Raw genomic sequence first — 112285 nt, forward strand, 5'->3', positions numbered from 1 at the left:
GCCCTGGATCATCATGCCCATATCGCCATCGATGAAGCGCTTCAGGTTGGTGGCATAGGGTTGGGCGCCGATGTTGGGATCCATCCAGTCGGAGATCTTGCGGGCCTGTGCGAAAGCGGCCTTTATCTCGGGACCCTCGAGGGCTTTCTTGTCGAGATTCATGATGGCTGCGCGGTATGCAGCGGGGCTGATGCCGGCGAGAGAGGCTTCGAATTTCTGCCCGTCGTCGGGGCGGGTGCCGCCGTTGGCGATGGGATATGCAATTCCGCCCGCTTTCATCTTTTCGGCAAGCTCGTTGAAGTCAGCCCAGGTAACGGGGATCTTGTCGGCCTTGGCTTTGTCCATCGCGCGTTTGGAGAGAAACAGCATGTTGGTGCTGTAGATCTGCAACGGCAATGAAATCCACTTGCCCCCCGGCTTATGCAATCGTGCAAGGTCTGGAGCGACAACCTTTTCGTAGCCGGCGGCGGCGACAAGGGCGTCCAGATTAACGGTCGGGGCGATCTTCGACCAGGCCGCAATCTCGGGGCCCTTGAGTTGCGAACAGGCCGGCGGATCGCCGGCTATGATCTGTGCACGTAGCTTGTTCATCATCTCGGTGGTGAACCCGGGGACGGGCGAGTGCTGCCAAGTCCCGCCCTTCTCCTCGAATTTTTTGCCGAGCGCGGTGATAGCCGCCCCATCGCTTCCTGCGGACCATTGCGAAATCACGGTCAGGCGCGGCTTGACCGCGCTTTGCGCGCGGGCAAATGCCGGCAGCGCGAGCGCGGCAGCAGATCCAGCGAGCAGACGACGCCTTGTTGTTGTGATTGGCATGGCAAGTTCCTCCCGGTGTGAACTCTTGGCGCCTTGAAGCCGCGCGGCGCAGGGCGTGTCAGGCGGCCTCCGTCGATGCCGCCGGCATACCGCCGCGGCTGGCCAGACAGAACGCGGCGAAGGCGAGGGCTGCCTGCGGATCGTTGCCGGTCGAGGGCGGCACGAAGGCGAGGGATACCTGTGCCAACGTCCGCCCGCCCAGCAGGCAGGCGTCGATCCCCTCGACCACGGCGCTGCGATCGTCCTCGGAGAGAAGCGACGGCCAGCCGCTCATTGCGACGCCATTGCATGGCCTGACATTCAATGTGTTGCCGATCGCAAGGCCGAGCCGGAACAGCCGCCGGCGCAATTCCTGACGCACCCGCGACGAGATCGAGATCCTGTTCACCCACTCGCTGCCGATCTGGAGCAACTCGGCTTCCGCGACGCCGAGAACCTCGGCGAGGGCGGTAAGCGACGTATAGGCCTCGACGCAGCCATGATGTCCGCAGCGGCAACGCGGTCCCTCGGGCCCGAACACCATGTGGCCGAGCTCGACCGGTTGCAGGGCATCGGCCTCGGCCGGATCATCCATCCAGGCGCCGGCAACGCCGTGGCTGACAAACACAAAGAGATGCGCGCCGCTGAATGGATAATTCTCCGTGCGGAAGCGATGGAAGGTGGCGCGCGCAACGACCGAATTGGTGAACTCGACCGGCACGCCGGCAAACACCTCGCCGAACATGGCGCTGATATGCCTGACGTCGCAGGGAATGATCGGGTTGCCTGATGTGCTCAACCGGCCGAGGCCCGGAATGGAGACGCCGATCTGCGCCAGGGTGATGCGGCGAAGCCGGGTCGAGTCGCGCAGCAATGTCAGCGCCTCGCGGAACGCCCGGCCGACGGTCTCGACTGTTGGCGTCTTCGGCAGCGGCACACGTTCGGTATAGTGCAGCTCGCCCGACAGGCCGCCAACGCCGATGCTGAGCCACTGAGTGGTCAGCTCGAAGGCCGCGAGCGCCACCGAGCCATCAAGTGACACGTGGCCCGTCGGGCCGCCGACATAGGGGGCGGGGCGCCGCACTTCCTCGATCAGGCCTTCGGCCTTTAGATCGAACAGGATGCGCGACAGACTCGCTTCCGACAGGCGGACAGCCTTGGCCAGCGGCGGCCGAAATGAGCCGCCGGACTGGAGCAAATGAGTCAAAATGGCAGCGCGCGTCTGCCGCCGACTTCTCGGCTGCTCCGGCATTTCCATCCCTGTCGTCATTCTTACTTAGTGTAAGAATTTGCGCGCGGAGCGTTTCGCCTGTCAAGCGTTAGCCGGCGCGATGCAGCGACTTGTTGTTGTGCATGGCAGCAAATCGGAACGCGGTTGGTGTGCACCAGCAACCCAAATGTCTCCGCAAAACAAAAACGGCGCCATCATATGAGATGGCGCCGCTTCGAAGGCCGTGATGGCTGAGTTTACTTGCGATCTTTGATCGCCACGTAGTCGCGGCGGGTGACGCCGGTGTAGAGCTGGCGCGGACGGCCGATCTTCTGCTGCGGATCCTCGATCATCTCGCTCCACTGGCTGATCCAGCCGACGGTGCGGGCGACCGCGAACAGCACGGTGAACATCGAGACCGGGAAGCCCATCGCCTTCAGCGTGATGCCGGAATAGAAGTCGACGTTCGGGTAGAGCTTGCGGTCGATGAAGTACTGATCGCTGAGCGCGATCCGCTCCAGCTCCAGCGCCACCTTGAGCATCGGGTCCTCGCCATGGCCGGTCTCCTTGAGCACGGCGTGACACATCTTCTGCATGATCTTGGCGCGGGGATCGTAGTTCTTGTAAACGCGGTGGCCGAAGCCCATCAGGCGGACTTCGCTGTTCTTGTCCTTCACCTTGGCTATGAATTCCGGAATCTTGTCGACCGAGCCGATCTCGGCGAGCATCGCCAGCGCGGCTTCGTTGGCGCCACCATGCGCCGGGCCCCACAGGCAGGCGATGCCGGCGGCGATGCAGGCGAACGGGTTGGCGCCGGAGGAGCCGGCGATGCGCACCGTCGAGGTCGAGGCGTTCTGCTCGTGGTCGGCGTGCAGGATGAAGATCTTGTCGAGTGCGTCCGCCAGCACCGGATTGATCTTGTACTCCTCGCACGGCACCGCGAAGCACATGTTGAGGAAGTTCTCGGCGAACTTCAGCGAGTTCTTCGGATACACGAAGGGTTGGCCGATCGTGTATTTGTAGGCCATCGCCGCCAGCGTCGGGATCTTGGCGATCATCCGCATCGACGCGATCATGCGCTGCTTCGGATCGTTGATGTCGGTGGAGTCGTGATAGAACGCGGCGAGTGCGCCGACGGAAGCCACCATCACCGCCATCGGATGGGCGTCGCGGCGGAAGCCCTGGAAGAAGCGGGCCATCTGCTCATGCACCATCGTGTGATGAATCACGCGATCGTCGAAATCCTTCTTCTGCGCGGCGGTCGGCAGATTGCCGTAGAGCAGCAGGTAGCAGGTCTCGAGGAAGTCGCCGTTTTCGGCGAGCTGCTCGATCGGGTAGCCGCGGTATTCCAGCACGCCCGCGTCGCCATCGATATAGGTGATCTTGGACTGGCAGCTCGCGGTCGAGGTGAAACCGGGATCGTAGGTGAAGAGGCCGGATTGGCCATAAAGCTTGCCGATATCGACGACATCAGGCCCGACGCTGCCGCTGAGAATCGGGAGATCGTAGTTCTTGTTTCCGACCGTCAGCGTGGCGGTCTTGTTGCTTGCTTTTGCGTCCATCAGAGGTCCCCGATGTATGGTGAAACGGGCCGGACCCGGAAGCCCCCGATGAGATGACGGGGCAGGCCGGATATTCCAGAAGGTACGGCGAAGATGGGTATATTATTGCTGTGTGCGCTGCAAGATGGCGCCGCGCATGGTCGACTTATGTCGTAGCTTGGTCCTTGGCCTGATCCATGAGCCGGCCCAGGCTCTCCTGCCGTCCGAGCACGTCCAAAACCTCGAAAATCCCCGGCGATGTCGACCGTCCGGTCAGCGCCGCCCGCAGCGGCTGGGCGACCGCACCGAGCTTGAGACTATTTTCCTCGGCAAACGCGCGCAGCGCCGCCTCCGCGTTGGCCGCGCTCCAGCTCTCGACATTCGCCAGCGCGGAATGAAGCTGACCGATCAGCTTGCGGTTCTCCGGCGTCAGCAGCGCTGCCGCCTTGGGATCGAGCTCCAGCGGCCGGTCGGCGAAGATGAAATAGGCGCCGTCGATCAGCTCGATCAACGTTTTGGCGCGCTCCTTCAGGCTCGGCATGGCCTTGAGCAGCTGCGCGCGCGTGGTGTCGTTCAACTTGGCCTTGAGCTCGCTGCGGCCGGGAACATGGTCGAGCACGTCCTCGAACATCCTCACGAGTGATTGATCGTCGGCGTGGCGGATGTAGTGGCCGTTGAGGTTTTCCAGCTTGGCGAAGTCGAAGCGCGCGGCGGCGCGGCCGACCGTGGCAAGGTCGAACGCCGCGATCATCTCCTCGGTCGAGAAGATCTCCTGGTCGCCGTGGCTCCAGCCGAGGCGGACGAGGTAGTTGCGCAGCGCGGCCGGCAGGTAGCCCATGGCGCGGTAGGCATCGACGCCGAGCGCACCGTGGCGCTTGGACAGCTTTGAGCCGTCCGGACCGTGGATCAGCGGGATGTGGGACATGTTCGGCAGCACCCAACCCATCGCATCGTAGATCTGCTTCTGGCGCGCGGCGTTGATCAGATGATCGTCGCCGCGGATGACGTGGGTCACCCCCATGTCGTGGTCGTCGACCACCACCGCGAGCATGTAGGTCGGGTTGCCATCGCCGCGCAGCAGCACGAGGTCGTCGAGGTTCTCGTTCTGCCAGACCACGCGGCCCTGGACCTGGTCCTCGATCACGGTCTCGCCGGTCTGCGGTGCGCGCAGCCGGATCGTCGGTTTCACGTCGGACGGAGCCGATGCCGGATCGCGGTCGCGCCACAGGCCGTCATAGAGCCGGGTGCGGCCCTCCGCGCGCGCCTTCTCGCGCATCGCGGTGAGCTCCTCGGCGGTGGCGTAGCAGCGATAGGCCTTGCCCTCGGCAAGCAGCTGCTCGGCGATCTCGCGGTGACGGGCAGCGCGGCTGAACTGGTAGATGACGTCGTCATCCCAGCCGAGCTCCAGCCATTTCAGCCCGTCGAGGATAGCGCCGATCGCGGCCTCGGTGGAACGCTCGCGGTCGGTATCCTCGATCCGGAGCAGCATCTTGCCGCCGTGCTTCTTCGCATAGAGCCAGTTGAACAGCGCCGTGCGGGCGCCCCCGATGTGGAGGAAGCCGGTCGGGGAGGGTGCAAAGCGTGTGACGACGGAATCGGTCATTCTTGGCAGGGCCTATGCATTGGAGGCGGTGGTATATAACAGGACCGGTGCATAACTAAAGCCCGCTGGCGGATCTGCTAAGGCCTTGGCTCAGCCTCCCGAATTTGGCAGAAGGACCGCTGATTTCCCTACAGGATTTTCGGATGAGCACAGAACCGGTGGCGACTGAGGTTGGGCGCGATTTCATTCGCGACATCATCCAGGCCGACCTCGACCAGGCCAAATACAGGGAGATCGTGACCCGGTTCCCGCCGGAGCCGAACGGCTACCTGCATATCGGCCACGCCAAGTCGATCGCACTCAATTTCGGCATCGCCCAGGAGTTTCCGGGCCGCTGCCATTTGCGCTTCGACGACACCAACCCGGTCAAGGAAGAGCAGGAATTCATCGATTCCATCCAGGCCGACGTGCACTGGCTCGGCTTCGACTGGGGCAAGAACCTGTTCTTTGCCTCGGACTATTTCGACCGCCTGTACGAATGGGCGGAGCAGCTGGTCCGCGACGGGCTCGCCTATGTCGACGACCAGACCCAGGAGGAGATCCGTACCTCGCGCGGTACGCTGACCGAGCCGGGCAAGAACTCGCCGTTCCGTGACCGCACGGTTGAGGAAAATCTCGACCTGTTCCGCCGCATGAAGGCGGGCGAATTCCCCAACGGCGCGCGCGTGCTGCGGGCGAAGATCGACATGTCGGCGGGCAACATCAACCTGCGCGATCCCGTGCTGTACCGCATCCTGCATGCGCATCATCCGCGCACCGGTGACAAATGGTGCATCTATCCGAGCTACGACTACGCCCACGGCCAGTCTGATGCGATCGAGGGCATCACTCACTCGATCTGCACGCTGGAGTTTGAGGATCACCGGCCGCTCTATGACTGGTTCATCGAAAAGCTGCCGGTGCCGTCGAAGCCGCATCAGTACGAGTTCGCGCGGCTGAACCTGACCTACACGCTGCTGTCGAAGCGCGTGTTGACCCAGCTTGTGCGCGAGGGCCATGTCGCAGGCTGGGACGATCCGCGCATGCCGACCATGGCGGCCATGCGCCGCCGCGGCGTGCCGCCGGCCGCGCTGCGCGAGTTCGTCAAGCGTATCGGTGTGGCGAAAGCCAACAGCGTGGTCGACGTCGGCATGCTCGAGTTCTGTATCCGCGAGGAATTGAACCGCACGGCGCAGCGGCGCATGGCGGTGCTGCGGCCGCTCAAGGTCGTGATCGAGAACTATCCGGAAGGGCAGGTCGAGGAGCTCGACGCGATCAACCATCCGGACGATCCGTCAGCGGGGACGCGAAAGATCGCGTTCGGCCGTGAGCTCTATATCGAGCGCGACGACTTCATGGAGAACCCGCCGAAAAAGTTTTTCCGCCTGTCGCCGGGCAACGAGGTGCGGTTGCGCTATGCCTATTTCGTCAAGTGCACCGGCGTGATCAAGAACAGTAACGACGAGGTGGTCGAGCTTCGCTGCACCTACGATCCCGCGACCAGGGGCGGCAACGCGCCCGACGGCCGCAAGGTCAAGGCGACCATGCACTGGCTGCCGGCGGCCACGTCCAAGCCGGCGGAGATCCGCATCTACAACCAGCTGTTCTCGAACCCGAGCCCCGATGCGGCGAACTTCGCCGCCGATCTTAATCCGCAGTCGCTGGAGATATTGTCTGACGCGCGGATCGAGGCATCTGTTGCCGAGAGCAATGCGACCGAGCCCATGCAGTTCGAGCGTCAGGGCTATTTCGTCCGCGACAAGGATTCGACGCCGGGCAAACCGGTGTTCTCGCGAACGATCGGTCTGAGGGATACGTTTGCAAAGGAAGTCGCGAAGGGCTGAGGGACGTGATGCCAGACGAAGCCGATGACATCGTTTCCGCCATCATCGCGAAATGGTGCGCCGGCTTCGCCAAGCTCGACGCTGCGGCCCTCTCTTCGCTCTATGCGGCGAACGCGTTCTTCTTCGGCTCCAACCCGAAGCTCTATCGGGGGAGGGACGGCGTTGCCGACTATTTCAATGGCCTGCCGCGCTGGAGTTCGGCGAGCGCGGTCTTTTCCGAAGTGCAGGTGGCGTAAGCCGGCCCAGACCTCATCAACATGGCCGCGATCGCCTCGTTCGGCCTCGGCGAGGAAGGTCCGCCGCTGTCGGTGAAGATCACCTGGGTGATCAATCGCGAGGACGGCGACTGGAAAATCGCGAGCCACCACGTGTCCTCAAAGATCCCACTGATCGAGCGATAGGCCTCGTCATTCCGGGATGGCCCGAAGGGCCGGGCCCGGAATCCATAACCCCGATCGGTGGTTATGGATTCCGGGCCCGCGACTTCGTCGCGCCCCGGAATGACGGTGAATACCACTCCTTTTCAACTTCCCGTCTAGATGTCGTAGTAGAGATGAAACTCGTAAGGATGCGGTCGCAGCCGGATTGCGTCGATCTCTTTCTTTCGCTTGTAGTCGATCCAGGTCTCGATCACATCGGCGGTGAATACGTCGCCGCGCAGCAGGAATGCGTGATCGCGCTCAAGCGCGTCGAGCGCCTGGTCCAGCGATCCCGGCGTCGACTTCACCTCCTTCGCTTCGGCAGGCGGAAGGTCGTAGAGGTTCTTGTCAATCGGGCTGCCCGGGTCGATCCGCTTGTCGATACCGTCGAGGCCGGCCATCAGCATTGCGGCAAAAGCCAGATAGGGATTGCAGGAGGGATCGGGCGAACGAAATTCGACGCGCTTTGCCCGCGGGTTCGGCGAATACATTGGAATCCGGCAGCAGGCCGAGCGATTGCGCTGGGAGTAGACCAGGTTGATTGGAGCCTCATAGCCCGGCACCAGACGTCGATAGGAGTTCGTCGTCGGGGCGCAAAGCCCGCACAACGCCCACGCGTGAGTCAGGAGCCCGCCGATGTAGTAGCGGGCGAGCTCGCTCAGCTGGGCGTAGTCGTCCTTGTCGTAGAACAGGTTGGTCTCGCCCTTCCACAGACTTTGATGAACGTGCATGCCCGACGCGTTGTCCTCGAACAGTGGTTTAGGCATGAAGGTGGCCGTCTTGCCGTGCTGATGCGCGGTGTTCTTGACCACGTATTTGTAGATCATCAAGTTGTCGGCCATGCGGGTGAGAGTGGTGAAGCGCATGTCGATTTCGTTTTGGCCGCCAGTTGCGACCTCATGGTGATGAGCTTCGATCTGGATTCCGAGCTGCTCCATCGTCAGCACCATTTCAGTGCGTAGCGCCTGCATGCTGTCGGTCGGGGGAACGGGAAAATATCCCTCCTTCGGGCGCGGCTTGTGAGCCAGATTCGGCTCTTCGTCCTTGCTCGTGTTCCAGCTGCCTTCGCTGGAATCGATTTCATGCAAGGCGTAATTGATCCCCTGACCGTAGCGCACGTCGTCGAAGACGAAGAACTCCGCTTCCGGCCCGAAATAGCTGGTATCGGCGCGCCCGGCGCTGTTGAGGTGGGTTTCGGCCTTCTGGGCGATGTAGCGGGCATCCCGGCTGTAGGACTGGCCGGTCACGGGGTCGCGGATGTTGCAGATGAGGACCAGCGTCTTTGCCGGACTATAAGGGTCGACGAAGGCCGTCGTCGGATCGGCGACGACGAGCATGTCGCTTTCCTGGATCTCCTGGAAGCCGCGGATAGATGAACCGTCGAATCCAATACCCTCGTCGAGAGCATCGACATTCACTGCGCTCGGCGGGACCGAAAAATGTTGCCAAACCCCCGGCAAATCGGTGAACCGCAGATCGATCATCTGGACCTTCTCGTCCTTGATGGCCTTCACGAGATCTTCGGCTGTCGCGCATTTTGGAACCATGGCTTCGCTCCCAGATCAGCGTCCTGAGATCGCGTTCCGTTCGGCCGCGGCCGAGCGGCTTGCGACGGACAGTGGTCCACGTTCACAGTCGGCGTGGCGCCAGCCTTAAGCCCGGCATGGCGCGGTACTCGCGGTCAGGCAGCCTTTGCACGCGTGCCGGCAGCCTCAGCTTTGATGTGGTCCGCGCATCAGCTTCATCGCGTCTTCGATATGCCGCCAGGTTCTTGCCAATTCGAGCTCGCCCTTCTGCTCGAGATCGATGGCGTTCTGAGCGGCTTCGGCGATGGCTTTGGGGCCATGTGCTTCCAGTAACTGCCGAGCGTAGTCGTGGATTTCCATTTCTCGCATGGCGTCATCTTCCTCATGCTGGGCGCAAACTGGCGCGCCGAGAACGGTCGATATTGACACCCGTCAAGCATCGGTAGTCTGCATCCTGGTGCGCCGCACTCGCAAGGGCCTTTCCGCGGCACAGGCAGCCAGGATTGGGCGCCGGCTCTTGGATCGGTAGTCGCGGCAACACAACGCAGGCTGGACGGATGCTTCTTGAGCGCTGCGTCCCCATATAAATGTGAGAAGGGAGGTGAGCATCATGCGTATCCAACATTGGCAAGACGCTGTCAGCCTGCTGGTGGGCGTATGGCTGGTCCTGTCGTCCTTTGTCCTGGGTCTATCCGGGGCAACTGTCTGGTTCACCATCGCACTCGGGCTCGGCGTCATGCTGTTTGCCGTAGAAGCCTTTGTCGTCCCGTCCTACCTGGAAGAATGGGGCGAAATGCTGCTGGGCCTGGCTCTGGTGGTGGCGCCTTGGTCCATTGGTTATGAGTCCGCATCCGCCACGGTGAGCAGCGTATCGTCGGGCCTATTGGTGATCTTGCTCGCTGGTTGGGAATTGACGACCGATCGCGACGTCACCGCCTGGTGGCGCGATCACTGGCATCACCGAGCCAGCTGAGAAGGGAGCCAGTCCGCTCTTCTCCGACCGCCATCGCTGGCGGCCGGAGGAGAGTTGATTACGTCACGATGCGGTTCTGGGCTCGACCGGTTGCCAGATGCTAATCTTGCGGGTCTCCGGCATCAGGAAGACGGCAAGCACGAAGCACACCGCGGGAACCGCAATCGGGTAGATCAACGCATAGCCGATGCTGCCGGTGGCCGCGAAGGCCGCCGAAGTGATGAACGGCACCAATCCGCCGCCCCAGCCATTGCCGATGTGGTACGGCACGGATACCGAGGTGTATCTGATCCTGGCGGGAAAGAATTCTGCCAGAAACGCGCCGACCGGCCCGTACACCATCCCGACGTAGCAGACGAGGATGAAGATGATGAAGATCGCAGTCGGATAGTTGATATTTCCGGGCTGCGTGACCGCTCCCAGCCACAGATACAGCGGGTAGTACGTGATCGCGGCGAGCAACATGCCTCCGAGGATCACCGGCTTGCGGCCGATCTGATCCGACAGCCAGCCAAAGAAGATCAGGCTCGGCGTTGCAATGAGTAGCGCAGCTCCCACGATGTAGGCGGAGGTCAATGCATCCACCTTGGAGACCTGCTGGAGAAAGTAAAGCGCCCAGAACTGACCGCTGTACCAAACCACGCCCTGTCCGATCAGGACCACAATGGCGATCCCGATGAATTTGATGTTCGAACTGAGGAAGGCTTCCTTCCACGGATTCCTCGTCATCTGGCCGCGGGCCCTGATTTCCTGGAAGATCGGCGTCTCCTGGAGCTGGAGCCGAATGTAGATCGCGATGGCCACGAGCAGGAAGGACGCCAGGAACGGAACACGCCACGCCCATTCATCGAATGCCTGATTACCTGCATAAGTCCGCGTCAGGACGATCACGGCCAGCGACACGACGATCCCGAGAGTCGGAGAGGTCTGGAGCCAGCCGGTGTAGTAGCCGCGCCGGTCGTCCGGCACATGTTCGGCAACGTAGGTGATGGCGCCACCATATTCGCCACCGAGGCACAGGCCCTGGATCATGCGCAAGCCGAAGAGAACGAACGCGGCCGTGAGGCCGATCGACTGGTAGGTCGGGATCAACCCAATCGCTCCCGTGCCCAATCCCATTCCGCTGAGCGTGATGAGAAACGTGTATTTGCGGCCGACCCGATCCCCCATCCATCCGAACAGGAAGGCGCCCAACGGACGGATCAGGAACCCTGCCGTAAACAACGCGATCGTGCTGAGGAGGGCCGCAACGGGATGAGACTGCTCAAAGAACTTGACCGATAGAACTGCGGCCAGGCTGCCAAAGATATAGAAATCATACCATTCGATGACGTTTCCCACCGATGCAGCGATGATCACGCGGCGAAAATCGCTCGGTACTTGTAGGGCCATGTGCAACTCCTATGGTTTCAAGACATCATCTCCTCGCACTTCAGCGTTCGATCTTCTCGCGGAGTCGGTGATGCGGGGCGTTGCAGGCGCCCAATTCGGTTGCGCCGGCAACGCCTGGCCTCAGGGGTTTTGGACCACCTGAGGCGAGCTCCAGCGGCCTTAGCACCGCGAGCCTCCACTGCCCCTTGCCCGTCTGTCGGGGAGGCGGGGAAACCAGTGTAATCCCGCCGGGAGCCGGCAGCTTATGAGACTTTCGGCTCAGTCAGCTCGATCCGAGGCTACTCCGTCCCAGGATAGGAGAAGCCCATGGCGCACCCGCCGGCCCATCATCAACGAACGCAACGGCCTCTCAGGCGTTGTGTGGGTCCCAACGAGGACCCCCATCATGCAGAACATCTCAGAACACATGGAAGTCATCGGCGCCGACGGCGTCCACATCGGCACGGTCGACCGCGTCGAGGGCAACCGCATCAAGCTGACCAGGAAGGACAGCGGCGAGGGCAGCCACAGGGGTCACCATCACTTCATCGACAGGGGCCTCGTTGCCGATATCGAGGGCAACAAGGTCCGGCTGTCGGCCAAGGCGGCGGTCGCGGTGACGATGGAAGAGGAAAAGTAGGGGCGCGTCGGTTCGTTCCTGATCCGTACCGCTATTCGCGCGACCGCACGTTCCGGTAGCCTCTGCACCCGTCGCGTATCGTAAGGTGCAGGGGAATGGCGGAGCCGGGCCGGCCAGTACGCTCCCAGGGAGTTGCGGGGACGTGGCCGGTCGGCCGCGCCGCGCCGGCAGGCGGCCTTGTTCCGGCGGGCTTTGGCGCTTGGCCCTCCATCGTCGAGACATTGCGCTCTTGGGCCAATGCAGAGGCCGGCGCCGGGCGGTTGCTGCCTTGGCTGCCCGTCGCCTTCGGCTGCGGCATTGCGCTGTATTTCGCCGCCGATCATGAGCCGGTGCTGTGGGTGGCCGCCGTAACGGCGGTTGCTCTTACGATCGGTGCCGTCCTGCTGCGGCGGAGCCGGCTGTTCGGGCCGGCGATCATGATTGCGGCGGTCGCGGCCGGTTTTGCCGTGGCGACCTGGAAGACGGCGCGCATCGCGCATACCGTGCTGGCAAAGCCGCTTTATTCGGTGTCGTTGTCCGGGTTCGTCGAGACCCGCGACATCCGCGAGCGCACCGACCGTTTCGTGCTGCGCGTGACCGCGATGGAGGCGCAGCGCAGCGACGTCAGGCTTGAGCGTGTACGGCTCTCGGTGCGCAAGGGCACCGCGCCCGAGGTCGGCAGCTTCGTGCAATTGAAAGCGCGGCTGATGCCGCCGCTGTCGCCGGTGCGCCCCGGCAGCTACGATTTCTCCCGCGACATGTTCTTTCAGGGCATCGGCGCCTCCGGCTTCGTGATGGGCGCGATCACGGCATCGGTGCCGCCGGATGCCGGCGGCTTGCGGCTGCGCTACGCCGCCTTCATGCAGGGCCTGCGCGATGCGATCGACGCGCGCATCCGCGCTACCCTCGACGGCGACAACCGCGCGATCGCGACCGCGCTGCTCACGGGGCGGCGCGACGCGATCACCACGCCCGTCAACGACGCGATGTTTATCTCGGGCCTTGGCCATGTGCTCTCGATCTCCGGCTATCACATGGCGGTCGTCGCCGGCGTTGTCTTCTTTGCGGTGCGCGCGCTGCTGGCCTTGATCCCGGGACTGGCTGTCGGCTTCGCCATCAAGAAATGGTCTGCAGCCGCGGCGCTGGTCGCCGCCGCGTTCTATCTGCTGCTGTCGGGTGCGGAGGTTGCCACCCAACGATCGTTCTTCATGACGGCGGTGGTGCTGATCGCGGTGATGGTCGACCGCCGCGCCATCACCTTCCGCACGCTCGCGGTGGCCGCCCTGATCGTGCTTGCGGTCGCGCCGGAAGCGCTGGTGCACCCGAGCTTCCAAATGTCGTTTGCGGCAACGCTCGGGCTGGTGGCGCTGGTGCAGGTGGGCATGCCGAACCTGTTCGCCTCGCCCGATCATTCGGCGACCGCGCGGATTGCGATGTGGGGCGGCCGCGAGATCGCGATGCTGTTCCTGGCCTCGCTGATTGCGGGGCTTGCGACCACGCCCTATGCCGCCTTCCACTTCCACCGCGTCACGCCGTTCGGCGTGCTCGCCAATCTCGGCGCTATGCCGGTGGTGTCGGCGCTGGTGATGCCCGCGGGGCTGTTGGGCTTGCTGGCAGCGCCGTTCGGGCTCGACGGCGTGTTCTGGTGGCTGATGGGAATCGGCATCGACTGGATGGTCGCGGTCTCGCGCTGGGTGGCGTCGCTGCCGGGCGCGGTCGGGCGCATCCCAGCTTTCGGCATCGCGCCGCTGGTCGCGGCAAGCCTCGGGATCATCCTGATGGGCCTGTTGCGCACGCCTCTGCGCTGGTCCGGCGCGCTGGTGCTGCTGGCTTCGATCGCCTGGGGACTCTCTGCCCGGCAGCCCGATGTCCTGATTGCCGGTGACGGCCAGAGCATTGCCGTGCGGGGCAGGGACGGGCAGCTGCATCTGATCCGGACGAGCAAGGACGCCTTTCTTCTCAAGGAGTGGCTCGCGGCCGACGCCGATTCTCGCAACGCCACCAACGCCGCACTCAGCGATGGCGTGTCGTGCGACGAGTTGGGCTGCGTGACGCCGCTCGCCGACGGGCGCCTGGTTGCGCTGGCGTTGCGCGTCGACGCGCTGGCTGATGATTGCAGCCGTGCGGCGCTGGTGGTCACGGCTCGGCCTGCGCCGCCGGATTGCGCGGCGATGGTGGTCGATCGGCAGCGCCTCACGGCACAGGGCGCGCTGGCGCTGACGCAGCGCGGCGACGGCTTTGCGGTTCAAGCGGTGAGGGCGCGAGGCACGAGCCGCCCATGGTCGCCGGCCGTCGCAGGCGAGGGTGATTTCGACACGAGCCTTGCGCCGAAGACGGCCGCGCCCCGCAGCAAGGACGCAACACCATCGGAGGCCGACTTGCAGGCCGAGGATTGAGAGGAACGGCTACAGATACCAGGCCAGCAGGGCTTCGAGCCCTGCGTTGCCGATGACCGGCAGCGCCACCATCCGGCTCAGCCCCGATACGCGAGCTTCCGAGGCCGCGATCGAGGCGTCGTGCGAGAGATCGTCGTTGAGCGCGGGCATGCCGGTTGCCCAGGCTCCGCCGATGCTGCCTTCGCCTCTGGCGATGGATTTCGTCGCATAGAGCGCGGCGAGGTCGGTCTGCGCACTGCAATCGCCGGCCCGAAAGACCAGCACCGAACGGGCCGCGTCCGGCACCCAGATCTCGAAGCGCCGCGCAATCGGCGTGGCCTGCGCGGAAAGGAATGTCAGGACCCAGGTGTGGTCGACGCCCGGTCCGGTAGGCACGCCGACGCCCAGATTGATCCCAACCTTGGCGGCATCCTCCCAGCGCAGGAAGCTCCTGGCATCGTGCAGGTCTTTGATGATCAGCGGTGCGCCCGCTTTCCAGGTGCGTCCGGGCAGTCCGAAACCGCGCGGAAATCTGGTGTGGCGCGAATTGAACTCGAACATATCCGCGGCGCCATAATAGCCGTCGACGAGCCCCATCTCGTGGGAGACCTCGGGATCGTTGTGCCAGAGCTCGATCGCGCCGACATGCGCCTCGTCGTCGCCGCAGAACAGCACCATGACGGCTTGCAAAAATTCGCCGGCAAACACCGGCACCGCCACACCGCAGGTCAGCCCCGCCTCGACGGCCTGATCGGTCCGCTTGAAATAGGAGTTGGCGAATTTGGTGAGGATCAGGGGTGTCCGCTGGACCAGGCCTTGCCGGGAAGGCCCTCGTCATATCCGAAGCGCAAGTTTTCGCTCACAGCCTTGAATGCTGACAGGCCTTCGCTGTAGAGGCCGCCGCCGAATTCCAGCCGCATGCGCGTCCGGTCAGGCACCCAGAGTTCAACGACGCGAATGAAGGTCTTCATCAAGCGTGCCCGCCGCCTCAGGCCAAGACACCATCGGCCATTTGGCTGCGGAACGGGCGTTCAAAATTCAGGCAGGGCGGCCCAAATTTCGTGCGATGAATTCGGGCGGCGGGAGCACCCGATAATTCGATGTGCGCAAACCACTCCATCTCGCCGGCCTCGGCCGGCGATGGCAATTTCAATCCGGGCCTCGACCTCTCGGCCGGGGATGGCAGTGTCAGCCGATCGGCAAGCGGGTGATAGTCGGCTGCCTGTCGGCGACGATCTGTGGCTTGTGCTCACGCTCGCCGACCGGCTGGCTCACCGGCAATTGCAGCACCGTTGCGCGCTGGCCTTCGACGAGTTGCGTCACCAACACGTATTTGCCGTCGGGAAATTCGATCGCGTCATGATGGCGATCGGGAATGTGCGAATCGATCTTGCCGAACTTTCCGACGCGGGAGTTGACGGTGCGCGTCCAGATCCAGCGATTGTCGTAGCGGACGTTGTCAGCGAAGGCGAGCTCCGTTCCCGGCAGCAGGCAGACCGCGACGGAGAGATCGGCTTCGGAGGCGAAGCCGCGCGTCGAGGTGCCGCGGAAGGTTGTCGTGACGATCGTCTCGCCGACTTCGGCCGGGCGCGTCGCGACGGCATGCAGGCTGTAGTCACACATCGGGGTGCTCCTCGTTCGAAGATAGGAGCCCGCGCCTCTTCTGAGGCGCAGGCCTCTATCAGAGTGGAAAGTAAGCAAGCCTCTGCTCGGTTGTAGGCAAATCTGCGGCTCGCCGCCGCAGGCTGCGATCACATTATCTTTCCCGGTTCAATAGGAACAAAGCCTGTGTCCGTGCATTTTGCGCGGACTCACACGTCAGCCGCTCGCCGGTGCAGACCAGCCGGAATACGGCCAATTCGGCTGCGACGTTTGTTCGACCGCGTTACGGGCATTGCGGAATTGCGCGCTGACCGCGGTCTCCTTGCGGGCATGATGACGCGGCTGCGCGGCGAAGGCTTGCAACGCAGCACCCGCGATCAACCGCGGTCGTGAGCATAGTCAGAATGATCTTGCGCATGGTTGTCTCCTCGGTCTCATAAGGCCGCGAAGCGATGAGTGCTTTGTGCGGCGTGCCGAGGATGTAGCGCTAAGGGGTGACCGGATCGTCTGTGCAGAACCAGAAAGACTATCCAGCCGGAGCGGACAATCCGTCCGCTCCAATAGGTATCGCGTGACCGCCGGATACGCTCAGTATTTCCGGTACAGCCCGATCAGCTTGCCCTGAATCTTGACCCGGTTCGGCGGCAGGATGCGCACCTCATAGGCCGCGTTGGCGGGCTCGAGCGCGATCGAGGCGCCACGGCGGCGGAAGCGCTTCAGCGTTGCTTCCTCCTCGTCGATCAGCGCAACGACGATGTCGCCGGTATCGGCAGTCTCGTTGCGCTGGATCAGCGCCATGTCGCCGTCGAGGATGCCAGCCTCCACCATCGAGTCGCCGCGCACTTCGAGCGCGTAATGTTCGCCTGAACCGAGCATGTCGGGCGGTACGCTGATGGTGTGGCTGCGGGTCTGCAACGCCTCGATCGGCGTACCGGCCGCGATGCGGCCCATCACCGGGACGGCAACGGGGCGTTCACCGTCGTCCGCAGGCGCGCCTGAGTTCGCGCGCACCTTGCCGAGATTGCCTTCGATGACGCTCGGCGTGAAACCGCGGCGGGTGCCGGCGGCGGCCTGGAGCTCGGGCAGCTTGATCACCTCGATGGCGCGGGCGCGGTTGGGCAGGCGCCGGATGAAACCGCGCTCCTCGAGCGCGGTGATCAGGCGATGGATACCCGACTTCGAGCGCAGATCGAGCGCGTCCTTCATCTCGTCGAAGGAGGGCGGCACGCCGCTTTCCTTCAGACGTTCGCTGATGAACCGCAGAAGCTCGTATTGTTTGCGCGTTAACATCTCGACCAAATCCCCCGGTTGATGTCGTTCGATTCCGAGACGGCGAATTCAGCGGCGAGCCGCTAGATGCTCGAAACAAATCATGAACGGACACTATATGTTCGATATGTGTTCCGCAACTGCTTAATTTACCGTGAACGCGACAAAGTTAAGGAAACGCGTGCGGTCGGCGCGTTCAGGCCGGCAGCCGCAGCACCTCGCAAGGCGTGCCTGCCTCGGCCTTCGGCGCGAACGGCGCGCGTACGAGAAGTGCCTGTGCCGCAGCCAGATTCGCAAGCAACGAGGAATCCTGATGGTTGACGGGAAGAGCGACGAGCGTGCCGTCCTCGCGCCGCTCCAGACGCGCGCGAAGATAATCCTCGCGCGCATCATTGGGTCCGACATCGCGGCCGAGCACGGCGCGCTCGCGGCGGTGATGAATCACTGAGCTGCCAGACAGCGCGCGAATCAGCGGAACCAGGAACAGGAACGCGCAAACGTAGGATGACACGGGATTGCCGGGCAGGCCGATCACGCGCATCGCGCCGAGCCGTCCGTGCATCATCGGCTTGCCCGGCCGCATCGCGATCTTCCAGAACGTCATCGCAATGCCTTCGGCGTTGAGCGCCGGCTGGACCAGGTCGTGATCGCCGACCGATGCCCCGCCGGTCGTGATCAGGATGTCTGCGCCGCTGTCGCGGACGCGGCGGATGCCGGAGGTGGTGGCGTCCAGGGTATCCGCGGCAATTCCAAGGTCGATGGTTTCAGCGCCTTCGCTGCGCGCCAGCGCGTGCAGGGCGAAGCCGTTGGAATAAACGATCTGTCCGGGGCCGGGTGCAGTTCCCGGCATCACCAGCTCGTCGCCGGTCGCGAGAATCGCAATCTTCGGACGGCGGCGGACCGGGAGGGAGGGGTGATTCATGCCGGCGGCGAGCGCCAGATCTCGTTCGGTGAGGCGGGTGCCCGTCCGCAGCAACACGTCGCCCTCGCGAAAATCGACGCCGGCGGGGCGGATGTGGCGCCCCGCGATTGCGGCTTCCTTGATCATGATGCGCTTGCCGTCCGCGACCGTATCCTCCTGGATCACGACGGCATCAGCGCCATCGGGAACGACGCCGCCGGTGAAGATTCGCACCGCTTCGCCCGCCCCGACCGTTCCCGCAAACGGGCGGCCCGCGGCGACCTCGCCGATCAGGTGGAGTTCTGCATCGATCTTTGCCGCATCGGCTGCCCGCACGGCGTATCCGTCCATCGCTGACATCGCCTGCGGCGGCTGCGTACGCCGCGCCGCGGCGTCGCGCGCGAGCACGCGATGGAAGGCATCGGCGAGAGGGACCATCTCTTCAGGCAGCGGCTCCGCGCCGGCCAGCACCGCTGCGAGCGCGTCAGAAACCGGCATCAAGGCCACGGGGAAAACTCCTGCTGGACACGGTCGGGCGACGAACGGCGAAGTTCTAGCCGAGCGCGGGCACAGAGGCAAAACGGTGGCGAGGCAGGATGATTCATCCTGCCTGATCTACTCGCTAAGCGTAGGGCGTCAGGTCCGGCGCGGCATGATCCAGACGACGAGAACGACGGGGACCAGCGTGGCCATGGCAAGGACGAGAACGACCAGAGCCACGGCCAGCATCGATCAACTCCCTGAAGGCCCGTTGGAACGGACGTCAGGAGCTTGGAGGCCCTGATCCTTGTCGGGCAGCGGATCCGCCCGAGACTTCAGATCAGCGGCCTTACTGATCAGCTTGGCCGAGAGCTCCGAGTCCGAGGTGGTTCTGGCGAATTCAAGAAGGAGAGAGGCCTGCTTGGTAAGGTAGGTCTTGCCCAACACGATGGTGCGCCCGTCCGTAGAAGTACTGACGGACTCAAGAGTCCGGAAGCAGGGCTTCCGTTCCCGGAACTCTGTATAAAATTGCGCAAAATGATTTGGTTCCTCATTTGGGATAATTTGGTTTCCGGGGAACCGGGTTCCCGATCAGATTCCCAAGGCCCTGAGCGCCTCTCCAACGTCGCCGGGCGACGTGACGTGTACCGCGGTCAATCCGCATGCCCGCGCTCCCTCGACGTTTTCGGCGAGATCATCGAAGAACACAATGCGCTTTGCCGGCACGCCGATCGCAGCCACGACATGGTCGAAGGCTTCGGCATCCGGTTTGCGCAGGCCGATGCTGGACGACAGGTAAACCTCGCGGAAATGACCGAGCAGGTCGGCATATTCCTTCGAGAAGTGCTCCACATGCGGACGGTTGGTGTTGGAGAAGGCGTAGAGCGGCATCTGCCTGGCCGCGCGCGGCAACAACTGCGCGATCTCGGGCATCTCTCCGGCGAAGATTGCGTTCCAGCCCTCCAGGAACTGTGCGTCCGAAATACCAATTCCGAGCGCAGCGCGCAATGAGGCGAAATACTCCGCATCGCTGATCCTGCCGACCTCGTGCAGCCGGTAGGCCTCGTCACGCACATAGCGCGCGACGATGGCCTCCGGCTGGCAGCCGGCATGTCCGGCCCAGCAGGCGATCGCCTGGGAGAAATCGATGTCGAGCACGACGCGCCCGAGATCGAACAGAAGCGCATCCGCGCTGCCGGGAGAGAGTGGGGGCATTGCATCCTTTCAGGTCAGTAGCGATACGGCTCGACGTCGAACAGCGGGAACGCGCTGAACACGCTCGGCGCATTGGTGGCGGTCGCGGGGTGCAGGCAGGACTTGTTGATCTCGGCGAACGAGGTGGCCCCCAACAGGCCGAGGCAGCGCAGCACCTCGTCCTCCAGCAGCTCCAGCATCCGCGTCACGCCGGCTTCGCCGGCCGCTGCCAGTGCCCAGCATTGCAGCCGGCCGATGCCGACGAGGTCGGCGCCTGCCGCGATCGCCTTGACGATGTCGGTGCCACGACAGAAGCCGCCGTCGACCATGATCCTGGCGCGGCCCTTCACGGCCTCGACGATCTCGGGCAGCACATGCATGGCGCCGCGGCCGTGATCGAGCTGGCGGCCGCCATGGTTGGAGACATAAATCCACTCGACGCCGTGATCGACCGCGATCTGCGCGTCCTCAGCGGTCGCGATGCCCTTGAGGATCAGCGGAATCCTGAACTTGTCCTTGATCATCTTCACGGTCCGCCACTCCAGCCCCTTCTGGAAGTCGCCGCCGCTAGCGCGCAGCCGGCTCTCGCGAACGTAACGCTTGGCGATGTCGCGTTCACGACGGCTGTAATGGGCGGTGTCGACGGTCAGGCAGAAGCCGGCGTAGCTGTGCTTCATGGCGCGGCTGACGACATCCGCGACGAAGTCGTCGTCGCCGCGGACATAGAGCTGGAACAAGCGCAGCGCATCGGGCGCGGCTTCGGCGGTGTTCTCGAGGCCGGGCTCGGAGACCGAGCTCAGCATGTGCGCCGCGCCGAACGCGCCGGCGCCGCGCGCCACGCTGGCAGCGCCTTGGGGATCGAAGATTTCTAGCGCGCCGACAGGGGCCAGCACCACCGGAAGGCGCAGCTTGCGGCCGAACTGCTCGACGGAGCCGTCGACCTTGCGGACATCGCGCAGCACGCGCGGCCGGAAGGCGATCTCGTCCAGCGCCATGCGGTTGCGGCGCATCGTGGTCTCGGTCTCGGCGGCGCCGACGATATAGTCCCAGGCGTTCTGGTTGAGGTTGGAGCGCGCCTTCCGGATGAGTTCGTGCAGGTTCTGGAACGGCTCGTCGCTGGCGCCGAGTTCGACGTTCCGTTGTGGCCGGAGCGCTTCGTTCATTGTTGTCCTCCCGAGAATTTGAAGCCTTATGCCATCGCCTATCCCGTCCGGCGCTCCAAAACTATCCTAAAATCGCATGGCTGCGGGGCGTGGGCCGGCCTGCCGAATTCCGGTCTGCGCGAGGCGGTCCTCGAACGTTGCCAAAAGTTTAGGCCGGGGCGAAGGGATTTTTGCGGCGTGCCCGCCGGGCGGGCCGGCCGGCCTTGAAGAAACCGGAATGGTATTGTGAGAAACAGGCTGGATCGCCATTTTCGTGGCGGTTCCCAGGCTCCAACAGAACCGCTAAGCACAAAGGCCAGCTCACCCATGCGGAAAACCCTGCTGTTCCCACTGGGCGCGCTCACCGGCGCGTGCCTGACCCTTCTCGTATCCGGTCCGCATGCTGGGCTCTGGGCGGCTCGGGCGGCAGCGAGCGCGGACGACGCCTATTCCCAGCTCAATCTGTTCGGTGAGGTCTTCGAGCGCGTGAAGGCGAGCTATGTCGAGAAGCCCGAAAATTCCAAGCTGATCGAAGGCGCGATTACGGGCATGGTGACCTCGCTCGATCCGCATTCACGCTACATGAACGACAAGGCCTGGACCGAGATGCAGGAGACCACCTCCGGCGAGTTCGGCGGGCTCGGCATCGAGGTCACCATGGAGGAGGGCCTCGTCAAGGTCGTTTCGCCGATCGACGACACGCCGGCGTCCAAGGCCGGCATCATGTCCGGCGACTTGATCAGCAAGATCGACGGCGACGCCGTGCAGGGCATGACGCTCGAGCAGGCTGTCAACAAGATGAAGGGGCCGGTCGACACCAAGACCAAGCTCACCATCGTGCGCAAGGGCGCCGATGCCCCGCTCGACATCGCGATCACGCGCGAGATCATCCACGTGCGCCCGGTGCGTTTCCACGTCGAGAACGGCGACATCGGCTATATCCGCGTCACCTCGTTCAACGAGCAGACCACCGACGGCCTGAAGAAGGCGATCGCAATGATCTCCAAGGAGGTCCCGCCGGAGAAGCTCGCGGGCTACGTGATGGATCTGCGCAACAATCCGGGCGGTCTGCTCGACCAGGCCGTGTCGGTGTCGAGCGCGTTCCTCCAGCGTGGCGAAGTCGTGTCGACGCGCGGCCGCAATCCGGAAGAGACCCAGCGCTTCACCGCGCATGGCGGCGATCTCATCAAGGGCAAGCCGCTGATCGTGCTGGTCAACGGCGGTTCGGCCTCGGCCTCCGAAATCGTGGCCGGCGCGCTGCACGACCACAAGCGTGCGACGCTGATCGGCACGCGCTCGTTCGGCAAGGGCTCGGTGCAGACCGTTATTCCGCTCGGCGCGGGCAGCGGCGCGCTGGCGCTGACCACGGCGCGCTACTACACGCCGTCGGGCCGCTCGATCCAGGCCCAGGGCATCGCCCCCGACATCGAGATCCTCCAGGACGTACCGGCCGAACTCAAGGGCCGCGTCGATACCATGGGCGAAGCCTCGATGCGCGGTCATCTCTCGGCTGCCGACGGCAGCGAGCAGACGGGCTCGCAGTCCTACGTCCCGCCGGAAGAAAAGGACGACAAGGCCCTGCATACGGCCTACGACTTCCTGCACGGCGTCACCGTGAATGCCGCGGCCGCAAAGCCGGCGCCGAAGGCGCTGCCGAATTAACCGATCCCGGAAACATCGCCCGAGGGTGGAAGGCCACCCTCGGGTGCAAGGCTCGAAGGCCTAGCCTGCCTCACGGCGGCGGAGCTCGGTGTCGCCGCGCTGGGCAAGTTGGCTGCGATGGGTCGCGAACAGCTCCAGCATATTGTCGGCTGGCTTGGCCGCGCTGAACAGATAGCCTTGCATCTCGGAGCAGCCGAGCGCGCGCAGCAGGCGCTGCTGCTCCTCGGTCTCGACGCCTTCGGCCGTGGTGGTCATGCGGCGGGCGCTGGCGAGGTTGACCACGGCCTGCACGATGCTGGCGGAGCCGTCGGGGCCGGCGATGTCGTTGACGAAGCAGCGGTCGATCTTGATCTTGTCGAACGGGAAGCGGTGCAGATAGCTCAGCGACGAGTAGCCGGTGCCGAAATCGTCGAGCGCGATGCGCACGCCGATGGCGCGGAGCTGATGCAGGATCGCCAGCGCGGTGTCGTCGTCGCGGATCAGCACCGCCTCGGTGATCTCGAGCTCGAGCCGGCTTGCCGGAAAGTTGGAGGCGGCGAGCGCCGCCACGATCTTCAGCGCCAGCGTGCCGCTCTTGAACTGCACCGGCGAGATGTTGACGGCGAGGCGGAAGTCGTCGGGCCAGTTCGCGGCGTCCCGGCAGGCGGTGGCCAGCACCCATTCGCCGATCTCGTTGATCAGGCCGGTGTCTTCCGCGATCGGGATGAACTCGGCCGGCGAAACCATGCCGCGCTCGGGATGGCGCCAGCGCACCAGCGCCTCGCAGCCGGTGATGCGATCGTCCTTCAGGCCGAGGCAGGGCTGGTAGTAGACTTCGAGGCCACCATGGGCGATCGCGTAGCGCAGGTCGGTCTCGAGCTGCCGCCGCTCGCGGACCTTGGCGTCCATCTCCGGTTCGAAGAAGCGATAGGTGCGCCTTCCGGCGGCCTTGGCGGCGTACATCGCCATGTCAGCGTTCTTCAGGATCTGGTCCAGCGCTGTCCCGTGTCGCGGCGCCAGCGCGATGCCGATGCTGGCGTCGGTGGTGAGATGATGGCCCATGCAGTCGAACGGGGTGCGGATGGCTTCGAAAACCCGCGCGACCAGGTCGGTGACCTGATCGGCAGACGTCACCGGGCTCTGCACGATGGCGAACTCATCGCCGCCGAGCCGCGCCACGAAATCCGTCGGGCCGGCGCAGCGGTTGAGGCTCGACGCAATTGACTTCAGGAGCTCGTCGCCGACGAGATGTCCCAACGCGTCATTGACGCCCTTGAATTCGTCGATGTCGATGTAGTGCACCGCGAGCTCCTCGCCGTGGACGGTGCCCGCCAGCGCCTCGCGCAGATGCTCGTGAAACATGGTGCGGTTGGGCAGGTCGGTGAGCGCGTCGTAATGGGCAAGGTGGGTGATGCGCTCCTCGGTGCGCCGCCGCTCGGTGATGTCCTCGTGCGTCGCCACCCAGCCGCCGTCGGCGAGCGGTTCGTTGGCGATCTGGATGGAGCGGCCGTCGGCGGTATCGACCACCATGGAATTGCGCACATGGACGTCGCGCAGCACGCGCGCGACATACTGGTCGACGTTGCCGGTGAAGGAGCCTGTCGCCTTGCGATGCGCGATGATGTCGTGGAAGCTGCAACCAGGCTTCACGATTTCGGCCGACAGGCTGTACATCTCGACGTAGCGCTGGTTGCATACGACGAGCCGCCGCGAGGCGTCGAACAGCAGCAGGCCCTGCGTCATATTGTTGACGGCGCGGTCGAGGCGCTGCTTTTCCAGCGTCAGCCGTTTCCGGGAGGCGCGGTGTTGCTCGAGCAGCTTGCGCACGATCGCGATCAGCACGCCGGCGATGGCGAGCGCGGATGCGCCGGCGACCGAGATCAGAATGCCGATCTGCTCGCGCCAGTCGGTTAGCGCGGCCGCGCGCGTCGTGGTGGCCATCATCAGGATCGGGAAGTGGGGCAGGGCTCGCGCGGAAATTAGCCGGTCGTCGCCGTCGACCGGACTGATGAAGCGCCCGGCGAAGTGATCGAGCCCGAAGACCCTCTGCTGCTCGAACCCTCCGGTCTTGAAGTTCCGCCCCATCAATTCATCCGTGTGGGGATAGCGGGCGAGAAGCGTGCCGTCCCGATGCAGCATCGAGATCGTGGCGCCTTCGCCGAGCACGACGGACTCGAAGAATTTCTCGAAATTGGCCGGCTCGATGCCGCGGCCGACGACGCCCAGAAATTCGCCGTTCGGTCCGACGATCTTGCGGACGATGAGGATGGTCCAGGCGCCGGAGATGCGGCTGTGCAGCGGCTCGATCAGGACATCGGGCGAATGGGGATCGTATCGGAAGGTGCGGAAATAGGCGCGATCGGCAACGTTGACCTTTGGTGCCGGCCATGCCGTCGATGAATTGATCACGTCGCCGTCGGCATCGATGACGTTGACGCCGCCTATGTAGGGCAAAGCCTCGATCTTCGAGCGCAGCATCCGGTGAACGTCCTGGCCGGAGAGACCCTTGCGGTAGTCCTCCGCGCTCGCGATGCCGGTCGCGCGTACGTGGTCGAGGAAGTCCCTTTGGATGACGGCGAAATCCTGCAATTGCTGATCGAAATGATGGGCGAGCAGCAGCACCGTGTTCTCGAGCTCGCGGCCCGAATTGCGCAGCGCGCGTTCGCGGAAATTCTGCGCCATCAGCGTCGCGCCGACGGCGATAGCGGCGATCAGGAATATCCCGCCCACAACCAGCCAGCGGATCGGCCCGCTGCGCACGAGCGCGGCCTGGTCGAAGAGGCGACTGCAGAATCTCGTCATTGGTCTCGATCGCTGTCGTGCACACGCCAGGATCAATTCTTGAGCCCGGAAACATCCGTTGGTTTACGGGAATGGTGTGGAGGCGAAGTTAGGAAGGGCGGTTAATTCAAGATGAATCGGTTCGCGCAAATGCAAGGGATGCTCGAGACAGGGACGTGCGGGAATTGCCGCAAGTTATCACGATGCCGGTCAATTCCTGCCGGTCATTGCAATGATCAATTAGTGCTTAACCATTTAACGTGTTGGCGATCCTCACCTCCGCTTTGGCACATGGATTGCGAATGCTCCGCGACAACGACGCAGAGGACGCGATCATGAAAAAAACGCTGTAGAACTTTCTCGCCGACGAGTCCGGTGCAACCGCAATCGAATACGGCCTGATCGCCGCCGGCATCGCGCTTGCCATCATCACGGTGGTGAACGGCATGGGCAGCAAGCTCAGCGCAAAATTCGGATCGATCAGCTCCTCGCTGAAGTGAACGCGCGCTCAGGCGCGGTAATGACCCGACTTGCCGCCGAGCTTCTCGACGAGATGGATGCCTTCAATGCGCACGCCGCGCTCGACCGCCTTGATCATGTCGTAGATGGTGAGGCAGGCGACCGACACTGCGGTGAGCGCCTCCATCTCGACGCCGGTGGGACCCGTCACCTTCACGCTGGCACGGACGAGGCAGCCCGGCAATTTCGGGTCGGGCTCGATGTCGACCGTGACCTTCGACAGCGCCAGCGGATGGCAGAGCGGAATGAGTTCGGAGGTGCGCTTGGCTGCCATGATGCCGGCGATCCGCGCGGTGCCGAGCACGTCGCCTTTCTTGGCATTGCCGGAGACGATCAGATCAAGCGTCGCCTTGCTCATGACGACGCGCCCCTCCGCGACCGCGAGCCGCTCGCTCGCCGGCTTGTCCGACACGTCCACCATCCGCGCCTCACCGGAGGTGCCGATATGGGTGAGGGCAGGGCTGGCCTTGGTCTTGGAAGGCATCGTCCTGGGAGGCTTGGTCTTGGACGGCTTGCGCGCCATGTCAGCGCGTACCCGTCGCACGCGACGCGTTCTCGCGCGCCAGCAGCGCGCGGGTGGCCGCGGTCACGTCGGCCTGCCGCATCAGGCTTTCGCCGACCAGGAAAGTCGCCATGCCGACGCGTTCGAGCCGGGTGAGGTCTGCCGGCGTGAAGATGCCGCTCTCGCCGACCATTAGTCGCTCTTGCGGGATCAGTGGCGCCAATGCCTCGCTGGTCGCAAGCGTGGTCTCGAAGGTGCGCAGGTTGCGGTTGTTGACGCCGATCATCGGCGAACGCAGCTTCAGTGCGCGGTCGAGCTCGGCGCGGTCGTGGATCTCGATCAGCACATCCATGCTGTAGGCGATGGCGGCATCTTCGAGATCCTTGGCGGTGGCATCGTCGAGCGCGGCCATGATAATGAGGATGCAATCGGCGCCATGCGCGCGCGCCTCGACCACTTGGTAGGTGTCGAACATGAAATCCTTGCGCAGCACCGGCAGTGATGTCGCCGCGCGCGCCGCCACCATGAAATCCAGATGGCCCTGGAACGAAGGCGTATCCGTCAGCACCGACAGACAGGCGGCGCCGCCGGCCTCATAAGCCCTGGCGAGCAGCGGCGGATCGAAATCGGCACGGATCAGCCCCTTGGACGGCGAGGCCTTCTTGACCTCGGCGATCAGCGCGTAATCGCCGTTGGCGTGCTTGGCCTTGATCGCGCGCACGAAGCCGCGCGGTGCACCCTGCGCCTGGGCCGCCGCCTCGACAGACGATAGCGGCTGCGCGCGCTTGGCGGCTGCGATCTCCTCGCGCTTGTACGCTTCGATCTTGGTCAGGATGTCCGACATGGGAAACTCAGCCGTTGGAGACCGCGATCAGATGCTTCAGCCGCGCGCTCGCGGCGCCGCTGTCGAGCGACTTGGCGCCGATCGCAACGCCTTCCTTGAGGTCCTTGGCACGCCCGGCCACCACGAGCGCGGCGGCGGCGTTAATCAGCGCGACGTCGCGGTAGGGGCTCGGCATGCCATCGAGCACGCTTTGCAACGCGATCGCATTGGCCTCGGCGTCGCCGCCCTTGAGCGCCCCGGCGTCGCAGCGCGACAGGCCGGCGTCCTCCGGCGTCACCTCGAAATTCCTGATCTCGCCATTGTGGAGCGCAGAGACGAAGGTCGGGCCGGTGAGAGTGATCTCGTCGAGGCCATCGGAGCCGTGCACGACCCAGGCGGATTCCGAGCCGAGGTTCTTCAGCACCTGGGCCAGCGGCTGCACCCATTGCCGCGAAAACACGCCGACCATCTGCCGCTTGACGCCGGCAGGGTTGGACAGCGGTCCGAGCAGATTGAAGATCGTGCGGGTGGCAAGCTCGACCCGGGTCGGGCCGACGTTCTTCATGGCAGGATGATGCGCGGGAGCGAACATGAAGCCGATGCCGCATTCGCGCACGCACATTCCGACCTGCTCGGGCCTCAGGTCAATCTTCACACCGAGTGAGGCCAGCACGTCGGCCGCGCCAGAGCGCGACGACAGCGCGCGGTTGCCGTGCTTGGCGACCGGCAGGCCGGCGCCCGCGACGATGAAAGAGGCGCAGGTCGAGACGTTGACAGAGCCGGAGCCATCGCCGCCGGTGCCGACGATGTCGACGGCCTCAGGCGGTGCCGTCACGGTCAGCATCTTGGAGCGCATCGCCGAGACCGCGCCGGTGATCTCGTCCACCGTCTCGCCGCGCACGCGTAGTGCCATCAGCAGCCCGCCCATCTGCGAGGGCGTGGCCTCGCCGGACATCATGGCGTCGAAGGCGGAAGCCGCTTCGTCACGCGACAGGCTGGCGCCGGTCGCCACTTTTCCAATGATCGATTTCAGGTCGTCCATCGCGTGCTTTCAACTGCTTTACTGGTTCGCGCCCGTCACCTGCGCGAAGGCGGCCTGATTAATGGTGGTCCCGATGTCGGTTTCAAGCTTGTTGACGTAGGAGGCGACCTGCTCTTCGGTCAGCGCGCGGTCGAGGCTGTCCTTCAGCTTCTTGACGGCGTCGGAGGCGGCGTCGGCCGCGGGATCGATGATGTCGGTGACGCGGAAGACGATCACCTCGCTGCCGCCGCTCACGGGCGTCTGTCCGACGCCGCCCTTGGCGGTGCGGAAGGCGGCCGCAACGACGGTTGAGGGCACGCCGGCGGGCGAATCGTCGCGTTTGAAGCCGGTCGCGGTCTCGACCTTGGCGCTGATTGCGGCGGCTTCATCGGCGAGCTTGCCGCCCGGTTCGAGCTTCTGCACCATCTCCGTCGCCTTGGTCTTGAGCTTGGCGGCGATCTGGTCCTGGCGCCAGCGCGCCTCGACCTGGTCGCGGACCTCATCGAGATTGCGGTCGCGCGAGGGCGTGATGGCGAGCACGTCGTACCAGACGTAGCCGCCGCGGAACGAGATCGAATCATTGTCGACGCCGACGTCGCTGTTGAAGGCCTGCGACACGACGTCGAGGCCCTGCGGGATGTTGCCGACGGGTTGGCCGTTCGGCGCGCGGCCGGAGCGATCGACCGCGTCCACGGTCACGGCCGTGAGCCCGAGCTTCTGCGAGGCGTCGATCACGCTGGCGCCGCCGCCGCGTTCGTCCTCCATCTTGTCGCGCAGCTCGGCGACCTTGATACGCGCCCGCTCGGTGGCGATCTCGCGCTTGATGTCGCCGGCGAGGCTGGCGTAGTTGGCTTCGACACCCGGTTCGATCTTGTCGACCTTGACGATCGCCGTGCCGAGACGGCCCTGGATCGGCTGGCTGATCTCACCCGCTGGAAGTGCGAAGGCGGCATCTCCGACAGCGGGGTCGAGCGAAGACTTGGTCACCAGCCCGAGGTCGACGTCGGACGCACTGAGCCCACGCTCCTTGGCGAGATCCTCGAACGACAGCCCGCCGGTGAGGCGCTCGCGAGCGGCCTGCGCGTCAGCGGCGTTGGGAAATACGATCTGGTGGATCTGGCGCTTCTCCGGTGTGCCGAGCCGATCCTTGCGCTGGTCGAACAGCGTTTTCGCGTCGTCATCGGAGACCGCGGTCCATTTGCCGATCTCTTCCGGCGAGATCACGACGAAGGCGATCTTGCGAAATTCGGGGGCGCGGAACTGGAGCTTGTGGTCCTCGAAATAGGCGGCGAGCGCCTCGGGCGAGGGCGCGTCGATCTGGCCGGCCTGCGCGGCGTCGAGCCTGACGAACTCGATCGCACGCTGCTCGTTCTGGAAGCGCGTCAGCACGTCGATCATCGCCTTCGGCGGCTCGAGGCCTGCGCCGATCGTGCCGGTGATCTGCCGGCGCAGCGACACCTTGCGCTGGTCGGCAACATAGCGCTGCTCGGTATAGCCGAAATTGCGGATCACCGCCTGGAAGCGATTCGCATCGAAATTGCCGCCGACGCCCTTGAAGTTGGGGTCGTTCATGATGAACTGGCGGATCTGGTCGTCGGACTGGCCCAGCCTGAGCCGGCGCGCCTCTTCGTCGAGGGCGGCTTCCGCAATTGTCTGCTGCAGCACCTGGCGGTCGAGCCCGAATGCGCGGGCCTGGTCAGGCGTGAGGGGCCGGCCGAACTGGCGGCTGATCTGCTGAAGGCGGTCGGTATAGGTTTGCCGGAACTCGTTGAGCGATATCTCGGTGCCGCCGACCTTGGCCACTGTGGACTGTCCGAAGCCCTTGAAGATGTCGGCGATGCCCCAAACGCCGAAACTGACGATCAACACGCCCATCACCACGGCCATAATGGTCTTGCCGAGCCAGTTTGATGAGGCCTTGCGCATTCCTCGGAGCATTTGGTCCAACTTGTTTGGCAGGAGGGGAACGGGAGCGCGTCTTAATGCAGATTCCGCAAAAGCGCGTCACCAAATTGATAGATCATCATAAAGTGGCGGCTTTCCCCCCGCAACCTCAGGTCAGGCGGCTCCCGAGCCCTGCGGTTAAAAGCCCCTGGTCTCTGGAACTGCCACGGCAGCTCTGCTAGCGCATGCACAAACCCAATTTAGCCGGAATTTGACATGACCGATGCCATCCGACCGCTGATCGCCGGCAACTGGAAAATGAACGGCCTGAAGGCCTCGATTGCCGAATTCGACGCCATGCTCAACGGTGCGGCAGAGGTCACCGGCAGGGCCGATCTACTGGTCTGCCCGCCGGCAACCCTGATTGCGGCCTTCGCCGACAGGGCCCGCGGCAAGGCGGTCGCGGTCGGGGCTCAGGATTGCCACCCCAAGGCTTCGGGGGCTCACACCGGCGATATCGCAGCCGAAATGCTTGCGGACGCGGGCGCGAGCGCCGTCATCGTCGGCCATTCCGAACGCCGCGCCGACCATGGCGAGGGCGATGCCCTGGTGAAGCAGAAGGCCGAGGCCGCTTGGCGGGCGGGGGTGACCGCGATCGTCTGCATCGGCGAGACCCAGACCCAGCGCGACGCCGGTCAGACCCTGGACATCCTGCGCGGCCAGCTCGACGGCTCGCTGCCGGACGGCTCAACCGCCGCCAATCTGGTTGTGGCCTATGAGCCGGTTTGGGCGATCGGCACCGGCCTGACCCCAGCCGCCAAGGATGTCGAGCAGATTCATGGCTTTATCCGGGAATTTCTGACCTCCAGGTTCAAGGCTGAAGGGGCCGGGATGCGCATCCTGTACGGCGGCTCGGTCAAGCCCTCGAACGCGGCCGAGCTGATGGCGGTGAAAAACGTCAACGGCGCGCTGGTCGGTGGCGCCAGCCTGAAGGCGGCCGATTTCCTTGCGATTGCCAGGGGCTGCCCCTAGCTGACGCTGGAGCGGGATGGGTCCAAATACGGTCCCGCTGATCGGGGGTGGCAATGCCGTTTCCGATCGTGTAACACCGCGCAACTTCAGGAAAACCCGCGAAGCGCGATCGGCTGCCGGTACCGGCGCTATCGGCTTGTGACGGAAGGATACTATGCAGACCGTTGTCATCGTCATCCACCTCATGATCGTCGCCATCATGATCGGTGCCGTCCTGCTTCAGAAGTCGGAGGGCGGTGGCCTCGGCATGGGCGGAGGCGCTGGCTTCATGTCGAGCCGCGGCACCGCGAATCTTTTGTCCCGGACAACGGCGGTTCTCGCCGCCGGCTTCTTCCTCACCAGCTTGTTCCTGTCCTGGTATGCCGGCTACGACCGCAAACCTTCCTCGATCATTGGCCAGCCGGCGTCGCAGACCCAGCCGGCCGGAGGTGCGCCGATCGCACCGCCGACATCGGGCGGCATTCTGGATTCGCTGAAGAAAGCCGACGAGCAGCAGAACCAGGCGCCCGCCGGGCCGCAGGTACCGCGTTCGCAATAAAGCAGGGGGGCCATGCAGGACCGCGGCTAGCGTCGTGCATCAACAATCCCCATCAAGGCTCTGTCACCACTCTTTGTTTCGGCTCACCCACAGGCCCGCAGATTCTTTGGGGCGGAATACGAATCGCTTTGGCGAATCGGATTCGAGGGATTAGAGGTTAAGTCCCATGGCGCGGTACATATTCATCACCGGCGGCGTGGTTTCTTCGCTCGGCAAGGGTCTGGCTTCAGCGGCACTCGGTGCTCTGTTGCAAGCCCGGGGCTACAAGGTCCGCCTCCGCAAGCTCGATCCCTATCTCAACCTCGACCCCGGAACGATGTCGCCGTACCAGCACGGCGAAGTGTTCGTGACCGATGACGGCGCGGAGACCGATCTCGATCTCGGTCACTACGAGCGCTTCACGGGGCGGCCCGCGACCAAGGCCGACAACATCACCACCGGGCGCATCTACCAGGACATTATCTCCAAGGAGCGCCGTGGCGACTATCTCGGCGCGACCATCCAGGTGGTTCCGCACGTCACCAACGCCATCAAGGAATTCGTGCTCTCCGGCAACGACGATTACGACTTCGTGCTGGTCGAGATCGGCGGCACCGTCGGCGATATCGAGGGCCTGCCGTTCTTCGAGGCGATCCGCCAGCTCAAGAACGAACTGCCGCGCGATCACGCCGTCTACATCCACCTCACGCTGCTGCCCTACATCCCGAGCGCCGGCGAGCTCAAGACCAAGCCGACGCAGCACTCTGTGAAGGAACTGCGCTCGATCGGCATTCAGCCGGACATCCTGCTGTGCCGCACCGATCGCGAGATCCCGAAGGAGGAGCGGCGCAAGCTCGGGCTGTTCTGCAACGTGCGCGAAAGCGCCGTGATCGAGGCGCGCGACGTCGACAACATCTACGCGGTCCCTGAGGCCTACCATAACGCGGGCCTCGACGACGAAGTGCTCGCCGCCTTCGGCATCGGCTCGCGGATTCCGCCGGCGCTTCAAAGCTGGCAACGCATCAACGAGCGCGTCCGCAATCCCGAAGGCAACGTCACCATCGCCATCGTCGGCAAATACACGGGCATGAAGGATGCGTATAAGTCGCTGATCGAGGCGCTCTCGCATGGCGGCATTGCCAACAAGGTGAAGGTCAACCTCGACTGGATCGAGAGCGAGATCTTCGAGAAGGAAGATCCGGCGCCGTTCCTCGAGCACGTCAACGGCATTCTGGTGCCCGGCGGCTTTGGCCAGCGCGGCGCTGAAGGCAAGATCCGCGCGGCGCAGTTCGCGCGCGAGCGCGACGTGCCGTATTTCGGCATCTGCTTCGGCATGCAGATGGCGGTGATCGAGGCTGCCCGAAATCTCGTCGGCATCGAGGAAGCCAACTCGACCGAGTTCGGCCCGACCAAGGAGCCCCTGGTCGGTCTGATGACGGAATGGCTGCGCGGCAACGAGCTCGAGAAGCGCTCCAAGGCCGGTGATCTCGGCGGCACGATGCGGTTAGGCGCCTATCCCGCAGCCCTCAATCGCGGCAGCCGCGTCTCGCAGGTCTATGGCGGCGCGACGGAGATTTCCGAGCGCCACCGCCACCGCTACGAGGTCAACACCGCCTACAAGGATCGCCTCGAGCAGCATGGGCTGAAGTTCTCCGGCCTGTCGCCGGACGGGGTGCTGCCGGAGATCGTCGAGTACGAGGATCATCCCTGGTTCATTGGCGTCCAGTTCCACCCCGAGCTGAAGTCGCGCCCGTTCGAACCGCACCCGCTGTTCGCCTCGTTCATTCAGGCGGCGATGGTGCAGTCGCGGCTGGTGTGATGCCTCAGGGCGCGGCGATGTAGCCGCGCTCGGGATGCATTAACTCCGGCGTGACAGGCGTTGAAGCCTGAGGCGATCCCGTGACGATCTTCATCTGCGGCCGTCGCGTCAGCTTGTAGACGGCGGCTGGCGGCACGTTCAGCAAGGCGCGATCCATCAGCTTTGCGCGCAGGCCCAGCCGGTCGAGCACCGGCCGCGGCACCGGGCAGCTCATGCCGTAGGTGAACTGATAGAACGCACCGCCCGGGCGGACGTAACGGAACGCGCCGCCGATGATCGAGACGACCTTGCGCGTCGACATGTTGAGCAGCGGCAGGCCGCTGACGACCGCGCCGACGGGCGCGCCGTCATAGAGGCGCTCCGTCGTGATCCGTCCCGCATCCATCCACAAGACGCGCGCGCCGGGAAAGCGCATTTGCAGCAGCTTCATGAAGTCCGAGCCGTATTCGATCAGCGTGAGGTCCTGCTGGCGCACGCCGCGTTTGATGAGCTTGTAGGTGAATGCGCCGGTGCCGGGGCCGAGCTCCAGGACCGGACCGGTCGTTGCGGTGATCTCGCGGGTGATGAGATCGGCGAGCGCTGCGCCCGACGGCGCGATCGCGCCGACCCGACGCGGGGCCGACATCCAGGACAGGAAGAATGAGAGGAAATCGTTGGGCATGCGCACTCCAGCATTTTGGTTGCGCCTCGCAAATCGGAAAGCAAGGCAGCTCGCAATGTCGCAGGAGTGCATTGCGACAGCATTGCGCATGTTGATTGAATCAGCTCTGCCGGATCGGCGGCAGTGTGACCCGGAAACAGGAGCCACCGCTCGCTGTGTCCAGCACGGAGACGTGGCCGCCATGCAGGAGCGTGATCTCGCGCACCATGTTGAGGCCGAGCCCGGCACCACGATCGAGCGGCGTGAGCCGGTAGAACGGCTCGAAGATCTGTTCGCGCTGATCGGCCGGAATGCCGGCGCCTTCGTCTGTGACTTCGATGGTCGCAGGCTTGCGGACGCGAATGCCGATGGTGCCGTGGCGAGGGCCGTGCTGGATCGCGTTCTGCACGAGGTTGGTCAGCGCGCGCTCCAACGCTGCGGCATCGCCGAGCGCCTCGATCGGCGTCGCCGGCGCATCGAGGGCCAGTTCGTAGCCGGCGGCAATCGCCAGCGGGGCAAGGTCGGCAGCAACGCCTTGCGCGACGCAGACCAGGTCGACAGGCGCGAAGGGAAGCCCGCAGCGGTCCAGCCGCTGGATGTCCAGCAATTGCTCGGCAAGCGTTGCCAGCCGCGCTGCGTCCTCGATCAGGCGGGTCTTGTCCGGTCCCGATGGAAGCGACTCCAGCCGCGTAGTCAGGATCGCGATCGGCGTGCGCAGCTCGTGCGCGGCGTCGGCGACGAAGCGCTTGTGGCGGGCGTAACCCTGATCGAGGCGCGCCAACGCGTCGTTGACCGCAGCCACGAGCGGCACGACCTCAAGCGGAATCTGCTCCACGGACAATCGCGCGCCGCGCTGATGGATGTCGATCCGCCGCGCCTGGTCCGCCGTCGTATCCAGTCCGCTGAAAGCGCGCCGCATGATCATCGGCGTTGCGATCAACGTCGCGGTCCCCATCAAGAGCAAGCCGGGGAGCGCGATGCCTAGCAACACGAGCGAGGTCGTGAACACCGCCTTGGCGCCGGTGAGCTTTCCCTGTGTCGCCGTGATGACCTGGACGTTGCCGGCGTCGGTTTCGATGCGCTTTAACCGCGCCGGCGGCTTGCGTGGATCGTCCTCGAACAGCTGCCAGCCGAGCCGGGCCTGGCTGATCTGGTCGAGGGCCCCGCCGATTCCGGCGAATTCGGCCGGCACGGAGCCTTCGCTCAGCGAATGCCCCTGCCTGTCGCGGACCAGCAACCAGAGGTCGGGGGCCTCCTCATGCAATTGCTTCAGCTCGGCCGTCGGCCGCAGCGTCAGGCCGCCCTGTGCGTCGCGCGTGAGCGCGCGTTGCACGATTTCGATCACACGATCTTCGTCCCGTTGGACCAGCACGAAGCCCGACGCGCATAGCGCGCCGATGACGACGACGACCAAAGCGACGAGCAGCGCGGCCTGGAGCGAAAGCAGGCGCCAGCTCAGCCGAGAGCGCAGGCAATAGGGGTCTGGGGGCCTGCTCACGGCAGTTTCTTCAGGAGATAGCCGACGCCGCGGATGCCGTGGATCTCCACGCGCGCGTCGGCTTCGGCAAGCTTGCGGCGCAGCCGCGATACATGCGTGTCGAGCGCGTTCGATTGAATCTCGTCGTCGAAATTGTAGACCGCTTCTTCCAGCGCCGATCGCAGCACGGTGCGGCCAATGCGGCGGACCAGGGCTTCCAGCACGAGGAGCTCGCGCCGCGGCAGTTCGAGCGCAGTTCCCTCGACGCTGGCCTCGCGATGGCCGAAGTCGAAGGCGAGGCGGCCGGCGCGCATGATGTCGGGCTGAAGCCCGGCGGGCCGGCGCAACACCGCGCGCAGACGCGCCAGCAATTCCTCCACCGCGAATGGTTTTGCCAGATAGTCGTCCGCGCCGCGGTCGAGCCCGGCGACGCGGTCGGCGAGTTCGCCGCGTGCCGTCAGCACGATGATCGGCACGCCGTCGGCACGCGCTCTCAGTTTCGGGATCAGGGCGAGACCATCGCCGTCGGGCAGCTGGCGATCGAGCAGGACGGCGGCGTGGACGTCGGCGGATATGGCCTCTTCCGCCTCGGCCAGCGTAGGCACGTGATCGACGATCATGTCATAGCGCTTGAGCGCAGACGTTAGCGCTCCGGCCATTTCGGCCTCATCCTCGACGAGCAAGATCCGCATGATCAGTACCTGAGCCTCGACCGACTCGTTCTAGCGGCAGTATCATTGCGGCAGCATTACGGGAACCGGGCGCGACGTGATGGCCGTGGACCGGCGGCCATTCGCCGGCAGCCATGCGCCAGACGCCAGTGGGCCGCGTCAGCAGGGCCGAAGACACCGTCACGGCCAGCCGTTATAACCCCCCGAGATCATCAGGGAGGAACAAGAATGATCTATGAAATGCGCCAGTATCGCTGCGTGCCGGGCCGTTTGCCGGCGCTGCTGAAGCGGTTCGAGACGGCCACGCTGAAGCTGTGGGAGAAGCACGGCATCCGCCAGGCCGGGTTCTTCACCACGCTGATCGGTGAATCCAACCAGGAGCTGACCTATTTCCTGGCCTGGGAGTCACTTGCCGAGCGCGAGAAGAAATGGGGCGCGTTCATGACCGATCCGGACTGGATGGATGCGCGGGCCAAGTCTGAAGCCGACGGCCAGATCGTCGGCAACATTGTCAGTCAACTCCTGACGCCGACCGGCTTCTCGTCGGTGAAGTAGGGTGCTGCGGCGGCCCTGCTGAGAGCTTTGGCGCAACCCTGATATTCGAATGGCCGGGCCGAATGGGGTTGATCGGACCCGTTCGGCCGCTATGGTCGCGGCGAAACGAGGGAAATTGGCCTTGAGCTCTTCGAATCCAGCAGCGCCGGTCGTCACCGTTGGCACGGTCAAATTCGGCAATGATCTCCCGATCTCGATCGTTGCAGGACCATGCCAGCTCGAAAGCCGCCAGCATGCACTGGAAGTGGCCTCTGCACTGAAGGAGATCGCGGCGCGGCTGAAGGTCGGTCTCGTCTACAAGACCTCGTTCGACAAGGCCAACCGCACCAGCGCGTCGGCTGCGCGCGGCCTCGGACTTGCGCAGTCGCTGCCGATCTTCGCCGAGATCCGTTCATCGCTCGGCCTGCCGGTGCTGACCGATGTGCACGACGCCGCGCAGTGCGCCGAGGTGGCGCAGGCGGTGGACGTGTTGCAGATCCCGGCCTTCCTGTGCCGGCAGACCGATCTGCTACTGGCCGCGGCCGCGACCGGCAAGGTCGTCAACGTCAAGAAGGGCCAGTTCCTGGCGCCGTGGGACATGGCGAACGTCGTCGCCAAGATCACCAGCGCCAACAATCCCAACGTGCTCGTCACCGAGCGTGGCGCTTCCTTCGGCTACAATACGCTGGTTTCGGACATGCGCGCGCTGCCGATCCTGGCGCGCACCACCGGTGCGCCCGTGATCTTCGACGCCACCCATTCGGTGCAGCAGCCGGGCGGGAAGGGGACGTCCTCCGGCGGCGAGCGCGAATTCGTGCCGGTGCTGGCGCGCGCGGCGGTTGCGGTCGGCGTCGCCGGCGTCTTCATCGAGACCCATCCAGATCCCGACCGTGCACCCTCCGACGGTCCCAACATGGTGCCGCTCCGCGAGTTCGAAGGCTTGATCCGCACGCTGATGGCGTTCGACGCGCTGGCCAAGCATTCGTCTCAGGCCGGCGCGCATTGATGCAGCAAGGCGAGGCGCGGCCGCACGATCACAGTTTGCCGGCCGCGCTCTACGTCATCTCCGGCGCGAGCTTCGCTGCGGCGCTGTCGGCGCGGGCGCTCGATCCGGTGCTGCCGCACGTTGCCGAGGATTTTAGCGTCAGCATCGCGACAGCCGCCGGCTTTGCCGCTGTGTTCGCCTTCACCTTTTCCATCATCCAGCCGCTGGTCGGCGCTGCCGCCGATCTGTTCGGCAAGACCCGGCTGATGATCGGCTGTCTCGCGCTGCTCGGTCTTGCCAACATCCTGGGTGCGCTCTCGACCTCGTTCTCGCTGCTGTTCGCCAGTCGCATCCTCGCCGGCATAGGTTCGGGCGGCGTGTTTCCGGTCGCGCTGAGCCTGACCAGTGATCTCGTCGGGCCGGAGAAGCGGCAGGTCGCGATCAGCCGCACGCTCGCCGGCGCGATGACCGGAAACCTGCTCGGCGCCTCGGCCTCCGGCCTGATCGGCGATTTGCTCGGCTGGCGCGGGGTGCTGGCGGTGCTCGGCGTGCTGGTGATCGTCGCATCGATCGCAGTGGGGGCCGGCTTTCATGGTGCGAAGGTCAAGCATCCGCCGAAGACGAGCCTGTCTGCGTTGAAGGCCGGCTATCGCACCATCTTCACCAATCCGAACGCATATGTCTGCTATTCGGCGGTGTTCGTCGAAGGCTGCTGTGTGCTCGGCCTGTTTCCCTACATCGCTTCCTTCCTGTTCGAGCTCGGGCAGACCTCGCTCTCGATCGCCGGCATCGTGATCGCAGGTTTTGCGGTCGGCGGCTTGTTCTACACGCTGACGGTATCGCGCCTGCTGCCGTGGCTGGGCATGAAGGGAATGATGATCGCGGGCATGACGCTGGTGGCGTCCCAGCTCGTCGCCGTCGCTTTCGGTCCGCGCTGGGAAGTGCAGGCGCTGAACCTCGTCGTGATGGGCTGGGGCTTCTACATCGCCCATGGCTGTCTCCAGGTCTTTGCCAGCGAGCTCTCGGTCGAGGCGCGCGCCACCGCGCTGTCGCTGCATTCGTTCTTCTTCTTCATGGGACAGACGGTCGGACCGCTCGCCTATGGCTTCGGACTCCAGTATGGCGGCAAAGTGCCGACGCTGTTCGCGAGCGCCGCGATCATGGTGGTCCTCGGTCTCGTCTGCGCTCGGTTGCTCAAGCCGCGTGCACCGTCCGACGCGCGGGCTTGACGGAAGTATTAAACTACCGCTCTCGCGTTACCGTGCCACGGCCGCTTCCCGCATGCATGGCATGCGGATTGCTTTGATTTTGAGCAAATCGAGGTGAGAGACCGTGGACGCCCAGCCCAGCCGTTCGCCCAGCGCAGCCGCCACGACCCGACCGACCGGATATCCCACCAAGCCACCGCTGCGGCGCTTCCTGACCGATTGCCACGCAGAATTCAGGGGCGACGGTTCGGGGGAGCTTGCCGATTACATTCCGGAGCTGAAGCGCGCCAATCCCGATCATTTCGGCATCGCGCTCGTCACCATCGACGGCCACATCTACGAGGTCGGCGACAGCGCCGTGCCGTTCACGATCCAGTCGGTTTCGAAGGCCTTCGTCTTCGCTCTGGCGCTGGAGATGGTGGGCGAGGAGCGCGTCGCCGCCACCATCGGGGTCGAGCCGAGCGGCGAGGCCTTCAATTCGATTCGGCTCACCAACGACAATCGTCCGTTCAACCCCATGGTCAATGCCGGCGCCATCGCCTGCTCGGGCCTGATCTACGAGGTGGACGGGAAGGGCGCCTTCGAGCGCGTGCGTTCCAAGCTCAGCCAGTTCGCCGGGCGCGAGCTCGGCGTCGACGAGGCCGTGCATGCTTCGGAGACCGCGACCGGCAATCGCAACCGCGCCATCGCGTGGCTATTGCGCAATTACGCGGTGCTGCCGGACGACGTCGATGCGGTGCTTGACGTGTATTTCCGGCAATGCGCGATCCTGGTGACCGCGCGCGATCTGGCGGTGATGGCGGCCACGCTCGCCAATCGCGGCATCAATCCGGTGACGGGTGCGCAGGTGATCACGCCGCACATCGTCGCCCGCACGCTGTCGGTGATGACGAGCTCGGGCATGTACGACTATGCCGGCGAGTGGACCTATCGCGTCGGCATCCCCGCCAAGAGCGGCGTCGGCGGCGGCATCGTCGCGGCGCTGCCGTCGCAATTGGGACTCGGGACCTTCTCGCCGCTGCTCGACAATCACTTCAACAGCGTGCGCGGCCTGAAGGTCTGCGAGGCGCTGTCGGCGCGGTTCGACCTGCACATGCTCAACCGCAATGCCGACGTCCGCACCTGCATCATGGCGGATTACGACGCCTACGGCATCTCCTCGCGCCGTAGCCGCCCGCCACACGAACAGCAGATCCTCGATGATCGCCACAGCGACATCCGCATCCTCGAGCTTGTCGGCGCGCTCAGTTTCGGCACCATCGATTATATTACGCGAAGGCTTGCCACCGAGCCGCCGAACGCGCCGCTGTTGATCATCGATTTCCGCCGCGTTCCCGACATCACCGCGGCTGGCGCCGAGTTGCTCGGGGAAACTCTGACCGCTCTTCGCAATATCGGTATCACCACGATTCTGTCCGGCTTCGAGGAGACGTCCGCCGTGTGGACGGCGGTCTCGGCGCGCACCGCAGAGCCGCGCCGGCTGCGCCGCTTTGCGCTGCTCGACGACGCTATCGAATGGGCCGAGGACCAGGTGATCTACCGCTTCGGCGGCTTCACCGACGTGAAGGAGAGCGCGCATCTCGTTGAGCAGGCCTTGCTGGCCGAGCTCGACGCCGACGAGATCGCCGCCATCGTCAAGCTCTCGACCATGCGGCACTACGCGGCCGGCCAGCGCATCATCGCGGCCGGCGCGCCCGCCAATTCGTTGTTCTTCCTCCAGAGCGGCATGGTCAGCGTGAAATTGCGAAGCGGCGTGCGGCTGGCGTCGCTCGGACCCGGCATGGCGTTCGGCGAGATGGCGATGCTCGAGAAAAGCCGCAGCGCCGACGTCTTCGCCGATGCGCCCGTCACCTGCCTCGAACTGCCGCTCGACAGCTTTGCCGATTACCGCCGCCTGCACCCGGACACCTCGCTGAAGATCATGCGCAACCTCGCCGCCATCCTGGCGCGGCGGCTGGTGCTCGCGAATGCGAAGGTCGATCTGCTGAGCGCGTATTAGGATTGGCAAGCAAGCCTGCCCTTGGCCGACACCGGCTTTGTGCTTGCCAAGTTCCCGCATTGTGAAACAATGAACGCGGAGCGGTGAGCTCCCAATATAATTTCAGGGAGTGACGCGTGAGTGAACCGCTGCATCCCGCTGCCCCCCACCACCTGCCTTCCTTCATCACCGCGCCTGGCGAGACTGATGTTCTGATGCTTGTCATCGGCATCTTTCTGATCGGCGCTGTTCTAGCGGTCGGGAATTTCTATTTGCGCCTGCACACCATGCCGGAGCGGATGGCTCACAAGTCGCAGAAATTCCAGTTTGAAATCGTGGCCGTGCTGGGGCTGCTCGCGCTATTCACGCACAACCACCTGTTCTGGGTGATCGGCCTGTTCCTCGCCATGATCGACCTGCCGGACTTCAGCACGCCGCTGCGCAAAATTGCCGGATCGGTGGAGAAGATGGCTGGTGTTGCGCCGGAGCAAGACTCGACCGAGCCGCCACATGAAGCCGCTGCAGTGCACACTTCGGCAGCCGCCGATGCCAAGGGCAGCGCCAAGAGCGAGGCGCATGGTCATGCTTGAGCTGCTCCTCTGTTCGCTCCTCACCATATTTCCGGACTACCTCTACCGCCGCTATCGGCAGGGTAAGCGCATCGGGCACGAAATCACGCTCTATTCGGTCTGGTTTGAACTGCGATTTGGCATCGTCGCCTGCCTGATGCTGACGGTGTCGCTGATCACGATGATCTTCTATTTTCATCCGTCGACCTCGTCGGCGACGTTGTTCTATCGGACCGTTCCGATCGTTTCGGAAGTCACAGGCCGGGTCGCGGAAGTTCATGTCGATGTCAGCGCGTCCGTCAAAAAAGGAGATGTGCTTTTCCGGCTCGACAGCGCCAAGCAGGAAGCCTCGCTTTTGACAGCCCAGCGCAAGATCGCCGAAGTCGATGCCGCGATGCTGGCGGCGCAAGCCGACGTCTTGAAGGCCGAAGGGCAGCTTCAGGAGGCAAAGGGCTCGCTGCAGCAGGCGACGGACGAGCTCGACACCAAACGCGAATTGCAGAAGCGCAACCCCGGCATCGTTCCGCAACGCGACATCGAAAAGCTCGAAGTGGTTGCCGCGGGGCGCCAGGGAGCCCTCGACGCCGCGACTGCTTCCAGGCAATCCGTAATGACGCGATTGAGCGCTCTATTGCCGGCGGAGAAGGCCAGCGCCGAGGCGGCGCTGGCCGAAGCGCAGGTCGATCTGGACAAGACGTTCATTCGGGCCGGCGTCGACGGGCGAGTCGAACAGTTCGGGCTGCGGCCGGGCGATATCGTCAATCCGATGATACGGTCAGCCGGTGTTCTGATCCCGGAAGGAGCGGGACGGCGCGCGCTCATGGCGGGGTTTGGGCAGATCGAGGCTCAGGTCATGAAGGTCGGAATGGTGGCCGAGGCCACCTGTATCTCCAAGCCGTGGACGATCATTCCGATGGTCGTGACCAACGTGCAGGACTACATCGCGGCGGGGCAGTTCAGGGGCGGCGAACAATTGATCGAGGCGCAGCAGGTCGTGCGTCCCGGCACCATCCTGGTTTTCATGGAGCCGATCTACAAGGGCGGGCTGGAGGGCGTGACGCCCGGCAGCAGTTGTGTCGCCAACGCCTATACCAGCAATCACGACCTGATCTCGTCGGGGAAGCTCAGCGCGTTCAAGAGCTTCGGTTTGCATGTCGTCGATGCGACCGGACTTGTGCACGCCATGTTGTTGCGGATTCAGGCCCTGCTGCTGCCGATCCAGACGCTGGTGCTGAGCGGGCATTGATCGGCCAGCAGGCACGCCGGAGATCAGCCCCGCCCGCGGTACGGCGCGACGCCTTGCTCCGGCACCCATAACCCCTTCGGCACGCGGCCGGTCTGCCAGAACACGTCGATCGGTATACCGCCGCGCGGATACCAATAGCCGCCGATGCGCAGCCATTTCGGCTTGATCTCGTCGGCGATGCGCTTGCCGATCATCACGGTGCAGTCTTCGTGGAAGGCTCCGTGATTGCGGAAGCTCGCGATGTAGAGCTTGAGCGACTTCGACTCCAGCAGCCACGGACCCGGCGCGTAATCGATCATCAGATGCGCGAAATCCGGCTGTCCCGTGACCGGGCAGAGCGAGGTGAATTCCGGCACGGTGAACCGCACCAGAAAGTCGGTGCCCTTTTGCGGATTAGGCACGCGGTCGAGCTGCGCTTCCTCCGGTGTGTGCGGCCACTCGACCGCGCGGCCGAGCTGGAGGGATTTCTTCGCCATCGTTTGCATCCTTTCGGGCATGATCCGGAAAAATGGATGCCTGTTTTTCCGATAAGATCATGCTCAATCAAAACTGGAGCGCGATGGGATCGCGCTCCAGAGGACGCCGGGATGGACGCAATTGTGGCCGTCGTCAACCGGTCGCGGTCGTCTGGATCATGACCACCCGGTCGTTGCCGGATTCGCAGCCCCAGAGCTCGCCCGGCCGGCCGTCGAGCTGGCGAACATTGGCGTTGGCGCGGTCGCTGGGAAAGCTGGTGAATTTTTCGGTGATGGGATCGAAGCGCACGATCGCATTGGCGGAAAAGTCGCTCAGCCAAACCTTGTCCTTGTCGTCGACATAGACCGCGTAGGCGCGCGGACGCTCGCCCGGCAGCTTCCAGGTTTTCCAGGAGCCATCGGCGGGATCGTGCACCGAGACATGGCCGCTGTTCCACTCGCTCACCCAAATCCGGCTCCTCGAATCCGACCAGACCCGCCGCGAGCCCTGGTTCGGCGTCGGCGGCTCGACCACGGTCGCATGGCCGCTCGCCAGGTCGATCTTCGCGACATAGCTGCCGGCGAGTGAGGCGTACCAGACGTCGCCCTTGGGTGTGACGGTGATGCCGTAGGGCCCGACGCCCTTCGGCGCCTTGAACACCGTCATGTCGCCGGATTTTGGCGCGAGCCGGCCATAATAGCCGGACTGTCCGGTGAACCAGTAGGTGCCGGCCTTATCGAACACGCCGGTGTTGAGATTGGCGGAGGCGAATTTCTCCGGCAAGCGGAACAACGTGACCTTCAAATCCGCCGGATCGACCCGCGCGATCGCGTTCTGGCCGCCTTCGGTAATCCAGGGCGCCCCATCAGGGCCGATCGTCACGCCATGGGGGGCGGCGCCCTGGCCGAGGCTGACGGTCTTGAAACTGCCGTCCTTTGGATCGAGCCTGCCAAGCATGCCTTTACCCTGTGCGGTGAACCAGACCGTGCCGTCGGGCGCGGACGCGACGTCATGCAGGCCGATGCCGGGACTGATCGGGAAATATTTTGTCCGGAACGGTCCCTCCTGCGCAAAACTTGGGCGGATCGCGAACAGGGCGGCGCTCGAGGCAAGAAACTGGCGGCGATTCATGGCGTTACCCCGACTGTTTGAGATGGAGGTTGGACGCGCAGATCAGGCAGGGTCAAGTTTAGTCCGAGCCGCTTCACGCGTCAGTCGAAGGGCGCCGCCCAAGCGTTCACATTTGCTTGCGCTCCGTGTAAGACCCGCGGCGAACCGATCAAACCTAACGAACGGAAGTGCACCATCATGACCGCCATCATCGACATCATCGGCCGCGAAATCCTGGATAGCCGTGGCAATCCTACCGTCGAGGTCGATGTCGTGCTGGAGGATGGCGCGCTCGGGCGCGCCGCCGTGCCATCCGGTGCCTCCACCGGCGCCCATGAGGCGGTGGAACTGCGCGACGGCGACAAGGCACGCTATCTCGGCAAGGGCGTCTCCAAGGCGGTCGGCGCCGTCAATGGCGAGATCTTCGAGGCCCTGAGCGGTATCGATGCCGAGCAGCAGGTCCAGATCGACCAGATCATGATCGACCTCGACGGCACGCCGAACAAGAGCCGGCTCGGTGCCAACGCCATCCTCGGCGTCTCGCTGGCCTGCGCCAAGGCGGCCGCGAACTCGCTCGACATGCCGCTCTACCGTTACGTCGGCGGCACCTCGGCGCGGCTCTTGCCGGTGCCGATGATGAACATCATCAATGGCGGCGTGCATGCCGACAACCCGATCGATTTCCAGGAGTTCATGATCCTGCCGGTGGGTGCGTCCTCATTCGCCGAGGGCCTTCGCTACGGCGCCGAAGTCTTCCACACCTTGAAGTCGGAGCTGAAGAAGGCCGGCCACAACACCAATGTCGGCGACGAGGGCGGCTTTGCCCCGAACCTGCCGTCGGCCGATGCCGCGCTCGATTTCGTCATGAACGCGATCGGCAAGGCCGGCTACAAGGCCGGCACCGATATCGTGATCGGGCTGGACTGCGCCTCGACCGAGTTCTTCAGGGACGGCAAGTATGTCTATGAAGGCGAGGGCAAGACTCGCTCGATCTCCGAGCAGGCCAAATATCTCGGTGATCTGGTCTCGCGCTATCCGATCGTCACCATCGAGGACGGCATGTCGGAAGACGACATGGACGGCTGGAAGGAGCTTACCGACCTCATCGGCAAGAAGTGCCAGCTGGTCGGCGACGACCTCTTCGTCACCAACGTCAAGCGCTTGGCGGAAGGCATCAAGGCCGGCCGGGCCAACTCGATCCTGGTCAAGGTCAACCAGATCGGCACACTGACCGAGACGCTCGCCGCCGTCGAGATGGCGCACAAGGCCGGTTACACCTCGGTGATGTCGCACCGCTCCGGTGAGACCGAGGATTCCACCATTGCCGATCTCGCGGTCGCCACCAATTGCGGGCAGATCAAGACCGGCTCCCTGGCGCGTTCCGATCGCACCGCCAAATACAACCAGCTCCTGCGCATCGAGCAGCAGCTCGGCAAGCAGGCGCTCTATGGTGGCAGGGCGGCACTGAAGGCGCTGGCATAAGCCGGCGCTTGGACAACACAGGGGAGGATCGACATGAGCAACGGCAACAACGGCCTGCAACTGCGTTCATTGATCAAGAAGAGCGGTGAGCTCGAGATTTCCCTGGTCGACGTGCCGACCCCCGAACCCGGCCCGGAGGAGGTCGTCGTCCGTGTCGAGGCGGCGCCGATCAACCCGTCCGACCTCGGGCTTCTGGTCGGCGCGGCCGACATGAGCACCGCGAAGGTGTCGGGCACGAAGGAGTCTCCCGTCATCACCGCGAAAGTGCCGGAGGGCGCGATGCGGGCAATGGCGGGCCGGCTCGACGAATCCATGCCGGTCGGCAATGAGGGCGCAGGCGTTGTCATCAAGACCGGCTCGTCCGATGCGGCGAAGGCGTTGATGGGCAAGGCGGTCGCGATGATCGGCGGCGCCATGTACACGCAGTACCGAACCCTGAAGGCGAGGGACTGCCAGCCGCTGCCCGCAGGCACGACCGCAGCGGAGGGCGCATCCTGGTTCGTCAATCCGCTCACCGCGCTCGGCATGACCGAGACCATGCGCCGCGAGGGCCACAAGGCGCTGGTGCACACCGCGGCCGCCTCCAATCTCGGGCAGATGCTGAACAAGATCTGCATCAAGGACGGCATCCCGCTGGTCAATATCGTGCGCAGCAAGGAGCAGGCCGACATCCTGCACAAGCTCGGCGCCAAATATGTCGTCGACTCCACCGCGCCGAACTTTCTCGGCGATCTCACCAACGCGCTGGTCGAGACCGGCGCCACCATCGCCTTCGACGCGATCGGCGGCGGCAAGCTCGCCGGCGACATCCTCAATTGCATGGAAGCCGCGATCAACAAGACCGCCAAGGAGTACAGCCGTTACGGCTCCAACGTGCACAAGCAGGTCTATGTCTACGGTGGGCTGGACGTCCGCCCGATAGAGCTGCCGCGCGGCTTCGGCATGGCCTGGGGCGTCGGCGGCTGGCTGCTGTTTCCGTTCCTGATGAAGATCGGGCAGGCGGATGTCGCGAAGCTTCGCCAGCGCGTGGTCGACGAATTGAAGACGACCTTTGCCAGCCACTACACCAAGGTGGTGTCGCTTCAGGAGGCGCTCGATCCGACCAATATCGCGGTCTACGCCAAACGGGCCACCGGCGAAAAATTCCTCATCAATCCGAATAAATGATTCTGTTGGCCCAGAATCCGACGATCTGATCAGTACGACATCGCATTCGATGATCAGGCCGCCTTGTGGCGGCCTGATTGCTTTGGGGTGACAGTCTTCTTTCGCGAAACTCAGCGTTTCCAAATCGGACCGGTTCATGCACTTGCATGCATCGGCCGGGATCGCTTAAGTGCCGGCCCGACACTCCCGCTGAAGATTTCGAGGACAACCATGGCCTACAACATCGTCACCATCGCCGGCAGCCTGCGCAAGGACAGCTTCTCGCTGAAGATCGCCAAGGCGCTCGCCAAGCTCGCGCCGGCATCTCTCAAGCTCGAGGTCGTCACGCCGGCGGGGATCTCGTTCTTCAACCAGGACCTCGAGGGCGCGCCGCCGGCGGACTGGCTGGCCTTCCGCGAAGAACTTCAGAAGTCGCACGGCGTCCTGTTCGTCACGCCGGAATACAATCGCGCGATCCCGGGCGTGTTGAAGAACGCCATCGACGTTGCCTCGCGGCCCTATGGCAAGAGCTCGTTCAACGGCAAGCCGGTCGGCATCATCTCCAACTCGCCGGGCCCGCTCGGCGGCGTCAGCGCCGCAAAGACCCTCCAGAACATCCTGCCCGGCATTGCCGGTCCGATCATGCAGCAGCCTGAGATGTACCTCAACGCCGTCGGCGATGCCTTCGACGCGGACGGCAACCTAGTCAAGGACGCCCTGAAGCCCGTGCTCCAGGCCTATATCGACGCCTTCGCCGTGCACGTGGCGAAGCATCACGGCTGAAGATCCTAAGCCAGGGCCGCGCCACTCTCCGTCTTGGCCGGGCAAAAGCGCGAAGCGCGTCTTCGCGCTAGATATCCCGGCCATCCACGACCTTTGCCTGCGACGTCGAAGAACGTGGATGCCCGGGACAAGCCCGGGCATGACGCGTGGAGAGAGCGTGCCTCGTTCCAGTCGGCGCCTGGAATCACGACCATGGCAAGAAATTAGCACTCCCTTAACCAACCTGTCCCATCTTGCCAAAATGGTCTCCCGCGCGCGCCTGAAATCGATCCTGACCGGTCTCGCCCTCTACGCGATGGCGACTGCGATCGTCGGCTATTTCGGCGTCAACGCCTATACCGGCAAATACGGCCTGAATGCGCGCCAGGAACTCGACCAGGAGATCATTGCCCTGACGAGCGAACTCGCGCAGCTCAAGCGCGAGCGCGCCAGGAGCGAGCAGCGCGTATCGCTGCTGCGCTCGGAGAAGATCGATCCCGACATGCTGGACGAGCGGGCCCGTTTTCAGCTCGACTATGCCAATCCGCATGATCTCGTTCGGATGAGCGGCCGGAACTAGGGCGTGCGCTCCTGATGGCGGTCTTCGGCAGCAAGCTGCCTCATTGCTCCTTCTGCGCCTTCAACGAGAACGATAACGGAAATCGGGGATGTCCGTCCGGAAGGCGCCAGCGCCCATCGGACGAGGGCACCATGATGCGCAAACCTTGCCAGGGCAGCACTTCATGTTCATGGAACATCTTGATTGCAAGGCCGGCACCAATCAAGGCCTCCATGATCGCTGACAGCGAGTGCATCCATTCGCGCGTCGATTGATTGATCATCACGGTTTGATCGCCGGTATAGGTCGTCTCGTTCGTGAATTCGAGCGGACGATCGACGGGCGTTTGGAAATCGTGGGTTGGCTCGAGCTTGCCGTCTCGTTCCTCCATGATCGCGAAGCTCGGGTGGGCGTCTGCGAAATAGAGTTCTCCACCGGGCGCAAGGACGGTCGCGATGGCATTTGCCCAAACCGTGAGGTCCGGCAGCCAGCAGATGGTCCCCCACGTGACATAGACCAGATCGAATGGTCCGGGCGTCAACTGGGACGCTTCATCAACTCGACCTTCCACGAAGTCGGCCTTGAGCCCGGCCTCGTCTGTCAGCCGCCTCGCCGTGCGGATTGCTTCGGCGGAAAAGTCGAGACCCGTGACGATCGCACCGAGCCGCACCAAGCGAAGCGTGTCGGTCCCGATGTGGCATTGTAAATGAAGCACCCTCTTGTGCGAAATGTCCCCGAGCTCGGCAGCTTCGATAGCACGCAGCCCTTCCTCGTTGGATCGGACGCGATCAAGCGCGTAGAACCCTGTGATATCGCGGGCATGAATTGTCGCGCGTTCATCCCAGTTGCGACGATTTATCTCGATCGGGTCAGTCATGAACGGTTTCTCGATTTGCGCTGCCGAACCATTCCAAAGATGCAACCTTCCAAGACAACTTTCAACTTCCGGATATGGTCCAACTCGGGCGCTTGGAGATCGCGAACTGACCATTGTAGCCGTAGATCGCCTACCCACAGGATAGGTGACGCGTCGGCTGCGCTCTATTCTGTTTTTCGACCCCTGCGTGAAACGCGCATTCCCGCTTTCGCGATGACGCATTGCCATTCGGTTCCTGAGCTCATGCCGAAGGTCGTAGGTGGGGGGAAGGAGTTGTGTCTTGACGGCGACGACGTCCCCGGTTCATGCCTTCTCCGCGCTGCACGCCAGGTTTGACGCAGATCAATCAGGCAGCGTCGGCACGCTCTAGATTGCCACCCGGAGGAAACAGTGATGAATGGGCAAGCCCCCCGGCATCACGCGGCCCGCGTCGAGGCTGCCATCGCGTCAGGCCAGGCGGCTCGCTCCGCGCTCGTGGCCTCGTGGCGCCGTTCCTCCCGCCTGCATCATCTCGATCCCGGCGGCCGTCACTCGCCGATGCGGTTGAGCGAAGCCGAGTTGCGAGCCGCGCGCGAGCGCGTCGCGCCGCTGCTGGCTGCCGCGCGGGGTGCAATGGATCGGCTCTACCAGGCGGTCGGCGCCGCCGGCTGCTGCGTGCTGCTTGCCGATGGCGACGGCGTGCCCGTCGATCGCCGCGGCACCCCGGCTGACGATGCCACTTTCGAGTCATGGGGCCTGTGGACCGGTGCACTTTGGAGCGAGGAGCACGAGGGGACCAACGGCATCGGCACCTGCGTCGTCGAGCAGCGTCCGCTGACGATCGACCGCGATCAGCACTTCTTCACCCGCAACACGTTGCTGAGCTGCACCGCAGTTCCGATCTATGACCATGACGGAAGATTCGCAGGCGTGCTCGACGTCTCCTCCTGCCGCGCCGACCGCACCGACGCGTTTGCCAATCTGATCGCGCTCGCGGCGGGTGAGGCGGCCAAGCGGATCGAGGCCGATCTGTTTCGCAAGGCGTTCCCCCATGCCCGCATCGTGTTGACGCAGGCCTCGGATGGCCAGTGCGGCGGTCTGGTCGCAGTCGATGCGGATGATCTCGTAATCGGCGCGACAAGGTCCGCCCGGGCGGGACTTGGGATTACGCCCGGCCGCCCGTTGCAGCCGGTGCCCGCGGCCGATCTGCTCGGCGGCGATACCGCGCACGACCACCTCGCCAGCGGTCAGCGCGCGGTGCTGCAGCGGGCGCTGCTCCGCGCGGGCGGCAATGTTTCGGCGGCCGCCAAGGTCCTCGGCGTCAGCCGTGCAACCCTGCACAGGAAGCTCAACCGGTTCGGCCTGAACGCGCATTGAGCTTTCGATATTTCGCCAGTGTCCGCTGTCTGACCCTCATGGTGAGGAGGCCGCGTAGCGGCCGTCTCGAACCATAAGGCCCGACTGTCACCGCGTCCATCCTTCGAGACGCGCGCAAGGGCGCGCTCCTCGGGATGAGGTCGGAATGTGGGGGAGCAGCTTCACCTGTCGCAGAACTGCGACAGGTCGGCTCAACCTTCGCTCCCGCCCGGGCTGACAGAACATCACTCCCGCGACATCGTCGGCGCAAGTCGTGAGCACACGACGAATTGCGCAAACAGCAAACATCGGGAGTGATCAATGAACAAGGTGGAATTCCTCGGCGTCACCAAGAATCCCTTCGCCGCACGCTACGACAATTTCATCGGCGGCAAGTTCGTCGCGCCGGTCTCGGGACGGTATTTCGACAATGCTTCGCCGGTGAATGGCCAGATCGTCTGCAAGATCGCGCGCTCCGACCACCAGGACGTCGAAGCCGCGCTCGACGCCGCGCACGCCGCCAAGGACGCCTGGGGCCGCACCAGCGCGGCCGAACGCGCCGCAATCCTGAATAAGATCGCCGACCGCATGGAAGAAAGTCTCGATCGCCTCGCCATCGCCGAGACCTGGGACAACGGCAAGCCGATTCGCGAGACCCGCGCCGCCGATCTGCCGCTCGCGATCGACCACTTCCGCTATTTTGCCGGCGCCATCCGGGCCCAGGAAGGCTCGCTCGGCGAGATCGATCATGACACCGTCGCCTATCATTTCCATGAGCCGCTCGGCGTGGTCGGCCAGATCATCCCCTGGAACTTCCCGTTGCTGATGGCTTGCTGGAAGCTCGCGCCCGCGCTGGCCGCCGGCAATTGCGTGGTGCTCAAGCCCGCTGAGCAGACCCCGGCCTCGATCCTGGTCTGGGCAGAGATTGTCGGCGACTTGCTGCCTGCGGGTGTGCTCAACATCGTCAACGGCTTTGGCCTCGAAGCCGGCAAGCCGCTCGCTTCCAGCCCGCGCATTGCGAAAGTCGCCTTCACCGGCGAGACCTCGACGGGCCGGCTGATCATGCAATATGCTGCACAAAACCTGATCCCGGTCACGCTGGAGCTCGGCGGCAAATCGCCGAACATCTTCTTCAACGACGTCACCGCCGAGGACGACGATTTCTTCGACAAGGCGATCGAAGGTTTCGTCATGTTCGCGCTGAACCAGGGCGAGGTCTGCACCTGTCCGAGCCGGGCGCTGGTCCATGCGGATATCTATGATCGCTTTATGGAGCGGGCGCTCAAGCGCGTCGCCGCAATCAAGCAGGGCGACCCGCGCGACGCCGCGACCATGATCGGTGCGCAGGCCTCCAGCGAGCAACTGGAGAAGATTCTCTCTTACATCGACATCGGCAAGCAGGAGGGCGCGAAGGTGCTGGCCGGCGGCGGACGTGCCAACCTGACCGGCGATCTTGCCGGCGGTTTCTACGTTCAGCCGACGGTGTTCGAGGGCCACAACAAGATGCGAATCTTCCAGGAAGAGATCTTCGGCCCTGTCGTTTCCGTCACGACCTTCAAGACCGAGGACGAGGCGCTCGCGATCGCCAACGACACGCTCTACGGCTTGGGGGCCGGCGTCTGGAGCCGCGATGCCAACCGTTGCTACCGCTTCGGCCGGGCGATCCAGGCCGGTCGGGTCTGGACCAATTGCTACCATGCCTATCCGGCGCACGCGGCGTTCGGCGGCTACAAGCAGTCGGGCGTCGGCCGCGAGACCCACAAGATGATGCTCGATCACTACCAGCAGACCAAGAACCTCCTGGTCAGCTACAGTCCGAAGAAGCTCGGCTTCTTCTGATCCCGAAAGGAGCGGGCGGCGTCGTTTTGGCGCCGCTCGCTGCGGCAAACGGGCGCTGACGGGCGCCGCGCTTCCAGGCGCGGCCCCGTGAATCGTCTGTGATTAAATTTGTTGCCGCATCGGCGCCAAAGTTTTTCCAATATTTCGATCGCGTTGCAGTGCGGCATAATGAAAGTCATATCATTCCGCCCCGGTGCTTTCGCGCGCGTTTGAACTGGGTTAGAGAGGGCTTAGTTTTCTCTGACCCGGAATTCCTATGGCCGCACCTAAGAAAGCCGCCGCAAGCACCCCACAGGACAAGACCAACGGCGGTTCGCCCCCGGAATTCACAAGGGAGCAGGAGCTCAAGGCGCTCCGCGACATGCTTCTGATCCGGCGATTCGAGGAAAAGGCCGGCCAGCTTTACGGCATGGGCGCGATCGGCGGCTTCTGCCACCTCTATATCGGCCAGGAGGCCGTGGTGGTCGGCATGCAGATGGCCCTGAAGCTGGGCGATCAGGTCATCACCGGCTATCGCGATCACGGCCACATGCTCGCCACCGGCATGGAGGCCAACGGCGTCATGGCCGAGCTCACCGGCCGCCGCGGCGGTTATTCCAAGGGCAAGGGCGGCTCCATGCACATGTTCAGCAAGGAGAAGCACTTTTATGGCGGCCATGGCATCGTCGGCGCGCAGGTTTCGCTCGGCACCGGGCTTGCGTTCGCTAATCACTATCGTAGTAACGACAATGTCAGCGTCACCTATTTCGGCGACGGCGCGGCCAACCAGGGCCAGGTCTATGAGAGTTTCAACATGGCCGAGCTGTGGAAGCTCCCGGTGATCTACGTCATCGAGAACAACCGCTACGCCATGGGCACTTCGGTCTCGCGCGCCTCGGCCCAGCAGGATTTCTCCAAGCGCGGCGCCTCCTTCAACATTCCTGGCAGGCAGGTCGACGGCATGGACGTCCGCGCCGTGAAGGCCGCCGGCGACGAGGCGGCGGCCTGGTGCCGTGCCGGCAAGGGTCCCTACATCCTGGAGATGCAGACCTACCGCTATCGCGGCCACTCGATGTCCGATCCCGCAAAGTACAGAACGCGGGAGGAGGTCGAAAAAGTCCGTCACGACCAGGACCCGATCGAGCAGGTGCGCAACCGCCTCTTGGCCGCCAAGGTCAGCGAACAGGATCTGAAGGCGATCGACGCCGAGGTCCGTGACATCGTCAACGCGTCCGCAGACTTTGCCCAGCATGATCCCGAGCCGGATGCCGCCGAGCTCTGGACCGACATTTACCGCTGAACGCGCGCAAGCTTTCTTTTGGAGTCGATATGCCAATTCAAGTGCTGATGCCCGCGTTGTCACCCACGATGGAAAAGGGCAACCTCGCCAAGTGGCTAAAAAAAGAGGGTGAGACCATCAAGTCAGGCGATGTCATCGCCGAGATCGAGACCGATAAGGCCACCATGGAGGTCGAGGCGACCGACGAAGGCACACTCGGCAAGATCCTGATCCCCGAGGGCACCGCCGACGTCGCCGTGAACACGCCGATTGCGACCATTCTCGCCGATGGCGAAAGTGCCGCCGATCTCGCCAAGGCGCCCGCGCCGGCGAAGCAGGAGAAGGCCGCCGAGTCTGCTCCGCCTGCCGCTGCAAAGGCCGAAGCGCCACAGCCCAAAGCCGCGCCGTCCGGACCGCAGACGGTCACTGAACCCGATCCGGAAGTGCCCGAAGGCACCGAGATGGTGACGCAGACCATCCGCGAAGCCTTGCGCGATGCCATGGCCGAAGAGATGCGCCGTGACGCCGACGTCTTCGTCATGGGCGAGGAGGTCGCGGAATATCAGGGCGCCTACAAGGTGACCCAGGGTCTCCTGCAGGAATTCGGCGCCAAGCGTGTCATCGACACCCCGATCACCGAGCACGGCTTTGCCGGCATCGGTGTCGGCGCCGCGATGACCGGGCTGAAGCCGGTTGTCGAGTTCATGACCTTCAACTTCGCCATGCAGGCGATCGACCAGATCATCAACTCCGCGGCCAAGACGCTCTACATGTCCGGCGGACAGATGGGCTGCTCGATCGTGTTCCGTGGGCCGAACGGCGCCGCCGCGCGTGTCGCCGCCCAGCACAGCCAGGACTATTCGTCCTGGTATTCGAACGTCCCGGGTCTCAAGGTGGTCGCGCCGTTTTCGGCCGCGGACTACAAGGGCCTGCTCAAGGCCGCGATCCGCGATCCCAATCCGGTGATCTTCCTCGAAAACGAGATGCTCTACGGCCACACCGGCGAGGTGCCGAAGCTCGACGACTTCGTGATCCCGATCGGCAAGGCGCGCATCGTGCGCTCCGGCAGCCACGTCACGATCATCTCCTGGTCGAACGGCATGACCTATGCGCTGAAGGCTGCCGACGAGCTCGCCAAGGACGGCATCGAGGCCGAGGTGATCGACCTGCGCACGCTGCGTCCGATGGACACCGAGACCATCGTCAACTCCGTCAAGAAAACGGGTCGCGCGGTCACGGTGGAAGAGGGCTGGGCGCAGAGCGGCGTCGGCGCCGAGATCGCTGCGCGAATCATGGAAAACGCCTTCGACTATCTGGACGCGCCGGTCGCGCGTGTCTCCGGCAAGGACGTGCCGATGCCCTATGCGGCGAACCTGGAGAAGCTCGCGCTGCCCTCGGCGGCCGAAGTGGTCGCGGCCGCCAAAGCCGTCTGCTACAGGTAGGCCATGGCGGGCCCGAAGGAGCAGCCACTACCGCCCGACGTCCTCACCCGCGACGATGCGGTCGAGATCCTGCGCGTGTTCGTGTTGGATGGCGGGCTGTCGATGGCGTTCCAGCGCGCCTTCGAAGAGCCCGATATGTGGGGCCTGTTGCTGGTCGATCTCGCCCGTCACGCCGCGCGCGCCTATGCGCGCGAGAGCGAATATACCGAGGAGGATGCCCTGAACCGGATCCTCGAGATGTTTCAGGCGGAGATCGAGCGGCCGACCGATACCGGCACGACGACACCGCGCGGGAAGGGGCACTGACCGTGGCGATCGAATCCTATCATTTCGATTTCATGCTGGAGGCGATCCGCGAGGCGGAGGCGTCTATCGCACAGGGCGGCCTGCCGATCGGCGCCGTGCTGACGCGCGACAACAAGATCATCGCCCGAGGCCACAACAACCGCGTGCAGGAGAATAACGTGATCCTGCACGGTGAGATGAGCTGCCTGCGCGAGGCCGGCACCATCTCGTTCCACGACACCGTCATGTACACGACGCTGTCGCCATGCTCGATGTGCGCCGGCGCGCTCGCTTTGTTCAAGGTCTCGTTGGTGGTGATCGGAGAATCCGTTACCTTCCCGGGGTCGAAGGACATCCTCGACAAGTTCGGCATCCCCTGGATCGACCTTGCCGACGACCGCTCCATCACCATGATGAAGAATTGGCGTTCCAATCCCGCCAATGAGCGCCTGTGGCAGGGCGACATCGGCAACTAACACTGGTCTGTTCGTCTTCGCTTCGAGGACGACGTTTTTGAAAAGTTCTTCGTGAGGTCAGCATGCCCATCAACATCCTGATGCCCGCTCTTTCGCCGACGATGGAGAAGGGCAACCTCGCCAAGTGGCTGAAGAAGGAAGGCGACAAGGTCAAATCCGGCGACGTCATCGCCGAGATCGAGACCGACAAGGCGACCATGGAGGTCGAGGCGATCGACGAAGGCACGATCGCCAGGATCCTGGTGCCCGAGGGCACGCAGGATGTCCCGGTCAATGACGTGATCGCGGTGCTGGCCGGCGAAGGCGAGGATGTGAAGGCCGCGAGCGCCGGGGCTGCCAAGCCAAGCGCCTCGGCTGCGCCGCCCAAAGCCGCTGAAGCTCCTGCCGCACCGGCACCGGCTGCTCCGAAAGCGCCGCCTGCGCCGGCATCCGCGCCGCAGGCCGCCGCACCGGCCGCGCAGGGCAACGGCCACGCCGGCCGGGTGTTCTCCTCACCGCTGGCGCGCCGTCTCGCCAAGGAATCCGGCATCGATGTTGCGATGGTGGCCGGCACCGGCCCGCATGGCCGCGTGGTGGCACGCGACGTCGAGCAGGCCAAGTCCGGCAAGGGTCTCAAGGCGCCCGCCGCAGCCCCGTCCGCGGCGCCCTTGATCGCGCCGACCATGTCGGACAAGCAGATCCTTTCGCTGTTCGAGCCCGGCTCCTACGAGGTCGTCCCGCATGACGGCATGCGCCGCACCATCGCACAGCGCCTGACCGCCTCGATCCAGAACGTCCCGCACTTCTACCTCACCATCGACTGCGACATCGGCAAGCTGCTCGCCGCCCGCGAGGAGATCAATGCGGCTGCTCCCAAGGACAAGGAGAAGAAGCCGCTCTACAAGATCTCGGTCAACGACTTCGTCATCAAGGCGATGGCGGTCGCGCTGCAGAAGATCCCGAACTGCAATGTGAGCTGGACCGAATCCGGCATGGTCAAGCACCACCATTCTGACGTCGGCGTTGCGGTCGCGATGCCCGGTGGCCTGATCACGCCGATCATCCGCAAGGCCGAGACCAAGACGCTGTCGACCATCTCCAACGAGATGAAGGATTTTGCGGCGCGGGCGCGCTCGCGCAAGCTGAAGCCGGAAGAATACCAGGGCGGCACCACCGCGGTCTCCAACCTCGGCATGTTCGGCATCAGCCACTTCACCGCCGTGATCAACCCGCCGCAAGCGACCATCCTCGCGGTCGGCACCAGCGAGGAGCGCCCCATCGCGCGCGGCGGCAAGATCGAGATCGCGCACATGATGAGCGTGACCTTGTCCTGCGATCACCGCGCCATCGACGGCGCGCTCGGCGCCGAATTGATCGGCGCCTTCAAGCAGCTGATCGAAAATCCAGTCATGATGATGGTCTGACGCGCGGTAGAGGGGGCAACGTTGCATGTCCGTACCCGCTGGCCATGGATGTCGCTGCTGCTTGGAGCTGTCGTCGCGCTCAACCCGATTGGGCTCGATTTTCTTTACTCCGCGTTCTTTGCCGGTGAACAACTGGCACGGAACATCGCCCGGCCTATCGTGCTGATTGCCTTGGCCGTGATGGCTTTGGCGACGATGCTCGAATGGCTGGTGAGGTTTTTTCTGATCAAGCGCCGCGCCCGCGGCGCCCCTTGAGTTGAACCGGGAGCCCGCATGGCCGACACATCCTTCGACGTCATCATCATCGGGTCCGGCCCCGGCGGCTATGTCACCGCGATCCGCGCCGCGCAGCTCGGCCTCAAGACCGCGATCGTCGAAAAATCCTATCTCGGCGGCATCTGCCTGAACTGGGGCTGCATCCCGACCAAGGCGTTGCTGCGTTCGGCCGAGATCTATCACTACATGCAGCATGCCAAGGATTACGGCCTGTCGGCGGAGAAGGTCTCGTTCGATCCGAAGGCTGTGGTGCAGCGCTCGCGCGGCGTCTCGAAGCGGCTGAACGACGGCGTCGGCTTCCTGATGAAGAAGAACAAGGTCAGCGTGATCTGGGGCGCCGCTTCGATCGATGCACCCGGCAAGGTCACCGTGAAGAAGTCTGACGTCGAGGGGCCGAAGGGCGCGCTGGGCGAGGGCAGCTACCAGGCCAAACACATCATCGTCGCGACAGGCGCGCGGCCGCGCGTGTTGCCGGGGCTTGAGCCCGACAAGAAGCTGATCTGGACCTATTTCGAGGCGATGGTCCCAGAGCGGATGCCAAAGTCGCTGCTGGTCGTCGGCTCCGGCGCGATCGGCATCGAGTTCGCCTCGTTCTTCCACACCATGGGCTCCGACGTCACTGTGGTCGAGGTGCTGCCGCAGATCCTGCCCGTCGAGGATGCCGAGATCGCCGGCCTCGCGCGAAAGCGGCTGGAGAAGCAGGGCATCAAGATCATGTCCTCGACCAAGGTGACCAAGCTGGAGAAGAAGGCCGACAGCGTCGTCGCCACCATTGACGACAGCAAGGGCAAGCCGGTCACGACCGAGTTCGAGCGCGTGATCTCTGCCGTCGGCGTCGTCGGCAACATCGAGAATCTCGGCCTCGAAAAGCTCGGCGTCAAAACCGACCGCGACTGTATCGTGATCGACGGCTACGGCAAGACCAACGTGCCCGGCATCTACGCCATCGGCGACGTCGCAGGTCCCCCGATGCTCGCCCACAAGGCCGAGCATGAGGGCGTGATCTGCGTCGAGGCGATCAAGGGCCTGCATCCGCATCCCATGGACAAGAACCTGATCCCGGGCTGCACCTATTGCCAGCCGCAGGTCGCCTCGGTCGGCCTCACCGAAGCCAGGGCCGAGGAGAACGGCCGGGAAATCCGCGTGGGCCGCTTCCCCTTCGTCGGCAACGGCAAGGCCATTGCGCTCGGCGAGGACCAGGGCCTGGTCAAGGTGATCTTCGACAAGAAGACCGGGCAGCTGCTCGGCGCGCATATGGTCGGCGCAGAGGTGACCGAGCTGATACAGGGCTACGTCGTGGCGATGAACCTGGAGACCACGGAAGAAGAGCTGATGCATACGGTCTTCCCGCATCCGACCTTGTCGGAGATGATGAAGGAAGCCGTGCTAGATGCCTATGGAAGGGTGTTGAATATTTGACCACCGCCGTCATTGCGAGCGAAGCAAAGCAATCCAGAGACTTTCCGCGGAGGCAGTCTGGATTGCTTCGCTTCGCTCGCAATGATGAGCAGAGAGAGCCGTTTGCAAAATAAGAAGGAAACCACCCCATGCACGACAACGACAACCTCACCATCGAACGCCCGACCTTCGTCACCCATCTCGAATGCGCGATGGAAGGCGACCGCTACGCCGCCGACGAGGTCCACAATCTCTCCAAGGCCGGAAAGCCGCTGCTGGTCCGCTATGACCTCGGCGGCGTGAAGAAGGCGCTGACCAAGGATGCGCTCAGCCACCGGCCCGCCGACATGTGGCGCTACCGCGAGCTTTTGCCGGTGCGCAAATGCAAGGACATCGTCTCGCTCGGCGAGGTCACCACGCCCCTGATCCGGCTGCCCAAGCTTTCGCGCACACTCGGCGGCGGCGAGATCATCGTCAAGGACGAAGGCCGGCTGCCGACCGGCTCGTTCAAGGCACGCGGCCTGGTGATGGCGGTGTCTATGGGCAAGGCGCTCGGCATCAGGCACATGGCGATGCCGACCAACGGCAATGCCGGCGCGGCGCTGGCGGCCTACGCGACGAGCTGCGGCGTCAAGACTACGATTTTCTGCCCGGCCGATACGCCGGAGGTGAATGTCAGCGAGATCGAGCTGCAGGGCGCGACCGTCTACCGCGTCAACGGCTATATCGACGATTGCGGCAAGATCGTCGGCGAGGGCAAGGCGAAAGTTGGCTGGTTCGACACCTCGACCTTGAAGGAGCCGTACCGGATCGAAGGCAAGAAGACCATGGGCCTCGAGCTCGCCGAGCAGCTCGGCTGGGACGTGCCCGACGTGATCTTCTATCCGACCGGTGGCGGCACCGGCCTGATCGGGATGTGGAAGGCTTTCGATGAGCTCGAGAAGATTGGCTTCATCGGCGCGAAGCGCCCGCGCATGGTCGCGGTGCAGGCCTCCGGCTGCGCGCCGATGGTGCGCGCCTATGAGGCCGGCACCGAGCATGCGACGCGCTGGGAGGACGCCCACACCATCGCCTCCGGCATCCGCGTGCCGCAGGCGATCGGCGATTTCCTGATCCTGCGCGCGGTGCGGCAGAGCAAGGGTTTTGCCATCGCCGTCGATGACGACAAGATCTCGTCTGCGTTGAACGAGGTCGCGCGCGAGGAGGGGCTGCTGCTGTGTCCCGAAGGCGCCGCGACTTATGCAGCCTACAAGGACAGCCTCGCCGACGGCCGCGTCAGCAAGACCGACCGCGTCTTGCTGTTCAACTGCGCCACTGGCCTGAAGTACCCGCTCCCGCCGGTCACGCGCACGCTCGACCGCCACAAGCCGATCGATTACACGCAGTTTTAGCGCGGCAATTCGTTACGAACGATCCCTCTTCCCTATGCGGGGAGAGGGCAAAAATAAGCAAAAATAGGAATGACATCGCTGGGGAGAAGACAATGAAGAAGGCCGTCTGGGCTGCGCTGATCGGTGTTCTTGCTGTCACAAGCGCCGCGCGCGCCGATGATTATCCTTCACATCCCATCACTATCATCGTGCCCTTCGCCGCCGGCGGACCGTCGGACGCGATGGCGCGCGTGCTTGCCGAGCGGATGCGGACGGCGCTCGGCCACCCCCTGATGATCGAGAACGTCACCGGCGCCGGCGGCTCGATCGGCGTCGGCCGCGCCGTGCATTCGCCGCCCGACGGCTACACGATCAGCTTCGGCCATCTCGGCACCCATGTCGCCAACGGTGCCGTCTACAAGCTCAACTTCGATCTCGTTGCCGATCTCGAGCCGGTGGTGCTGTTGCCGAGCAATCCGATGATCGTGGTCAGCAAGAACGCCGTGCCCGCGACCTCGCTCAAGGAGCTGATTGGCTGGCTCAAGGCACGACCGTCGCCCGCGACCGCCGGCACCGCCGGCGCAGGCTCCGGCAGCCACATCGCCGGCGTCTATTTCGAGAGCGTCACCGGCATCAAGCTGCAATACGTGCCGTATCGCGGCACCGCCCCTGCATTGAACGATCTGATCGCCGGCCAGATCGACGTCATCGTCGACCAGACCTCCAACTCCATCAGCCAGGTCCGCGCCGGCACCATCCGCGCCTACGCCATCAGCGACGACAAGCGTCTTGCATCCGCACCGGAGATTCCGACCGCGGAGGAGGCCGGGCTGAAAGGCTTCAACATGGTGCTGTGGTCGGGCCTGTGGGTGCCGAAGGGCACGCCGAAGGAGATCGTGACCAAGCTCAATGCCGCCGCTGTGGAGGCGCTGAACGATCCCGCCGTGAGGAAGCAGCTCGAGAGCCAGGGCCTGGAGATGACGCCGCAGGATCAACTCACGCCCGAAGCGCTCGGCACCCGCCAGAAGGCCGAGATCGCGAAATGGTGGCCAATCATCAAGGCCGCGAACATCAAGGTGGATTGAAGCGGAAGGCGCCTTCGTTTGCGGCTAGACCGACTTCATCGCCGCGAGCAGGCTCGGCGCTGGTGTATCACGTCTCGGCTTCACCGGACCTCGACAGGGCCGTCTCCAGACATTGAATCAGAGCCGGCGTGGCAAACGGTTTCGCTAGAAAGCAGATGGCACCAGCCTCGATCGCGCGCTCGCGCACGGCATCGTCGGGAAATGCCGTCACGAAGATGAACGGCGTGTGACGACCGAGGCGGCGCATATGCATCAACAGATCAACACCGCTCATGGCCGACATCTGCACGTCCGCGATGACGCAGGACGTCGTGTCCAGTTCGGCCGATTGGAGAAATTCGTGAGCGGAGCCAAAGATGCAGACCGTGTATCCCCGCGACGTCAGGAGATTGTTCGTCGCAAGGCGGACGGACAGATCGTCGTCAATGACGGAAATAACCGAAGGGATTGACAAGATAATCGCTCCTGATCGGGGAGCCGCGGGCCGCGGCACCGCCGCCTTTGGGAAAATGGGCTCCTGGAGCGAGCTTGGAAAGCATACTTAGGTTTGCACATTTCCTTTGGTGCATGGGATTCCGAGCGTCTCGGTCATTCTGACGAGATCGGCCAATGATTTCGCGCCCATCTTTCGCATGATCTGCCCGCGATAGATCTTGACGGTAATCTCAGCCAATCCAAGCTCGGCGGCGACCTGCTTGTTCATCAGGCCGGACGCGACCAGGACGAGGATGTCGCGCTGACGCTCCGTCAGGCCTTCGAACCGGGACCGCACGCCTGACATCGACTTCTCGGCATCGCGCCGCTTGCGATCCCGTTCGATGGCAGCCTGGACCGCATCCAGTATGTCCTGGTCTCGCACCGGCTTGGTCAGAAAATCGATGGCCCCGCTCTTCATCGCCCTAACGGTCATGGGAATATCGCCGTGACCGGTGATGAAGATGATTGGGGTGTGGATGCTGGCCTTCGCGAGGTCCGCCTGGAGGTCGAAGCCACTCGAGCCCGGCAGACGGATGTCGAGCACCATGCAGCTGGGGACCGCCGGCGGCTTGGCATCCATGATCTCGGCCGCCGAACCGAAGGCCTCGACTCTGAGCCCGACTGATTGAAAGAGGTTGGTGAGCGCACGGCGCATGGACGGATCGTCATCGACGATCAGGACGATCGGATCATCAGCGCTCGCGTGCGCCGGCGTCGGGTTGGCGTGGTCGGTCACGACATATCCTCGTGCGGCAAGGGCAGGGTAATCTGGAATGTTGCGCCGCTCCCCTCATTTGGAAATGCCGAAAGACGACCCGCGTGGGCCTCGATGATCGATCGGCAAATCGACAGCCCCATTCCCAGGCCGCCCGACTTTGTGGTGAAGAAAGGTGTGAAGATGCGCTCTGTCGCGTCGTTGCCAAGGCCGACACCGTGATCCATCACAGTAAGGAGCAGGCGGCCGTGGCCATCCTCGCCTACCTGACTGGAGCGGATCGCCAGCTCGCGCGGGCGGTCGGTGTTGGCCTGCATGGCCTCGATCCCGTTCATGACGAGATTGATCAGCACCTGCTGCAGCTGGATCCGATCGCCGCAGACTCTGGGCAGACTGGACGCCAGCTCCATTCGCACCGAGACGGCATGAGTGGCAAGCTCGCGCCGAACGAGGGTCACCGTCTCCCTCACGACCTGGTTGATGTCGAGTGGAACCATCTCGATCTCGGTCTTCTTCGCTAGCGCCCTGATCCGGTGGATCACCTCGCTGGCCCGATTGGCGTCCTCGACGATCCATTCCACAGAACGGCGCGCGGAACCCAGTTCGGCCGGTTCGCGGTCGAGCCATCCGATGCAGGCGTCTGCATTGGAGATCACGGCTGCAAGCGGCTGATTGATTTCGTGGGCTATCGAGGCGGTGAGTTCGCCAAGCATCGTGACTCGCGTGACATGGGCGAGTTCGGCTTGCGCCTTGCGCAGCGCTTCTTCGGTCTGCTCGGCGCGGACCGCCGCCGTCACATCGGTACTGACGCCACGATAGCCGAGAAAATTGCCGTTCGCATCGTGGAAGGGCTTGCCGCTGGTGCGTACGTAAATCGGAGATCCGTTGCGATCCCTGCTGCGGTAAACCAGGTCGCGAAACGGAAGATGTGCGTCGATCGCCGCGCGATGCTGCTCCCACTTCTCAGGCTCGAGCTCGGCATCGGGGGGAATGTCCCAACGGGTCAGGCCAATCAAGCCCGTCGGCACGGCACTGGCGGTATCGGCGTGCTCCGATATATGCGTGATACGGTGATCCGGCCCGGTCTCCCAAAACCAGTCCGATGCGGTTTCGGCATAATCGCGGAATCGCTGCTCGGATTGCTTGAGCTCGTCAAAGGCCTTTTGCAGCGCTTCCTTTGCGGCGAACCGCTCGGTGACATCCACGTGCGTACCGATAATTTCCATCACATCGCCGTCGCCACCTATGACGGGATGTCCCTCTGTATGGACGCGTCTTATCGACCCATCCGGACGCACAATCCGAAAATCAATTTCGAAGGGCTGTCTTTGCTGGATTGCCAGACGTTCCATGTCAGCAACCCGTCCAAAGTCTTCGGAGGGGATCCGCTGTTGGAAAGCCCGTGCTGATAAATCGACCTGGTCCGGGTCAAATCCGAACAAGCGGTAGAGTTCAGACGATCGGTAAGCAAACTCCTGGCGACGCACGTCCCAGGCCCAGCTGCTCGTATGGCTGAGGCGTTGGGCTTCGGCCAGATAGGCTTCACTGCGACGCAGCCTCTGTTCCGCCTCCTTTGCGATCGTGACGTCGGTGACAGCCCCGACAAACTCGATGCGCCCGGATGCATGTCTCACCGCGCGCGCCACGGAATGGAGATATTTAAGCGATCCATCAGGCATCAACAGGCGATACTGGTGGTCGAAATCCTCCGCCTCGCGGAAGGCCCGTTCGAGGGTCTTGCCGACCGCATCGCGGTCTTCCGGATGGATGCGCTGGAAAACAAAGCCCAGGGTCGGCTTTACCGCAGGATCACATTGGAAGATGCGAAAGGTTTCCCTCGACCAGACGATCTCGCCGGTCGCCGGGCTCAAGCCGAAGCTGCCGGTGCGGCTCAATTCCTGCGCCTGCGCGAGGTAAGCCTCGCTCTGCCGCAGCCCATCCTCCGCCTCCCTGCGCTGGGTGATGTTTTCGCAAGCGACCAGCACGACCGGCGTGCCGTCGCCACGTAGCATGGCCTTGGCGTTTTCACGAACCCAGAGAACCGAGCCGTCCTTCCGGATCTTGCGGATCTCCCAGGTATGCGACTGGTCCACGGTTTCCAGGCACAACGCTACGCATCGACGGACGAGGTCGTGGTCTTCTTCGAAAAAGACGTTCAGCACGGATTGACCGGTCAGTTCGGCCGCCGTGTAGCCCAGTTGTGCGGCGCCAAATGTATTCACGTTGAGCACGGTCCCGGCCGGATCAACCATGAAGTACATGACCGGATTGTGCTCGAACACCTCGCGCCATTGCTTCACGGCGTCGCGCAGATCGATGCTGTCCTGATTGCTGCTGTCTCGGTCGTTGTTGTCCTGGTCGGTGTTATCCTGCCGCCAGGCATGCCCGATCGCGGAATTATGCTTCGCTCCGCTGCCGAAGGACCGAAGCGCCGCAAGGCCGCCCAACAGAAAATGTGCGGCTGAATTCCCAAGTTTCGCGATCTGGCCAGGCATCATCGCAGGCGTCCCGGCCCGTTGGGGGGCAGGGCGAGTAGAGCATTTTGCGACAACAGGGGCAATTCCCTCCAAAGTACGACTCTGCGGCGAAAAACTCGCGGGCTCCGTGCAGCTTGCGAGCTCTGCATCGTCTCGTTGCGGTGGCATGTCCGGAAATCTACGGAACAAACTTACGTATAGCTCGCACATCCCTAATCATACGGCGCATTTACCTCCGTACAATTGAGAGGTCCGTCGCATGGGGACTAGTCTCACTGGCAATCCAGTGGAGTCGATTTCGAAGCACGAACCGCCGAGTAGCTCGGTGTTGTGCGCCTACGAGGCCAGCTTTGTCTCCGCCGTCGCCCCGACTTGCCGATCATTTGGCCGGTCACGATTGAGAAACCGCATTTCGTTGACGAACGTGGTGACCGTGCACCAGCGCAGGTTGGGAGCCAGGACCATCAGAGGCACCGGTCAGAGGCCAAGAGGAGAGGATCATGTGCGATAAGCCCGAACACTCCGAGCGCCGTCCTGCCGCAAAAAGCTGCGCTGTCTGCAGCGGGAAGTTCGGCCTGATCCGATATTATTCCTGGCGAACGCCGCTCTGCTCGCGGAAATGTCTCGATCGCTTCAGGGCGCGCCGCGAACGAGACCGCCGATGGCTGTTCAAATTTCAGGCGGCGTGAGGATCGGCCGCCAGATCCGCCCCGTTCGGCATTTCTGAATCAGGAGGCCGCGTGTTGAATCGTGTTTGCAAGCTCCTCTTGGCGATCGCGCTACCGCTTCTGTTGATGACGGGGGTGGAGGCCGACGAGGTTGGACAGGACGCTGCACATCATCACCATCCGCTCCAGGATCAGCTCCTGCACGAGGAGTTCTATTCCAGCTGGCACATGCCGGATAATCCGGTGCTGAGTTGCTGCAACAGCGCGGATTGCTACCCGACCGAGATACGCTACGTCGACGGCAGGGTCTACGCGCGGCGCCGGGAAGACGGGAAATACATCCTCATCCCGTCCCAGAAGGTCGAGCGAAATAGAGACAATCCCGACGGCCGCAACCATCTTTGCGCGCCGCCGCCGTCCGCCTCTTTGGTCGATACAGTCTACTGCTTCGCTCTGGGAGGTGCCACGTGAGATTCATACTGGTGAACGGCAGAACCCCTTTCCGCAAAACACACTGTCTATGGTGCTGCGAGGAGATCAGCGGCAGCTACTTGCGCGACGTCAGGACACGGCTGCCCTACTGCGACCACGAGTGCTACGCGATTCATCGCGAAGCTGCGCCGCTGATCGAAAGGCGCACGCGAGCGGCGTCTTGAACGGGCGAGCGGGCGAAAGCTTCGGTGGATTTGCCGTCCGCCTGAGAGGACGTGACGATGAGATTCATGCTCGTCAATCAGGAAGAGCCTCACCACGGCGGTATCTGCAGCGCGTGTGCCCAGCCGCTGGGCTCGAGTTACGTCCGGCATGTGCCCACGCAACGGCGATATTGCGACTATGATTGCTACCGTCGGCATCAGCAGACGACCATAGGAACGCTCTGGCCCTACAGCAATTCGCTCGAGGCGATCACGATGTTCATGGCTATTTCGAGCTGGAGCTGGATGATGCAGATGGGCGCGCTCTCGCGCTCGCTGACCGAGGCATATTTGCGCGCGCACAACCTTCTGACAACGGAAGGAGATGACGGCTAGCCGAGCAATGATGCCGCGCAGAGAAGTCGGCCGCGGTCACTGCATCCAGCTTCGCGCCGCGTCCAGCCCCGGCGTTGCGAGGTTAGGGCGCGGAGGCCGCGGCCGATGCCGTCGGCGCCGCGCTCACTTCCTGCGGTGTGATGCGCTGATCGCTCTTTCCAGCCACCATGCCGCTGCCCTCGAACCGCGCGCGGTAGACCAGCACGTTCTCGATCACGCGCTGGACGTAGTTGCGGGTCTCCGACAGCGGGATGCGTTCGACCCAGTCGACCGGATCGACCTTGGGATCCCGGGGATCGCCGCGCGCCTGCACCCATTCGCGCACCCGGCCGCGGCCGGCATTGTAGCCGGCGAAGGTCATGATCTGGTTGCCGCGGTATTCCGACAAGAGCGCGCTAAGCTCGGCCGCCCCCATCTGAATGTTGTAGACGGGATCGGAGACCATCTTGTCCCAGTCATAGGTCAGGCCGAAGCGTTTTGCGGTGTCGCGGCCGGCTTCCGGCGTCACCTGCATCAGGCCGACCGCATTGGCCGGCGATTTGTCGCGCTGGTCGAACGAGCTTTCGGTGCGCGCCACCGAGTAGATCACGCTGGTCTCGATCGCGGGCGCGACCTGTTTGTGCTCGGGAATGCCGATGGTCGGGAAGGCGTAGTGATCGAGCGCGAGCCCGCGCGCCAGCGCCGTCTTTCCGACCTCCAGCATCGTGCGCGCATCGTTGCGCCGCCCGGCGAGTTCGCCGAGCGCTTCGAGCGCTGCGACGTCGGTGCTCTCCTTGGCGAAATCCTCGGCGTAATAGAACACCACGTCACGCTCGCCGATGCCGTAGAGCATGTCGGCGGCGCGCACGCGCTCGTCCATGGGCGGCGTGTCGGCCGCGGCCAGCACCGGCGAGGGCGGTCGCAGCTCGATCCGGTCGAGGCCGAGCTTTGCCCTGGCGAGCTGGCCGTAATAGGCGGTCGGATAGCGCGCGGCGGCCTGATAGCTCAGGCGTGCGTCGGTCGCCGCGTTCATCGCCTCGGCCGCACGGCCGCGCCAGTAATGCGCCCGCGACAGCGCGAGCGGGTTGGCCGAGCCCTCGTCGATCGCGGCGAAGTGCATCAAGGCGGTTTTGGGGTCGTCGAGATAGCGTAGCGCGATCCAGCCGCACATGAAGTGGTAGTCGACGCGGTAGACCTCCATCGCCGGCACCGCGGCGGTGCGCACCACATCAAAGGCGGTCCTAGACTTGTCCTGGTCGAGCAGCTTGCGTGCGAGCAGGCGCCGCTCGCGCCACCACGCATCGGTGTCCTGCGCCGCCATCGTCTCGGGCGCGGCGGCCAGGATCACTTCGGCCGCATCGTCGATGCGGTCCTTCTGAAGATGCCACTGCGCGCGGCACAGCACGTAGCCGAGATCGCGGCGCGCCCCGGCCGAAACGTCGTCGAGATAGTCCTTGGCCTTGTCCGCCTTGCCGGTGACCGCAGCGCAGGCCTTGACGATCGCGAGCGCATCCTCGCCGAGACGCTTGGCCGCGCGCCGCGCGCCCGCGTAGTCCTTTGCGCCGAGGCGCTTGTCCATGCGGGCGCGATGGTCGTCCGCGGTCAGGAGATCGCGGAACGCCGCGTAGGAATCCTCCTCGCTGCGCTCGGACAATTCATCGCTGCGCCAGGCCTCGCGCACCAGACGCGCGGCCCGGTCGCTGTCGCCCTCGACGAGCAGCGCCCGGGCGAGGGCGAATTTGCCCTTGGCGCTTGTCGGCCGGTCCATGGTGAATTTGTGCACGGTGGCCGCGTCGCTATTTTCCTGCCACAGCCGCGCCTCGGCGCGCCGACGCAGCAGCGCGCTGCTCGGCCAGTCCGGGTTGGCGGCGAGGAAGGCGGCGTAGCGCTTGAAATTCGCCGTGCTCTCGGAATGGCGCAGCATGAACCATTCGGCGAGCTTCTGCCCGGCGGGATCAGCAATGCGGTCGCGCGCCGCGCCGGCGTCATCGTTCTTGCCCTTGCGCGCAAGTTCGATCGCGTCCCTCAGCGCGGCGAGATCGCCGGTGAGCGGCGGCGGTGCCGGCTTGTCCGTCGGCGCGTCATCCTGCTTCTTCGATTTGCGTTTGGCGTCGGCATGTTTGCCGCGGCGCGACTTGGCCGCAGCAGCATGGCGTGGCTTGCCGGATTTCGCTTCATGAGTCTTCTTCGACGCTGATGACTTGTGACTGCTCTTGGCTGCCAGCTCCGTCGGAAGGAACGCCACAGCGGCCATGGTTATGACACACGCGAGCGAGCGTAGGCACTGGTTCATTGCGTGGTCCCCCCCTGCGAAACCAGTACAAACCAAAGTCCGCGACGACATGCGGCTCGAGAATCAAGACGACATCGAAAACGATGATGCGGCATCGTCCCGCATTCCTGACGCTCACGCAACAATGCGGCAAAATACGGATGGAACTTGGGAACTCGAGGAACGGAGGACGAAGGGGCAATTTAACCTTCGTTAACGGATAAGGCTCACAGCGACGGTTGCGGACGCCTGGACGCCGCGAACAGCCAGATTGCGTGTTCCCCAGCTGAAATCCGGTGTATTGAGTTCCCAGACCCGTCCTTTCAGCCTTTGCCCTGCACCTATGCCGATTTTCAACCAGTCGATCCGGCGCAAGATCGTCGGGATCGCCCTCGGATTGATCGTCCTGATGCTGGTCACCTCGATCCTGTCGATGGTGATGTCCAGCCAGGTCGGCGTCCTCCTGGACGAACTGACCAACCGCTACATCCCGGCCTACGGACATCTGGCGCGCACCAATATCCGCTCGCTTGAGCGCGCGCTGGCGCTGCGGCGAATGGTCATGACCAAGATGCAGTCGCCATCGGACGAAGAGGCCTATGCTGCGCGCCTTCGCGAGTTCGAGGAAACGGACCGCAGGATCGAGGAGGAGGCCGAGGGCGCGCGCAGACTCATCAACGCGATTATCGACGATCCCAGAACGCCTTCCGACAATGCCGCGCTGGCGCGGATCGAGATCCGCATTGAAACCGCCGTCACCGATCTGCGCCGCGATCTGGACGAAGACCACGCAAGGCTGCTCAAGCAGGTTGACGCGAGGCAGATGGCGGAGGCCCGCGGCACGCTGGAACATATCGACGCGCTGCGCGACCAGTTCAACCAGAAGATCGACGCGATCCGCGGCGACATGCTGACGCAGGTTTTCTTCAGCACAGCGCAGGTGATAGGTCACCAGCGGCAGGCGATGATCATTTCGGGCATCGTGACCATGCTCGCTGCGATCGTCGGATTTGTTTTTGCGCTGTTGGTCTCCAGCGGCATCACGCGCCCGGTGCGGCTGCTGCTCGCGGGCACCCGCGAGGTCGAGGCGGGCCGCTTCGACAAGGCCATTACGGTGTCGACCCAGGACGAGATCGGCGAGCTCGCCGCCGCCTTCAACCGCATGATCGAGCAGCTGCGTCACAATGAGCGTATCCGCGAGACCTTTGGCCGCTATATCGATCCCAAAGTGGTGCAGGGGCTGATCGACCGGCCGGAGGTTGCCATGGACGGCCAGCGCCGGGTGATGACCATCATGTTCTGCGACATGAGCGGCTTCACCTCGATGAGCGAGGGCATGACCCCGCGCGGCCTCGTCAAGGTGATGAACCACTATTTCACGGTGATGTCCGGCCCGATCAGGAACAACCGCGGCATCATCGACAAATATATCGGCGATGCCATCATGTCGTATTGGGGCCCACCCTTCATCGAGGAGGACGAGCAGGCGCTGCTTGCCGGGCTTGCCGCCATCGAGATGGCCGAACAGGTGCCGGCGCTGCAGAAGCAGTTGCCGGACCTTCTCGGCATCCGCGCCATGCCGGTGCCGTGCGACCTGCGCATCGGCATCGCTACCGGCGAGGTCTTGACGGGCAGCATCGGTTCCGAGCTGATGATGAGTTTTACGGTAATGGGCGACGCCGTGAACCTCGCCTCGCGCCTCGATCTGGTCAACAAGGTCTACGGCACCCGCATCCTGATCTCGCAGGCGACGGCCGATGCGATCGGAGCAGGTCTCGAATTGCGCGAGATCGATCGTCTCGCAGTCGCGGGCCAGAGCGCGCCGCAGGCCATCTTCGAGGTGATGGGCAAGACGGGTATGCTCAGTGCTGCGCAGGAGAGCCTGCGGTTGCACTATGTCGCAGGCCTCGCCGCCTATCGTTTGCGCTGCTTCGACGAGGCGCGCATCGCGTTCAACGCAGCGCTGGAGAGCTTTCCCGGCGACGGTCCCTCGCGCACGCTGCTCGCCCGCATCGCGCAGTTCGATGCCCATCCGCCGGCAGCCGATTGGGACGGCGCCTGGCGGCTGGATGCCAAATAGCGTCTGCGTCGGGAAAAATTTATTCTACCCCATAACGATGTTTGCCGTGACCTATTTGCCGGGCTTAGGTTGAGTGTCCTTGAGGCGTTTGATGGGGACACGCCGATGACAGAGCTTGAGGACAGGCTGGAACGGTTCGAGACGCTCACCGCCGAATGCGAGCTGATTACCAAGCTCGCCACCGACAGCAAAAAGCGCGAATTATATCTGAGGCTCGGGGAGCAGTATCGCCAGCTGGCTGCGGATATGCGGCAGGTGATCGCCGCCAAAGCTGCGACCAAGGCCGCGGCCTGAGGCCGGCTGCAATTCGATCTTAATGTTTGGCGCGCATCCTTCCGGGATGTGAGCGTCGCACTTCACGATTGCTCATAGTGGGAATGCCGGGCTCGTTGCAATGCAGCGTGCCCCGCTGACATCGCTTGCCGTTCCTTACAGGGCAATCCCATGCGCCTTCTTGCGGTCCTCGTGCTCGCGCTGATGACGGCGGCCTGCAATCAGGAGCAGGACATTACCGGCTCGACCGCGTCCTGCCTGATGCGGAACTACAGCTCCTACAATCCCCGCGACATGAACCAGTGCGTCAGCGCCTGCAAGACGTGCGACCACGGCAACACCGTCACCTGCACCACGTCCTGCACGCTCAAGGGTGCGCACTGAGCGGCGCATCCTGGCGCTTCCACGATGCGATGGAACGCTGGCGGGCTGACGGTGTCCCGGCACCGGAACGATTTTCATGGGGTCATCGTTGGAGGAGGGCAGGCAGGACGCGGAGTCCAATGGAATGGGTATGCTCGATCCCGGCCGGTTTCTGGTGTCGTGCTCGCATTGCGATGCCTGGCCGATGGCGGCCAACGTCAAACGTTCGAGCTGGTCAGCGTCCCCGCACGAGGTCCGCTTTGTGTGCCCGCGCTGTCGCCGTGAGGAAACCGCGATCATCGCGGCATCCGGTGAATTGACGCCGATCAGCCGCAGCGACATCCCGCCGCGCGACGTGACGGTGGCGTGGGCCCAGGCTCAGCGCTCAAGAGAGCGAGCCTGAGCGGCAGGCGCTTGCGTTCTGGCGCTCGCCGGCGGGACCGGCATAGGCCGGCTCGTCGATGCCTACGAGATCGTCCGTCTGATCGACCGTTCGGGCGCGCGATGCGGAACGTCTAAGCTTCCCAATCCTGACGCAGATGTCGGGTCGTTGCGAGGGCCGTCAAGCCGCAAGCGCAAAAATATTCCACTTTACCGAAATTCGGATTTGTCGTATGTGTCGGCCATCCCCGCTCGACCTTGAGGGGCGATTGTACGTCGTCACGATACGCGAGCGGGGTTGCGGTGGACGCGGCAGCGTCGGCATGAGTTGGCTGGCAATGACGATGTGGTGAGAACGCGCTCGATGCCCGACGCGTGCCCCGGCGTCTCTTCGACGGTACGTGGCAGAGCCGGAGCCGGAGCCCATCCATCCATCTATCCGTGCCGTGCTGCGCTGCCCATCTGGGTCCCGGCTCGGCGTGGCAACGCTTGCGCGTCGAAGCTTGTCCGGGACACGGGGCAGCGTGGATGGGGAAGGCAACGGTGGGCGACTCACCTGCGGTGCGCTCTGTCACTCGGACGAAAGCGGGCGCGCTGAGCCGACCTCGAAATCTGAAGTTGTGGATGGCCCTCCCGAGAGGGTATCGAGGTAAGGTCATCCGTGTCCTTCGAGCCACGATTGTGCTATCAATGCAACAGTCAGTCGGGATTTAACCCTCATTGCAGGCCGTTCGCACCGGCGCCGCTATTTAGCCACACCTCAACATGAATAAAATCACTCGAATGCTTTATCGGCAGCGGCGCTCTTCCAAAGGCGACGAGAAATCCCAAGGTCGATTCAAATCTTGGGTCTGATTTTTCGGGTCTGAAAGGGTTGGCCAGGGAAACTGATTTGCGATGGTCGCGAAGAGCAACATCAAGCAGAGGCTGCCGAGCCGTCACGTGACGGAAGGCCCTGCGCGCGCGCCCCATCGCTCCTACCTCTACGCCATGGGTCTGACCACCGAGCAGATCCACCAGCCCTTCGTCGGCGTCGCCTCCTGCTGGAACGAGGCCGCCCCCTGCAACATCGCCCTGATGCGCCAGGCGCAGGCGGTGAAGAAGGGAGTCGCGTCGGCCGGCGGCACCCCGCGTGAGTTCTGCACCATCACCGTCACTGACGGCATCGCCATGGGCCATGACGGCATGCGCTCCTCGCTGCCGTCACGCGAATGTATCGCCGACTCTGTCGAGCTGACCATCCGCGGCCACGCCTACGATGCGCTGGTGGGTCTTGCCGGCTGCGACAAGTCGCTGCCAGGCATGATGATGGCGATGGTCCGCCTCAACGTGCCCTCGATCTTCATCTACGGCGGCTCGATCCTGCCCGGCAATTTCCGCGGACAGCAGGTCACCGTGCAGGACATGTTCGAGGCGGTCGGCAAGCATTCGGTCGGCGCCATGTCGGACGAGGATCTCGACGAGATCGAGCGCGTGGCGTGCCCATCGGCCGGTGCCTGCGGCGCGCAGTTTACCGCCAACACCATGGCGACCGTGTCCGAGGCGATCGGGCTCGCACTGCCGTACTCGGCCGGCGCTCCCGCACCTTACGAAATCCGCGATGCGTTCTGCATGACCGCGGGCGAGAAGGTGATGGACTTGATCGCCGCCAATATCCGGCCGCGCGACATCGTCACCCGCAAGGCATTGGAGAACGCGGCGGCCGTGGTTGCGGCCTCCGGCGGCTCGACCAATGCTGCGCTGCACCTGCCGGCGATCGCGCATGAGGCCGGAATAAAATTCGACTTATTTGACGTTGCCGAAATCTTCAAAAAGACACCGTATGTCGCCGATTTGAAGCCGGGCGGCCGTTATGTCGCCAAAGACATGTTTGAAGTTGGCGGCATACCGCTTCTGATGAAGACGCTGCTCGACAACGGATTTCTCCACGGTGATTGCCTCACCGTTACCGGTCGAACGATCGCCGAAAACCTCAAGAGCGTGAAATGGAATCCGCACCAGGACGTGGTGCACCCGGCAGACAAGCCCATCACCGTCACCGGCGGTGTGGTTGGTCTGAAGGGCAATTTGGCGCCAGAAGGTGCGATCGTGAAAGTCGCGGGAATGTCCAACCTGAGGTTCACCGGTCCAGCGCGTTGCTTCGACCGGGAGGAGGATGCCTTCGAGGCCGTCCAGAACCGCACTTACCGCGAAGGCGAAGTCATCGTGATCCGCTACGAGGGGCCCAAGGGCGGCCCCGGCATGCGGGAAATGCTCCAGACCACCGCGGCGCTGACCGGCCAGGGCATGGGCGGCAAGATCGCGCTTATCACCGACGGCCGCTTCTCCGGCGCCACCCGCGGCTTCTGCATCGGCCATGTCGGGCCTGAGGCCGCGATCGGGGGGCCGATCGGACTGTTGCAGGATGGCGACATCATCGAGATCGACGCGGTCGCCGGCACCCTTGACGTAAAATTGAGCGACGATGAGTTCGCTCAGCGCAAGACCAAATGGCGCGCTCGCGCGACTAACCATACGTCGGGTGCGCTCTGGAAATATGCTCAGCAGGTTGGGCCGGCGATCGATGGGGCGGTAACCCATCCCGGCGGCGCGCACGAGAAACAGTGTTATGCGGACATCTAGGCGTGCCATAGTTGCGTTTGTGTTGGGGGCTGCTGCGCTGGCCGCGCCGGCGCTCGCCTTCGACGGTGCCCCCGTCAACCAGAAGGATGCGGCCATCCCAGTGGTCACCACCTTGCCCGGTGTCACAGGCAAGGTGCGCAATGTGCCGCCGGCCGTGGCCAGCCAGGAAATCTCGCTCAGCGCCCTGCAATATGCCGCCGAGGGCGGTCATCCGATCGCGCAGTGGAAGCTCGGCCGCATGTACGCCAATGGCGACGGTGTCGCCCAGGACGATGTGCGCGCATTCGAATATTTCAGCCGGATCGCGAACGCCCATGCCGAGGACAGCCCGTCGGCGCCGCAGGCGCAGATCGTGGCCAACGCCTTCGTCGCGCTCGGCCGCTACTATCTCAGCGGCATCCCGAACTCGAAGGTCAAGTCGGATCCGGACCGGGCGCGGGAGATGTTCTCCTACGCGGCGTCCTATTTCGGCAATGCGGATGCGCAGTACGACCTCGCCCGGCTCTACCTGAAGACGCCGGATGCCTCGCGCGAGGATTTTCGCTACGGCGCACGCTGGCTCGGCCTTGCCGCGCAGAAGGGCCAGCACGAGGCCCAGGCGCTGCTCGGTCAGATGCTGTTCAACGGCGATCGCCTGCCGCGGCAGGCCGCGCGCGGCCTGATGTGGCTGACCCTGGCGCGTGACAGCGCCGGTGCCGAGGAGATCTGGATCAAGGAAAGCTACAATCGCGCTTTCGCCAAGGCCTCCGACGACGACCGCGCCATGTGCCTGCAAATGCTCGAACAGTGGGTGCAGGGCCGCCGCGAGTGAGCCTGCAGAGGCGGCGTCAGGCCGCCTCCAAGGCCAGATCCGCCCATACCGGCACGTGGTCCGACGGCTTCTCCCAGCCGCGCACATAGCTGTCGATGCCGACATTGGCGAGCCGGTCGCTGGCCTGCGGCGACATCAGCAGATGATCGATCCGCAGGCCCTGGTTCTTCTGCCAGGCGCCGCCCTGATAGTCCCAGAAGGTGTAGAGTCCGGGCTCGTCGGTGACCGCCCGCAGCGCGTCGGTCAGGCCGAGGCCGAGCAGGGACTGAAAGCTCTCCCGCGTCTCGGCCTTGAACAGGGCGTCCCCGGTCCAGGCGGCAGGATTGTGCACGTCGCGGGCGGCGGGGATGACGTTGAAGTCGCCAGCGAGGATCAGCGGGTCCTCGGCCTTAAGCCGCTCCTTCGAATACTCAAGAAGCCTCGACATCCATTTGAGCTTGTAGGGATATTTCTCGGTCCCGACCGGATTGCCGTTGGGCAGATAGAGGCAGGCGATGCGCAGCACGCCGCGCTTGAGCGTCACCACGCCCTCGAGGAAACGGGCATGCGCATCCTCGTCATCGCCGGCAAGTCCCGACTTGGTCTCGTCGAATGGCAGTTTCGACAGCAGGGCGACGCCGTTGAAGGTCTTCTGGCCGTGCGTGACGACGTTGTAGCCCATGGCCTCGATCTCTAGCCGCGGGAAGGCCTCATCGACGCATTTGATCTCCTGGAGGCAGACGATGTCCGGCTGGCACTCCCGGAGCCAAGTGAGGAGATGCTCGATCCGCTGCCGGACCGAGTTCACGTTCCAGGTGGCTACTCTGATTGGCATTGCGGGAAGCTCCAAGCGGGGCCCCGTTAGAACAAACTGCAAACGCGCCCGTCAAGGACGCCGCAAAATCTCCCACAAAATTAACCCGGCTTAAGCAGGCCGCAGGCCATTGATGCCGAAAAGGTTCCTCGGATGGGATGGCCGGACAAATCCATAAAGCGAAGTGAGCCGCGTGACGGCCTGATCGGCGCGTTCCTGTATTGGCTCGGCGGCTTCGAGATCGAGGACGGCCTGACCGCCGATCTCAGCGAGCGCGAATTGCGCCGCATCCGCGCCAAGCAGATCGACGCGGTGACGCGGCTGATCCCGGTGACGATGGCCGTCACCATGCTCAACGTCGCCATCGTGCTGATCCTGTTCTGGGGCAGGGGCTGGAACGACTTCCTCGCGATCTGGGGCCTGACGCTCGCCACCACCGCCTCGCTCGCCATTCGCGCCTGCCGTCGTTCCCACCAAAATCCGCCGCAGGAAGCAACAGCGCGCGCCGCGCGGCAGATGATGCGGCAGGCATTTTTCCTCGCGGCGATATGGGGCACGCTGCCGCTGGCCCTGTTGAGCCGCATCGAGCCGACCAGCCAGCTCATTCTGGCCTGCCTGATGGTCGGCATGATGTCCGGCGGCGCCTTCACGCTGTCGACCTTCCCGCGCGCCGGTCTCGTCTATCTCGCCACCATGACGGTTGCCTGCGCCGGCGCGCTGCTGCTGTGCGGCGCCGGGCCGTACCTGATGACCTCGGTGTTCCTGTTGCTGTTCGCGTTCTTCATGGCGGGCAACATCGTCTCCCAAGGCAATCTGTTCGTCGGCAATCTCAAGGCCCAGCTCGAGCTCGAACGGCAGACCGAGATCATCTCGCTGCTGCTGAAGGATTTTCAGGAGAACGCCAGCGACTGGCTATGGCAGACCGACGCCGAGGGGCATCTGGTCGACGTGCCCGAGCGCTTCGCCGCGGTCGCGCAATTGCCGCTTCCGCTCCTGAAGGGATCGCATTTCGCCGACGTGCTCGACATGCTCTGCCCCGAGGACAAGACGGCGGCCTACAATATCGTCGGCCTGATGGAGCATGCCGAACCGCTGCACGAGATGAGTATCAAGGTCGTCGCCGGCGGCGAGGCGCGGCTGTGGTCGCTCACGGGCCAGCCGGCCTACGACCGCGACGGCCAATTCCTTGGCTATCGCGGCTTCGGGCGCGACGTGACCGAGCGCTGGCGCGCGGAAAAGGCCGAGGCCGAGAGCCGGGCCAAGTCCGACTTCCTGGCGGTCATGAGCCACGAGATCCGCACCCCCATGAACGGCGTGCTCGGGCTTGCCAGCATGCTGCTTGAGACCAAGCTCGATCCGGAACAGCACGAGGCCGTCACCACGATCCGCGAATCCGGCGACAATCTTCAGCGTATCCTCAACGACATTCTCGATCTCTCCAAGCTCGAAGCCGGACGTTTCCAGTTCGAGGTGATCGACTTCGCGCCGCAAGCGCTGGTCGAGACGGTCGCGGCCGTGGTGCGCGCAGGCGCCAGGAGCAAGGGGCTCGAGGTCAAGGTCGAACTCGACCCGAACCTGCCGCCGACGCTGCGCGGCGACGTTGCGCGCATCCGGCAGGTGCTGCTCAACCTCGCGTCCAATGCGCTGAAATTCACCGATGCCGGCGAGGTGACGATAGCGGCGACCTGTCAGGCGCGCCGCGATCTGCTTGCGACCGTCGAATGGAGCGTGAGCGACAGCGGTATCGGCATCGCACCCGAGAAGGTCGGGCAGCTCTTCTCTGACTTCGCCCAGGCCGATGCTTCGATCAGCCGCCGTTTCGGCGGTACCGGGCTTGGCCTCGCGATCTCGCGGCGCATCATCGAGCAGATGGGCGGCACCATCGGCGTCACATCGACGCCGGGCGAGGGCTCGACCTTCCGCTTCACGCTGGTGCTGCCCTGGAGCCAGGCGCAGGCGTCCGACCAGACCGCAGGCCGCGACGAAGCCGACGATCTCAAGGCCCGCCTCGCCGCGCTTGACCGGCCGCTGAAGGTGCTGGTCGCGGAGGACGATGCCGTCAACCGCATGGTTGTGAGCAAGATGTTAGGGACCTTCGACGTCGAGCTGCGCGTCGTCGCCGACGGCGTCCAGGCCGTCGAGGCGGTGTCAGAAGGCGACTACGATGTCGTGTTGATGGACGTGCGCATGCCCGACATGGACGGCCTTGCCGCGACGCGAGCGATCCGCGCCCAACGCGGGCGGTTCGAAGCCTTGCCGATCGTCGCGCTGACCGCCAACGCCTTCCCTGAGGACATCAAGATATGTCGCGAGGCAGGCATGTCGGACTTTCTGGCAAAGCCCTTGCGCAAGCCGGCGCTGGCCGCCGCGCTGTTGCGCGCGCTGGATGGTCACGCGATGTCGGAGGACGTCCCGCTTCAGCCGGAGCTGATGCCGGTCGGGGTCGAGTGGACGGACGAGGAAAGGCAGATCACCGGGAATTAAAACTGCTGGTCAGATCATGCTGATGACGGCGTCACGCGACACCGCCACCACCGCTCCGATCATGGTGTTGGCGTCGCGACCGACCATCACCCAACTGTCCGCACCGGTCCGCTGGACCTGCAGCGTGCTCCTGTCGAGGAAGCCGTCGGTAGCCGCGGCCGCGAGCCATTCGCAGTCGCCCAACTGCGCGCTGGCCGGTTGTCGGATAGACGCGATTGACAAGCTCGATCTTGTTACTGCCGATCAGGCCTCGTGGTATTGTACATTGAAAGGAGTTTGGGGATTGGCGCGATGAATGGAAGGGGCAGGGGAGAATGAGGGGGTGACAGCGGAAGCAATCGACAGAAAGCTCCGGTCAGAAAGGATGCTTCGAGCCGAGGGCGTGCCTTTCCTTGCTGCACTACCGGTTATCGAGACGACGGCTGAGGCGCTGAAACGGTCTAAAGAAGAGGTCGCGCTGCGCACTCTTTGTCTCCTTCTCGTTGCTGCGAAAGGCGAAGGACTTGGTCAAGAAATAGTTGAAGGAATTCTGGAATTCCACGAACTCCGGCCACATCTGACTCCGAAAGAACTCGCCTTCGTGTTCGACCATTCGCCCTCGCAGCACGACCGCGTTCAATTCACTTGGAGGCACGAAGCTGCCTGGACTCTACTTTGGGCATTGGGCTTCGTGGCTCAACTAGGCAAGCCAGCAGAGATTTGCGACGTGGAATTCGCCGCGAGGACGATGACCGAAAGGACAACTACTCAGTTCATCGAAGACTCCGAACTTCGTCCGATCGCCGAAATTCTTGATCAGGCCGATCTAATCTACAGGTACCATTGGGCTATTAGAAACGCCCGCATGAAGGGACAGCAGGTACCGGCAGATCTCGATCCTGGCGTGACGGAAGAGAGACATTGCGCTTTGAACTGGCTCATCGGATACAACGAACAAGCGTGGGACCACGTTACGACTGACGGCTAACACTCCAATGAGGGTGAGCGGGCGACTCTCAGTTTGGCGTAAAGCAGCGCGAAGACGAGACTTCAGCGTGCCCACTAAGGTGCATGGGGGGTGTTTTTCGGATTTTGAAGCGCGTTAGATCGAGAAGCTGGTGCCGCAGCCGCAGGACGCCGTCGCGTTCGGATTGTTGACGCGGAACGACGCCCCGATCAGATCGTCGACGAAATCGACCTGCGATCCTGCCAGGAACGGCTGCGAGGCGGAATCGACCAGCACCACCGCATTGTTCTGCTCGATCACAAGGTCGTCGTCGGTGCGGGCGCGGTCGATATCGAACTTGTACTGAAACCCCGAGCAGCCGCCGCCTTCGACCGAGATCCGCAGCATCGCGCCAGAACCTTCGCCCTTGAGAATCTCCCCAATCCGGCGCGCGGCCCGGTCACTGATGGTCACGGCAGTCGTCATCGTTCGTCTCCGATAGTCCCGCGGGCATACCAAGGTCACTTACTCAGGTCGCTTGCCAAGATCACTCGCTATGGTCACTTGCCAATTCAGTTGGTGTCCCGCGCCCGACATAGTTAAGTGCCACCATACGCAGAATCAAATGGATAGGGACTAAATTCGCCGTGTCGGTCGGAATGGCTGCCCCCCGTGCGCCCTATGCCTGCGACCCGGACCGCAGCCGCGGCCGGCTGGTCGCCGAGCCGCCGAGCCAGACCCGCAGCCCGTTCCGACGGGATTGCGACCGGGTGATCCATTCCACCGCGTTCCGCCGCCTCAAATACAAGACCCAGGTGTTCGTGTTCCACGAGGGCGACCACTACCGCACCCGGCTGACCCATTCACTGGAGGTGGCGCAGATCGCCCGCGCGCTGGCCCGGCAGCTCGGGCTCGACGAGGACCTCACGGAAACGCTGGCGCTCGCCCACGATCTCGGCCATCCACCCTTCGGCCACGCCGGCGAGCGGGCGCTGGACGCCTGCCTGGCGGATTTCGGCGGCTTCGACCACAACGCCCAGACCCTGCGCGTCGTCGCCGCACTGGAACACCGCTACCCCGAGTTCGACGGATTGAACCTGACCTGGGAATCGCTGGAAGGCATCGTCAAGCATAACGGACCGCTGACCGACCGCAGCGGTGCGCCGGTCGGGCGCTATCGCGAGCACGGCATCCCCATCGGCATTGCCGACTTCATCAACATCTACGATCTCGAATTGTGGAGCTTCGCCTCGCTGGAGGCGCAGGTTGCTGCCATCGCTGACGATATCGCCTATGATGCCCACGACATCGACGACGGCTTGCGCGCTGGCCTGTTCCACCTCGAAGATCTCAAGGTGATGCCGCTGACCGCGGAAATCATTGCGGAGACATCAGCGCATTATCCCGATCTCGAAGACGTCAGGCGTGGCGCCGAGCTGGTGCGCGAGCTGATCTCGCACCTGATCGGCGCGGTGTTTGCGGAGGCACAGAACAACCTCGCCGCTGCGAAACCGCAATCGGCCCAGGATGTGCGGCAGCAGAGCCGGCCGCTGGTCTCGTTCCCCGCTGCAGTTGCCGAGGAGGAGGCCGCCATCAAGGCCTTTCTCTACCAGCACATGTACCGCCACGAGCGAGTGATGCGGGTAATGGGGGAGGCGGAGCAGATCCTGTTCGATCTGTTCGCCAAATACCTGAAATCGCCGGATGAGCTGCCGCCGGAATGGCTGGTAGGGGCGGACGGCGACAACGAGGGCGACCGGGCCCGCAGGATCGGCAATTTCATTGCTGGAATGACCGACCGTTTCGCCCTGACCGAGCACCAGCGGCTCTTTGACTCGACCCCGGATTTGCGTTAGGCGGCGGCCATGCCCGACACATCCTCATCGCTGCATCTGTTCGCCGACGTGCTCGCGCGTGTGCACGCCGTCTGCCGCGCGCTCGCGGCGGAAGCCAGCTGGCCCGAGGGCATCGATTTGTCGCGCGTGGTGGTCGAACCGCCGCGCGATCCCTCCCATGGCGACATGGCGACCAACGCCGCCATGGTGCTTGCGAAAGAGGCAAAGGCCAAACCGCGCGACCTCGCCGAGCAAATCGCCGAGCGGCTGCGCACCGACGCGCTGATCGCCAAGGTCGACGTCGCCGGTCCCGGCTTCATCAACCTGACGCTGCAACCCGCCGCCTGGGCGGAGGCACTGCGGACGGTGCTGCGCGAGGGGGCCGATTACGGCCGCGTCCGCGGCGGCTCCAAGGTCAATGTCGAATATGTCTCGGCCAATCCGACCGGTCCGATGCATGTCGGCCATTGCCGTGGCGCCGTGTTCGGCGACGCACTGGCGAGCCTGCTCCAGTTCGCCGGCCACGACGTGGCGCGCGAATACTACATCAACGATGCCGGCGCGCAGGTCGACGTGCTCGCGCGCTCCGCCTTCCTGAGGTACCGCGAGGCGCTCGGCGAGAACATCGGCGCCATTCCAGACGGACTCTATCCCGGCGACTACCTGAAGCCGGTCGGCGCGGCGCTGGCGAAGGAGCACGGCGACAAGTTCCTCGCGATGAGCGAAGCCGAGTGGCTGCCGACCGTGCGCGCCAAGGCGATCGCCATGATGATGGACGAGATCAAGGACGACCTCGCCGCTCTCAACATCCGCCACGACGTGTTCTTCTCGGAGCGCTCGCTGATCGAGAGCGGCAACAACAAGGTCGACGAGACCATCGATTTCCTTCGCGCCAAGGGCGACATCTACGAGGGCCGCCTGCCGCCGCCGAAGGGCGCGCCAGTCGAGGACTGGGAAGACCGCGAGCAGCTGCTGTTCAGGGCGACCGCTTACGGCGACGATGTCGATCGTCCGCTGATCAAGTCGGACAATTCCTACACTTACTTCGCCTCCGACATTGCCTATCACAAGAACAAGTTCGACCGCGGCTTCGCCGAGATGATCGACGTCTGGGGCGCTGACCATGGTGGCTACATCAAGCGCATGCAGGCGGCGGTGAAGGCGACGACCTCCGGCAAGGGCGCGCTGGACGTCAAGATCGTCCAGCTCGTGAAGCTGCTGCGCAATGGCGAGCCGGTGAAAATGTCCAAGCGGAGCGGGGACTTCGTCACCTTGCGTGAGGTTGTGGATGAGGTCGGCCAGGACGCCGTCCGCTTCATGATGCTCTATCGCAAGAACGATGCGGTGCTGGATTTCGACCTCGCCAAGGTCATGGAACAGTCGCGCGACAATCCGGTCTTCTACGTGCAGTACGGCCACGCCCGCGGCCACTCGATCTTCCGCAACGCGCGCGCCGAGGTGTTCCCGGAACTCCCTGAGGACACCAGACAGCGCATCGCTTGGCTCGGTGAGTCGGCGGTGGAACGGCTGTCGGACCCGGTCGAGCTTGATCTTCTTAAGCGGCTCGCAATTTATCCGCGGACCCTGGAAGCCGCTGCCGCGGCCCACGAGCCGCACCGAATTGCCTTCTATCTCTATGAGTTAGCCAGCGAATTTCATGCACTTTGGACGAAGGGACGCGATTTGCCCTATTTACGCTTCATTATCAATAATGATGCAGATCTAACGAAGGCGCGGCTGGCCATGGTCCAGGGCGTCGTCTCGGTCCTGGCATCGGGCCTCGCCATCCTCGGCGTCCATGCCCCGGACGAGATGCGGTAGTTTGGGGCGAACTACCTAAGGGGAATTTTTGGGGGTACCGGCAGAAGCCGGATCGCTTAGATTTGGTTGAAAGCCTTGTGGGTCGAAGGTCGCGCCTTGGTCGAGGGGCGCGCGGCTTTCCCGAAGGGACGCATCATCACGATGGCCGATCGATATCAGGACAGACCGTTTCCCCCGGACGACTATAGTCGCGGTGGCGGCCAGCATGGGAAGACAGAGAGCGATCCCTTGGCCGAGCTCGCCCGCCTGATCGGGCAGACCGATCCATTCGCGGCACAGGGGCACCCCAGCACGAAGCCGCAGGCCGCGCCTGCCCAGAGCTATCAGGACGATGATTACGCGCAGGACGGTTATCAGCAGGACTATGCCGAGCCGGCCGCGCCTCCGCCCGGGCCGCCGTCATGGATGCGCCGCGCCAACGTGCAGCCGGCGGCGGCAGCCGAGCCTGACTATCCCGTCTCCGTGAACCCGGTTCACCCGTTGCATCGCTATTCAGCCCCGCCCGCCGCGCCCGAGCCTGATTTTCATCAGCCGCAGGCGTATCAGGATCACGCTTACCAGGATCAGGCCTATCAAGATCAGGCCTATCAAGACCAGGCACATCAGGCTCAAGCCTACCAGGAGCCGGCCTATCAGGAACCGCACCAGCAGCCCGATCCGTCGCGCTACGACGATGCGCTGTACGGCCGGCTCGAGGCGGGCGAGCAGGACTATCAGCGCGATCCGGCCTATCCGGACGATCCCTACGCATTCCAGAGCGACTATCCCGAAGCCGATCTCGACGAGCCCAGGAAGTCGCGCGGCGGCATGATGACAGTCGCGGCGATCCTGGCGCTTGCCGTGGTCGGGACCGGCGCTGCCTTCGCCTACAAGACCTATATGGGCTCGCCCCGCAGCGGAGAGCCGCCGATCATCAAGGCCGACAACACCCCGACCAAGGTTGTGCCGGCGCCGTCGGATTCCTCGGCCAAGGTGCCAGATCGCATGGTCAGCGGCGATGGCTCTGAGAAGATCGTGCCGCGCGAGGAGGCACCTGTCGACGTCAACGCCAAGGCGGGCGGTCCGCGCGTCGTATTTCCGCCGCTGAATCAGAATGCGAACCCCCCGCCGGTCGCGAGTGTTTCGCCATCCACGATCCTGCCGAGCGCGGGGCCGACCGCGAGCAACGGCACGCTGCCGAACAATGCACCACGGTCGATCAGGACGGTCGCAGTGAAGGGCGATCAAACCGACAGCACGGCGTCGCAAGCCGCGGCAGCTGCCAAGCCGGCGGCTGCGCCGAAGCCCATTGCGGCCCCCGTTACACCGCCTGCGCCGCGCAGTCCGCCGACTTCGGCCAATGCCAGCGCCAATCAGCCGCTCTCGCTCGCACCCCAATCGGCTCCAGCATCAGAGTCGCCGCAGCGAATGGCTGCGAGCACGCCGACGCAGATCGCGCCCGCGAGCAGCGGCGGCTACGTCGTGCAGGTCTCGTCGCAGCAGAGTGAGGAAAGCGCCGCCGCCTCCTACCGCGTGCTTCAGAGCAAGTATGGCAGCGTGCTCGGGTCACGTTCGCCAGTGATCAAACGGGTCGATCTCACTGACAAGGGCAAGGGGATCGTCTACCGCGCCTTCGCTGGGCCTTACGGTTCGGCCGAAGAGGCGACGCAGGCCTGCAACAATTTGAAGTCCGCAGGCTTGTCTGCCTGTTTCATCCAGAGGAATTAACCGCGGTTTCCTTGACCCCTCTCACAGGGCAGGGTTAATCGGCCCTTATGACCACGCGGGCTTTCATTACCGGCGTATCCGGAACGGAACTGACCGCCGCCGAGCGGGAGTTTATCCGTGACGAGCGCCCGTGGGGCTTCATCCTCTTCAAGCGCAACATCGAGACTCCGGCTCAAGTTGCGGCGTTGGTTGCTGAATTGCGGAACGCTGGAGATGTCGCCGACGCCCCTGTCCTGATCGATCAGGAAGGTGGGCGGGTGCAGCGGCTGGGGCCGCCGCACTGGCCGGTCTATCCGCCGGGCGCCGTTTTCGCGAAACTATACGACACTGATTCGGCTCTCGGGCTGACTGCAGCACGCCTCAGCGCCCGGCTGATCGCGGCCGATCTCGCCGATCTCGGCATTACCGTGGACTGCCTGCCGCTGGCGGACGTGCCGGTTCCGGGGGCCGATGCCGTGATCGGCAATCGCGCCTATGGCACCGAGCCGGGCAAGGTCGCGGCGATCGCTCGCGCGGTCACGCAGGGCCTGGAGCAGGGCGGCGTGCTGCCCGTCCTGAAGCACATTCCCGGCCATGGACGAGCGACTGCCGACACCCATTTCAAGCTGCCGACCGTCGATACGCCGAGGGACGAGCTGGAACGGACCGACTTCGCTGCATTCAAGCCACTCGCGGACCTGCCGATGGCCATGACTGCACATGTTGTGTTTAGCGCCGTCGACCCCGCCCATCCGGCGACGACTTCTGCGACAATGATTGCTCAGGTGATTCGCGGCGTAATCGGGTTCCAGGGTTTGTTAATGAGTGATGACGTGTCGATGAACGCGTTGGCGGGAAGCCTTGCCGAACGCACCCGCGCGATCTTCGTGGCCGGCTGCGACATGGCTCTGCACTGCAACGGCAACATCGAGGAAATGCGCGACGTCGCAGCCCAGACGCCGGAATTGTCGGGCAGGGCGCTGGAGCGGGCGAAAGCCGCGCTCGCGGCGCGCGAGGCGCCGCAACCGTTCGATCGCGCGGCCGCACGCGCCGAATTGGACACATTGATCGCACGGGCAAACACGGCATCCGCATGAGCGCAGAAATTCTATCATTCGAAACCGGGCGGCCCGCAGAGCTCGCCGAGGGTGAGCCGGCGTTGGTTGTCGACGTCGAGGGCTATGAAGGCCCGCTCGACCTGCTGCTCGCGCTGGCGCGGCAGCAGAAGGTCGACCTGTCCAAGATTTCGATCCTGGCGCTCGCCGACCAGTACCTTCACTTCATCGAAGCCGCGCGGAAGATCCGGCTGGAACTTGCCGCCGACTATCTCGTGATGGCGGCCTGGCTCGCCTTCCTGAAATCGCGCCTGTTGCTGCCGGAACCGCCATCGGCGGAGGGGCCGAGCGCAGAAGAAATGGCGACCGCGCTCGCCAATCGGCTGCGCCGGCTGGAAGCCATTCGCGAAGCCGCCAATCGGCTGATGAACAGGCAGCAATTGCTGCGCGACATCTTTCCGCGCGGCGAGCCGGAGCAGATCGCCGAGATCAGGCATCCGAAGTACACGGCGACGCTCTACGACCTGCTCACCGCCTATGCTTCGCAGCGCCAGTCGCGCGTGCTGGCAAGCGTGCATCTGGCCAAGCGCACGGTGTGGTCGCTCGCCGAGGCGCGCGCCACGCTGGAGCGGCTGGTCGGCAGCATCACCGAACAGGATGACTGGGGCGTTCTCGACGACTTTTTGCTCCGGCACGTCGCCGATCCGACGCAGCGCGCGACGGTGCTCGCCTCGAGTTTCGCTGCCGCGCTCGAACTGGTGCGGGAAGGGGCGTTGGAGCTGAATCAGAAAGAGGCGTTTGCGCCGATCTATTTCCGAAAAGGGCGCCATCAACCGGTCCCGGAAGCAACTCCTGCGCCTGATGCGCCGGTCGGTTAAGTGCAAGAAGGAGAAGCTGCCATGGCAAGCCTGGCTGAAGTGCGGGTAGACGAGGCCGAGCCGATGGAGAACGAAGCCCAGGCACGTCCCGAGGAGTTGCGGCTGCTGGAAGCGCTGCTGTTTGCTTCGAGTGAGCCGCTGGATACCGCGACGCTGGCCAAGCGCATGCCGGAAGGCGTCGACGTCAAGGTCGCGCTCGCGCAATTGCAGGCCGAATACGCCACGCGCGGGGTGAACCTCGTGCGTGTCGCCAATAAATGGACGTTCCGCACCGCCGGCGATCTCGCCTGGCTGATGACGCGCGAGAGCACCGAGACCCGCCGCCTGTCGCGCGCGGCGATCGAAGTGCTGGCCATCATCGCCTATCATCAGCCGGTGACGCGTGCCGAAATCGAGGAAATCCGCGGCGTCGTCACCTCCAAGGGCACGCTCGACGTGCTGCTGGAGACCGGCTGGATCAAGCCGCGCGGCCGTCGCAAGACGCCCGGCCGTCCGCTCACGTTCGGAACCACGGAGGACTTCCTGTCGCAGTTCACCCTGGAGCAGCTCGGCGATCTGCCGGGCCTCGAGGAGCTGAAGGGCACGGGACTTCTGGATTCGCGTCTGCCGACCGGATTCAGCGTGCCGACGCCGTCCGATGACCCGGCGCTGCGCGAAGACGAGGACCCGCTGGAACCGGGCGAGGACCTCGACCTTGCGCTGGCCCCCGCGGTTGAGCCGGAAACGCCGGAAGGCGGCGACGAAGGCTGACGTTCCGTCCTCTAAGGGACTCCCTGCGACCAGTTAACGCTCGCAAAATTACGTAGCGCCAACAGCGAATTGGCGCTGCCTTGGTCCTTGTTTTTGAGACCTGCGAAGCCTAGGTTTCGGTCAAGATCGGCCGGGGTCCCGGCCATGCGCGTTTGGAGGGTTGCAGGATGGGTTCGCTTAGCATTTGGCACTGGATCTTGGTGATCGCGGTGGTCCTGCTGCTGTTCGGCCGCGGCAAGATTTCGGATCTGATGGGCGACGTTGCGCAGGGCATCAAGGCCTTCAAGAAGGGCATGCAGGACGACGACAAGGTCGCTGACAAGCCCGAGCCGTCCAAGTCCATCGAGCACAGCGCCGCGCCGACCGCGGCACGGTCCGACGTCGGCAGCAAGGCCGTCTGAGCCAAAAGAGCAGGCGGACGCGGGCGGTCCCGATCCTGTGTGGAGAGGATTGGGCCGGTTGCGGCTGGCCTGAACGGAAGACCTCATGTTCGACATCGGGTGGAGTGAACTGGTTCTCATCGGGGTCGTGGCCCTGATCGCCATCGGCCCGAAAGAGCTGCCGGGCGTGCTGCGCATGGTCGGACAATGGATGGGCAAGGCCCGCAAGATGGCCGCCGAATTTCAGGGCCAGTTCCAGGAAGCGATGCGTGAGGCCGAGATGGCCGACCTCAAGAAGAGCTTTGACGAGGTCAAGGAAGCAGCCTCCGGCTTCGCCGGCAACAATTTGATGACCTCGCTCCAGAAGGACGTCAGCGACGCCTTGCGCGTCGATGCGCTCGACAAGCCCACCGAGACATCTGCGACCGCCGCTATCGAAGCGCCGACGACTTCGGGTGAAGCGCCGGCAACTTCAACGGAAGCGCCGGCGACTTCAACGGAAGCGCCGGTCACTCCAACGACTCCGGAAGCCCCGACGCCCGCGACGTTCGTCGAGGCGGAGACACATGCGGCGGCGAGCGAACCGCCCGCCATCACCCGCGAGGTCGAGCAGGCGCAGGTTACCCAAACCTCGGTTACCCAAGACACCGCGCCAGCCGAGGCGATCAAGGACGCCAAAGCGTCATGAGCGACGCCGATATCGAGGCCAGCAAAGCCCCGCTGATGGACCATTTGATCGAGCTGCGCTCGCGGCTGATCAAGGCGCTGCTCGGCTTCGGCGTTGCCTTCATCTTCTGCTTCTTCTTCGCCAAACAGATCTACAACGTGCTGGTCTGGCCGTTCGTCTGGGTCGCAGGGCCGGAGAATTCGAAGTTCATCTACACGGCGCTGCTGGAATACTTCATCACCCAGCTCAAGCTCGCGCTGTTCGGCGCCGGATTCATCTCGTTCCCGATCATTGCGACGCAGATCTACAAGTTCGTGGCGCCGGGGCTCTACAAGCACGAGAAGCAGGCCTTCCTGCCCTATCTGGTGGCGACCCCGTTCTTCTTCGTGCTGGGCGCGGCACTGGTCTATTTCGTCGTGCTGCCGATGCTGGTCCGCTTCTCGCTCGGCATGCAGCAGGCCGGCAGCGACGAGACCGCGCAGATTCAATTGCTACCCAAGGTCGGCGAATATCTGTCGCTGATGATGTCGCTGATCTTCGCCTTCGGCATTGCCTTCCAGCTTCCGGTGATCCTGACGCTGCTCGGGCGCATCGGCATCATCACCGCGAAGATGCTGCGTGAGAAGCGCCGCTACTTCATCGTCATCGCCTTCGTCATCGCGGCCGTGCTGACGCCGCCGGACGTGCTGAGCCAGTGCTCGCTCGCGATCCCCTTGCTCGCACTCTACGAGGGCTCGATCATCGCGGTCGGGATGGTGGAGAAGAAGGCGGCGGCTTCGCAGGCCTCCAGCACCAACGCGTCGTCGAGCACCAATCCGGCGGAGTAAGGCCACTCATCCTCCCGGGTCATTCCCCGCGAAGGCGGGGAATCTAGTGCGCCGCGGCCTCTCGATTGATCGCTGACGCCTCTGGAATACTGGATCGCCCGCTTTCGCGGGCGATGACAGCCGTGCTAGGAGACGCGCTGATGTAAACTTACAACGTTTGACGTTGACTGTTTGCACGCTGCCGCAGGACCACCGCCATGCACGATATCAAATCGATCCGCGACAATCCGCAAGCTTTCGACGCCGGCCTTGCGCGGCGCGGCCTGAAGCCGTTGTCGGCTTCGCTGCTCGCGATCGACGAGAAGCGGCGCGCGGCGATCCTGGCCTCCGAGCAGGCACAGGCGCGGCGTAATGCCGCCTCGAAGGAGATCGGCGACGCCAAGAAGGCAAAGGATGAGGCGCGCGCGGCCAAGCTGATGGCCGAGGTGGCGGAGCTGAAGACTACGATGCCCCAGCTCGAGGTCGCCGCCAAGGCAGCCGACGAAGAGCTCACGAAAGAGCTCTCGGCGATCCCGAACCTGCCCTTCGACGAGGTGCCCGATGGCGTCGATGAGCACGGCAACGTGCAGCACCACGTGTTCGGCAACAAGCGCAATTACAGTTTCGCGCCGAAGCTGCACGACGATCTCGGCACGGCGCTCGGCTACATGGATTTCGAGGCGGCGGTAAAGCTCTCCGGCGCGCGCTTCGTCGTGCTGAAGAGGGGGCTCGCACGGCTCGAGCGCGCGATCGGCCAGTTCATGCTCGACCTTCACACCACTGAGCATGGCTACGCCGAGATTAATCCGCCGCTGCTGGTGCGCAACGAGGTGATGTTCGGCACCGGGCAGTTGCCGAAATTCGAGGACGATCAGTTCTGGGCGGTTAGGGGCGAACTGCTGGATGCGCCCGACCAGACGCGGTTGCGCACCGAGCGCCTTGGCCTCATCCCGACTGCTGAAGTGTCGCTGACCAATCTCGCGCGCGAGTCGATCCTGGACGAGAAGCAATTGCCGATGCGGCTGACCGCATTGACGCCGTGCTTCCGTGCCGAGGCCGGTGCTGCCGGGCGCGACACCCGCGGCATGATCCGCCAGCACCAGTTCACCAAGGTCGAACTGGTCTCGATCACGACGCCTGAGGCCAGCATGGACGAACTGGAGCGAATGCTGGCCTGTGCCGAGGAGGTGCTGCGTCGGCTCGACCTGCACTACCGCGTGATGACGCTATGCGCAGGGGATATGGGCTTCTCGGCGCAAAAAACCTACGACATCGAGGTCTGGATGCCCGGGCAGGGCGATGGCGGTGCGTTCCGCGAGATCTCGAGCTGCTCGGTCTGCGGCGACTTCCAGGCGCGGCGCATGGATGCGCGCTCGCGCGGACCGGACGGCAAGCCGCGCTTCGTGCACACGCTGAACGGCTCCGGCACCGCTGTCGGCCGCGCGCTGATCGCGGTGATGGAGACCTATCAGCAGGAGGACGGCTCGATCGCCGTGCCGGACGTGCTCCAGCCCTATATGGGCGGGCTGAAGGTGGTCGCGCGCGAATAGGGCGCGATGCCCGGCCATAACGCAGAACGGTTGGTTGCGAACATCGGTCGGCCGGTTATCTTGTCGGCCGTCCGGCAACTCGAAACCACCATTCATGGCCTTGCACCACGACATCTTCTGGGTCGGCAGACAATGGGCGGTGACAGGTGCCGGCATCCAGGCCGTCGACCAGCGCCTGCGCGGCGTGCTGGATATCGAGATCGCGCGGCTCTGGGATGACGGCCTGGTGCAGAGCCGGCGGGCCAAGCCCGGGGTCAACACCGAGGATTTTGACAGGGCATTGACAACGGCGCGCACGCGCTTTCCACGTGAGCCGGCTCCCGTCGTAGCCGAACCGCTGCCGGCGCCGCCCGTTGCGATGGAGCCGCTCCCGGCCCCGCCACCGGTTCCATCAGCCTTCGTGCTGCGTGCGGAGGGCAGGCTTGCACGGTTTTTGCCGCAGTGGCGGGTTCGCCGCTGAGAGCCCGATTGACCAATGCGGCGCCAGTTTGCCTGATCGGTCATAGCCGGATAAGACCAGCTTGAAGACGATCCACGGAATCGAGCTGGGATATGCGTATTCTCTGCACCAATGACGACGGCATCCACGCCCCCGGCCTCAAGGTCGTCGAGGAGATCGCACGGGCGCTGTCCGACGACGTCTGGGTGGTCGCGCCCGAGCTCGACCAGTCCGGTGTGTCGCATTCGTTGTCGCTGAACGATCCCCTGCGCCTGCGCGAAGTCGGCCCGCGGCACTTCGCGGTGCGCGGCACGCCGACCGACTGCGTGATCATGGGGGCGCGTCATATCCTCGGCGCCAAGCTGCCCGATGTCGTGCTGTCCGGCGTCAACAAGGGCCGTAACGTCGCCGAGGACGTGGTCTATTCCGGCACCATCGCCGGCGCGCTGGAGGGCACCATCCTGGGTCTGCCCTCGTTTGCGCTGTCGCAGGAGTTCAGCGTCGAGACGCGCGAGCGGCCGCCGTGGGACACCGCGCGCAAGTTCGGGCCTGACATCCTGCGCAAGGTGATCGCGGCAGGCATCCCAAAAGATACCGTCATCAACGTCAACTTCCCGTCCTGCGCGCCGGAGGATGTCCTGGGCATCCGCGTGACGCGGCAGGGCAAGCGCAATCTCGGCTTCCTCAGGATCGACGAGCGCAGGGACGGCCGCGGCAATCCCTATTTCTGGATCGGCTTCGAGCGCGCGGCGATGATGGACACGCCCGCCGACGGCAGCGATCTCGCTGCGCTCCGCGACCGCTACGTCTCGGTCACGCCGCTCAGGCTCGATCGCACCGACGTTGCGTTTTCCGAAGCGCTGGGCGAGATCTTGAAGTAGGGACGGCTTGGAAGTAGGGACGGTTTGGAAGTAGCGGCTAGTCGCCGCGAAGCGCGGCTTCAATCGTCCTGCCGAGCGCGTCGAGCTGGAACGGCTTCTGGAGCGCCGGACGGTCGCGATATTGCTCGGGCAGGCCCGAGGAGCCGTAACCGGTCGCGAAGATGAAGGGGCAGCCCTTTGCCTTGATCAGGTCCGCAACGGGGGAGATGACCTTGCCGTTGACGTTGACGTCGAGGATGGCGATGTCGAATTCGGTCGCCTGGGCAAGCCGCATCGCTTCGGTGATATCGCCGGCTTCAGCTGCGACCTTGTAGCCGAGCTCTTCGAGCATGTCCGCGACCATCATCCTGATCATGACCTCGTCCTCGACGAGGAATACAGAACGGCCCGAAAGCCCTGTCGCAGTCATAATTGAGTCCTTGCCCGTGCCGTTAAACGTTCGCAGATAACGCCAGAGGACGCAATGTGCGTTTCGGCAAACGGAAACTGCGAATGATGATCGCGGCTGCTCCGTCGCAAGCCATTTTGTGGTCAAATGCTGCGCCGAAAGGCTATCATGGGTTCCTGAGCCGGAACAATATTCCGGCGCAGATATTCGCGCCGCAGAACTTCGATCCGGATCTCTGACCAGACGAATACCGACAGCTATGACCTCCGATCAGCACTCGCAGGAAAAGATGATGTTTCAGCTCACGCTGAGGCGTCGAGGCATTAGCGATCAAGCAGTGCTGCGCGCCATGGAGGCGGTGCCGCGCGAGCTGTTCGTCGATCAAGCCGATCGAGACGGAGCCTACCGCGACAGCGCCCTGCCGATCGCCTGCGGGCAGACCATCAGCCAGCCCTTCGTCGTCGCCTACATGACCGAGCAGCTCCAACTCCAGAAACGGCATCGCGTGCTCGAGATCGGCGCCGGCTCCGGCTATCAGGCCGCCGTGCTGTCACGGCTCGCAGGCCAGGTGTTGACGGTCGAGCGCTACCGCAAGCTCGCGGACGCCGCACGCGCCAGGCTCGAGAAGCTCGACTATCACAATGTCGAGGTGATGCTCGGCGACGGGCTCAATCTGCCCGCCAATATCGGGCCGTTCGACCGCATCATCGTCACGGCCGCGGTGGAGCAGATTCCGGACAACCTGGTGGAGCGGCTCGAGGTCGGCGGCATCCTGATCGCACCGGTCGGCCCGCATCAGGGCGTGCAGACCCTGGTCCGCCTCAGCCGGAGCGAAGCCGGGATCGAGCGCAAGGAACTCGTTGATGTCCGCTTCGTGCCGGCGCTGCCCGGCGTGGCGCGGGAGCTGTAGAATTCCGGATCGGCTGTGCTGCCAACATCTTATTGGGAGGGTTAAGCCGTTATTTACTCGGCGCGTGTTTACTTAAAACACCAGTTCTGTTGCGTACGAGTGAGTAACCATGTCCGCTGTCGCCGAGTTGCTTTACTCGCGCCGCGTACCGCAGGTCGCGGTGCTGGCGCTGATCTCCTTCAGCTTCGCAGGGTGCAGCGCCGACATGTCGTCGCGGCTGTCCCAGTCGAATTTCTCCAATCCCTTCGCGTCGGAATCGACCGGTTCGGTGCAGCAGGCGCCGCCGCCGCAGCGTGAGCTGCCGCAATATTCGCGGCCGCAGACGCAGCCTGGCTACTATCAGTCTCAGCCGCTTCCTCCGCCGGCAGTTTCCGCACCGCAATCCTATCCCGTTGCGGGTGGTGGAGTGTCTGGAGGCGGTCGTGGCATGGGATCCTATGCGCCCCCGGCGCAGCCGCATCTTGAGACCACGGCAACCGTGCCGCCGCGCTCGGTCGCAGCCGCCCAGCCGGCGGGCGGGACCAAGATCATCGTCGGCACCAGCGACACGCTCGACGTGCTCGCCAAGCGCTATCGCGTCACGCCGCAGGCGATCATGGCCGCCAACGGTTACAAGGGGCCACGCACGCTCTCGCCCGGCCAGCAACTGATCATCCCGCAGTCCGGCGCGACCGCCGCTGCACCCGCGCCAGCGATGGCTCCGGTTGCCGCTGCTCCGGCGACGGCGCCGGCCGCGAAGCCGCTTGCGGCCGTCGCTGCGCCGCCGAGCATGCACTTCGTCAATCGCGGCGACACGCTCGCCAGCATCGCGCGCAAGAACCATATCTCGTCGGCCGAGCTCGCCCGCGCCAATGGCCTTGAGCCGTCGGCAAAACTCAAGCTCGGCACCAAGCTGACGGTGCCCGGCGCAAAGACAGCAGCGCTCGCGGCGCCGGTTGCTCCGGTCACGGCCGCTCCTGTTGCGGGCACGCTGCAACCCGTTGCGGCCGCTCCCGCGCCCGCCACCAAGATGGCCGCCGTTGTCGCGCCGGTGCAGAGCGCGCGTCTGGCCCAGGCCACCGCCAATGTCGAAGAGAAAGCGGCCGAGACGCCGACGAAGGCTGCGGAAGTCACCAGCGCGCTGCCGACCTTCCGCTGGCCGGTGCGAGGCAAGGTAATCACGAGCTACGGCGCCAAGACCAACGGCAAGTCCAATGACGGCATCAATCTCGCCGTGCCCGAAGGTACGCCGGTCAAGGCGGCCGAAGATGGCGTGGTTGCCTATTCCGGCAACGAGCTGAAGGGTTACGGCAATCTGGTCCTGGTTCGGCACTCCAATGGCTACGTCACCGCATATGCCCATGCGAGTGAGCTAATGGTGAAGCGCGGCGATACCATCAAGCGCGGTCAGGTCATTGCCAAGTCGGGTCAATCCGGGGAGGTGGCGTCGCCGCAGCTCCACTTCGAAATCCGTAAGGGATCCAGTCCGGTTGACCCGCTTCAATTCCTGAACGGGGCGTGAGGCGCTCAACGCGCTGTCATCGCCCGGCTCCGACCGGGCGATCCAGTAAGCCGCGGCCTCTCGATTGATCAGAACCGTCTCTGGAATACTGGATCGCCCGCTCCAGTGCGCAATTGCGCACAAGGCGGGCGATGACACTTGAGAACGTGGCGACGTGCGACGCCTCACATCGCCGTCAACTTGACGCCAAGCCGTCCTGCAAGCTCCTGCACGAATTGCCAGGCGACGCGGCCCGAACGCGAGCCGCGCGTCGTCGACCATTCCAGCGCCTCGCGTTCCAGCGCCTCGTCGTCGACCTTGACACCGAAATGGCTGCAATAGCCGCGCACCATCGCGAGATATTCGTCCTGGCTGCAACGATGGAAGCCGAGCCAGAGGCCGAAGCGGTCTGACAGCGAGACTTTCTCCTCGACCGCTTCGCCCGGATTGATCGCGGTCGAGCGCTCGTTCTCGATCATCTCGCGCGCGAGCAGATGGCGGCGGTTGGAGGTGGCGTAGAGGATGACGTTCTCTGGGCGCCCTTCGATGCCGCCTTCGAGCACCGCCTTGAGCGATTTGTACGAAGCGTCATTGCCGTCGAAGGAGAGGTCGTCGCAGAACACGATGAAGCGGAAGGAGGACGCCCGCAACTGCTCCATCAGCGCCGGCAGGCTCTCGATGTCCTCGCGGTGGATCTCGATCAGCTTGAGCTTGTCCGCGGGCTTGCGCTCCGCATTGATGCTAGCATGGGCCGCCTTCACCAGCGACGACTTGCCCATGCCGCGCGCGCCCCAGAGCAGTGCGTTGTTGGCCGGCAGGCCGCCCGCAAAGCGCTCGGTGTTCTCCATCAGGATGTCGCGCACGCGGTCGACGCCCTTCAGGAGGAACAGCTCGACGCGGCTGACCCGCGGCACCGCCGAAAGTCGACCGTCCGGGTGCCAGACAAAAGCATCCGCGCGCTCGAACGATTCGGACGCTGCGGCCGGATTTCCCTGGGCGGAGAGGTGCGCCGCAATGATCTCCAGCGCGCGTACGATGCGCTCCTGGGAGATGTCGATGGGCGCTCCCGTGGGGCGATTTGCCGCGACGCGGGCGGGCTTCCTGGCAGGGGTACGGGGGCCTTTGCCGGCCGGGCTTTTGCTTGGTTTTCTGGGCATGTCCGAAGTTCCTGAGAATGCAGCCTTATCGGGCCGGAAGGCGCGCCGCAAGGTGGCCAAAAGGGCGGTCTGGCAGCGTTGCAATTGGGGCGGTGGCCGCTATAGTCCGCGCGAATTTGACCGAACCGGTCGCCCTGAGGGCCTGACCGGCTTTCCCCCGTTCTCACGAGGATCGTCCGAATGTTGATTACCCCTGCGTATGCCCAGGCTGCGGGCGCCGGCGACACCAATAGCATGTTGATGTCGCTGCTGCCGTTCGCCCTGATCTTCGTGATCATGTACTTCCTGATTCTGCGCCCGCAGCAGAAGAAGGTGAAAGATCACGCCGAGCTCGTGAAGAACATCCGCCGCGGCGACACCGTCGTGACCTCGGGCGGCCTCGTCGGCAAGGTCACCAAGGTCGTCGATGACGACCAGATCGAGTTCGAGATTTCCGACGGCGTCCGGGTGCGGCAGATGCGCCAGATGATCTCCGGCGTCCGCGCCAAGGGCGAGCCGGCCAAAGAAAAAGAAAGCTCCAAGGAGAGCGCCAAGGACGACACCTCGGCGAGCTGATCGCTCGCGCGAGGATATCAAGTCTCCTGATCTGACAGGTCCAGTCGATGTTGTATTTCACGCGGTGGAGGGCGCTCGGGATTGTCCTGACGGCGCTGATCGTGTGCCTCTGCGCGGTCCCGAACTTCTTTCCCGAGGCACAGGTGAAGACCTGGCCCGCCTGGGCGCAGCGTCGTCTCGTGCTCGGCCTCGACCTTCAGGGCGGCTCCTATCTGCTGCTCGAGGTCGACGGCAATTACGTGAAGAAGGAGAGGCTCGACCAGATCCGCGACGAGGGTCGTCGGGTGCTGCGCGATAACAAGATCGGCTTTACCGGTGGCCTCACTGTGCGCAATGACGCGGTCGAGGTTCGCATTTCCAAGGAATCCGACGTGCCGACCGCGCTGTCCAAGCTGCGGGAGTTGGCCCAGCCGCTCGGCGGGCTCATAGGATCCAGTGGCCAGCGCGACCTCGACGTGACCGATGCCGGCGGCGGCCTGATCCGTCTGAGCCCACCGCAGGCCGCGATGATCGAGCGCATGCGCAAGACCATCGAGCAGTCGATCCAGATCGTCGAACGCCGCGTCAACGAGCTCGGCACCGTCGAGCCCGTGATCCAGCGCCAGGGCAACGACCGCATCCTGGTGCAGGTCCCCGGGCTTCAGGATCCGACCCGTCTGAAGGAATTGCTTGGCAAGACGGCGAAGATGGAATTCCGCATGGTCGATACGTCCGTGCCGCCGGACCAGGCGCAGCAAGGCAGATTGCCGCCGGAATCCGAACTGCTGATGAGCGCGTCGCCGCCGCCGACCCCCTACGTGGTCAAGAAACAGGTGCTGGTCGCGGGCGGTGATCTGACCGACGCCCAGGCCAGCTTCGACCAGCGCACGAACGAGCCGGTCGTCAGCTTCAAGTTCAATACGTCGGGTGCGCGCAAGTTCTCGCAGGCCACGCAGGAAAACGTCGGCTTGCCCTTCGCGATCGTTCTCGACAACAAGGTGATCTCGGCGCCCGTCATTCGCGAGCCGATCACCGGCGGTCAGGGCCAGATCTCCGGCAGTTTCACCGTGCAATCGGCGAACGATCTTGCGATCCTGCTGCGCGCCGGCGCGTTGCCGGCACCGCTAACCGTGGTCGAAGAGCGCACGGTCGGGCCGGGGCTCGGCCAGGACTCGATCGAGAAGGGCGAGCTTGCCGCCTATGTCGGCTCGATCCTGGTCATCATCTTCATGCTGCTGACCTATCGGCTGTTCGGGGTGTTCGCCAACATCGCGGTGGCGATCAACGTGGCCATGATCTTCGGCCTGCTGTCGCTGCTTAACGCCACGCTGACGCTGCCCGGCATCGCCGGCATCGTGCTCACCGTCGGAATCGCGGTCGATTCCAACGTGCTGATCTACGAGCGTATCCGGGAGGAGCTGCGCGGCGGCCGCAACGCGATCTCGGCAATCGATGCCGGCTTCAAGCGGGCGCTGGCGACCATCCTCGATTCCAACATCACGACCTTCATTGCCGCCGCGGTGCTGTTCTACATCGGCACCGGCCCGGTGCGCGGCTTCGCCGTGACACTCGGCATCGGCATCATCACCACGGTATTCACCGCCTTCACACTGACCCGGCTGATCGTGGCCTGGTGGGTGCGGTGGAAGCGGCCGCAGGGCGTGCCGATCTAGGAGCTAAGACCGTGACGCACTATGTTCTCATCGGGCTTGGCATTCTCATTGCCGTCCTCACCGTGGTGGCCGCGCTCGGCCTGCTGCCGTCGCTGCGCATCGTCCCGGACGATACGCATTTCGACTTCACGCGCTTCCGCCGCATCAGCTTCCCGATCTCGGCGGCGCTGTCGATCGTCGCCATCACGCTGTTCTTCACCCATGGCCTGAATTTCGGCATCGACTTCCGCGGCGGGACACTACTTGAGGTACAGGCCAAATCCGGCACAGCCGATATTGCGGCAATGCGCACCGCGCTCGATGCGCTGCGTCTCGGCGAGGTCCAGTTGCAGCAGTTCGGCGGGCCAGCCGACGTCCTGATCCGGGTGGCGGAGCAGCCCGGCGGCGACGCCGCCCAGCAGGAGGCAGTGCAGAAGGTCCGCGGTGCGCTCGGCGATTCCGTCGAGTATCGCCGGGTCGAGGTGGTGGGCCCCCGCGTCTCCGGCGAGCTGCTGGCCTATGGCATGCTCGGCCTGATGCTGGCGATCGTCTCGATCCTGATCTATCTCTGGTTCCGCTTCGAGTGGCAGTTCGCGCTCGGCGCCATGATCGCCAACGTGCACGACATCGTGCTGACGATCGGCTTCATGTCGATCAGCCAGGTCGATTTCGACCTGACCAGCATCGCCGCACTTCTGACCATTCTCGGCTATTCGCTCAACGATACTGTCGTCATCTACGACCGCATCCGTGAAATGCTGCGGCGCTATAAGAAGATGCCGATGCCGCAACTTCTCAACGAGTCGATCAACTCGACACTGTCGCGGTCGATCATTACCCACTTCACGGTGACGCTGGCGCTGCTGGCCTTGCTCCTGTTCGGCGGTCATGCCATCCATAGCTTCACCGCGGTGATGATGTTCGGCGTGGTGCTGGTCGGCACCTATACCTCGATCTTCATCGCGGCGCCGGTCCTGATCTATCTCGGCGTCGGCGAGCATCGCGAGGATGCGGCGGAAGCCGCTACGCCGGTGAAGAAAAGCAAGGCATGATCCGAACCGCGTGCCCTCGCAGGCGTTTGCGAGGGCAGGAAGCCCATTCGGATGAAGCTCATGGCCGGCGATCCCAACGCACCACATTTCCCACGCTCGGCGCCGATTGAAGCCTACGGCAAGGGCGGCTTCGCCTTTGCCGGCATGTCGCACCGGGGCTCGCTGCTCTGCCTGCCCGACGCCATCTGGGCCTGGGATGTGGCGGATCCCACCAGGATCGACCGCTATTCGCTGGAGCGGGTCTTCACTTCTGCCAATAGCATCGACACGCTCCTGATCGGCACCGGAACCGGGGTCTGGCTGCCGCCGCCGGAGCTGCGCCAGGCACTGAAGGCGGTGAGGGTGGTGCTGGACACGATGCAGACCGGTCCCGCCGTGCGCACCTACAACATCATGATCGGCGAACGGCGTCGCGTCGCGGCCGCGCTGATCGCCGTCCCATGAGTGACGCTGCACCGCCATCCGATGCCGTTGCCTTCTGCGCTGATCTCGTGCGCAGCCATGATTTTCCGCGCTATGCCGCGACGCTGTTCGCGCCCGCCACCGAGCGCCGCGCGCTGCTGGCGCTCTATGCCTTCAATGTCGAGATCGTCCGCGTCCGCGATCAAGTGAGCCAGCCCTTGCCCGGCGAAATCCGCCTGCAATGGTGGACCGACATGCTCTCGGGCCATGTCCATGGCAGCGCCGTGGGCAATCCGGTAGCGGCCGAGTTGCTGCGCGCGATCCGCGATTTCGACCTGCCGGTCGAGCCATTGTCGCTGCTTGCCGACGAGCACCAGTTCGATCTCTACAATGATCCGATGCCGACAATGGCGGCCCTGGAAGGCTATCTCGATGCGACCTGTTCGGCGTTGTTTGCGCTTGCGGCCCGGATCATGGCGCCGCCTTCGCCTGCAATCGAGCATCTGGCACGGCATGCAGGGCTGGCTCAAGGGATCGTGCAGATCATCGCGAATCTGCCGCGCGATGCCGCCCACCGGCAATTGTTCCTGCCGCAGCAGCTTCTGACGAGCCATGGTTGCGGCCTGGAGGATGTCTTCGCCGGCAAGGAGACGCCCAGCCTGCGTGCCGTGCTGGATCAGCTCGCTGGCGAAGCTCGGCAACATCTGGCCACGGCCTCATCGTTGCTCACGGAGGTGCCGGCACCGGCGCGATCCGCGTTTCTGCCGCTGGGCCAGGCGCGGGCCGAGCTCAAGCGGCTGTCGCGGCCGGGGCGCAACCCCTTCGCGCCGCAGCCGGCGTCGCGCTTGCGCACTCTATGGACGTTGTGGCGGGCCTCGCGATCACGGGAATTTACCAAATAGCGGCTGGCTTATCGCCTGTGCCAGCCAAATGCTCTATGTTGTCCTATGGCTCACTTGTCCCAAACCGCGTCCACCGATCTGGCCGGCTTTCCGGTTGTGCCGGCCGATATTCATGCAGCCGCCGATACGATCCGGGGCGCGGTCGTCGAGACCCCCTGTGGCTACAGTCGCACGCTGAGCAGTATCTGTGGCTGCGACATCTGGCTCAAATTCGAGAACCTCCAGTTCACGTCCTCGTTCAAGGAGCGGGGCGCGCTAAACCGGCTTACCGCGCTGTCGGCCGAGGAGCGTGCGCGCGGCGTGATCGCCATGTCGGCGGGAAACCACGCGCAGGGCGTCGCCTATCACGCCAAGCGGCTTGGCATTCCCGCCACCATCGTCATGCCGGTCGGCACGCCGATGGTGAAGGTCGAAAACACCAGGCACCACGGTGCCGACGTGGTTGTCACAGGCGCGACTCTGGAAGAGGCGGCCGCGTTCGCGCGAAGCTACGGCGAAGACCGCGGCATGATCTTCGTCCATCCCTACGACGATCCGCTCGTCATCGCCGGCCAGGGTACGGTTGGACTGGAGATGCTGAAGGCGGTGCCGGAGCTGGATACGCTGGTCGTTCCGATCGGCGGCGGCGGCCTGATCAGCGGCATCGCCATTGCGGCGAAATCGCTGAAGCCGTCGTTGCGGATAGTGGGTGTCGAAGCCTGGCTCTATCCTTCGATGTACAATGCCATCCATGGCGGCAACCTGCCGGCGCGCGGCGATACGCTGGCCGAAGGCATCGCGGTCAAATCTCCGGGCAAGATCACGACTGAGATCGTCCGCCGCCTCGTCGACGACATCGCGCTCGTCAACGAAGCCGAGCTCGAGCGCGCGGTTGCGACCCTGATCTCGATCGAGAAGACGGTCGTCGAGGGCGCCGGCGCTGCCGGCCTCGCCGCGCTGATGTCCGATCCCACCCGCTTTGCCGGCGAGAAGGTTGGCCTGATCCTGAGCGGCGGCAACATCGACACCAGGCTGATCGCGTCCGTCCTCACGCGAGAGCTCGCGCGCGAGGGGCGACTGACGCAATTGTCGCTCGACATTCCCGACCGGCCGGGCCAGTTGGCTGCGGTTGCGGCACTGCTGGCTGAGGCTGGTGCCAACATCATCGAGGTCTCGCATCAGCGGACGTTCTCGGACCTGCCGGCCAAGGCGACGCTGCTGCAACTGGTCATCGAGACCCGCGACAGCGCGCATCTCGACGAGGTCATGGCCAGGCTCAGCGCATCCGGGTTGAGCGCGCGCTGCACGTGACGCTTGCGCGCTGGTCGTTATCGCGGTGCCAAACCCGCGAGATGGCCGATCAGCCGATCGATCTCGGCTTCCGTATTGTAGTAATGCGGGGAGGCGCGCACCACCGGCGGCAATGAGCGAATCTCGGCATCGATGCGCGTGCTCGACGGATCTGAGGCGCCGATCGTGATGCCGGCCGCGGCTGCGCTACGGACAATGGCTTCCGCCTCGTACCCCTCGATCGTGAAGCTGACGATGGCGCCCGGCGCGCGTCCAAGGTCGCGAATTCTGATGCCCCGAATGGACGTGAGGCCGCCCCGGAGGCGGTCCGCCAGCATGCGGCAGCGCTGTTCGATGGGGCCTATTCCGATATCAAGGGCGTAATTGACGGCAGCGCCCAGCCCAAGCCGGGCTGCGTAATTGTTCTCCCAGGTCTCGAAACGGCGCGCATCGTCGCGAAGCCGATATTCGTCTCGCGAGACCCAGGGCGCTGCGAAGTGATCGATCATCGGCGGTTCAAGCTGTTGCAGCATCGCTCGTCGCACGTAGAGAAATCCGGTGCCGCGCGGGCCGCGGAGGAATTTACGGCCGGTGGCTGATAACATGTCACAGCCGATGGCCTCGACGTCGACCGGCATCTGGCCGACCGCCTGGCAGGCGTCGAGCAGATAGGGAATGCCCCGCGCTCGCGCGATCTTGCCGACCGCCGCCGCTGGATTGACCAGCCCGCCATTGGTCGGAACCCAGGTGATCGCGATGAGCTTCACGCGCTCATCGATCATGCGCTGGAGCGCTTCAATATCGAGCTCGCCGCTGGCATCGCTCGGCACGACATCGATGACCGCGCCTGTTCTCCTGGCAACCTGGAGAAACGCGACATAGTTCGCGGCATATTCCGCCTCGGCGGTCAGGATGCGGTCGCCCTCGCAAAACCGGAGCGCGTAGAACGCCATTTGCCAGGCGACCGTCGCGTTTTCCATGAGCGCTATTTCATCGGGTGCGGCATTCAGCAACCGTGCCACCGAGCCATAGACCGCTTCCAGGCGATCGGACTCCCGGTCCGCAGCGGCATACCCTCCGATCTCGCTCTCCAGATCGATATGCCGTTTCATCGCCTCCGCAACGAGCGTCGGCATGAGACCTGCTCCCGCGTTGTGGAGATAAGCAAGCCGTGAGGCGGCCGGCGTATCGGCACGTACTCGGTCGATGTCGATCACCTGCACCTCCGCCCTCGCGATCTCCGCATGAATTAGACGTGTCCAGGGATGCGAGCAAGACGGCCGGCGGCAATGCCTGGTTCCGCCTCAGATGCAGAGGCCAAGCAGCTTGATTTGGCAGTTGCTGGATTTGGGCTTGCTTGCAGGAGTGGCCTCGCGTTTCACGGCCACCAGCGGCTCCTTGCCCTTCTTGCCTTTGCCCGGCTTGGGCTCGTAGCCGCCTGCGATCACCATCGCCCAATAGGTACGCTTGCCGCTGGCGTTTTTGGCGTTCGCGGTGCCGACGCGGGAGGCGTTGTGCAGCAGCAGGTTCTTGCGGTGCCCAGAGGAGTCGATCCACTGGCCGAGGGTCTTTTCGAAATTGTCGTAGCCGTAGGCGATGTTTTCGGCGGCGCGGCCTGCGCCGGCCGGTGCGACACGGCGGTTGAACGGGCCGAGGGCGTCGTGACTGAGATCATCCTTGGCCGCCATCGCGCGCGCCTGGTCCATGGCGATGCGATCGAGGGTGGCATCGCGCACGACGCGGATCTCACCATGTTTCAAGCGGAAGCTGGAGATCAGCTCGGCCGGAGACTCGGCTAGCGCCGGTGTGGCGGCCAGCAGCAGGCCGACAATCATTCCGCCAACCACACGATTTGTCATCGTCCCCGAAAGGATCATTGCTCACCAAGCCAGCGCGCTACCCGGCCGCTTCTCCATCGGCAATGTGGATGCTTCAAGGCGCGGGTCCATGGTTAGCTCGCCGGCAGGTCTGCCTCGAAATTGAAGCGGTCGCGCAGGTTCTTGCGTTGCTCCAGGATGTCCTTGAGGAAGGCGCGGTCCTGGTCGTTCTTCATCATCGGTTCGATCAGGTCGAGCTGGTTCATGGCGACCAGTTGCAGGATCTCGGTGCGGGGCTTGCCGCTGGGATCGCGCGGCAGCGCATGCACGACCTGGATGTGCTCCGGTGGCTTTGGTCCCCTGGCTGCGGTCAGTTCGTTGCGAAGCTGGCCTTCGAGCGTAGCCTGGTCGCCTTCAACGAACGCATAGAGCCCGACGCCCGAGCGACGGTCGGCAAACGCGACGATGGCGGTGTCGCGCACGGCCGGGTTCTTGCGGATCAGATCGGCAAGCACCGGCGCGTCGTTGACGAGCCTGCGGCCGCCGCCTTCGCGGTCGGTGAAATTGAACAGGCCGCGAGTGATCGCGCGATAAACCTTCTTGCCGGTGGCGAGCCACAGGCTTGCGGCGAACGATTTTTTCGCGAGGATTTTTCGTTCCCGCGGCGTCAACGCCTCCGGAGCATAGGAACGCTTGTGCTTGAGCAGATGCCGGAGGTCTTCGTAGGCCAGGATGCGATAGAGCCAGCCGCGGCGCTCGAAGCAGGCGGCGAGCTGGAAGTCGGTCACATAGGCGCGGCCGTTGCGGCCGACCAGCCAGTTCTGCTCCTTGGCGAGATCGTTGTGGCAGATGCCGGCGCGGCGCAGCCGGCGCAGCGCGGCCTTGGCCGAGCGGAAATAGGCGAGGTCGCCATGCGGCTTCGCCAGATGCAGCGTGACGCCGTCGACGAAGCCGCGGACCAACGCCCGGCGACCGGACCAGAGCAGTTCGGGACCAACATTGAGGCCTTTGGTCCGGGCCAGCGCACGCTTTTCGCGCGCGAACAGATGGCTTGCCAGCAGGAACGACCACCACGGCACCTCGTCGAGCCGGCGCAGCACCGCATCGACCTCGCCGTTGTCACCACGGAAGCGGCCGCGCTCGACGGTCGAAAACACGTCGCGCTTGAGCAGCACGCCCTCGATCCAGCGCGCCGAGAGCAGCGCGGCGTCGTTTTTGGGGAGGCTCATCGAAAACTCACGCCGCGGCGGCAATGTTCAGGTGATCGACGATCCAGCGATCGAGATCGGCTAGCGCTCGCGCACTCATCGCCTGCTTCTTGGCCACCGTCTTCTCGTTGCCGCGCAGCCGGCTTCCGTCGGGCTTTTTGGTCGGCGCGCTGGCGAGCGGCGGGAACAGGCCGAAATTGATGTTCATCGGCTGGAACGACCGCGTGCCTGGCTCGATGGTCTCGATATGGCCACCGGTGATGTGGCCAAGCAGCGATCCCAGGGCCGTCGTGCCGGGCGGGCTTGCGAGCCGCTCGCCGCGCACGTCAGCTGCCGCATAAAGGCCGGCAATCAGGCCAACGCTGGCGGATTCCACATAGCCTTCGCAGCCCGTCATCTGGCCGGCAAAGCGCAGCCGAGGTTGCGCACGCAGGCGCAACTGGGTGTCGAGCAGTTTTGGCGAGTTGAGAAAGGTGTTGCGGTGCAGGCCGCCGAGCCGAGCGAATTCGGCTTTCTCCAGGCCTGGAATGGTGCGGAAGATGCGCTGCTGCTCGCCGTATTTCAGCTTCGTCTGGAAGCCGACGATATTGTAGAGCGTGCCGAGCCTGTTGTCCTGGCGCAGCTGCACGATTGCGTAGGCCTTCGTCGTGGGATCGTGCGGGTTGGTGAGGCCCACCGGCTTCATCGGGCCGTGACGCAGCGTCTCGGGGCCGCGCTCTGCCATCACTTCGATCGGAAGGCAGCCGTCGAAGTAGGGCGTGTTGGTTTCCCAGTCCTTGAACTCGGTCTTCTCGCCGGCGATCAGCGCGGCGACGAAGCCGTCGTACTGCTCCTTGGTCATCGGGCAGTTGATGTAGTCGGCGCCGTTGCCGCCGGGGCCGACCTTGTCGTAGCGCGACTGGAACCAGGCCACCGACATGTCGATGGACTCGCGGTGCACGATCGGCGCGATCGCGTCGAAGAAAGCGAGCGCGTTCTCGTCGGTCAGTTCGCGGATGGCCTCGGCGAGAGGTGCGGAGGTGAGGGGGCCGGTGGCAACGATGACGTTGCTCCAGTCGTCCGGTGGCAGGCCCGCGACCTCGTTGCGGGCGATCTCGATCAGCGGGTGCTCGTTGAGTGCCTTGGTGACGGCGGCGGAAAAGCCGTCGCGATCGACCGCCAGCGCGCCGCCAGCGGGCACCTGGTTGGCGTCGGCCGCGCGCATGATCAGCGAGCCGAGCCGGCGCATTTCCGCATGCAGCAGCCCTACGGCGTTGTTGGCGGCGTCGTCCGAGCGGAACGAATTGGAGCAGACGAGCTCGGCGAGCCCGTCGGTGCGGTGTGCCTCGGTCATGCGCGCTGGCCGCATCTCGTGCAGCACCACGGGGACGCCTGATCTGGCCACCTGCCAGGCAGCCTCGGAGCCGGCAAGGCCTGCGCCTATCACGTGCACAATGTTGGATCGGAGTCCTGTCATGGACGGGACAGGTAGCGCTTTTCGGCGGTCAGTGGAATCGCCGAGATTGAGTTTTCTGCCTTCAGATACGACAGCGCCCGCACGAGGCGGGCGTTATCGTATCGTCCGGTGAGGCTGAACGAAATCAGCCCTGATATTCACCGGCGGCAACGCGCGGGATGTCCGAGCGATCGAGGCCGATATCGGCCAATTCGCGATCGCTGAGCTGGGACAGCTCGGCAACATTGCGCTGATAGTCCCGGAAAGCCTGGATCATGCGGATGAGCGAGAGCAGCATTGGTAGTCTCCTGTAGTTCGATTCAGCCCTTGCCCGGGCCTCATCGTTGAACTGAATATAGATAGATGTGGTGCAGTGCGGAAGTTCCGATGTTGCGATGCAGCTAAGCGGTGAGCGCATGACATCGATAACGGACGATTAACCTGGCGGCAGACTCGCTCAATAGCTAAGCGAAAGCAGCCGCAATTTCTGATAAATATCCGGAAAACCACGGGTTTATTACTGGGGGTGCGGTTCCGCCTATAACCGAATTAGGTTGTATTGCTGCAACCGGCAAGAAGAGTCGGCAGCGTCTATGCCCAAGTCCCGCATGCGTGATTCGCATGTGTCGGAAACCGTAGATATGAATTGAAATTCATATCAAGGTGGAGGGCGCGTGTATCAAGCGCGTGTTCTGACTACGTAGACGTAATGAAAATCGGCGCCCCTAAGGGGCGCGCGCGAGCTGGGTGGCGAAATAGGCGACCGTCTTGGAATAGACCTCGCTCTTGTTCCACTGCTGGAGCACCGCGAAGTTCGGGCTGCCTGGCTGCCAATCCTTACCCCGCTGCCAGCCATAGCCGGCGAGATAGTTGGCGGTGGACGCGAGGACGTCCGGCGCGTTGTGCAGGAGATCGCGCTTGCCATTGCCATCGAAGTCGACGGCGTATTTCATCCAGGACGACGGCATGAATTGGGTCTGACCGAGCTCGCCGGCCCAGGCGCCGCGCATATCGCCGGGTGCAAGATCGCCGCGCTGGACGATGCGTAAGGCATCCATCAGTTCGGCGCGAAACTGCTCGGCGCGCCGGCAGTCATAGGCCAGCGTCGCAAGCGAGCGGATGGTTGCGAACTTGCCGGTGTTGACACCGAAATCGGTCTCGAGACCCCAGATCGCGACCAGAACCTCGCCCTGCACGCCGTAAGTCTGCTCGATGCGGGACAGCACCGAGCCATACTGCTTCATCATATTGGAGCCGCGTTGAAGGCGCGGCGGCACCATGCGGCCAGAAAATTCCTCAAAGGTCTGGTTGAAGACTTTTTGCGAGCGGTCGCGATTGAGCACGGCCTGATCCAGCGTTACGCCGGCAAGCCCCGATGCAATGGCTTGCTGCGAGATGCCCTTGGCTGCAGCTTCGGTTTTGAAGTCAGCAAGCCAGGCGTCGAAATTGCTCGAACCGCAGGCGACGGCGGCGAGCGCGGGCTCGGCGGACATGATTGACACGGAGAGGGCGAAAGCTGCGAGGGCGAGACGAGAAATCGTCGGGGTCATTCGACTAAATTGATTCCATGAATTGGCATGACCGGCGGCGGCAATCTCGATTTAAACCGCGGCCAAAGCAAGGCGTTTGATGCGCCCGATCCTGCCCGGACCCAGGCAGGATCGGATGTCACGCTATCGTCAGACGTCCGTCCGATTCCGCCAGGGGAAGAGGTTGGCGGGGAAGTCGGCGGCCGGCTTGCGCGGACGATGCGGCGGAGGCGGCACCGGCTGCGCGCCGGGATCGGCGACGATCACCTTGCGGTAGAGGTGCCAGGTGGCGTGGCCGAGCAGGGGGATGACGATGGCCAGGCCGAGGAAAGCCGGAATCGTGCCGAGCGCTAGCAGCACCGCGACGATCAGGCCCCAGGCCGCCATCGGCACAGGATTCCTGGCGACGACGCGGAGCGAGGTGACCATCGCGTCGAACGCACCGGCGTGCCGGTCGAGCATGAGGGGAAACGACACGGCACTGAGACACAGCGCGGCGAGCGCGAACAGGAAGCCTGCGCCGCAGCCGACCACGATCAGCCACCAGCCCTGTGGTGTCGTCAGCACGCGCGTCAGAAAATCCGAGATGCCGGTCGCACCCTCATAGCCGAAGGCTGCGACATAGATCGCCTGCGCCGTAGCGACCCAGGTCACGAACAAAGCAAGCAGCAGCGTGCCGAGGCCGAGCATGGCGCCAAAGGAGGGTGAACGCAGCACTTCCATGGCGTCCCAGGCGCTGGCCTCTTCATGGCGTTCGCGCCGGCTGGAGAGCTCATAGAGGCCGAGTGCGGCGAACGGGCCGATCAGAGCGAAGCCCGCAGCGAGCGGAAACAATAGCGGCAGCACTGAATAGCCCATCACCGCGCGGGCAAGCACGAGGCCCAGCACCGGATAGATCACGCAGAGGATGATGGCATGGCTCGGCACCGCCTTGAAATCTTCCCAACCGCGGCGGAGTGCGTCGTGCAGTTCGGACAGTTGGATGGTCCGGATGGTTGGTCCAGCCGCATCGGACTGGGCCATCGTGGGCACATTGCCCTGGTAGAGAGTGGCCATCGTTGCTTGCTCCCTTGGCGGCCGAATCCGGCGCCGCCAAACGGCGCAAGCGGCCGCTTTTTCTTGGATGATCGCGATCCCGACCAGACGCGAATTCCGGATGGCATCGCGAGCTGAACAGGAATCGTACTCCCAATTCTCCGTCCTGTCCCTCACGCTTGGGTGAGATTCGATGTCGCGGTGCAACCTCGATGATGTCATTCGGCCGTCATTTCGCCGCAGATAAGCTGATGCTGCTTGCCGGTTCGCAGAACTCTGCGGGCGCAACGCAGAAACTTCGTCTATAAGTGCCACTCAAGGTCCTTCCAATGGATCCTTTTCGGGGAGCAGATATGAGCATTTTCGGTAAAATCATGGGCGCGATCTTCGGCAGCCATCCGGCTTCCGCCGCGCCCGCCGGTGGCGCAGCTTCGGGCAGCGCACCTGCAGGGGCCGCTCCCGGCAGTTCCGCGCCGGCAGGGGCGCCGATGGCAACCGTCGACGTTGCGGCGATCGTCGACGCGGCTGTCGCTGCGCACAAGGGCGAGAAGCTGGAATGGCGCACCTCGATCGTCGACCTCATGAAGGCGCTCGACATTGATTCCAGCCTTGCAGCGCGCAAGGACCTCGCCAAGGAGCTCGGCTACAGCGGCGACACCAACGATTCGGCGAGCATGAATGTCTGGCTGCACAAGCAGGTGATGTCCAAGCTCGCCGCCAACGGTGGCAAGCTGCCGCCTGAGATCAAGCACTGACCGATCGCCCGGTGGCTGCGAGGGCCCGCGATTGTGCGGGCCCTTTTTGCTTCAGGCAACCAGATCCGCATCCTCCGGATGCTTGTCGAGATAGTCCACGACGAAGCCGCAGCCGGCGATTACTTTCCTGCCGTCGCGGCGGATCAATTCCAGTGCGCCCTTGACCAACCCCGAGGCGATGCCGCGGCCGCGCAGCGCGCGCGGCGTCTCGGTGTGGGTGATGATCACAGCGGACGGCGTCAGCCGATAATTGGCGAAGGCAACTTCGTTTTCGACATCGAGTTCGAAGCGGCCTCTCTCCTTGTTGTCGCGTACCGATGCCGCCATGCCAAACCTTCCGACGTACTGCCTGCGCCTCTGATCTAGGCGCCTGAACGCGTCCTTGCCAAGGCGCGACCAAGGGAGGTTGCCGCAGGGGAGATATCTGAAAATGCGTGTCCGGCTCAGCCTCACGGCGTTGCCTGAGCCGCGATTCGTTAACGCCCCGCCCGCAAAGAACATTGGTGGTCTTGCAATCGCGCGCGGGTTCCCTACGTCTTGTTACAGGACATACGCCCGAATGCGGCCGGCATGGTCGCCAGACGTTCGGAGTGTCGTGATCGCCAGCCGCAGACGTATGCCTCTTTTTGAGGAGGGTACGATGTCGGACTTTGGTTTCTTGAATACTCATCGAACATGGGAAGACTGGTGCGGGATGCTGCTCGGTGCGTTGATTGCTGCATCGCCGTGGTTTCCCATCCAGGATCAGTCGGGGATCGTCGGACGTGAGATCATGGTTCTGAACGCGGTCGCGATCGGCCTCGTCATATTTGGGCTCAGCCAGCTCGAATATGTCGCCTTGCAGCGCTGGCAGGAGGTGGCGACAATCGTGATTGGGCTGTGGCTCATGGTATCGCCCTACGTGCTCGGCTATTCCGGTGAAGGTTTTCTCCGGGTCTACCATACAAGTCTGGGAGCGGTGGCGGTGGTCCTCGGCGTCCTCCAACTGTGGCAGGACTGGGATCTGAGCGACCAGGATATGCTGAAGCACGGGCAATAGGCCGTAGATGTCAGCAGGCCCGCTGCAAGATCGGCGGGCCTGCTCCCGCTCATCTTTTTACCAGATCCTGATAGTCCGGGTGCTTCTCGATCCACGCTTTCACGAATGGGCATTGCGGGATCAGCTTCAATCCGGCCGCACGGACGTGGTCGAGTGCGCCTTGCACCAGCTTTGAGCCGACGCCCTTGCCGCCGAGTTCTTTCGGCACGTCCGTATGCTCGAATGTGATGACGCTGCCGTCGAGCTTGTAATGTTCGGTCGCGAGATGGCCTTCCATCTCCAGCTCGAAACGGTGGTGGGCCTTGTTGTCGATGACGTCGCTCATCGTATCTCCGGTCAGCTCTTCAGCGAGTCCGTCAGCATCTTGCGGATCGACCAGACTTCGCCGTCTGACGAGCCCGTGATGTCGTCGATCTTCCAGCTGCCAGCCTCGCGCACGAGGTCATAACGCACGACCTGGTCGGAAAGTCTGCGGTCGGTTCGGTTCAATCGGTCGCTTTGGCGAGCCGCGAATCCTCCGGCTGTTGCTGCGGGCGGAGGCAGCCCTGGCAGATGACCAGCGAGCGGTTGACCCTGGCGTCCTGCTCGGCCTCGACGCCGTCCTGCGCCTGCCACCACTCCTTCGAATTGGGCTGGAGTCCCGCTTGCGACATGTTGCGCTCAGATCGGGTCGCGGTCTGTCTCGGTTCGGAGCCAGCACGCGGATGGTTGGGATTCTCGCCGGCGCCATCCCAGGCGTAGCGTGCCGGCGTGAAGGCTGCATCCGGGGCCAAATGGGCTTGCGGTCCCATGGCACATCCGGCAAGCGCCAGCGACAACAGGAGAAGGGCGGGCGCTTTGACCATGATGCGGCACTCTGTACGCGAGGACTGGCCGAGGTTGCGCCGATCATGTTTAAAATTCCCTGAACGATCGCCGCTCTGCCGACGACCGAGGCGAATGCGATAGGTAGCTCTCCTGTTCACACTGCTCGCAACCCCTGTGCGGCCGGCGGCCTTGCAGGCGCGCCGGCGATGGCGATAAATGGGTTGCAAGGAGCGGGCGGCTTGCGTGCCGTCCGCCGTCGAAGAGGAAGCCCCATGCAGCCCCTGCGCATGTCCCGCCGCGTCATGAATCTCGCTTACATGCTGACCCAGAACGCGCGGCGGCATGGCTCTCGGCCCGGCTTCGTCTGGGGTGACAAGTCCTGGAGCTGGCGCGAGATCGATGCGCAGGTTTCGGCGCTGGCCGCCGCACTCGCCGCGCGCGGTATCAAGAAAGGAGATCGCATCCTCGTCCATTCCAAGAATGGCGACGAGATGTTCTTTTCGATGTTTGCCGCATTCCGGCTTGGCGCGGTCTGGGTCCCCACCAATTTTCGCCTGATGCCCGAC

At 64.0% G+C, this 112285-nt stretch carries 108 protein-coding genes and 2 pseudogenes (1 of these 110 cut by a window edge); 65 read left to right on the forward strand and 45 right to left on the reverse strand.

Annotated elements, in window-relative coordinates; genetic code table 11:
- The 4 genes from GWG65_RS18085 to gltX form a co-directional block, all read right to left on the reverse strand.
- The coding region (locus GWG65_RS18085; RefSeq protein WP_342760654.1) for an ABC transporter substrate-binding protein at positions 1 to 816 on the reverse strand (816 nt) is incomplete at its 3' end.
- 58 nt (positions 817 to 874) lie between these two features.
- Positions 875 to 2053: an ROK family transcriptional regulator gene (locus GWG65_RS18090; protein WP_275197070.1), complete on the reverse strand. Its 1179-nt coding sequence runs from the start codon at positions 2051 to 2053 to the stop codon at positions 875 to 877.
- Positions 2054 to 2262: 209 nt separating this feature from the next.
- Positions 2263 to 3567, reverse strand: coding sequence for a citrate synthase (gene gltA / locus GWG65_RS18095; protein ID WP_275196906.1), 1305 nt, complete (start codon positions 3565 to 3567; stop codon positions 2263 to 2265).
- A gap of 145 nt (positions 3568 to 3712) precedes the next feature.
- Entirely contained in the window at positions 3713 to 5149 is a 1437-nt protein-coding gene (gltX, locus tag GWG65_RS18100; RefSeq protein ID WP_275196907.1) for a glutamate--tRNA ligase, read from the reverse strand.
- Positions 5150 to 5292: 143 nt separating this feature from the next.
- On the opposite strand from gltX, the gene GWG65_RS18105 reads away from it, so the two are divergent.
- Together GWG65_RS18105 and GWG65_RS18110 are read left to right on the forward strand one after the other, a co-directional pair.
- Positions 5293 to 6972 carry a glutamine--tRNA ligase/YqeY domain fusion protein gene (locus GWG65_RS18105; RefSeq protein ID WP_275196908.1) on the forward strand — a complete coding sequence of 560 codons (1680 nt, stop codon included), beginning with the start codon at positions 5293 to 5295 and terminating at the stop codon, positions 6970 to 6972.
- 8 nt (positions 6973 to 6980) lie between these two features.
- Positions 6981 to 7373 (forward strand): annotated as a pseudogene (locus tag GWG65_RS18110) (SgcJ/EcaC family oxidoreductase).
- A gap of 134 nt (positions 7374 to 7507) precedes the next feature.
- On the opposite strand, the gene glnA reads toward GWG65_RS18110, so the two are convergent.
- The gene (gene glnA, locus GWG65_RS18115) at positions 7508 to 8938 is read right to left on the reverse strand and encodes a type I glutamate--ammonia ligase (RefSeq protein ID WP_275196909.1); all 1431 of its coding nucleotides are present in this window, start codon (positions 8936 to 8938) and stop codon (positions 7508 to 7510) included.
- Positions 8939 to 9103: 165 nt separating this feature from the next.
- Positions 9104 to 9286, reverse strand: coding sequence for a hypothetical protein (locus GWG65_RS18120; protein ID WP_247389149.1), 183 nt, complete (start codon positions 9284 to 9286; stop codon positions 9104 to 9106).
- A gap of 241 nt (positions 9287 to 9527) precedes the next feature.
- Between GWG65_RS18120 and GWG65_RS18125 the strand changes: the two genes are divergently transcribed.
- A complete protein-coding gene (locus tag GWG65_RS18125; protein WP_275196910.1) occupies positions 9528 to 9890 on the forward strand; it encodes an SPW repeat protein in 363 nt (120 codons plus the stop codon).
- Between the two features lie 63 nt (positions 9891 to 9953).
- Here the strand turns inward: GWG65_RS18125 and GWG65_RS18130 are convergent, their stop codons facing one another.
- On the reverse strand, positions 9954 to 11282 hold the full coding sequence (locus tag GWG65_RS18130) for an MFS transporter (protein ID WP_275196911.1): 1329 nt from the start codon (positions 11280 to 11282) through the stop codon (positions 9954 to 9956).
- 385 nt (positions 11283 to 11667) lie between these two features.
- Between GWG65_RS18130 and GWG65_RS18135 the strand changes: the two genes are divergently transcribed.
- Both GWG65_RS18135 and GWG65_RS18140 read left to right on the forward strand, forming a co-directional pair.
- Positions 11668 to 11901, forward strand: coding sequence for a DUF2171 domain-containing protein (locus tag GWG65_RS18135; RefSeq protein ID WP_275196912.1), 234 nt, complete (start codon positions 11668 to 11670; stop codon positions 11899 to 11901).
- Between the two features lie 95 nt (positions 11902 to 11996).
- Positions 11997 to 14276, forward strand: a complete 2280-nt coding sequence (locus tag GWG65_RS18140; protein ID WP_275196913.1) for a ComEC/Rec2 family competence protein — start codon at positions 11997 to 11999, stop codon at positions 14274 to 14276.
- Between the two features lie 9 nt (positions 14277 to 14285).
- Here the strand turns inward: GWG65_RS18140 and GWG65_RS18145 are convergent, their stop codons facing one another.
- The 7 genes from GWG65_RS18145 to GWG65_RS18175 all read right to left on the reverse strand — a co-directional run bounded on the left by GWG65_RS18145 (position 14286) and on the right by GWG65_RS18175 (position 20864).
- Positions 14286 to 14969, reverse strand: a complete 684-nt coding sequence (locus GWG65_RS18145) for a GAF domain-containing protein (protein WP_275196914.1) — start codon at positions 14967 to 14969, stop codon at positions 14286 to 14288.
- A gap of 77 nt (positions 14970 to 15046) precedes the next feature.
- On the reverse strand, positions 15047 to 15226 hold the full coding sequence (locus tag GWG65_RS18150) for a hypothetical protein (RefSeq protein ID WP_275196915.1): 180 nt from the start codon (positions 15224 to 15226) through the stop codon (positions 15047 to 15049).
- A 217-nt stretch (positions 15227 to 15443) separates the two neighbouring features.
- Entirely contained in the window at positions 15444 to 15878 is a 435-nt protein-coding gene (locus GWG65_RS18155) for a hypothetical protein (RefSeq protein WP_275196916.1), read from the reverse strand.
- A 567-nt stretch (positions 15879 to 16445) separates the two neighbouring features.
- The gene (gene lexA / locus GWG65_RS18160; protein ID WP_275196917.1) at positions 16446 to 17147 is read right to left on the reverse strand and encodes a transcriptional repressor LexA; all 702 of its coding nucleotides are present in this window, start codon (positions 17145 to 17147) and stop codon (positions 16446 to 16448) included.
- A 175-nt stretch (positions 17148 to 17322) separates the two neighbouring features.
- The gene (glp, locus tag GWG65_RS18165; protein ID WP_275196918.1) at positions 17323 to 18534 is read right to left on the reverse strand and encodes a gephyrin-like molybdotransferase Glp; all 1212 of its coding nucleotides are present in this window, start codon (positions 18532 to 18534) and stop codon (positions 17323 to 17325) included.
- Positions 18535 to 19098: 564 nt separating this feature from the next.
- On the reverse strand, positions 19099 to 19722 hold the full coding sequence (locus GWG65_RS18170) for an HAD family phosphatase (RefSeq protein ID WP_275196919.1): 624 nt from the start codon (positions 19720 to 19722) through the stop codon (positions 19099 to 19101).
- A 14-nt stretch (positions 19723 to 19736) separates the two neighbouring features.
- Positions 19737 to 20864 carry an alpha-hydroxy acid oxidase gene (locus GWG65_RS18175; RefSeq protein WP_275196920.1) on the reverse strand — a complete coding sequence of 376 codons (1128 nt, stop codon included), beginning with the start codon at positions 20862 to 20864 and terminating at the stop codon, positions 19737 to 19739.
- 306 nt (positions 20865 to 21170) lie between these two features.
- Here GWG65_RS18175 and GWG65_RS18180 point away from each other — a divergent pair, with 306 nt between their 5' ends.
- Complete coding sequence (locus tag GWG65_RS18180; RefSeq protein WP_275196921.1) at positions 21171 to 22505, forward strand: S41 family peptidase; 1335 nt, start codon at positions 21171 to 21173, stop codon at positions 22503 to 22505.
- 60 nt (positions 22506 to 22565) lie between these two features.
- Here GWG65_RS18180 and GWG65_RS18185 read toward each other — a convergent pair whose 3' ends face one another.
- Positions 22566 to 25286, reverse strand: coding sequence for an EAL domain-containing protein (locus tag GWG65_RS18185; RefSeq protein ID WP_275196922.1), 2721 nt, complete (start codon positions 25284 to 25286; stop codon positions 22566 to 22568).
- A 365-nt stretch (positions 25287 to 25651) separates the two neighbouring features.
- Between GWG65_RS18185 and GWG65_RS18190 the strand changes: the two genes are divergently transcribed.
- Positions 25652 to 25765, forward strand: a complete 114-nt coding sequence (locus GWG65_RS18190) for a Flp family type IVb pilin (RefSeq protein ID WP_275197071.1) — start codon at positions 25652 to 25654, stop codon at positions 25763 to 25765.
- Positions 25766 to 25773: 8 nt separating this feature from the next.
- Here GWG65_RS18190 and moaC read toward each other — a convergent pair whose 3' ends face one another.
- From moaC to GWG65_RS18210, 4 genes are read right to left on the reverse strand one after another with little or no spacing between them, the layout of a single operon-like run.
- Entirely contained in the window at positions 25774 to 26307 is a 534-nt protein-coding gene (moaC, locus tag GWG65_RS18195; RefSeq protein ID WP_275196923.1) for a cyclic pyranopterin monophosphate synthase MoaC, read from the reverse strand.
- Position 26308: 1 nt separating this feature from the next.
- Complete coding sequence (gene trpC, locus GWG65_RS18200) at positions 26309 to 27130, reverse strand: indole-3-glycerol phosphate synthase TrpC (RefSeq protein ID WP_275196924.1); 822 nt, start codon at positions 27128 to 27130, stop codon at positions 26309 to 26311.
- A 7-nt stretch (positions 27131 to 27137) separates the two neighbouring features.
- Positions 27138 to 28151, reverse strand: a complete 1014-nt coding sequence (trpD, locus tag GWG65_RS18205) for an anthranilate phosphoribosyltransferase (RefSeq protein WP_275196925.1) — start codon at positions 28149 to 28151, stop codon at positions 27138 to 27140.
- Between the two features lie 18 nt (positions 28152 to 28169).
- Positions 28170 to 30068, reverse strand: coding sequence for a SurA N-terminal domain-containing protein (locus GWG65_RS18210; protein ID WP_275196926.1), 1899 nt, complete (start codon positions 30066 to 30068; stop codon positions 28170 to 28172).
- Between the two features lie 222 nt (positions 30069 to 30290).
- Here GWG65_RS18210 and tpiA point away from each other — a divergent pair, with 222 nt between their 5' ends.
- The 3 genes from tpiA to GWG65_RS18225 all read left to right on the forward strand — a co-directional run bounded on the left by tpiA (position 30291) and on the right by GWG65_RS18225 (position 33382).
- On the forward strand, positions 30291 to 31046 hold the full coding sequence (gene tpiA / locus GWG65_RS18215; protein WP_275196927.1) for a triose-phosphate isomerase: 756 nt from the start codon (positions 30291 to 30293) through the stop codon (positions 31044 to 31046).
- A 154-nt stretch (positions 31047 to 31200) separates the two neighbouring features.
- Positions 31201 to 31584, forward strand: a complete 384-nt coding sequence (gene secG / locus GWG65_RS18220; RefSeq protein ID WP_275196928.1) for a preprotein translocase subunit SecG — start codon at positions 31201 to 31203, stop codon at positions 31582 to 31584.
- Between the two features lie 166 nt (positions 31585 to 31750).
- Positions 31751 to 33382, forward strand: a complete 1632-nt coding sequence (locus GWG65_RS18225) for a CTP synthase (RefSeq protein ID WP_247383798.1) — start codon at positions 31751 to 31753, stop codon at positions 33380 to 33382.
- 4 nt (positions 33383 to 33386) lie between these two features.
- Here GWG65_RS18225 and GWG65_RS18230 read toward each other — a convergent pair whose 3' ends face one another.
- From GWG65_RS18230 to GWG65_RS18240, 3 genes are all read right to left on the reverse strand, one after another.
- Positions 33387 to 34043, reverse strand: a complete 657-nt coding sequence (locus tag GWG65_RS18230) for an rRNA adenine N-6-methyltransferase family protein (RefSeq protein ID WP_275196929.1) — start codon at positions 34041 to 34043, stop codon at positions 33387 to 33389.
- A 100-nt stretch (positions 34044 to 34143) separates the two neighbouring features.
- Complete coding sequence (locus GWG65_RS18235) at positions 34144 to 35520, reverse strand: HAMP domain-containing sensor histidine kinase (protein ID WP_275196930.1); 1377 nt, start codon at positions 35518 to 35520, stop codon at positions 34144 to 34146.
- The gene (locus GWG65_RS18240; RefSeq protein ID WP_275196931.1) at positions 35517 to 36191 is read right to left on the reverse strand and encodes a response regulator transcription factor; all 675 of its coding nucleotides are present in this window, start codon (positions 36189 to 36191) and stop codon (positions 35517 to 35519) included. Before GWG65_RS18240 ends, GWG65_RS18235 begins: the two co-directional genes overlap by 4 nt.
- A gap of 207 nt (positions 36192 to 36398) precedes the next feature.
- On the opposite strand from GWG65_RS18240, the gene GWG65_RS18245 reads away from it, so the two are divergent.
- The 6 genes from GWG65_RS18245 (at position 36399) to GWG65_RS18270 (ending at position 42690) form a co-directional block, all read left to right on the forward strand.
- A complete protein-coding gene (locus GWG65_RS18245; RefSeq protein WP_275196932.1) occupies positions 36399 to 36725 on the forward strand; it encodes an NIPSNAP family protein in 327 nt (108 codons plus the stop codon).
- Between the two features lie 121 nt (positions 36726 to 36846).
- Positions 36847 to 37710: a 3-deoxy-8-phosphooctulonate synthase gene (gene kdsA, locus GWG65_RS18250; RefSeq protein WP_275196933.1), complete on the forward strand. Its 864-nt coding sequence runs from the start codon at positions 36847 to 36849 to the stop codon at positions 37708 to 37710.
- On the forward strand, positions 37710 to 38918 hold the full coding sequence (locus GWG65_RS18255; RefSeq protein ID WP_275196934.1) for an MFS transporter: 1209 nt from the start codon (positions 37710 to 37712) through the stop codon (positions 38916 to 38918). The genes kdsA and GWG65_RS18255 overlap by 1 nt, the downstream gene beginning before the upstream one ends.
- 103 nt (positions 38919 to 39021) lie before the next feature.
- Positions 39022 to 40896, forward strand: a complete 1875-nt coding sequence (glsA, locus tag GWG65_RS18260) for a glutaminase A (RefSeq protein ID WP_275196935.1) — start codon at positions 39022 to 39024, stop codon at positions 40894 to 40896.
- Between the two features lie 116 nt (positions 40897 to 41012).
- On the forward strand, positions 41013 to 41465 hold the full coding sequence (locus GWG65_RS18265; RefSeq protein WP_275196936.1) for a hypothetical protein: 453 nt from the start codon (positions 41013 to 41015) through the stop codon (positions 41463 to 41465).
- Positions 41458 to 42690 (forward strand): biotin/lipoyl-binding protein, encoded by a 1233-nt coding sequence (locus GWG65_RS18270; RefSeq protein WP_275196937.1) that lies wholly within the window; start codon positions 41458 to 41460, stop codon positions 42688 to 42690. Before GWG65_RS18265 ends, GWG65_RS18270 begins: the two co-directional genes overlap by 8 nt.
- 23 nt (positions 42691 to 42713) lie before the next feature.
- Here the strand turns inward: GWG65_RS18270 and queF are convergent, their stop codons facing one another.
- Both queF and GWG65_RS18280 read right to left on the reverse strand, forming a co-directional pair.
- Positions 42714 to 43175 (reverse strand): preQ(1) synthase, encoded by a 462-nt coding sequence (queF, locus tag GWG65_RS18275; protein ID WP_275196938.1) that lies wholly within the window; start codon positions 43173 to 43175, stop codon positions 42714 to 42716.
- 124 nt (positions 43176 to 43299) lie between these two features.
- Positions 43300 to 44277, reverse strand: a complete 978-nt coding sequence (locus tag GWG65_RS18280) for a lyase (RefSeq protein WP_275196939.1) — start codon at positions 44275 to 44277, stop codon at positions 43300 to 43302.
- Between the two features lie 177 nt (positions 44278 to 44454).
- Here GWG65_RS18280 and eno point away from each other — a divergent pair, with 177 nt between their 5' ends.
- The 4 genes from eno (at position 44455) to GWG65_RS18300 (ending at position 48226) form a co-directional block, all read left to right on the forward strand.
- Positions 44455 to 45738, forward strand: coding sequence for a phosphopyruvate hydratase (gene eno / locus GWG65_RS18285; protein ID WP_275196940.1), 1284 nt, complete (start codon positions 44455 to 44457; stop codon positions 45736 to 45738).
- A 33-nt stretch (positions 45739 to 45771) separates the two neighbouring features.
- A complete protein-coding gene (locus GWG65_RS18290) occupies positions 45772 to 46905 on the forward strand; it encodes a zinc-binding dehydrogenase (RefSeq protein WP_275196941.1) in 1134 nt (377 codons plus the stop codon).
- A gap of 210 nt (positions 46906 to 47115) precedes the next feature.
- Entirely contained in the window at positions 47116 to 47667 is a 552-nt protein-coding gene (locus tag GWG65_RS18295) for an NADPH-dependent FMN reductase (RefSeq protein ID WP_275196942.1), read from the forward strand.
- Between the two features lie 241 nt (positions 47668 to 47908).
- Positions 47909 to 48226, forward strand: a complete 318-nt coding sequence (locus GWG65_RS18300; protein WP_275196943.1) for a septum formation initiator family protein — start codon at positions 47909 to 47911, stop codon at positions 48224 to 48226.
- 40 nt (positions 48227 to 48266) lie between these two features.
- On the opposite strand, the gene GWG65_RS18305 is transcribed toward GWG65_RS18300, so the two are convergent.
- On the reverse strand, positions 48267 to 49082 hold the full coding sequence (locus tag GWG65_RS18305; protein WP_275196944.1) for a class I SAM-dependent methyltransferase: 816 nt from the start codon (positions 49080 to 49082) through the stop codon (positions 48267 to 48269).
- A 393-nt stretch (positions 49083 to 49475) separates the two neighbouring features.
- Between GWG65_RS18305 and GWG65_RS18310 the strand changes: the two genes are divergently transcribed.
- From GWG65_RS18310 to GWG65_RS18360, 11 genes are all read left to right on the forward strand, one after another.
- Complete coding sequence (locus tag GWG65_RS18310) at positions 49476 to 50438, forward strand: GAF domain-containing protein (protein ID WP_275196945.1); 963 nt, start codon at positions 49476 to 49478, stop codon at positions 50436 to 50438.
- Positions 50439 to 50738: 300 nt separating this feature from the next.
- Entirely contained in the window at positions 50739 to 52256 is a 1518-nt protein-coding gene (gene adh / locus GWG65_RS18315) for an aldehyde dehydrogenase (protein ID WP_275196946.1), read from the forward strand.
- A 256-nt stretch (positions 52257 to 52512) separates the two neighbouring features.
- On the forward strand, positions 52513 to 53535 hold the full coding sequence (gene pdhA / locus GWG65_RS18320; RefSeq protein WP_275196947.1) for a pyruvate dehydrogenase (acetyl-transferring) E1 component subunit alpha: 1023 nt from the start codon (positions 52513 to 52515) through the stop codon (positions 53533 to 53535).
- 29 nt (positions 53536 to 53564) lie between these two features.
- Positions 53565 to 54956 (forward strand): pyruvate dehydrogenase complex E1 component subunit beta, encoded by a 1392-nt coding sequence (locus tag GWG65_RS18325; protein WP_275196948.1) that lies wholly within the window; start codon positions 53565 to 53567, stop codon positions 54954 to 54956.
- A gap of 3 nt (positions 54957 to 54959) precedes the next feature.
- The gene (locus GWG65_RS18330; protein ID WP_275196949.1) at positions 54960 to 55262 is read left to right on the forward strand and encodes a DUF5076 domain-containing protein; all 303 of its coding nucleotides are present in this window, start codon (positions 54960 to 54962) and stop codon (positions 55260 to 55262) included.
- 2 nt (positions 55263 to 55264) lie between these two features.
- A complete protein-coding gene (locus GWG65_RS18335) occupies positions 55265 to 55717 on the forward strand; it encodes a nucleoside deaminase (protein WP_247383777.1) in 453 nt (150 codons plus the stop codon).
- Between the two features lie 62 nt (positions 55718 to 55779).
- Positions 55780 to 57120, forward strand: a complete 1341-nt coding sequence (locus GWG65_RS18340) for a pyruvate dehydrogenase complex dihydrolipoamide acetyltransferase (RefSeq protein WP_275196950.1) — start codon at positions 55780 to 55782, stop codon at positions 57118 to 57120.
- Positions 57121 to 57168: 48 nt separating this feature from the next.
- Positions 57169 to 57375, forward strand: a complete 207-nt coding sequence (locus tag GWG65_RS18345; protein ID WP_275196951.1) for a hypothetical protein — start codon at positions 57169 to 57171, stop codon at positions 57373 to 57375.
- 18 nt (positions 57376 to 57393) lie between these two features.
- On the forward strand, positions 57394 to 58815 hold the full coding sequence (gene lpdA / locus GWG65_RS18350; protein ID WP_275196952.1) for a dihydrolipoyl dehydrogenase: 1422 nt from the start codon (positions 57394 to 57396) through the stop codon (positions 58813 to 58815).
- Between the two features lie 128 nt (positions 58816 to 58943).
- Positions 58944 to 60185, forward strand: coding sequence for a threonine synthase (locus GWG65_RS18355; RefSeq protein ID WP_275196953.1), 1242 nt, complete (start codon positions 58944 to 58946; stop codon positions 60183 to 60185).
- Between the two features lie 92 nt (positions 60186 to 60277).
- Positions 60278 to 61249 (forward strand): tripartite tricarboxylate transporter substrate binding protein BugD, encoded by a 972-nt coding sequence (locus GWG65_RS18360; RefSeq protein ID WP_275196954.1) that lies wholly within the window; start codon positions 60278 to 60280, stop codon positions 61247 to 61249.
- A gap of 67 nt (positions 61250 to 61316) precedes the next feature.
- Here the strand turns inward: GWG65_RS18360 and GWG65_RS18365 are convergent, their stop codons facing one another.
- From GWG65_RS18365 to GWG65_RS18375, 3 genes are all read right to left on the reverse strand, one after another.
- Positions 61317 to 61703, reverse strand: coding sequence for a response regulator (locus GWG65_RS18365; RefSeq protein ID WP_275197072.1), 387 nt, complete (start codon positions 61701 to 61703; stop codon positions 61317 to 61319).
- 87 nt (positions 61704 to 61790) lie between these two features.
- Complete coding sequence (locus GWG65_RS18370; protein ID WP_275196955.1) at positions 61791 to 62462, reverse strand: response regulator transcription factor; 672 nt, start codon at positions 62460 to 62462, stop codon at positions 61791 to 61793.
- Positions 62459 to 64939 carry a PAS domain S-box protein gene (locus tag GWG65_RS18375; RefSeq protein ID WP_275196956.1) on the reverse strand — a complete coding sequence of 827 codons (2481 nt, stop codon included), beginning with the start codon at positions 64937 to 64939 and terminating at the stop codon, positions 62459 to 62461. Before GWG65_RS18375 ends, GWG65_RS18370 begins: the two co-directional genes overlap by 4 nt.
- A gap of 719 nt (positions 64940 to 65658) precedes the next feature.
- Between GWG65_RS18375 and GWG65_RS18380 the strand changes: the two genes are divergently transcribed.
- Entirely contained in the window at positions 65659 to 66057 is a 399-nt protein-coding gene (locus GWG65_RS18380; RefSeq protein ID WP_275196957.1) for a hypothetical protein, read from the forward strand.
- Between the two features lie 251 nt (positions 66058 to 66308).
- Positions 66309 to 66617, forward strand: coding sequence for a hypothetical protein (locus GWG65_RS18385; RefSeq protein ID WP_275196958.1), 309 nt, complete (start codon positions 66309 to 66311; stop codon positions 66615 to 66617).
- Between the two features lie 82 nt (positions 66618 to 66699).
- Here GWG65_RS18385 and GWG65_RS18390 read toward each other — a convergent pair whose 3' ends face one another.
- Positions 66700 to 68889: a transglycosylase SLT domain-containing protein gene (locus tag GWG65_RS18390; RefSeq protein WP_275196959.1), complete on the reverse strand. Its 2190-nt coding sequence runs from the start codon at positions 68887 to 68889 to the stop codon at positions 66700 to 66702.
- 322 nt (positions 68890 to 69211) lie between these two features.
- Here GWG65_RS18390 and GWG65_RS18395 point away from each other — a divergent pair, with 322 nt between their 5' ends.
- The 6 genes from GWG65_RS18395 (at position 69212) to GWG65_RS18420 (ending at position 75398) form a co-directional block, all read left to right on the forward strand.
- A complete protein-coding gene (locus GWG65_RS18395) occupies positions 69212 to 70948 on the forward strand; it encodes an adenylate/guanylate cyclase domain-containing protein (RefSeq protein WP_275196960.1) in 1737 nt (578 codons plus the stop codon).
- Between the two features lie 105 nt (positions 70949 to 71053).
- Positions 71054 to 71242, forward strand: a complete 189-nt coding sequence (locus GWG65_RS18400) for a hypothetical protein (RefSeq protein ID WP_275196961.1) — start codon at positions 71054 to 71056, stop codon at positions 71240 to 71242.
- Positions 71243 to 71392: 150 nt separating this feature from the next.
- Positions 71393 to 71605 (forward strand): hypothetical protein, encoded by a 213-nt coding sequence (locus GWG65_RS18405; RefSeq protein ID WP_275196962.1) that lies wholly within the window; start codon positions 71393 to 71395, stop codon positions 71603 to 71605.
- A gap of 124 nt (positions 71606 to 71729) precedes the next feature.
- Positions 71730 to 71987 (forward strand): hypothetical protein, encoded by a 258-nt coding sequence (locus GWG65_RS18410; protein WP_275196963.1) that lies wholly within the window; start codon positions 71730 to 71732, stop codon positions 71985 to 71987.
- Between the two features lie 875 nt (positions 71988 to 72862).
- Entirely contained in the window at positions 72863 to 74587 is a 1725-nt protein-coding gene (gene ilvD, locus GWG65_RS18415; RefSeq protein WP_275196964.1) for a dihydroxy-acid dehydratase, read from the forward strand.
- Entirely contained in the window at positions 74574 to 75398 is an 825-nt protein-coding gene (locus tag GWG65_RS18420) for a tetratricopeptide repeat protein (protein WP_275196965.1), read from the forward strand. Before ilvD ends, GWG65_RS18420 begins: the two co-directional genes overlap by 14 nt.
- A gap of 16 nt (positions 75399 to 75414) precedes the next feature.
- On the opposite strand, the gene xth is transcribed toward GWG65_RS18420, so the two are convergent.
- Positions 75415 to 76212 (reverse strand): exodeoxyribonuclease III, encoded by a 798-nt coding sequence (gene xth, locus GWG65_RS18425; RefSeq protein WP_275196966.1) that lies wholly within the window; start codon positions 76210 to 76212, stop codon positions 75415 to 75417.
- A gap of 132 nt (positions 76213 to 76344) precedes the next feature.
- On the opposite strand from xth, the gene GWG65_RS18430 reads away from it, so the two are divergent.
- Positions 76345 to 78675 (forward strand): ATP-binding protein, encoded by a 2331-nt coding sequence (locus tag GWG65_RS18430; protein WP_275196967.1) that lies wholly within the window; start codon positions 76345 to 76347, stop codon positions 78673 to 78675.
- A gap of 9 nt (positions 78676 to 78684) precedes the next feature.
- On the opposite strand, the gene GWG65_RS18435 is transcribed toward GWG65_RS18430, so the two are convergent.
- Entirely contained in the window at positions 78685 to 78897 is a 213-nt protein-coding gene (locus GWG65_RS18435; protein ID WP_275196968.1) for a hypothetical protein, read from the reverse strand.
- Between the two features lie 100 nt (positions 78898 to 78997).
- On the opposite strand from GWG65_RS18435, the gene GWG65_RS18440 reads away from it, so the two are divergent.
- Complete coding sequence (locus GWG65_RS18440; RefSeq protein WP_275196969.1) at positions 78998 to 79642, forward strand: DUF4272 domain-containing protein; 645 nt, start codon at positions 78998 to 79000, stop codon at positions 79640 to 79642.
- A gap of 114 nt (positions 79643 to 79756) precedes the next feature.
- Here the strand turns inward: GWG65_RS18440 and erpA are convergent, their stop codons facing one another.
- Entirely contained in the window at positions 79757 to 80086 is a 330-nt protein-coding gene (gene erpA, locus GWG65_RS18445; protein ID WP_148739773.1) for an iron-sulfur cluster insertion protein ErpA, read from the reverse strand.
- Positions 80087 to 80247: 161 nt separating this feature from the next.
- Between erpA and GWG65_RS18450 the strand changes: the two genes are divergently transcribed.
- From GWG65_RS18450 to surE, 12 genes are all read left to right on the forward strand, one after another.
- The gene (locus GWG65_RS18450) at positions 80248 to 81456 is read left to right on the forward strand and encodes a deoxyguanosinetriphosphate triphosphohydrolase (RefSeq protein WP_275196970.1); all 1209 of its coding nucleotides are present in this window, start codon (positions 80248 to 80250) and stop codon (positions 81454 to 81456) included.
- A 9-nt stretch (positions 81457 to 81465) separates the two neighbouring features.
- On the forward strand, positions 81466 to 83256 hold the full coding sequence (gene argS, locus GWG65_RS18455; protein WP_275196971.1) for an arginine--tRNA ligase: 1791 nt from the start codon (positions 81466 to 81468) through the stop codon (positions 83254 to 83256).
- A gap of 141 nt (positions 83257 to 83397) precedes the next feature.
- Positions 83398 to 84963 carry an SPOR domain-containing protein gene (locus GWG65_RS18460; protein ID WP_275197073.1) on the forward strand — a complete coding sequence of 522 codons (1566 nt, stop codon included), beginning with the start codon at positions 83398 to 83400 and terminating at the stop codon, positions 84961 to 84963.
- 47 nt (positions 84964 to 85010) lie between these two features.
- Positions 85011 to 86039: a beta-N-acetylhexosaminidase gene (gene nagZ / locus GWG65_RS18465; RefSeq protein ID WP_275196972.1), complete on the forward strand. Its 1029-nt coding sequence runs from the start codon at positions 85011 to 85013 to the stop codon at positions 86037 to 86039.
- Complete coding sequence (locus tag GWG65_RS18470; RefSeq protein ID WP_148739766.1) at positions 86036 to 86875, forward strand: ScpA family protein; 840 nt, start codon at positions 86036 to 86038, stop codon at positions 86873 to 86875. Before nagZ ends, GWG65_RS18470 begins: the two co-directional genes overlap by 4 nt.
- A 21-nt stretch (positions 86876 to 86896) precedes the next feature.
- On the forward strand, positions 86897 to 87625 hold the full coding sequence (scpB, locus tag GWG65_RS18475) for an SMC-Scp complex subunit ScpB (RefSeq protein WP_275196973.1): 729 nt from the start codon (positions 86897 to 86899) through the stop codon (positions 87623 to 87625).
- Positions 87626 to 87792: 167 nt separating this feature from the next.
- The gene (locus GWG65_RS18480) at positions 87793 to 88026 is read left to right on the forward strand and encodes a twin-arginine translocase TatA/TatE family subunit (protein ID WP_275196974.1); all 234 of its coding nucleotides are present in this window, start codon (positions 87793 to 87795) and stop codon (positions 88024 to 88026) included.
- A gap of 85 nt (positions 88027 to 88111) precedes the next feature.
- Positions 88112 to 88693: a Sec-independent protein translocase protein TatB gene (gene tatB / locus GWG65_RS18485; protein WP_275196975.1), complete on the forward strand. Its 582-nt coding sequence runs from the start codon at positions 88112 to 88114 to the stop codon at positions 88691 to 88693.
- On the forward strand, positions 88690 to 89499 hold the full coding sequence (gene tatC, locus GWG65_RS18490) for a twin-arginine translocase subunit TatC (protein ID WP_275196976.1): 810 nt from the start codon (positions 88690 to 88692) through the stop codon (positions 89497 to 89499). The genes tatB and tatC overlap by 4 nt, the downstream gene beginning before the upstream one ends.
- 197 nt (positions 89500 to 89696) lie before the next feature.
- The gene (gene serS / locus GWG65_RS18495) at positions 89697 to 91028 is read left to right on the forward strand and encodes a serine--tRNA ligase (protein ID WP_275196977.1); all 1332 of its coding nucleotides are present in this window, start codon (positions 89697 to 89699) and stop codon (positions 91026 to 91028) included.
- A 94-nt stretch (positions 91029 to 91122) separates the two neighbouring features.
- Positions 91123 to 91488 carry a hypothetical protein gene (locus GWG65_RS18500; protein WP_275196978.1) on the forward strand — a complete coding sequence of 122 codons (366 nt, stop codon included), beginning with the start codon at positions 91123 to 91125 and terminating at the stop codon, positions 91486 to 91488.
- Between the two features lie 92 nt (positions 91489 to 91580).
- Positions 91581 to 92348, forward strand: a complete 768-nt coding sequence (gene surE, locus GWG65_RS18505) for a 5'/3'-nucleotidase SurE (protein WP_275196979.1) — start codon at positions 91581 to 91583, stop codon at positions 92346 to 92348.
- Between the two features lie 37 nt (positions 92349 to 92385).
- On the opposite strand, the gene GWG65_RS18510 is transcribed toward surE, so the two are convergent.
- On the reverse strand, positions 92386 to 92757 hold the full coding sequence (locus GWG65_RS18510; RefSeq protein ID WP_275196980.1) for a response regulator: 372 nt from the start codon (positions 92755 to 92757) through the stop codon (positions 92386 to 92388).
- A gap of 83 nt (positions 92758 to 92840) precedes the next feature.
- Between GWG65_RS18510 and GWG65_RS18515 the strand changes: the two genes are divergently transcribed.
- The 3 genes from GWG65_RS18515 (at position 92841) to GWG65_RS18525 (ending at position 95147) form a co-directional block, all read left to right on the forward strand.
- Positions 92841 to 92975: a hypothetical protein gene (locus tag GWG65_RS18515; protein WP_275196981.1), complete on the forward strand. Its 135-nt coding sequence runs from the start codon at positions 92841 to 92843 to the stop codon at positions 92973 to 92975.
- A 20-nt stretch (positions 92976 to 92995) separates the two neighbouring features.
- Positions 92996 to 93646 (forward strand): protein-L-isoaspartate(D-aspartate) O-methyltransferase, encoded by a 651-nt coding sequence (locus GWG65_RS18520; protein WP_247388070.1) that lies wholly within the window; start codon positions 92996 to 92998, stop codon positions 93644 to 93646.
- 109 nt (positions 93647 to 93755) lie between these two features.
- The gene (locus GWG65_RS18525) at positions 93756 to 95147 is read left to right on the forward strand and encodes a LysM peptidoglycan-binding domain-containing M23 family metallopeptidase (RefSeq protein ID WP_275196982.1); all 1392 of its coding nucleotides are present in this window, start codon (positions 93756 to 93758) and stop codon (positions 95145 to 95147) included.
- Between the two features lie 164 nt (positions 95148 to 95311).
- Here the strand turns inward: GWG65_RS18525 and GWG65_RS18530 are convergent, their stop codons facing one another.
- Entirely contained in the window at positions 95312 to 96283 is a 972-nt protein-coding gene (locus GWG65_RS18530; protein ID WP_275196983.1) for an ATP-binding protein, read from the reverse strand.
- Between the two features lie 180 nt (positions 96284 to 96463).
- On the opposite strand from GWG65_RS18530, the gene yajC reads away from it, so the two are divergent.
- The 6 genes from yajC to GWG65_RS18560 are packed head-to-tail and all read left to right on the forward strand — an operon-like array spanning position 96464 to position 102115.
- Positions 96464 to 96838 (forward strand): preprotein translocase subunit YajC, encoded by a 375-nt coding sequence (gene yajC, locus GWG65_RS18535; protein WP_148739740.1) that lies wholly within the window; start codon positions 96464 to 96466, stop codon positions 96836 to 96838.
- Between the two features lie 47 nt (positions 96839 to 96885).
- Positions 96886 to 98490, forward strand: coding sequence for a protein translocase subunit SecD (gene secD, locus GWG65_RS18540; RefSeq protein ID WP_275196984.1), 1605 nt, complete (start codon positions 96886 to 96888; stop codon positions 98488 to 98490).
- An 11-nt stretch (positions 98491 to 98501) separates the two neighbouring features.
- Positions 98502 to 99521, forward strand: a complete 1020-nt coding sequence (secF, locus tag GWG65_RS18545) for a protein translocase subunit SecF (RefSeq protein WP_275196985.1) — start codon at positions 98502 to 98504, stop codon at positions 99519 to 99521.
- A gap of 60 nt (positions 99522 to 99581) precedes the next feature.
- Positions 99582 to 99965 carry an MTH938/NDUFAF3 family protein gene (locus tag GWG65_RS18550; protein ID WP_275197074.1) on the forward strand — a complete coding sequence of 128 codons (384 nt, stop codon included), beginning with the start codon at positions 99582 to 99584 and terminating at the stop codon, positions 99963 to 99965.
- Entirely contained in the window at positions 99962 to 100825 is an 864-nt protein-coding gene (locus tag GWG65_RS18555; RefSeq protein ID WP_275196986.1) for a phytoene/squalene synthase family protein, read from the forward strand. Before GWG65_RS18550 ends, GWG65_RS18555 begins: the two co-directional genes overlap by 4 nt.
- A 45-nt stretch (positions 100826 to 100870) precedes the next feature.
- Positions 100871 to 102115, forward strand: coding sequence for a threonine ammonia-lyase (locus GWG65_RS18560; RefSeq protein WP_275196987.1), 1245 nt, complete (start codon positions 100871 to 100873; stop codon positions 102113 to 102115).
- Between the two features lie 17 nt (positions 102116 to 102132).
- Here the strand turns inward: GWG65_RS18560 and GWG65_RS18565 are convergent, their stop codons facing one another.
- The 7 genes from GWG65_RS18565 to GWG65_RS18595 form a co-directional block, all read right to left on the reverse strand.
- Positions 102133 to 103311, reverse strand: a complete 1179-nt coding sequence (locus GWG65_RS18565; protein WP_275196988.1) for an aminotransferase class V-fold PLP-dependent enzyme — start codon at positions 103309 to 103311, stop codon at positions 102133 to 102135.
- An 87-nt stretch (positions 103312 to 103398) separates the two neighbouring features.
- Complete coding sequence (locus tag GWG65_RS18570; protein ID WP_275196989.1) at positions 103399 to 103971, reverse strand: CAP domain-containing protein; 573 nt, start codon at positions 103969 to 103971, stop codon at positions 103399 to 103401.
- 74 nt (positions 103972 to 104045) lie between these two features.
- Positions 104046 to 105140, reverse strand: coding sequence for a serine/threonine protein kinase (locus tag GWG65_RS18575; RefSeq protein WP_275196990.1), 1095 nt, complete (start codon positions 105138 to 105140; stop codon positions 104046 to 104048).
- Between the two features lie 7 nt (positions 105141 to 105147).
- On the reverse strand, positions 105148 to 106575 hold the full coding sequence (gene trmFO / locus GWG65_RS18580) for a methylenetetrahydrofolate--tRNA-(uracil(54)-C(5))-methyltransferase (FADH(2)-oxidizing) TrmFO (RefSeq protein ID WP_275196991.1): 1428 nt from the start codon (positions 106573 to 106575) through the stop codon (positions 105148 to 105150).
- Between the two features lie 124 nt (positions 106576 to 106699).
- Positions 106700 to 106852, reverse strand: coding sequence for a DUF1127 domain-containing protein (locus tag GWG65_RS18585; protein ID WP_148739724.1), 153 nt, complete (start codon positions 106850 to 106852; stop codon positions 106700 to 106702).
- Between the two features lie 427 nt (positions 106853 to 107279).
- Positions 107280 to 108104, reverse strand: coding sequence for a lytic murein transglycosylase (locus tag GWG65_RS18590; RefSeq protein ID WP_275196992.1), 825 nt, complete (start codon positions 108102 to 108104; stop codon positions 107280 to 107282).
- Positions 108105 to 108233: 129 nt separating this feature from the next.
- Positions 108234 to 109139: a DUF2189 domain-containing protein gene (locus GWG65_RS18595; RefSeq protein ID WP_275196993.1), complete on the reverse strand. Its 906-nt coding sequence runs from the start codon at positions 109137 to 109139 to the stop codon at positions 108234 to 108236.
- A gap of 332 nt (positions 109140 to 109471) precedes the next feature.
- Here GWG65_RS18595 and GWG65_RS18600 point away from each other — a divergent pair, with 332 nt between their 5' ends.
- Positions 109472 to 109873: a DUF3597 domain-containing protein gene (locus GWG65_RS18600; RefSeq protein WP_187435880.1), complete on the forward strand. Its 402-nt coding sequence runs from the start codon at positions 109472 to 109474 to the stop codon at positions 109871 to 109873.
- 51 nt (positions 109874 to 109924) lie between these two features.
- On the opposite strand, the gene GWG65_RS18605 is transcribed toward GWG65_RS18600, so the two are convergent.
- Positions 109925 to 110200, reverse strand: coding sequence for a GNAT family N-acetyltransferase (locus GWG65_RS18605; RefSeq protein ID WP_275196994.1), 276 nt, complete (start codon positions 110198 to 110200; stop codon positions 109925 to 109927).
- A gap of 313 nt (positions 110201 to 110513) precedes the next feature.
- On the opposite strand from GWG65_RS18605, the gene GWG65_RS18610 reads away from it, so the two are divergent.
- Positions 110514 to 110912 (forward strand): SPW repeat protein, encoded by a 399-nt coding sequence (locus GWG65_RS18610; RefSeq protein ID WP_148739719.1) that lies wholly within the window; start codon positions 110514 to 110516, stop codon positions 110910 to 110912.
- A gap of 49 nt (positions 110913 to 110961) precedes the next feature.
- Here GWG65_RS18610 and GWG65_RS18615 read toward each other — a convergent pair whose 3' ends face one another.
- The 3 genes and pseudogenes from GWG65_RS18615 to GWG65_RS18625 all read right to left on the reverse strand — a co-directional run bounded on the left by GWG65_RS18615 (position 110962) and on the right by GWG65_RS18625 (position 111757).
- Positions 110962 to 111237: a GNAT family N-acetyltransferase gene (locus GWG65_RS18615; RefSeq protein ID WP_275196995.1), complete on the reverse strand. Its 276-nt coding sequence runs from the start codon at positions 111235 to 111237 to the stop codon at positions 110962 to 110964.
- 11 nt (positions 111238 to 111248) lie between these two features.
- Positions 111249 to 111398, reverse strand: a pseudogene (locus GWG65_RS18620) (DUF3828 domain-containing protein); the annotation flags it as partial.
- Positions 111398 to 111757, reverse strand: coding sequence for a hypothetical protein (locus GWG65_RS18625; protein ID WP_275196996.1), 360 nt, complete (start codon positions 111755 to 111757; stop codon positions 111398 to 111400). The gene GWG65_RS18625 and the pseudogene GWG65_RS18620, both read right to left, overlap by 1 nt.
- Positions 111758 to 111991: 234 nt before the next feature.
- Here GWG65_RS18625 and GWG65_RS18630 point away from each other — a divergent pair, with 234 nt between their 5' ends.
- Positions 111992 to 112285, forward strand: partial view of an acyl-CoA synthetase gene (locus GWG65_RS18630; RefSeq protein WP_275196997.1) — the start only. 1314 nt of this gene lie beyond the right edge of the window; only the first 294 of its 1608 coding nucleotides appear in the window; the start codon lies at positions 111992 to 111994; its stop codon lies beyond the right edge, outside the window.

The sequence above is a fragment of the Bradyrhizobium sp. CSA207 genome, assembly GCF_029051685.1.
Classification (GTDB): Bacteria; Pseudomonadota; Alphaproteobacteria; order Rhizobiales; family Xanthobacteraceae; genus Bradyrhizobium.

Excerpts from the sequence above, each read along its gene's own strand:
- GWG65_RS18090 (WP_275197070.1), bottom strand. The coding sequence starts at position 2,053 with ATGGAAATGCCGGAGCAGCCGAGAAGTCGGCGGCAGACGCGCGCTGCC.
- gltA (WP_275196906.1), bottom strand. The coding sequence starts at position 3,567 with ATGGACGCAAAAGCAAGCAACAAGACCGCCACGCTGACGGTCGGAAAC.
- gltX (WP_275196907.1), bottom strand. The coding sequence starts at position 5,149 with ATGACCGATTCCGTCGTCACACGCTTTGCACCCTCCCCGACCGGCTTC.
- GWG65_RS18105 (WP_275196908.1), top strand. The coding sequence starts at position 5,293 with ATGAGCACAGAACCGGTGGCGACTGAGGTTGGGCGCGATTTCATTCGC.
- glnA (WP_275196909.1), bottom strand. The coding sequence starts at position 8,938 with ATGGTTCCAAAATGCGCGACAGCCGAAGATCTCGTGAAGGCCATCAAG.
- GWG65_RS18120 (WP_247389149.1), bottom strand. The coding sequence starts at position 9,286 with ATGCGAGAAATGGAAATCCACGACTACGCTCGGCAGTTACTGGAAGCA.
- GWG65_RS18125 (WP_275196910.1), top strand. The coding sequence starts at position 9,528 with ATGCGTATCCAACATTGGCAAGACGCTGTCAGCCTGCTGGTGGGCGTA.
- GWG65_RS18130 (WP_275196911.1), bottom strand. The coding sequence starts at position 11,282 with ATGGCCCTACAAGTACCGAGCGATTTTCGCCGCGTGATCATCGCTGCA.
- GWG65_RS18135 (WP_275196912.1), top strand. The coding sequence starts at position 11,668 with ATGCAGAACATCTCAGAACACATGGAAGTCATCGGCGCCGACGGCGTC.
- GWG65_RS18140 (WP_275196913.1), top strand. The coding sequence starts at position 11,997 with ATGGCGGAGCCGGGCCGGCCAGTACGCTCCCAGGGAGTTGCGGGGACG.
- GWG65_RS18150 (WP_275196915.1), bottom strand. The coding sequence starts at position 15,226 with ATGAAGACCTTCATTCGCGTCGTTGAACTCTGGGTGCCTGACCGGACG.
- GWG65_RS18155 (WP_275196916.1), bottom strand. The coding sequence starts at position 15,878 with ATGTGTGACTACAGCCTGCATGCCGTCGCGACGCGCCCGGCCGAAGTC.
- lexA (WP_275196917.1), bottom strand. The coding sequence starts at position 17,147 with ATGTTAACGCGCAAACAATACGAGCTTCTGCGGTTCATCAGCGAACGT.
- GWG65_RS18170 (WP_275196919.1), bottom strand. The coding sequence starts at position 19,722 with ATGCCCCCACTCTCTCCCGGCAGCGCGGATGCGCTTCTGTTCGATCTC.
- GWG65_RS18175 (WP_275196920.1), bottom strand. The coding sequence starts at position 20,864 with ATGAACGAAGCGCTCCGGCCACAACGGAACGTCGAACTCGGCGCCAGC.
- GWG65_RS18180 (WP_275196921.1), top strand. The coding sequence starts at position 21,171 with ATGCGGAAAACCCTGCTGTTCCCACTGGGCGCGCTCACCGGCGCGTGC.
- GWG65_RS18185 (WP_275196922.1), bottom strand. The coding sequence starts at position 25,286 with ATGACGAGATTCTGCAGTCGCCTCTTCGACCAGGCCGCGCTCGTGCGC.
- moaC (WP_275196923.1), bottom strand. The coding sequence starts at position 26,307 with ATGGCGCGCAAGCCGTCCAAGACCAAGCCTCCCAGGACGATGCCTTCC.
- trpC (WP_275196924.1), bottom strand. The coding sequence starts at position 27,130 with ATGTCGGACATCCTGACCAAGATCGAAGCGTACAAGCGCGAGGAGATC.
- trpD (WP_275196925.1), bottom strand. The coding sequence starts at position 28,151 with ATGGACGACCTGAAATCGATCATTGGAAAAGTGGCGACCGGCGCCAGC.
- GWG65_RS18210 (WP_275196926.1), bottom strand. The coding sequence starts at position 30,068 with ATGCTCCGAGGAATGCGCAAGGCCTCATCAAACTGGCTCGGCAAGACC.
- tpiA (WP_275196927.1), top strand. The coding sequence starts at position 30,291 with ATGACCGATGCCATCCGACCGCTGATCGCCGGCAACTGGAAAATGAAC.
- secG (WP_275196928.1), top strand. The coding sequence starts at position 31,201 with ATGCAGACCGTTGTCATCGTCATCCACCTCATGATCGTCGCCATCATG.
- GWG65_RS18225 (WP_247383798.1), top strand. The coding sequence starts at position 31,751 with ATGGCGCGGTACATATTCATCACCGGCGGCGTGGTTTCTTCGCTCGGC.
- GWG65_RS18230 (WP_275196929.1), bottom strand. The coding sequence starts at position 34,043 with ATGCCCAACGATTTCCTCTCATTCTTCCTGTCCTGGATGTCGGCCCCG.
- GWG65_RS18240 (WP_275196931.1), bottom strand. The coding sequence starts at position 36,191 with ATGCGGATCTTGCTCGTCGAGGATGAGGCCGAAATGGCCGGAGCGCTA.
- GWG65_RS18245 (WP_275196932.1), top strand. The coding sequence starts at position 36,399 with ATGATCTATGAAATGCGCCAGTATCGCTGCGTGCCGGGCCGTTTGCCG.
- GWG65_RS18255 (WP_275196934.1), top strand. The coding sequence starts at position 37,710 with ATGCAGCAAGGCGAGGCGCGGCCGCACGATCACAGTTTGCCGGCCGCG.
- GWG65_RS18270 (WP_275196937.1), top strand. The coding sequence starts at position 41,458 with ATGCTTGAGCTGCTCCTCTGTTCGCTCCTCACCATATTTCCGGACTAC.
- queF (WP_275196938.1), bottom strand. The coding sequence starts at position 43,175 with ATGCAAACGATGGCGAAGAAATCCCTCCAGCTCGGCCGCGCGGTCGAG.
- GWG65_RS18280 (WP_275196939.1), bottom strand. The coding sequence starts at position 44,277 with ATGAATCGCCGCCAGTTTCTTGCCTCGAGCGCCGCCCTGTTCGCGATC.
- eno (WP_275196940.1), top strand. The coding sequence starts at position 44,455 with ATGACCGCCATCATCGACATCATCGGCCGCGAAATCCTGGATAGCCGT.
- GWG65_RS18290 (WP_275196941.1), top strand. The coding sequence starts at position 45,772 with ATGAGCAACGGCAACAACGGCCTGCAACTGCGTTCATTGATCAAGAAG.
- GWG65_RS18295 (WP_275196942.1), top strand. The coding sequence starts at position 47,116 with ATGGCCTACAACATCGTCACCATCGCCGGCAGCCTGCGCAAGGACAGC.
- GWG65_RS18300 (WP_275196943.1), top strand. The coding sequence starts at position 47,909 with ATGGTCTCCCGCGCGCGCCTGAAATCGATCCTGACCGGTCTCGCCCTC.
- GWG65_RS18305 (WP_275196944.1), bottom strand. The coding sequence starts at position 49,082 with ATGACTGACCCGATCGAGATAAATCGTCGCAACTGGGATGAACGCGCG.
- GWG65_RS18310 (WP_275196945.1), top strand. The coding sequence starts at position 49,476 with ATGAATGGGCAAGCCCCCCGGCATCACGCGGCCCGCGTCGAGGCTGCC.
- adh (WP_275196946.1), top strand. The coding sequence starts at position 50,739 with ATGAACAAGGTGGAATTCCTCGGCGTCACCAAGAATCCCTTCGCCGCA.
- pdhA (WP_275196947.1), top strand. The coding sequence starts at position 52,513 with ATGGCCGCACCTAAGAAAGCCGCCGCAAGCACCCCACAGGACAAGACC.
- GWG65_RS18325 (WP_275196948.1), top strand. The coding sequence starts at position 53,565 with ATGCCAATTCAAGTGCTGATGCCCGCGTTGTCACCCACGATGGAAAAG.
- GWG65_RS18330 (WP_275196949.1), top strand. The coding sequence starts at position 54,960 with ATGGCGGGCCCGAAGGAGCAGCCACTACCGCCCGACGTCCTCACCCGC.
- GWG65_RS18340 (WP_275196950.1), top strand. The coding sequence starts at position 55,780 with ATGCCCATCAACATCCTGATGCCCGCTCTTTCGCCGACGATGGAGAAG.
- GWG65_RS18345 (WP_275196951.1), top strand. The coding sequence starts at position 57,169 with ATGTCGCTGCTGCTTGGAGCTGTCGTCGCGCTCAACCCGATTGGGCTC.
- lpdA (WP_275196952.1), top strand. The coding sequence starts at position 57,394 with ATGGCCGACACATCCTTCGACGTCATCATCATCGGGTCCGGCCCCGGC.
- GWG65_RS18355 (WP_275196953.1), top strand. The coding sequence starts at position 58,944 with ATGCACGACAACGACAACCTCACCATCGAACGCCCGACCTTCGTCACC.
- GWG65_RS18360 (WP_275196954.1), top strand. The coding sequence starts at position 60,278 with ATGAAGAAGGCCGTCTGGGCTGCGCTGATCGGTGTTCTTGCTGTCACA.
- GWG65_RS18375 (WP_275196956.1), bottom strand. The coding sequence starts at position 64,939 with ATGATGCCTGGCCAGATCGCGAAACTTGGGAATTCAGCCGCACATTTT.
- GWG65_RS18385 (WP_275196958.1), top strand. The coding sequence starts at position 66,309 with ATGCTCGTCAATCAGGAAGAGCCTCACCACGGCGGTATCTGCAGCGCG.
- GWG65_RS18390 (WP_275196959.1), bottom strand. The coding sequence starts at position 68,889 with ATGAACCAGTGCCTACGCTCGCTCGCGTGTGTCATAACCATGGCCGCT.
- GWG65_RS18395 (WP_275196960.1), top strand. The coding sequence starts at position 69,212 with ATGCCGATTTTCAACCAGTCGATCCGGCGCAAGATCGTCGGGATCGCC.
- GWG65_RS18400 (WP_275196961.1), top strand. The coding sequence starts at position 71,054 with ATGACAGAGCTTGAGGACAGGCTGGAACGGTTCGAGACGCTCACCGCC.
- GWG65_RS18405 (WP_275196962.1), top strand. The coding sequence starts at position 71,393 with ATGCGCCTTCTTGCGGTCCTCGTGCTCGCGCTGATGACGGCGGCCTGC.
- GWG65_RS18410 (WP_275196963.1), top strand. The coding sequence starts at position 71,730 with ATGGGTATGCTCGATCCCGGCCGGTTTCTGGTGTCGTGCTCGCATTGC.
- ilvD (WP_275196964.1), top strand. The coding sequence starts at position 72,863 with ATGGTCGCGAAGAGCAACATCAAGCAGAGGCTGCCGAGCCGTCACGTG.
- GWG65_RS18420 (WP_275196965.1), top strand. The coding sequence starts at position 74,574 with ATGCGGACATCTAGGCGTGCCATAGTTGCGTTTGTGTTGGGGGCTGCT.
- xth (WP_275196966.1), bottom strand. The coding sequence starts at position 76,212 with ATGCCAATCAGAGTAGCCACCTGGAACGTGAACTCGGTCCGGCAGCGG.
- GWG65_RS18430 (WP_275196967.1), top strand. The coding sequence starts at position 76,345 with ATGGGATGGCCGGACAAATCCATAAAGCGAAGTGAGCCGCGTGACGGC.
- erpA (WP_148739773.1), bottom strand. The coding sequence starts at position 80,086 with ATGACGACTGCCGTGACCATCAGTGACCGGGCCGCGCGCCGGATTGGG.
- argS (WP_275196971.1), top strand. The coding sequence starts at position 81,466 with ATGCCCGACACATCCTCATCGCTGCATCTGTTCGCCGACGTGCTCGCG.
- GWG65_RS18460 (WP_275197073.1), top strand. The coding sequence starts at position 83,398 with ATGGCCGATCGATATCAGGACAGACCGTTTCCCCCGGACGACTATAGT.
- nagZ (WP_275196972.1), top strand. The coding sequence starts at position 85,011 with ATGACCACGCGGGCTTTCATTACCGGCGTATCCGGAACGGAACTGACC.
- GWG65_RS18470 (WP_148739766.1), top strand. The coding sequence starts at position 86,036 with ATGAGCGCAGAAATTCTATCATTCGAAACCGGGCGGCCCGCAGAGCTC.
- scpB (WP_275196973.1), top strand. The coding sequence starts at position 86,897 with ATGGCAAGCCTGGCTGAAGTGCGGGTAGACGAGGCCGAGCCGATGGAG.
- GWG65_RS18480 (WP_275196974.1), top strand. The coding sequence starts at position 87,793 with ATGGGTTCGCTTAGCATTTGGCACTGGATCTTGGTGATCGCGGTGGTC.
- tatB (WP_275196975.1), top strand. The coding sequence starts at position 88,112 with ATGTTCGACATCGGGTGGAGTGAACTGGTTCTCATCGGGGTCGTGGCC.
- tatC (WP_275196976.1), top strand. The coding sequence starts at position 88,690 with ATGAGCGACGCCGATATCGAGGCCAGCAAAGCCCCGCTGATGGACCAT.
- serS (WP_275196977.1), top strand. The coding sequence starts at position 89,697 with ATGCACGATATCAAATCGATCCGCGACAATCCGCAAGCTTTCGACGCC.
- GWG65_RS18500 (WP_275196978.1), top strand. The coding sequence starts at position 91,123 with ATGGCCTTGCACCACGACATCTTCTGGGTCGGCAGACAATGGGCGGTG.
- surE (WP_275196979.1), top strand. The coding sequence starts at position 91,581 with ATGCGTATTCTCTGCACCAATGACGACGGCATCCACGCCCCCGGCCTC.
- GWG65_RS18510 (WP_275196980.1), bottom strand. The coding sequence starts at position 92,757 with ATGACTGCGACAGGGCTTTCGGGCCGTTCTGTATTCCTCGTCGAGGAC.
- GWG65_RS18515 (WP_275196981.1), top strand. The coding sequence starts at position 92,841 with ATGATGATCGCGGCTGCTCCGTCGCAAGCCATTTTGTGGTCAAATGCT.
- GWG65_RS18520 (WP_247388070.1), top strand. The coding sequence starts at position 92,996 with ATGACCTCCGATCAGCACTCGCAGGAAAAGATGATGTTTCAGCTCACG.
- GWG65_RS18525 (WP_275196982.1), top strand. The coding sequence starts at position 93,756 with ATGTCCGCTGTCGCCGAGTTGCTTTACTCGCGCCGCGTACCGCAGGTC.
- GWG65_RS18530 (WP_275196983.1), bottom strand. The coding sequence starts at position 96,283 with ATGCCCAGAAAACCAAGCAAAAGCCCGGCCGGCAAAGGCCCCCGTACC.
- yajC (WP_148739740.1), top strand. The coding sequence starts at position 96,464 with ATGTTGATTACCCCTGCGTATGCCCAGGCTGCGGGCGCCGGCGACACC.
- secD (WP_275196984.1), top strand. The coding sequence starts at position 96,886 with ATGTTGTATTTCACGCGGTGGAGGGCGCTCGGGATTGTCCTGACGGCG.
- GWG65_RS18550 (WP_275197074.1), top strand. The coding sequence starts at position 99,582 with ATGGCCGGCGATCCCAACGCACCACATTTCCCACGCTCGGCGCCGATT.
- GWG65_RS18555 (WP_275196986.1), top strand. The coding sequence starts at position 99,962 with ATGAGTGACGCTGCACCGCCATCCGATGCCGTTGCCTTCTGCGCTGAT.
- GWG65_RS18560 (WP_275196987.1), top strand. The coding sequence starts at position 100,871 with ATGGCTCACTTGTCCCAAACCGCGTCCACCGATCTGGCCGGCTTTCCG.
- GWG65_RS18570 (WP_275196989.1), bottom strand. The coding sequence starts at position 103,971 with ATGATCCTTTCGGGGACGATGACAAATCGTGTGGTTGGCGGAATGATT.
- GWG65_RS18575 (WP_275196990.1), bottom strand. The coding sequence starts at position 105,140 with ATGAGCCTCCCCAAAAACGACGCCGCGCTGCTCTCGGCGCGCTGGATC.
- trmFO (WP_275196991.1), bottom strand. The coding sequence starts at position 106,575 with ATGACAGGACTCCGATCCAACATTGTGCACGTGATAGGCGCAGGCCTT.
- GWG65_RS18585 (WP_148739724.1), bottom strand. The coding sequence starts at position 106,852 with ATGCTGCTCTCGCTCATCCGCATGATCCAGGCTTTCCGGGACTATCAG.
- GWG65_RS18590 (WP_275196992.1), bottom strand. The coding sequence starts at position 108,104 with ATGACCCCGACGATTTCTCGTCTCGCCCTCGCAGCTTTCGCCCTCTCC.
- GWG65_RS18595 (WP_275196993.1), bottom strand. The coding sequence starts at position 109,139 with ATGGCCACTCTCTACCAGGGCAATGTGCCCACGATGGCCCAGTCCGAT.
- GWG65_RS18600 (WP_187435880.1), top strand. The coding sequence starts at position 109,472 with ATGAGCATTTTCGGTAAAATCATGGGCGCGATCTTCGGCAGCCATCCG.
- GWG65_RS18605 (WP_275196994.1), bottom strand. The coding sequence starts at position 110,200 with ATGGCGGCATCGGTACGCGACAACAAGGAGAGAGGCCGCTTCGAACTC.
- GWG65_RS18610 (WP_148739719.1), top strand. The coding sequence starts at position 110,514 with ATGTCGGACTTTGGTTTCTTGAATACTCATCGAACATGGGAAGACTGG.
- GWG65_RS18615 (WP_275196995.1), bottom strand. The coding sequence starts at position 111,237 with ATGAGCGACGTCATCGACAACAAGGCCCACCACCGTTTCGAGCTGGAG.
- GWG65_RS18625 (WP_275196996.1), bottom strand. The coding sequence starts at position 111,757 with ATGGTCAAAGCGCCCGCCCTTCTCCTGTTGTCGCTGGCGCTTGCCGGA.